Below are 115,343 nucleotides of genomic sequence, written 5' to 3'. Positions count from 1 at the left end.
TGATTACCAAAAGTAGCCACATCATATTTCATGATATTCATAGCCGCAATCATAGGGTGTAGCTTGGTCTCTGATTCCATCAGGTTACTTTCGTTCGCAATGTAAGTCCCCAATGGTGTACCTTGAATCAGATCCCCGTTGTCGAGCAGAAGATTATTAACAGGATATTCGCTTCTAGCATAAGTTACCAACGTAGCTGTTCGATTGAGCCCTACAGTTGTAGAGGCTGCATTCTTAAAATAGTCCCAGCCGTAGACATTGGTGTGTACGTCCGTGGTGCTCATCAACCGGAGTTTGGCTGTGGCATCAGATGCGGCTTCGGCTTTGTCCGGACTCCAAACCGTACCCAAAACGACTCCACCTAGTACCTGTGCTGAAAGCACTGCAGTTGCTAGTACAGAAGCGAGAGGCTTGTTCCATCGTGTCTTCCATCCCATAAAGATTTATTCCCCCTAGTAATTTTTACATAATTTCGGTGATATTATATCACACAAACATGACGAAAAAGTATAGGATTGTAAAATTAATATAAATTCGTGTCAAATATATTAACGTGTGAAGAAAGACCTAGGTCACATTGTTATTTTATTAGATCAAGAGTCTCTAGACATACAAAAAAACACACCTTATACAGATGCGTCCTAAGAAAGCGCATACACAAGATCAAAACACGTCGAATCTTTATCTGATAATAACTCTCTCAAGACCCACTCATGATGGCAGTAAACCCAAAACAAATTGCCGTGATTAAAGACAAAGGTGTCATCACAAGTCTTTCTTTTTTACTCTTCGATAATATATTCATTACGGTATTGAGAATTAGATAGACTGTAAAAAAGTAACATACGCCTCTATCAAAAGGTAATCCAATAGAAATCACGTTGCCTGCCTGCAACAAGTACAAGATTGCAATCAGTTGTATAACAACTGAGATCGCACACGCAATCCTCATCTGTGAGGGCATGATTCTATGATTGCCCCCCATTGCAAATTCACCATAAGGTAATCCTAAAGACAGTAATATGTAAAGAATCGCCGCTCCCGCAAAAGTAATACTCCCAATCCATGCAGATAACATCCTTCCACCCCCTTCACTAATGGGTATTCGAATTTTATAAGCGGAAGAACACCTTTATAAATGCAATGGGCTTTCACGAGAGATACTTGGAAATCGATATTTATGTATAACGTTTCTTCATCCAATTTTTTGGACTTTCTTTTCATATTAATGATGAACCCGCACAAGCAACACCGGAATATCTGAGTAATATATAATTAAATAGACCAATGAGGTGATCCACAAATGTCAAACAGAGCAAAAATTCGCAAGCGAGCTGAACAGCTCAAGGGTAGACCTGTGTGCGTTACGCTTCATGATGGACGTACGTATGTAGGATGGATAACTGGCCTCGATAAGGATGGATTGACCCTATCCAAACCACGTAAAAATAAAAATAAAAACAAAAAATCAAAAAAGCACTCTTCTTCCCGCTCCCGGAAAGCGAACGTATCAGGACTCATGCCGTTATTCGGCTCACTTTTTGGAATGGGAGGAGGAGCTGCAGGGGCTACCGAGGCTGCAAGTTCAGGCGCTTCAGGATTCGGTAGAATTATGGGCTTCGTAGGGATGATCCAAAGAACCATGCCGGTTGTGAAAATGGGCTATAATATGATTAAATCTATTTCTCCATTCTTGAATGGACTGAAGGGTTTAATGGGATAGTCAAAAGACACCCCTCAAGGTGTCTTTTTATTTTCCTCATGAACTTATCAGTTTCTTCAACAGTCTCCCCGCAGATTTTACTCGTGGGCGCTTTAAATGCTCCTGTACATAGCGATAGTCCGTTAATTCAACACTAGCATCACGAATCGCATAGGTAAAATCGTCATCAAAGGGTAGACGGTATTCCCAGACTCGCTTCTCCCAATGTGGTATATTTGCAAGCATCCACGGATCGTCGATTCCGGGATGAATATAGGTTTCACTAACACCATCAGGTAGCGAATACATCTTGGCAATAATGGATTGTTTGAAACGATCGTACGTCTCACCCTCTTCCACACCAAAAGGATGCGACAACAAGTAATCAGGAATCGGGACTCCAAGTGTATCGGCCAGCCCGGATCCAAGTGCAACAGGACGTTCAATATTTTTCAGCGATCCCAGAAGAGGATCCTCTGGATGGATGTATCGAAAGAACCGTGATGGCAATCCCCAGCGCGAAATTCTCCACAACGTCTGCGGGAGCAAGCTACGTCCCGTTTCCATGCCATATAAACTTCCCATATGGTTGTCTACATGACTAATCACTATTCCCGATTGTTTCACTCTCTCATACTGCGCAACAATCTCCTTCAGCACAGCTTTTGTCTGCGCCCCCTGCTCAAACTCTTTTACCGTCTTATATTGATGCCCGCCATCGTCATGTAGTGAAGAGTCCCCCGTCAGGCTGCTCCAGCGTAAAGCCTCAAACTCACTAGTCATCGTCAAATGAAGGCCTACATTTCGTTGTTGCCTACGGCTACACCATCTAGCCGCCTCCTCGAATCCAGGGGCCACCGCCATTATCGTCGCTGAAGATACTTTTCCCTCTTCTAATAGATGCATAATCGCCTGATTCATGGCAGGGCTTTGCCCAAAATCATCACAATTGATGATTAATCTTTTGCTCATAGTCAGCATCACCTCTCAATTGCCCCGTAAATGTAAATTTAATAGTAAAAGATATGACAACAGATATCGCTAGCAGACATAACGGCACCACGCTTATTAAATACCGAAACGTTGCTTCTGGATCAGACCCTGGGTCATCGCCACCCTTGTAACCAAAGATCATCCCTACAATGAAAAAAGCCAGCGCCGAGATTAATCCGCTCGAGCGAGTGATGAATCCACTTACCGCGGTATAGATGCCTTCTCTTCTCAGACCTGTCTTCTCCGCATCCTCATCAATAATTTTTCCACCTACGATTGCCGGGGTTACTAGAAATCCTGCTAGTCCGAAACCAACAACAATGCCAGCGGCCACACCACTTACAAGATCATAACCGAACCATAGCGGAATGACAGATAAAGCATATAGGATAAGCGATAGCCGCCATGCCTTGACCCCATCCATCTTACGAATAATCCAATACCACACGAACACTAATGGAATGACCGAGACAAAGACAGCCGCGAGCATAATAGATACCTGTGCTTCTGAAATATGTAGAACATATTTTGCATAAAAGGGAATCATCGAGCTTACAAGTCCATTAACCGTTTGGGCAAAAGAATTCGAAATATTAAACACCCAGAACTTCTTATTTCGAATCGTCTCCCGAAAAGCCGGGATGAGCTTCAACGGTTCAGTCTTAGTGGTCTCTTTCTTCTCTTGGACATTCATCATACATAAAAACATAAACACACCGAAGACACAGGCATACACAATAGCCATATTAGAGAAGTTAATTGCTGCGAAAAGGATTGGTGTTAGAGCCGTACCGATTAACAGAGCAACCACTTGGTACCCTTGCTGAATCGCCGAGGCTTTTGCCCGAATACGATCTCCACGGAAGAGCTCCGGAAGCAGTGCGCCATAGTTCACCCACAAGACCGTAGCGACAGCCTCATAGAAAATAAGCGTCACTAAAAACCAAGTGAAGAGTCCATTCTCGGATAAACCGCCAGGAGGAGAGAACACCAGCACAAACGCCAGCATAAATAACGGAATCGAGCCGAACACCCAGGGTCTACGCCGACCATAGCGGGTATTTGTGCGGTCTGACCAGTATCCAAACAGCGGATTATTCACCGCATCCCAGATCAGAAAGATTGTTCTGGCCAGTGTAGCAAGTCCAATGCCCAAGCCCAATTTCTCCACATAAAAATAACTGTAAAAAGAACTAAAAGCCTGACTGGGAACCATCATCGCAAACATCCCTAATGCAAAGGTGTACGGCGAGTTCATCCATTTATGCTTCACTCACATACCTCCCATATAGTAATCATCTAGTTGTAATATATTACCACATATACTGGAAGTTTAGTGACAAATTTGCTCCAATCTAATGCGTTTCCTCATCATAAAGAAGGGATAACCGCGGATGTTTACACAGTTCAAAAAAGTGCTCAGTAGTATAAACTACCAAGCACTTTGCTTCTTCCACTATAAAACGTCTTTCAGCTTTTTCCGACTCTGAATATCCAAAGTGGAATAATCACGAATTTCGCATCTTTTTCCGTTGACGTCAGTAAGAATGATGCGGTAAAGACTCGGGTATTGCATATGCTCATGCAGGTTACGCATAACGATACGGGTCTGCCCCAGATTCGTTTGTAGCTCCCAAATCCACATATCTGCCTTCTGTTTGATGGAATCAATTCGGGTCACAACGGGAAGAAAGTATCGCAGCTGCAATTCTTTGTCCACTTCCCCCCGACTTTCCTCATCCAGCTGATCAATGTCACGAATGACACCAATCTCCTCACTCTTAGAATTTCTCACAGAAATATACTGGGTGTTGTATTGAAAAGGAAATATACGAAAAAGGATTAGTTCTTCATAAACCTTACCTTCTATTACCCCTTGAAACACCCCACCTTGACTACGGCTAAAGGAAATCAGACCCGGTTCAAAAATGTTAATTTCATAGGGATCTTTATCTTGAGCTTTCAATTCATCACTGACGCTGATTGGATCACTCATGCACTTCTACCCCCTTGATCTGGGACATTTCTTTCTGTGCTTCGACCAGTTTAAAGTAAGCCCCTTCTACTGCTAGCAATTCTTCATGCGTACCCACCTCAATAATCTTACCGCGTTCCAGCACGACGAGCCGATTGGCATTTCTTAAAGTGGACAATCGATGAGCAATGGCGAATGTCGTTCTACCTTTAACCAGACGCGAGATCGCTTCTTGGATTTGCCGCTCAGTCACTGTATCCACAGAAGCCGTTGCTTCGTCCAGAATTAGAATCCGCGGATCGTGAATTATTGCTCGGGCAATAGACACTCGCTGCTTCTCCCCTCCGGATAACTTATGCCCACGTTCACCTACCCTTGTGTCATAGCCATCAGGTAGCTGAACGATGAAGTCATGTGCATTGGCAATTTTAGCAGCACGCATAATTTCCAGCTCTGTAGCGTCCGGTTTAGAATAAGCAATATTCTCAGCAATCGTGCCGTCGAACAGGAATGTCTCCTGCAGCACTACACCGATCTGACTCCGAAGGTCAGACTGGCTAATATTTCGGATATCCACCCCGTCGATGGTGATGGTACCCTCATCTGTGTCATAGAATCGGCAAATCATGTTGATGAAGGTCGACTTCCCAGCACCTGAATGTCCGACCAGACCAATCATCTCTCCTGCAGCTACTTTTAAATCCACGTTCTTGAGCACAGGGTGATGCTTTTCGTATCCATAAGTGACCTGTTTAAACTCTACCTCACCATTAACACGACCAATATCAGCTGGGTTCGTAGTATCAGGCACATCGGATGGTGTATCCATAATTTCAAAAACCCGATCTGCAGCTGAAATCGCATGACTGGCCCAATTGATCATTTGACTTACCCACTGCAAAGGTCCGAGGAGCATCCCGAGGTAAGTCACCAAAGCGATTAGTGTACCAATAGATAACTGTCCATCAAGCACCGTTCTGCCGCCATAATACCAAATTAATAGCGTACCTACGCCAGCAACTAACGCAAAGGCGGGAAACATCCCCTGCCACAAGCCTTCAATCCGGATATTGTGCCGCACCAATTCCTTATTAGCGACAGTATAACGTGACATTTCCGTAGTTTCCTGACCAAATGCTTTAACCACACGAATCCCCTGCAAAGAATCGCCAACCAGAGCGTTTAGTCTAAAAATAGATCTCCACTGCTGGTACCACCGTCTGCCAATCATCGGCCATAATACAGTCGATAGTACGACCATAAGCGGCATAGGCAGCATGGCTAGCAGTGTTAGCTTCCAATCCATACTAAACATAATGGCGAAGATTGCGATCACCCTTAATGATTCACCCGAGACCCATATTACGCCATCTGTCATGAATTGCCGCATCGCCTCAGAGTCATTATTTACCCGTCCAATGAATTGCGAAGACTGTCTTCGATCGAAGAAAGATAACGACAATTTCATCAAGGAATGATACACATCATGACGCAGATCACCCATAATTTTTGAGCCAATCCATACCCCGATAAGTCCACGTACAGTCTGCATTAGAGTAACCACCAGAGAGGTGGCTGCAAGCCCAATTACAATCCATAGCAACGTTGAACCCATGTCCTTTTTTGTTAGCACGTTATCTACAATCATTTTCGTCAAAAAAGGTGGAACAAGCTCTATCAATGTAGTGAAAATCAGCATAATCGCTGCTGCGATCATTTGAATTTTATACGGCTTAGCGTAACCTAACATTCGAAATAGAACCTTGCCGTTACTTTTACACACCGGACAGGTCTGAGAATCGTCTGGTAGCGGATTGCGGCATTTCGGACAATGTCTTGGAAATTCCTTTTCAGAAACCGTTGGCCGCTCTTCCCCTTTAGCTACAGCAGCAATTAATTTAGACGCATATCCAAATATAGAGGTAAGCGATGCGGTATAACGTATAAGAATGATTGGACCCTCTTTAGTATCTACAAGTAACGAACCCCCTCCTACCCCTCCTACTACTCGAGCATCGGTTATGCTCGAAACAAAAAACTTCGAAACCATTCTCCCGTCCGTTCCCCAAACGGACACTTCCTTCTCTGTCAATACAAGCCATTGCTCACCGAACTGTCCATCTTTCATTAAATCAGATCCAAAGTGGAATAACGGTTGTTCCGTAAGCTGCATTTCTATAGACTTGGGAAGTTTATCAACATATGGCATTCTTTTTCTCCCCTTTCTTTACCCACCTATTTACTCACATATATTTACAGTGGTAAAGATGAAAGAATGACTATAATTATTTTGTATAGTTACTTGAACAACCCAAAAAAGACACCCATAAGGGTGTCCTTTTCATTATTTTCTATGATACTGGCTATGTCCTAAAAACAAATCCCGAAGGATTTATTTTTATGTATAACGGGTCAGCAAATGCTCCTGCGCTAATTTCATGTCTTATTAATTAACCAAATAGATCGGATTCTAAAAATCTGTTCGTTATTTTCGACGACGAATGTTCATGCGATTATACATCACTAAACCGGCGATGACCATGCCCAGCGTACCTATACTACTCGCTACTTCAGTCTGCATACCAAACAAAATACATACGTTAGTCACCAGGCTTCTCGTAAGCAACGCGACAATAATTAGCATGATCGGACGCCAAAAGTTATATCTTCTCATTTCAGTAACACTCCTAACCCATTTTTCTTAAGCGCTTAACCTTATTTATCTATATGTATTATAGCATAAGTAAGTAACCGCATACATTTTACGTAATCCTAACAATTTTGATCTAATCAGAGCATAATTCAGCGCCCAACCCCTTTATTCGTTCGACTTTAGGTATAGACTTATCATTTTTTACGGATTATAATAACAAACGAACACCAAAAGACGAACATTAAGGCGGAAATCATGACTGAATATATGCAAATATTCCTAGGCACTTCATTTTCAAGCAAATCACCAAAGGAAATTCAAATTTTAAAAGACCATCTCTACTGCATTAATACAGATGGAATGATAGAAAAGATCGTTTCACCAGAAGAACCCGACTATCAAACTTTACTAGCTACTTATCAAGACCAAGACAACTTCCATCGATTAGCTGAAGGTCAGTATTTGTTGCCTGGCTTTATCGACTTGCATGTTCACGCCCCGCAGTGGGCTCAATCTGGAACTGCATTAGATATTCCACTCTATGATTGGTTAAATACGTACACCTTCCCACTGGAGTCTAAGTTTTCGGACCTGGATTTTGCTAAAAAGGTCTACTCTGATGTGGTTGATACTTTACTCGCGAACGGAACTACTACAGCCCTTTATTTTGCAACGGTGCATAAAGAAGCCAGTTTACTATTAGCCCAAATATGTGCGGATAAAGGGCAACGCGGACTCGTTGGAAAAGTGGTAATGGACGACCCTCAAGGAAATCCAGAAAACTATCGCGACACTGACACCGACACCGCACTTAAAGATACAGAAGAATTTATACTAGCGGTAAAAGAACTAGCCAAATCTACTAAGCAAGGCGTTTATCCAGTAGTGACACCTAGGTTCATTCCTAGCTGTACAAATGAGGCTTTGCAAGGTTTAGGAGACTTAGCCGCCAAATATGATACTCATATTCAATCGCACTGTAGTGAAAGTGATTGGGCACATGGTTATGTACAAGAACGATTCCAGAAGAACGATGCTTTTGCCTTGCATGATTTCGGTCTACTCCGTGATAAATCTGTAATGGCACATTGTAATTTTTTAGAAGAAGAAGATGTAGAGTTATTTGCGGAGACAGGAACGGCTATTGCGCATTGTCCAATATCAAACGCTTATTTTGCCAATAGTGTCATCCCTATCGCTCATTTCCACTCCAAAGGTGTAGAGATTGGTTTAGGGTCTGATATTTCTGGCGGTTTTTCACCTAGTCTCTTCGATAACATAAGACAAGCTGTAATGTCTTCAAGAATGCTAGAGGATGGCGTTAATCCTTCCCTTCCTGCACAAGAGCGTGGATTACTAGGATCACGGATTAAGATTGATGAAGCTTTCTATCTTGCTACTGCTGGCGGTGGTAAAAGTTTAAGCTTACCTATCGGTCGGATACTAGAAGGCTATACATGGGATGTTCAAATTATTGATACGAAATTACCATCGGCTAGATTGCCTATTTTTGATGGGAATGAAGATTTAGAGGACGTGTTTCAAAAGATGATGTATTTAGCTCGACCTGAGAATATCCGTGAAGTCTGGGTACAGGGTGAAAAGGTTCATTCACGTTAAGGATCGATAAAACTAGAAAATATAAGGTGGGCATCTGAGTGGAAACACAAGCAAACGTACAAGATCAAGCGCCATTGAAGTCACAACTATTAACCGTTCTACCCGATGAAAAAGTTTCCTTCGGTAAATCCATCATCCTAGGCTTTCAACATGTATTGGCAATGGACGTTTATGTAGTTCCTTTCCTGATTGCAATGTTAATCGGCTTGCAACCGAATCAGTCAAGCGCGTTGATTCAATCTACCTTTATTGCTGCTGGACTTGCAACGATTGTGCAGACTTATTTCTGTATGAAGCTTCCTATCGCGCAAGGTCCATCTTATGTTCCGCTTGGTGCGATCGTCAGTATTTATGCCGCTAGTGGCGGCGGGGAGCTGGGTTGGAGTTCCGTATTAGGTGCCAGCTTAATCGGTGCGGTTCTAGTTATTATTTTGGGCTATGTCGGGATCTTTAATAAAATCGTTAAGAACTTTATCCCACCCATTGTAGGTGGTACGATCATATTCATAGTTGGTCTTTCTTTATTACCTGTTGCTATAAGAGACAATATCTATGGAGCTTCAGGCGCTTCAATCAATCAGAACGTTTTGTTAGCCCTTATTTCAGCAGGTACACTCCTTTTATTCGTGATTCTCGGTTCTATGTTCCGTAATAAAGGATCGATCTTCCGAATTATTTCCGTCATGATGGCGTTAGTAGTTGGATGTATCTCTGCTAACTTGATGGGTGTGTTAGATTTCTCAGCGATTAGCAAAGCGAACTGGTTTAGCATGCCTCGTATCGCTTTTGTAGATTTCGGATTCTCGTTCAACTTTTCGGCTATTATCACCATGGTTATTATTTATCTCGTACTGCTAGCTGAAACAACAGGTACCTGGTTTGCTGTCAGCAACGTAATCAATAAACCTTTAACAGACGAACATATTAATAAAGGGGTTATCGGTGAGGGGATTGGCTGTCTTATTGCTTCTGCACTCGGTTCAACACCTGTAACAGGATATTCTACCAATGCGGGCATTATCTCCATCACAGGTGTTGCCTCCCGCCGTGTTTTCCTCGCAGTAGGAGGATGGTTTGTCCTCTTCGGTTGTTCTGGTAAATTAGCTGCTCTGATCTCTTCCATTCCATCCGCTGTAATCGGCGGCGTCTTCGCTATCGTCTGCGGGATCATTGCAATTAATGGTGTACAGGTGATGAAGAACGTAACGATTGGCGAGAAAGAAATGTATATTATCGCAATACCGATGATTATCACGTTAGCTTTGGTACTCATTCCTGGCGACTACTTACATTCCTTACCTTCATTCGTGCAATATTTATTGGGCTCACCTATCCTAGCGGCTTCATTGGCAGCGATCTTATTGAATAAACTACTGCCAGGTGGAAAATAGAACGTAAAATGCTAGATCTTAAAACGGGCATCAAACGATGTCCGTTTTTTACTTATTTCCTCAGCTTATTGGGTAATGGAATATGCCTAATTGACTCAATGGGATGATACAGTAACATCCATGGACCTGAAAAACGCATAACCCCTTTTATTCTTTGACGATACTCCGGTTTATAACAATGAATAGGGCATTTAGCACAAGCCGTTTTCACTTCCCCGAACTTACAATAAGCTAACCTCTTCAGAGCATAATCGTTTAAATCCTGACATTCGTTGCAAAGCCCCTTATGGTGATGTTTTTTCTTACAATATATACGAATCATTTTCGTGACAATATCTTGTTCTTTTTGAATTTTAGGACCTTCATTTAACTGTCGGTTCACCTTTATTGTCATTTATGAGCCCCCTTGTAACTTGTACAATAAGATCTCATCTAATTATAGAGGAAAAGCAGTCCTTCTTTTTTTACATTTCTAAGGATTTTTATCATACTACACACCCAAGGCGTTATTTCGTTATACTCATAATTATTTTAGAAAGGCTGTAACGTTTATAGCTTTTTACGGATATATAAAGTGAGGAGGTGAACGGATGCAGGACAACGAGGAATTATACAGGGAATATTCAACCCAAGTATATAAATTCGTATTTAGTTTTTGTCATAATCACTTACTGGCAGAAGAAATCACCCAAGAAACCTTTTATAGAGCTATAAAGTCCATACACAAATACGATGGAACCTGCAAAGTATATGTATGGCTTTGTCAGATTGCTAAGCATGTGTGGTATCAGGAACTGGACAAGCAGAACAAAAGAAAGACTTGTGAATTAGAAGACCCTCCTTTTTCTAACGCAAATTCAACAGAAACTGAGTTCATTTTAGCTCAAGACAAAATGGAGTTATTTAAACAGCTTCATTTACTTGATCCAAATACCAAGGAAGTATTGTATCTGCGTTTGACCGGAGAATTCAGCTTTCGGGAAATTGGCGAAATTCTCGGAAGGGATGAAACCTGGGCAAGAGTTACCTTTTACCGTGGAAAACAAAAATTAATGAAAGGAAGATCTTCATGAAATGCGAGATCATTCAGGATTTATTGCCCTCCTATATCGAAAAGCTAACCTCTTTACATAGCAACGAAGAGATTGAAAAACATCTGCAAACCTGCGAAAGCTGCCTTCAGTCATATAACGAAATGACTGCAACAGCAAATCTAAACGTGCCTATTGTTGATAAAGAAGAGGTTAACAAACTTAATTATTTTAAAAAGGTGAAATCAAAAAACATAAAGGTAATCGTCCTTTCCATCTTATCGGTAATCATACTGGCTGCAGCTCTTATTGGACTTTTTGTGATTGGCTTCCCTGTGTCCTCTAAAGATGTGACCATCGATTATCAGAAGACAAAGACTCATTTGGAGGTTCATCTGACTTTGGAAAACGGCAAGGACTTGGTGTTCTCAGGAAAAACTAAATTTATCCGCGATGAAAATAATAATGTGATCGGTTCCGAAACTAGGTATACCCCTAGAGGCTTGATTCACAATCCCTTTGATGATGTAGGAAAAAAAGTTATGTTGGGGACGGAGATTCAAACCGATCTGGATTTCCCAAACAAATTTATCCTTGAATTCAAAGATAAAACTATGACGTTCATTAATGGCGTTTTGGTGGAGTAGACATTGCCGTTAAAATGAAAAAAGACACCTTTTAAGGTGTCTTTACTGATACTCCATGTGGAACTTAGTATCTGTTCATACCTCTATGATGAGCGAAGGACTTGTCTTCTCATCCACATCGTTGCAACCCACTTTTCGCCTTTGATCACTGGCGTACCTGCATGCAAGGTGGACTCGTTTAATTCATGATTATCGTAAAAATATTCGAAGTAGACCGCCATACCTTTGTTAGGACTCACTGTTAAATTAAGCATAGGGAAAGCTGTTTCTCCACCTTCCTCCACATCATTCAAATACATCACGAGCGTACTAATTCGATTATTGCTACTTGCTCGACTCGTTTGAGTGAAGAAATCATGATGGGGTAAATACTCTTGGCCAGGGATATACAGCAGAACTTGCAAGCCATCACCATGCTCGATAGGAATATTCATAATTTGAGAGAATCGTTTCTCGATTCTTGTAACCGTCTCATTCTCCTCACAGAACACACCACTGCTCGTTCTAATCGGATTGACCGCATGGTCTTCACCAATTCTTGAACGTTGCAATCGTTGCCTAGAATATTCAATTAACTCATTACACTCCTCATCGCTAAGCACATTTCCTAACAAGACAACCAGCGGTTCCTCATACTTGGCAAGAATTCGAATCTCTCGATCTTCTGTCTTAATCGTATTTCCAGCATGATCAAATATCGTCCGTTCTTTGTCTGTCGCATTCCCTGTCGTATTCCCTATCATCCTTATGCAGCTCCCAAGTTATAACATCCATCGCAAAAAACATACCATAAAATGGTTTTATTTGCTTGATTAACTTCAGAACATCTAAAGACTCAGAAAATCAGGCTATTGTTTGCTTATATCGCATTTTTCGTTGATACGTAGATAGCATAACTCCTGCTAGAATGAACAAAGACCCTAATATTTCTACACCTGTGATAGGTTTATGCAGTAATATCAACCCCATGATCATAGCTACAAAAGGCTCTAAATTAGATAATACAGACGCTTTTGAAGCATCAACATGGCGAATATTGTTATTCCAAACCAGTGTAGCTACACCATGTACAACAACAGCGGTTCCAATCAGCAGAGCCCAATCCGTAATATTCGAGCTCATTCGTAAAGGTGTATCTAGCGAGAAGGCAAACGGGATCGATACAATAAAGCCCACCAGATTCGAATATAAAGTAATCGTGAACGGATCTATTCTTTGTGAGAGTACCCTAGTCATAATAATCATAATGGCGAAGGTTATCATCGTTACAACAATCCACAGTAGTCCTTTATCAAAATGCAAAGAGGAGGATCCCCCTTTTACAACGACAAAATAAATGCCTATGATCGCTAGAATAGACCCCATCAACATACGGATCGTTAATCTTTCCTTTAAAAAAATTGCCGCTAACAAACCCGTTAAAATAGGAGTCATAGCTAAAATGATTGCAGATGTTGTTGGATCAGCTGTTTGCAGCCCTTTAAAAAAGGACCATTGATTAATAAACACACCAATAACACCTAGAGATAAAATTAGGAATACATCCGATTTACTCACCAGCTTAAAATTCTTTTTGTAAGCCGTTATTCCTACTAGACATAACACTATAAATAAAAGTCTCAGTGAAGTTAATAGACCGGGGGAGAAGTCCTCAACTAAGATCTTTCCAAACACAAAATTACTGCCCCATACGACTACACAAAAAGTGAGCCAACCATAAGCTTTTAACATTTAAATCACCTTTCAATAATACCGACTCCACAATTTTCCCATTACAGCCTTACGCCAAAAAAAATAGACCCCACCCATCGTAAGATACGGGGTCTATTGTACTGTTGGTTAGCAAACATCGGTTCTTCTTTGTATCTATTATAACCTCCATGGGTTTTTCATGCGCTGAATTTATAGAGGGAATAATATCCATAGGGCGCTGAATGCGGCATATTAAACCTCCATTTTTTTCTTAATACTCATCGACCCGGGAGCACCCGTACCAAACTGATAACGGTAAATCACAACTACCGCAATAATCACTAGGGACATGACGAGAAAAATATTACTATACACATGAGCAGTAGCGTTAGTATTCAAAGGATTAAACTGCACAACAGCAGTACCCTTGTCGAGCATTTTCCCGACTACACTCATGGCCATCGCGCCAGAGATAAAATTGATCATGGAGAGTAGTCCCATACCCACTCCTGTTTCCTCTTTTGGCAGCGATCGTGAAATCGTATTGGACATCGAGATTTGCATGAAAGTCTGTCCCACGTTCCCTAATATTAAAATGATGGCAATGAAATATGCCGATAATCCAATAAAAGTAGAGAGTAGGGAGAAAGCAAGAAATAACAATACCGAAGCGACGAACACAAGTACGAAATTACCACGATCATCAGCCAACCTGCCTCCCTTGCGTCCCATGATAGCCGAAGCAATAGCAGCTGGTACTAACACGAACCCAATGGTCGAAGGGGACAAACCATTCACTGTCGCTAGAAATTGTGGTGTCATGAATGTCATGCTAAAGCTCATAGCTGTCGTCGTAAAAGCAAGCAACAACCCAATCGAATAGGTTTTGTTACGGAACAAAACGGGTTTAATAAAGGGTTCCTCAGCTTTCCGAATCCGAATGATAAATAAGGCTAGCAAGACAAGGCCCCCGAGGAACAACCACAGTTGCATCTGTGTGATGGCAAGCAAGAAGATTGCGACTGCTGCAGCTAGTAACCCGCCACCAAGGACATCAATACTTCCTGCCTTCCCTCTCGCATTATCTAAATACTTTCGGAAGAAAGGAAGCGTCAGTAGCGGAAGCAAGGAAAGGACGAACATGAGTCTCCAGTTCCCAAAGCTGGTGATGAGGCCTGCAGCGACCGGCCCCAAAGCATTACCAAGCGCTAACCCAACCGCAGAAGTTCCAAGCGCTCTCCCCCTCTTCTCGGGAGCAAAATAACGGATTGGAATGATCATTGCTGTTGCAGGAAGGACGGAAGCACCGGCAGCTTGAATTACACGGCCCAGAATAATAATCCAAAACTCACTAGCAAGCAGACCTATTAATGAACCGAGAGCGAATATAAGCAGTCCATACGTTAACAAATCTTTCAACCGATATTTATCCGCCAATTTCCCCATGACGATGGAACCTACCGCGTAAACCACCATATAACTGGTCATAATCCAACTAACCTGCGATGGAACGAGATTAAACTCTTTGCCGATCTCAGGGAGAGCTACATTGAACATTGTACCGTTCATAACCGAGAATATTAAGGTAACTACAAGTATTTTCAGCAGCTTATCTGCATTTTGTGATGATGTATCCGTCATGATCTAAACCTCTTTTCTGATTAAATTCATAATGAACTATAAGTAAAAAGATAAATAATGAGTATACTCAGTATTATATATTACTGAGGATACTCATTATTTTCTTGCGTGTCAAGTTATATCATTTACATGGAAGAATAGCTGGATGCGCCTTATAAGAGTATAATATAAAGAGTGTACTCATTAAGAGTGCACACATATTCACCGTTTCCATGAAATTTAGTATGAAAAATTGACAATAAAGTCAAGGAGGCACTACATCCATGAACACAGATCATCCCAAGGCGATAGACGTCATTCACATATTAATGAGATCAACCAACTACATTAAAACAGAATTTCAATCCCAGTTATTAGCGCTTAATACGCCTTATCATCTCTCCGGTCCCAGGTTACGCCTGCTTTCAGTCGTTGCCGAAACAGGCAATATCCGTATGAATGAGTTAGCTGTTAAGTTAGGGATCAAAGCACGCACCGTTACTGATTTTGTTGATGCACTTGAGCAGGATAAGCTCCTCGTTCGAATTCCTGATCCAACCGACCGACGAGCTACACTGATCCAGCTTACGGAACTTGCACAATCCACGATTGAGGAAGTTCTTACTTTCCAGGATACAGTCGCTGACAACATGCTGGAGAATCTTTCAATGGAGCAAAGAAAGCAATTCTATGACCTTCTATTGCAACTAACCAAAAACAAAGCAATCTCCGATTTATGTGAAGAAGCTAAGTGAGTCGCAGCCACATCGAGGAACAGGAACTCACGGCACCCAGCTCACCTCCCCCGGAATTCATCCCTCAGCAATCTGCGGTTTCGCCCTTGGCTGTCGATCTGGGAGCAATCGCTGGTTGTTTGTTTCGGAATACGTACGTTTGGCTCGTGAATAGAAATCAATTCTGGTTTTACCCGGTTTCGTAGGACGCACCTCGGTTGCGGGTTTTCAGTGAAATGGAAGATTTTGGGTATACACTGGATTGAGCTTACAATCCATCCAATCCTTCACATGCTTCTAAATAAACACGTAAAAAAGCTCCGTTCCTCTAGGAATGGAGCTTTTGACTACGTTAGAGTTAAGTTAATTATCATTTAACCCTTAATGCTTGGCCACAGCGTGCACAGTAGCGGGTACCCTGAGGAGACAATGACCCGCAGCCTTCACAGTAAAGCTCCTGCGTCATGGGCTTCACTTGATCGTCATGCCTTATCGCCTCATGCGTGGTTGGATTCAACATATTCAATGTATGGAACTCCTCTTTTCTTCCCCTACGAATAAGTGAGAATAATAAATAGAGTCCTATAAACCCGACTACAGCCATAACTCCCGCCTTCATCAGACCCGATTCAAAGTGATAATTCCATAGTGCATGCATCACGACTGCTGCCAAAAACATACCCATTGCACGTAGCCCTCTCGACCACGGCTTACCGTCCCCCAAATTCGAGTGCTTATGCATGCTGCTTGCATACCAGATGCCCACAGTTGCAATCGCAGTCCATGTTCCATGACCGAATGGCGATAATAATGCTCTCATCCATAGGACGGCGAGCATCCCAAGTGAAGAGGCTTCGTCTATATGCACCCATCCATAAATAATACTTTCCACTGCAGCGAATCCCATTCCTGCTGCGGCACCAAACACCACTGCATCCATCAGAAAATGGATTTTTCGCGTTCGAACGAGCATCACACAGACTAATAATTTTGCAGTTTCTTCTATTAGAGCTACAGACAAAGGCACGTAAAACTGCGAAAAGTCAAAGGAGCTTGCTTTGACTTCAAAAAGCCAAATCCGCTCTAAATACCAAGCCAGAGGGATAGCAACAATGGCGGTAGACACAAAAACTAAACCAAGCCTCCTCTGACGAAAGCCTATTAACTGCTGATTTCTCACAAAAGCTACGAATGCTAGGGGACCCACCACACCTCCAACAATTAAGGCGGCGATCTTCCACCATTGGCTATGAAGGAACAGTGCCAAGAAGGATAAGACAAGGAATCCACCGACCAACCAGAGTAATTGCTCCATCCACTTGTCCTTGGCCTTAGGTAGCGATTTATTATCCTCTGCAACAGACTCCCCGCCGAAGGCGATGGTCACTTTCTCCAACATATGGGGTGTTCGTATATTTAGAACCTCTATGAGTTGTTGACGAACCGGAGCATAATAGTCAAGTATAGTTAAGAATTCTAACTTACCCATGATTAGCAGTTCACTATCTTCTAACGCGATCAACGTGTGCAAGGAGGCTGTGTCTGTTAGTAACTCTGTCTCTCCATAAAAATCCCCTTCACGAAGAACAGTCTTGCGCCGCTTTTGACCGTGAAGTTCGATACTCCCGCTACTAATCATGAAAAATTGATCCATTACCGCACCTTCTACGATAATCTCTTCGCCCTTCGTTACTTTCTTGATCGTCGTAATCTCTGCAAGACCCCGAAGTTCAGCATCAGGGATGACCGACCAGATTGTCGCTTTGCGAAGCATACTATGGATCATTCGAATCCGTATGTTCACAAGCACACTCTCATAAAATAGCGGACTCAGGCTCGCCAAATATTCGAACGAGGAACGGTCCAGACGCAACGCTTCTACTGTCCCGATTGCCGTAACACTAGCTGATCTTTGTACGTTCCGAATAAGACCAATCTCTCCTACTAACTCTTCCGGTCCAAGTTCAGCTAAGAGCAACGCCTTTCCAACTAAGTTCACTGAGGTGACTTGCACTTTCCCTTGCCATATAATGAAACAGTCCTTAGAGGTGGACTCTTCCATAAGAAGTCGTTGTCCATCCTCTAAAGACACAAGTTTTATAGCATTAATTACATTTCGTAGCTCATCATCAGGAATACCTCGTAATAACGGATGATCACGTAGAAAATCTACTGCAGCACTTGGTATCATAGGTTTAACTCATCACCGCATATTTCCAATAACACTACTTCTGGAATCTTGCATTTTTTTAATGAAATTTGTCATTGTATCAAAAGCTTCGTTACGTTTATTCGTTAGACTTTGCAGGCGCAGCATGTCCATTTGCTGACTATTACTTGCACTATCAATCTGTGATTTGATTTGTCCCAACAGATTCTCAAGTTGCCCTTTTGTTTGCGGTATAGCCATACTCATAGCAGTAAACATGGCCCCCTTGTCATCTGCCAGCTTTACAGCAGCGTTGGCCTCGGCACCTGAAGGAAGCTTCGCTAGCTCTTCATTGATCACTCCTAGCAATTGATTCAGTTTTGAGATTGTTTCATTCTTGGCTTGTACGGATGCGATTTGATCTTTCAACTGATCCTCTAACATACTTGCGCGACTCGACTGTACAGCCATCATTGCTGCTTCAAGATCCATGCCCTGAATGTTAACCTGTGTCATACCACTCATATCAACGCTACCTACCGAATTTTGCATGGCATTTCCATTCAGGGCATCCTTAACAGAGTTATACACCGAATTGTTATACAACAAAGCCCCTCCTACAATGATCCCCAGTACAAAAGTACCTGACATAGATAAAACTAATTTTTTCACGCTCATTTCATTTCCTCTTTTCATTTATGGATGATCATTGCGTCATTACGATTAACAAATCCAAATATGCGCTTTCTTTGTTAATATTGTTATATCATTTTGGGTGATTAATGGTCTGTAACCCCAATTACAATTTCCAAATACTCGAACTCAAATCACATCAAGTATCTTTCTAAGTCTATCTATGTTGCACACAAGTATTTTCCTCTGATCAATACGTATCAACTGCTCATCCTGTAATCCAAGCAATGATTTTGTCACGGTCTCGCGCGCCGTTCCTGTCATATCCGCCAGGTGTTGATGCGTCAGCTTCAAATCGATTAGAACACCCTCATCAGAGGGCACTCCATGCTGTTCTGTTAGACGCAACAATACGCGAGCAATGCGCGTACGCACGTCAATAACGGTCAAGTCTGTTATTAATTTATTGGCATCACGTAGACGATCTAACGCTGTTTCCAAAATGCCGATTAATATTTCTGGATTACTTTTTAATAAGGGTATGAAATCGCGTTTTTTCAGAATACATAAGGTGGATTTCTCAATGGTTCTTGCAGACGCAGAACGTGCTCTTTCATTTTGCAATAAAGCCATCTCTCCAAAGAAATCACCTTCTCTAAAAATAGAAAGGATTACATCCCTTGAGTGGTTATCTTGATAGATTTGAACAACTCCAGATATAACCAGATAGAGTTCCTCTCCCTCTTCACCTTCAAAAAAGATGGACTCTCCCTTTATATAAGTACGCTCGCTACATAACTTGGCAATTTCAGCTAAATATTCATCATCAAGATGTTCGAAGAATGGGAAATCTCGTAACAGTTGTGGGTTCATCTTCAAGAGCAGCCTCCAGTGCATCATTTTATAATTTCTATTAGGCTTCAACTCTAGCAAAAGTTAAATCTTTAGGACCATCCCTTATTGTAATACTTTTAAATTAAGATAAATAGTGACTGTAGTCATCAAATTATCATATGACATTTTTACATTTTATGGATATTTAAATAAAAAGAATCAAACGCATGGATCATCGAAAGGATGCTCATGGCTTGACTCTTATTTTCTACTTAAAAGCTCTTCGTAAGGCCTCAATTCTTCTTGCTACACTCTCCTGCACAATTTCACTTTTTTCCGCTATATCATACCCATGAATGGTCCCCTTGGTATAATACACTTCAACCTCAACCCAGGTTCAATTATCGTCAGCTCGACTGTCCCGCTTTTATAGCCTGGAATAACTTCTGTCGTTACATTCATACCTTCAGGTGAGTTGAATTTATTCACACTTCTCGCAATGAGTTTATTCAAAATTGGTAATAACAAAGGATTTAATGGAAGTGTCGTCTTCGCGTAGGGTTCAAAGTCGCTATGGATATTGTATTTATCCATTGGATTCCTCCTCTATTAAGTTATTTACTTAAGTACATATTAGCAAATCGTACTAAACTGTCTAGCAATCGTAAGATCAGCGTTAGCGCATCCGACCACGGCTGCGTCGGCATGATTCAAGTAATAAGATCACAAGAAAAGCGACCCTTAAAGGTCGCTTTTCTTGTGATCCTTTTGAAGCTGAGGCACGTCGAACCGCTGCTTGAAAAGTTTATGGAAGCACGGTTTAGAAAAAAACTATCTATTCCAACTTCATATAATACAGATTCGTCGTACTATCCTTCGTAATGGTATGTGCGCCCGCCGTAAGGGAGACAGTGGCAATGCCATTCGTTATAGGATAATTTGTTCCATCCACTTTTATTTTGGTTCCTTCTGTATTGAACACTAGGGTTAGGGTTGAAGCTTTAGCAGCTGTGAACTGAATACTGGTTGCACTCTCGATTTTTAGACATTGGGTTAGGGTTAAACCCTGATATGTCACATTTCCCTTACTTGTTGAGAGATTTCCTTGGATATTGAAGAAGCTGCTCGTTGTTCCATCAGTGGTAAAGTTATGAATGGTTGCTCCCGCTGTCGGCACTGGCGTTGCCGTAGGTGTCGTTGTCGGTACAGGTGTTGCTGTTGGTGCTATTGTTGGAGATGGAGTCGCTGTTGGCACAGGAGTAGCTGTTGGAGTTGGTGTCGGACTTGTTGGGTTTGAATTGCCCCCTACAGAGACAAGCCCCGTTGTGTAGCTTCTGATTGCAGACATCAGTGCAGTATTCAGCGCATACGATGCGTCATCCACGGAATCATTAAATTCCCATGTGAAGTCTCCGCCATTCAGACGTCCGGCTTTTGCCGTAACAACCTGTTCCACATTGCTTACGTTGTCAATATTCGATACGTTCACTCCGGTTTGGACGTTTGTATCGAAGTTATTGTAGGCTGTTCCACCTTTTAATGCTTTGTATGAGCTTGGGACGGTTTCATTTCTCGACGAGGCTAAGTAGGCATCAAATGAGGTTTCATTAGCAGGAGCTGTCCCTGTATTGGAGTTAGCGTAGATAAGACTTGAAGCATCAACAATTAGATTGTTATAAGCTTTAATCACACCCCCATTTTCACCTGAGAACGTACCCTCACCTAAAGCATCTGTACCCTGTAAAGAACTAAGCATTGGGTCTTTAGTATTTCTAAAAACATTAGATTCCACAAAAGCCGAAGCTCCGGTTGTAACGCCGACACCATATTTCGAGACTCCATCATAGAAGTTATTATAGACATGAACAGAGGCCACTCTGATCCGCGGATGACGGGAGTCCGAATGATCGAACCAGTTATGGTGGAAGGTAACAAAGAATTCTGCAGACTCACTAAGTCCGACTAGAGCAGCTTTTCCGGAATCAAAGTAATGGTTGTACGAGATGGTAATGTACGTTGATCCTTTTTTGAGGTCCGTAGATCCGTCGCCTTTGGCTTGGTCCGCATCGCTCCCTGCAGATCCATAAAAAATATCATTATTATGCACCCATACATTCGCATTGCCTGTATCCATTGAAATGCCATCGTCAGGAAATAACATCACACCCAGATTTCTTACTTCCAAATTACCAACATATCTAAGCAGCAATCCCCAACCGTATGCATAAGCATCTTTTCCGATACCTTCGATTGTAATATTCATTTCCGAATAATTATTTTTACCTTTGACTTCAAGATATCCACTGCTGTTAAGCTGTCCACTCAGGTCAGCAGCTGTAACTTTACCGATAATTCGGATGGCAAGTGGGGCTGTATCATAACCCTTTTGTCTCAGAGCCAAGATGCTACCAAGACCAACGCCTGTTTGTACAGCACCTGAGCTGTTGATTTTCACATCAAGTGTTACGGTTTTCGCATTCTGAGATGTTATATACAGCACTTGAGCACCATTCTTGAGGGTTCCATTCTCATTATAAGCGCCAGAACCCGTACCAAATGGCGAGCTTGCCGAAAAAGCAAACCCAGATCGATCATATGACGTTACGGATAACGTATTTGATACTGAACTTGCCATTCCTCCCCCTGATAGGGTAGCCTCAACCTTCATTACATAACTTCCAGCTGCAAGCCCTACAGCATCCGCTCTCCAATAGGAAGAATATTTGCGGATCAATTCATTATCAATCTGTTGGTACCCCGAATCTGATGCGCTTGCCTGTTTAACATATACGTTATATCCTGTCGCATTACTTACAGGTGACCATTCCACATATGCCGCTTCATTCCAGCCTCCACTGCCTGTTATCGAAAGACCAGCAGCATGCACTACTGTATTTGTCCATCCACCTGCTATCAAAGAAAGTGCAAGAGAAAACAACACACCAATACTGATTACCTTGGCAATACTTTTTTTCATTTTATTCCCTCCTGATTCTAATTTGTTGCAGATAGAATTGTAACCGCTTGCAAGAAGATATAAAGCTTCCTTTTCACCTCCTGACAATATTACATTTTATGGGACTAAAACATCCTCAACATATCAGAACAGAAATCAGTTCCGATACAATCATTTCCTCATATTTTTCACATCTAACAGTATTCTGAGTTAATGATTATAGGACAGAGCATTGATTCACCCGTACTTTCAGCAATGTATCCTGGGCTCTTGTGAAAATACAACATGAATAGCCACACAGTAGCCAGCACATAATAAAATTCACAACCATTAGATAATCAAGGGAGGAGCTTTCAATTGAGTGCAAATCAACCAGATAAGAATCTAATCAACACAGTAAAAGAACTGGAAGCCACGCCCGTAAACAGCCTGGAAGCCCAACAGCAGCAGCAAGCCCGTAATGATCGCCGCAAACAAGCTCTGCATGACAGCGATGGCAAATTCTCAGAAAATGAATCTGGGAACTTCCATTAGAGTCTTCAGCTATGTCCGCACCCCAATAAATCGCACGTTTTATGATCCTTTCCAAAATGAAAAAAACGTAAAAAAGCGACCAACGATGGTCGCTTTTTTACTGATATTAAGCAATGCCTTCTCCTGCAAATCATTCTTATCTTCAGTATCCAGACGAATACTCTTTGCTTTCTTTTAAGCGAGCAATATCATGGCCTGTCGGGTTTTGGAAGACACGAAGCCCAAATATCGGTACAACTGCAAAAATGTGATCAAAGATATCAGCTTGAACCGATTCATACACCACCCAGTTAGTATCATTGCTAAACGCGTAGATTTCTAAGGGCAGTCCATTATCCTCTGGCGCGAGCTGTCTGACGATCAGCGTCATATCCTTATGAATTTTAGGATGATTCCTCAGATATTCATGGATATATTCTCTGAATACACCAACATTCGTGAGATGTCTTCCATTTACTTTACTCTCCGTATTGATTTGATGTTCGATATTATAAATGCTAATTTCATTTAATCTTGCCCTTATAAAATCGGAAAGGTAGTGAATCTTCTGGAATTCCTCCATCATTTCTTTTGTACAAAAACATATGCTGCTTGTATCGATATGAACGCTTCGTTTAATCCTTCTGCCGCCAGATACTTGCATGCCCCTCCAGTTTTTGAACGAGTCTGAAATAAGGGCGTAGCTAGGAATCATGGTGATTGTTTTATCGAAATTCATAACCTTTACCGTATTCAATGTAATGTCAATTACATCACCATCCGCATTATATTTAGGCATTTCGATCCAGTCACCTACACGAACCATATCATTAGATGATAATTGAACACCTGCCACCAAACCCAATATAGAATCTTTGAAAATCAGCATAAAAACAGCTGATAATGCACCTAACCCACTAAGTATAATCAGTGGATTCTGACCAATGAGGTTAGAGATCACTACAATAACACCAATGATAAATAGAATAATCTTTGCAACCTGAATGTACCCCTTGATCGGTCTAATCTTGGAGACCTCAAATGAGCGATAAATAGCATCAATGGCATTAAGTAGTGCATTAAACACCGTGATAGTTACGATAATCATATAAGTTAAGGCGGATTTTTCAATAAAAGCCTGATATAGCGGAAAGATAGACGCAGAATAATAGATGATGAAGGCTGGAGCGAGATGCGACAGCTTGTGAAACACTTTTTTCTCCAAAACGATATTATCCCATGCATACCGATCCTTACTAATGAAATGAATAATTATCTTCAGCACGATTTTTTTGGCTATTAAATTGGCCAGTACAGAGAGTAGTGCTATAAATAAGACCATGATTATATTCGAAAGATAACCTGTCATTTGTTCGCTTACACCGTATCCTGCTAGTTGATCTTTTATAAAATTCATCATTTCCTCCTGCTGCGTGTTACTTAAATTGTTTGATGAAATGGTCTAGCACTAACATTCGACGTATCGATCGTTGCGGGTGAACTATTATTGCCTAGTTTCAACTAATTGTATTAACCTGGTTAACGCGCTTGAGTAAATTGTGTCATGTCTATGCACAAACCATACCTGCAAATCTCGATACTCTTCAGGCAAACGGTGGGAAGTGATTATGCCCTGTTCTTCCGCCTTGGCAATCGATGACTGTGGCAGCATAGACACACCAAGTCCAGAGGAAACGCCATCTAGAATAACTGCTAATGTGCCAAATTCCATAATCTGATAAGTGGTCAGGCCAGTGCCTCTCAGAAAACTCTCTGCTTTTGCCCGATGCGTACATCCAACGTCAAAGAACAACATCGGTTTCATGAGTAGCTCATACATTTCGTTTTGTCCCGGCTCAGAGATCAACACCAACTCCTCTTCAAAGGCCGCGATATGTTCTATATCTGGCTCATCAATAGGACCATAGACGAACGCTCCATCAAGCTCGTAATCCAATACCTTTTGTAAGAGCGCATGTGTCACACCCGTAGTGAGCGATAAATTTACATCCGGATATCGTGATTGATACTCGGCCAATAAAGGAGTCAGATGAATGACTGCTGTCGCTTCAATGGACCCTATCCGAAGAGGCCCTGCAGGATGGTCCGAAAATTGTGTTGTTTTCACAGCCTCGTCCATCAGAGTCAGTATTTTATCCGCATACCCCAGTAAATTCTCTCCAGCCAAAGTTAGCGTCATTCCTCGATTGGATCTCCGAAAAAGGGGTGTTTTCAACTGAGCCTCAAGATACTGAATTCGAGTCGTCACATTAGACTGTACATAGTTCAACATTTGCGCAGCCTTGGTTATGCTCCCCTCTCGAGCCACAGCCTGAAATATTCTTAAATCTCCGCTTTCCATTTCTATGTCACCTGCTTGGTATGATCATTTATGATACTCACAATCGGTTTTGTTCATTTTACTGTATGATTCCCACTCTGTACAATTCAATATAGATTCATTGAAATACGAATGACTGGAGGATTAGGATGAAAGCAATCGTACATGCTGGGATGAACGGCTTGAAGAGCCTGACATATGAAGACGTTGTTGATAAACAGCCAGGCTTCGGTGAAGTAAAAGTAAGGCTGAAAACCGCAGGGTTAAATCATCGAGACTTATTTCTCATAGCGGATCGAAAAAATGAGGATGCTCCCCTGATTATGGGCTCTGATGGGGCGGGTATAATTGAAGCGGTAGGTGAAGGCATAACATCACTTACAGTAGGTACCGATGTAATCATTAATCCGTGTATCGGATGGGAAATCACCCACGATGTCCCGAACGTTCCGGCCATAGTGGGCGGCCCTTCAGATGGTACATTTGCCGAGTCTATCGTCATCCCTGCGCAAAATGCCATCAGCAAGCCAGCTTATTTGTCTTGGGAAGAAGCGGGCGTGTTGCCCTTATCTGCCTTGACAGCCTATCGGGCTTTGTTTACGAGAGGCCGCTTACTGCAAGGTGAACATATCCTTATTCCGGGTATTGGTGGCGGTGTGGCTACTTATGCCATGCTTATGGCTTCAGCAGCGGGTGCAAGAGTCAGTGTCACATCACGAAGTGAAACAAAAAGGCAAGTTGCTCTTGCACATGGGGCAGATCATGCCTTTGACAGTCATAGCGATTGGAAGGAAAGTATGAAAGGAGATACAGTGGATCTCATCTTGGACAGTATCGGGCCAGCTACGTTCCAACAGTACTTTGATATCATTAAGCCAAATGGCCGGATTGTTACGTTTGGAGCAAGCTCAGGAGATCGAATGGAAATAGCTGCACGATCCATATTTTACCCCCAAATCAGTATCATCGGCACCTCAATGGGAAGCAGTGAAGAGTTTATTGCGATGCTTGAATTTATGGAATTTCACTCGATACGCCCTATCATTGATAGTGTGTATCCTTTACAAGACACCCTTCAAGCCTTTCAGCGAATGCAACAAGGGCAGCAGTCTGGCAATATTGGAATAAGAATTAATTGAAAAAAGACACCTCTCAAGGTGTCTTTTATTTACTCTATATGGAACCGAGGCGTGGCATGGCAAATCCATTAGCCGCCGTGTGTTCTAGGGCATGCAAGTATTTCCACTGCAACATGCCAAGAGTCAGCAACCATCTATCCTATTACGTGGCGCTAACACGTCGTTTAGCAAGCGCCATCGCGGCAGCATAGCCGGAGCTCCAGGCCCATTGCAGGTTATAGCCGCCGCAATCTCCATCGACATCCATCACTTCACCTGCCAAATACAGCCCAGGGACTAACTTAGATTCTAACGTTCCTTCGATTAGCTCCGTCGTATCGATGCCACCGGCTGTTGTTTGTGCATTCGTGAAGCTATTGGTATCGGTCACTTTAAATTCCCAACGTTTCAAGATTCGATAAAATATTTTCTTGGTTTTCCATGATAAATCCATACAAAGCAAGTGCGGCTGTTGATCAATTCCAGCCTCCTTCAGCAGAACTGGAATCAGTTTCTTGCTGACGATGCCCACAAAAGAATCGGCAACCGTCCGGTGTCCGAAGATCCCCCAGTGGATCTCCAGAAAATCAATTAACTCTTCCTCCGTGCGCTCCGGCATTAAATCAACCGACAATGTTACCGATTCTCCTATTCCGAGATTATACGCAGCCTTTCTGCTGAGCTGAAGTATGGGCGGGCCCGAGATACCATAGTCCGTAAAAAGAATCTCACCAGACTCAGTGCGGATGACTTCATTGTTTACGATAACATGGGCCTCTCCCTCAAATTTGATGCCCGATAGTTCCTTCAAATACGGATAATCCAGCTTCAATTGTACAATGCCTGGCACCGGGTTGATCAGGGTGTGCCCCAGACGTTGGACAAGCGTATAACCGGAGCCGTCCGTTCCTGTTTTGGGAGCGGTAAGGCCGCCTGCACATAGAAAAAGATAGTCGCTGGTATACACAACCTGTTCCTCTGTCTCCGTCTGGCAGGTTATCGCGAACCGCGGATGTCCCGCCGAAACGGTAACATCCAACACTTTATGTTTATAATATACGGGAACATTACGATCCTCCAGCGCCAGCTTAAATACACCCGGCACCGAAGCCGCCTGCAGCGACATCGGATACATCCGGCCATTCTCCAAGCTTACAAAAGGAAGCCCGAGCGAGGAGAAAAATTCGATCGTTTGGCGGACACCGAATTGCCGCAATACATGTATTGGGAATCCTTCCTGATTACTGTGATACTTGCGTGATAAAGCGGCCGCTTCATCCGTACCGGTGGCGGTGGATTGGTTCGTAATGTTGCAACGCCCGTTACCCGTCGTTATTATTTTCTTCCCAAGCCGGTCATTGCTTTCAATAATTGCTGTATCAATACCTTGATCCCTCGCTGTAACTGCAGCCATTAGACCTGCAGCACCCCCACCGATAATGAACAGCTCGTGGTGCTTAGAAGTCTGATCCTTATACATGTTAATTGATGCATCCCTTTTCCTAATAAATTTATTGAATTGACTTAGCTAGCGCCATGGCGGCCACATATCCGGAACTCCAGGCCCATTGCAGGTTATAGCCGCCGAAATCTCCGTCGACATCCATCACTTCGCCAGCCAAATACAGCCCAGGCACCAGCTTGGATTCCAGCGTTCCTTCGATGAGTTCCGACGTATCAATGCCGCCGGCTGTCACTTGCGCATTCGTAAAGCCATTGGTATCCGTCACTTTAAATTCCCAACGCTTCAAGATTCGATAAAATTTCCCCTTGGTTTTCATCGATAGATCCTGGCAAAGCAGCTCTGGCTGTTGATCTAAGCCAGTCTCTTTTAGTAGGACAGAAACAAGCTTCTTATTGAAAATGCCAACAAGGCAATCCGCCACAGTCCGGTGTCCAAAGGTCTCCCAGAGCCTTTCTAAAAACTCAACTAGCTCTTCCTCCGTGCGGCCCGGCATCAGATCAACCGACAATGTTACCTGTTCTCCTCTTGCAAGATGATACGCAGCCTTCCTGCTTAGCTGAAGAATTGGCGGGCCGGTAATACCATAATCCGTAAAGGCAATTTCGCCCTGTTCACTGCAGATGACTTTACCGTTCACAATGATATGAGCTTGTCCCTGAGATTTGATAGTGGACAGTGCCCTCATGTTCGGATATTGCAGCTTCAATTGCACAATGGCCGGCAAAGGCTTAATCAGGGTGTGTCCCAGACGTTCGGCAAGTGTATACCCAGGAGGTTCTTTTCCCGCATTTGGACCGGCAAGGCCACCCGCAGATAGAAGTAGATAGTCGCTAGTATAAACAACCTCCTCCTCTGTCTCCGTTTGGCATTTTATCTTGAAGCGCGGATGATTCTTCGAAACAGTAACATCCAACACTTTGTTATTGAGGTATACCGGAACATTCCGATCCTCCAGCGCAAGCTGGAAAATATCCAGCACCGCTGCTGCCTGCAGCGACATTGGATACATCAAGCCCTCCTTCAATCTTGTAAGTGGAAGCCCGAGAAAGGAGAAAAAATCTATAGTCTGACGGATGCCAAATTGCTGCAATACCGCAAGTGGAAATCCGGCCTGATTACTGTGATACTTGTGCGATAAAGCAATTGCTTCATCCGTACCCGTTGCAGTGGATTCATTCGTAATGTTACAGCGGCCATCACCTGTCATTAATATCTTCTTTCCAATCCGGTCGTTACCCTCCAGAATGGCAGTATCGATACCCATATCACGCGCAGTAACGGCGGCCATTAGTCCGGCAGCACCTGCGCCGATAATAAACAGCTTGTGGTGCATAGAAGTCTGATTCTCATACATGGTTGGTCAATGCATCCTTTATCCAATTTTTCTAAAAGCACAGAGTCACTTTATTAAATTATAGCATAAGTATACTGGTTTTCATTTATATCTCCCTATTAACTCTTCCTATCCTATGTTTGCCTTTTTTATCCCTATATAGAACCTTAAATTTTTCTTCACGCCTTCTTCACTGCAATCTTTAATTCCACATACGAAAGTACTGGATCTAGCAAGATACTCATTTTTTTGAACCGCCACGTATAGTCCAGATCATACTCTGAAAACATGAAAAAGACACCCTTCATGGTGTCTTCAATAATACTCCATATGGAGCCGAGGGGAGTCGAACCCCTGTCCGAAGATAACGGCACATAGGCTTTTACGAGTGTAGTTACAGTTTTGATGTCACATAATTATAATTTTTATACTTATGAAACATAGTAAAGACAGATTGGATGTCGAACAGCCCTTATCTCAACTTGAGCCCCCTAATTATCGACTTGCCGTCGGCAGTTCCATTCCCTTCTTCCAAATCAGAATCGGATGATCAGGTGAACCGTAGTAGATGGACGTAATCTCCACATCTTTACCATACTTCTTCTGATAGGCCCTTACACTCACAGGATTGACGAACATCTCGCCACTGACTGGATTGGAGGCATTATATTTCTTCGATATGATAAGAGGATGAACGGGGGTCATATAGAAACTCCCATCATCCTTAACGGTATTCTTCACATGAGCGAAACTATACCCGTCCCTGATTTGAACACGAAAAGCAATTTCACCGCTTGATGTGGTTCTTATATCAGAAATAATAATATGGTCGGATGATACCGGTAGGATATTCCAGCGAAACAACCCGAAGTAGCCAAGAATCACCATTCCACATACGGAAGCAGCCACAAACAATCCTTTCATAAAAGCCATCGATCGGGTACGGCTCCACATTCTTTTAATGTTTTGCAGCCCTTTTCCCTCCAATTTATTTACTTCAATATCTTGAATGGGCAAGCTCAGGCTGGATTTCAATTGTTCCAGAGAAGAACGGCAGTCAGGGCAATCAACAAGGTGTTCCTCCACCAGTCCCTTACTAGTTTCACTGCATATGTCATCATAATACAAGGGGAGAAGATCTTGAACTACGTCACATGAGATTCGGTTCATCATTTATCCTCCATTAGAAGATTTTGTATTCTTAGCCGAGCACGGTGATAGGTCACTCTTGCCCAGCTTTCCGTTCGGCCAAAGATTTGACTAATATGATCGAAAGACAGTTCTCCAAATAACCTGAGCATAAAAACCTCCTTATACGGCTCGTTCAAAACGTGCAAAACCTTATGAATACGCATAGCTTCAGTCTGATCAATGAGTTTTTGCTCCAGATTAATGCTGCCCTCTTCTTCCTGTACAGCCAACGAAGCGAACCTCCGCTGCCCGTCCATATAGGAGAAATAAGTATTTTTCGCAATCTGACACAGCCAGACGCTCATTTTGCAGTCCCCCCTGAACTGGTCAATTCGCTTCAGCGCTTTAAAAAAGGTTTCCTGTGTAATTTCCTCGGCAATCTTCTCGTCCCTGCTTAACGACAGCACAAATATGTATACATCATGAAAGTATTGATCATAGACTCCTTCTAATTCATCTGATTTGTCCAAGGGTTCACCACCTTACATATATAAGACTAACTAAACATAAAAACGTTACAATGAATTCAGTTTATTTTATTGTACTTGTAATAGAAAAAAAGAAATAAAAAAGACACCCCTAAAGGTGTCATCACTTACACTCCATATGGAGCCGAGGGGAGTCGAACCCCTGTCCGAAGGTAACGGCACGTAAGCTTTTACGAGTGTAGTCACAGTTTTGATGTCACTCTAGAAGCATTCTAACCAGCATTTGATGAGTCCGTTTGATTTTACTTAGATAAAAATTGGCTATATTACTGCTCTTGCTTGTTATATATTTAACAAATTATAGAATCGTATAGAAATTACTTATCTATGGTTAAAAAAGGAGACTGATCATAGGAATAACTCCTTAGTATAGTGATCCAATTATATAAGTTAATACGCAGAAAGTACCTTTGACGCTACAGATGATGGCTAGATTCTTTTAATTTTTAGAAGTTGCTAATTCCCTGCAGAATCAAGATACGTTTCAGCTTCTTCTATCGATTCGTACAAGTTTGCAATATCTTTAAACATACGATGCATTTGCGTTTTGTAGAACGAGGTAGGCGCAACATACACCCATTTGTGTTTTGTAGAGATTCCAGCTTTTACAGCATCTTCACTAGTTGGAGCAAGAATTGCCAACACTTCTTGCTTAAATACCAGGCCACCAGTAATTACAGTCATACCTGTAAACCCTCGCTTAGTTTTCTTCAGTACTTTCGGAAATTGTTCCGCGTACGCAAGGGCATCCTCAACATCCATACCGTCCGATGTTACAATAATTCTGTTTTTGTTTTTAACATAATCAATAGTAAAACTCATGATAGTAATTCCTCCGAATGTTTTTGTTTTTGGATGCTTAATACTATAATTTTATATCAGTTCGGGCTCTTATAGATATTAATAACTTCAAAGTGAATGATCTAATTTTAGATGTAGACAACATGTCTACAATAATGAACACATTTAGTTCCCTATAACTCCTTGTCTACATTCGGTCAGCAATCCAACCACTAAACAGCAAAAAACCCGCTATTTTAGCGGGTTTTTCTTATGGAGCCGAGGGGAGTCGAACCCCTGTCCGAAGATAACGGCACATAAGCTTCTACGAGTGTAGTCACAGTTTTGATGTCACCCGAGTATCGCCCCGTAACCGGCTATACGTTGGGTCAGCCTGATTATCTTCTTCCGTTGACCCCAGGCGGAGACCAGACGGCGTATCCCACTACTTGTTAGCCCCTATCCCTGTCACATGGGCGATGCAGGGTAGAAGCACGCGCGCAGTTTCTTAGGCTGCGAAAGCGTAGTTGTTTTGTTGTTTGCCGTTTAATAGGCTTTAGCGTTGATGAAGCGGACGCGTCCCCACTACTCGCTACTCATGCTCGAACTACCCCCGTCGAATCCAAGAACGGCCCCTCATTAAAAAGGGCGCTTCGGATCAAGCGGATCTTCCAAGCAAGAGAGATCCTATCCACAGCTTCTTCTTCAAGAAGTCTGTAACGAAGCAATAATCTTACTTACTCAGTATATCACATTTATCAATACTTTAACACGTAGGTTAAAGGAATTGAAGGTGGAAACTGGTACTCATTTGAATCGTACATTCTTCCTCGATTATCTGGCGATCTTTTGCTTCTCACGCAATACACGCTGAATATCACGTTGAGCATCACGCTTAGCAGCAGAGTCACGTTTATCGTACTCTTTCTTACCTTTACCAAGACCAATTAACAGCTTCGCATAGCCATTCCGCACATAAATCTTGAGTGGCACAATCGTAAATCCATCTCGCTTGGACAAGCCCAGCAGTTTATGAATTTGCTCCTTATGCATCAGCAATTTACGAGTACGCGTCGGGTCCGTAGGGTTAGCACGATTACCTTGTTCAAAAGGGCTGATATGCATGTTGTGAATGTGAATCTCACCGTTACGGATCGTAGCAAAAGCATCTCCAATATTAGCGCGGCCATTACGCAGCGACTTGATCTCTGTACCTGTCAGCACCAAGCCAGCTTCATAAGTATCCTCGATAAAATAATCATGGGAAGCTTTTTTGTTCTGGGCAAGTACTTTCCCGTCTGCTTTTTTACCCATGAGAATCACTCCTTGAATCATATTCATAAGTTAAAGTAACCATGTCTCTCTAATCTTAAACGACATAGTCATCGAACGTCTGATCTATATTGTAACAAATGGAATCGATTGTGCGCAAGGAAGGATCAGGTAATCCTTTCTCAGCCATTTTGACAACTAGTTGTCAGTAAGTTTACCCAATAGTTAACCTTAATTACATTTATTGATAAACGAGTGTTTATGTTTCTATATTCACACATCTCAGTTAACTCATACCCTTTTCTATTTACTCTCTCCTCCGACGCTACCCTAAAGCTACATAAATGCACTTTATACATCTATTTAATATATTTAGATGCTCGATGGTTGTTTAGTTGTACTTTCTGCAGTTAAAAACTCGAAATCATGCCGTTTTGAAAATACTGATCAGATTTAGATGTACAAAGTGCAATTAACCTCAATCTCTACTGAAACGCCGGAATTTTAACTGCACATTATGCAATAAAAAAATAAGCATCGTGATATCACGGGTTACTTTGCTCCAACCAAGTGTCATAGTTACAAAACGATGCTGTAACCTAGCTTCTTCTGATTATTACTCAACAAACTTGCGGCAACCAATAGTCTCGGTTAGAAACGAGAATTTAACACTTGAGCAGCGAAAAAGAATTAAAAAAGCACCGCCCCCAATCAAAGGGAGCGGTGCTTAATCTTTCGTCATAGAGCTACGAAACGTAGCCCATAACGTTATTTATTTCTTCTTTCTCTTACGAGGAGCTCCGTCTGGAGCGCTGCCTGTATTGTCACTACGTTTAGAAGCGGCTTGTTCCGACGTCTGAACGTTGCCTGGTGTCACGGATTGACCGATGAACACACCGCTTTTGTTCTTCTTTTTCCGGCGACCTTTACCTGTTGGAGCGCCGCTACGGCCTTCTCCACCGCCAAAGTTACCGCCGCGGTCCTCACGGCTACGGAACTTCGTGCTGCCGTCCAGGCCGCGGACTTCGCCGCTGGAAGAGTCAGACGCAGGAGCGCCGTATCCGCCTTTGCCGGAGCCAAATCCGAAGCTGATGCCGCGTCCACCACCGGCACCGCCGTTGTCACCGCCGCGGCCTCGCCCGCCGCTGCGCTCACGTGGCGCGCCTGCGTTACCGCCGGCTTCGCCCCCGCGCTCTGCGCCGGTGCTTCCGCCCGGCGCCGCAACTACCCGGCTCGCATCCTCGCCGGAATCACGCCCGCGCTTCCGCTTTCCGCGTCCGCCCGGTGCACCAACACCGGCCGCTTCGCCGGCGCGCACACCAGCGCCCGGCTTGCCCTTGCCCGTGCCTACAGCAGCGCCGGGCTTGCCTTTACCGCCGCGGCCCTTGCTGCCCGCGCCGCCTTTACCCCCGGCTGGCGCCTTGAAGCCGCCGCTACCTGGACGGCCGCCTTTGCCACCGCGGCCGCCTCCAAAACCACCGCCGCGATGCTCACCTGGCGCGCGTGGTTTCATGTCGACCAACTCGAAATCGATCGTGTGGTCATCCATGTTTACCTTGGCGACTCGAATTTTCACCTCGTCGCCAATACGGAACACCCGTGATGTGCGCTCGCCGATGAGCGCCATATGGGCCTCGTCGAAGTGATAATAATCGTCGCTCATAGCGCTGAGACGAATAAGGCCTTCGACGGTATTGTCCAGCTCGATGAACATTCCGAAGCTGGTCACACTGCTGACCATTGCCTCGAATTCCTCGCCTACTTTATCCTGCATGTATTCAGCTTTCTTCAGCTGTTCTGTATCGCGTTCTGCTTCTACCGCTACACGCTCACGCTCCGAGGACTGCTGAGCAATGTCAGGCATCCGGCCGGCCAAATAATCATGTCGTTTTTGGCTCAGCGCCCCTCCATTCTCAATCACTTCACGCATTACGCGGTGAATGACCAGATCGGGGTAACGGCGAATCGGCGAAGTGAAGTGGGAATAGTATTCCGCAGCCAGTCCGAAATGGCCTGTGCTCTCCGCATCATATTTCGCCTGCTTCATGGAGCGTAACATCATTGTGCTAATAACGGTCTGTTCTTTAGTCCCTTGGATTTGCTCCAACAGATCCTGCAAAGCACGTGGATGAACCGAATTGCCACGTCCCTTCACGTGATATCCGAAATTAGCTGCAAAAGCCATAAAATTCTGCAGCTTCTCTGGATCTGGATCTTCGTGAATCCGGTAAAGGAACGGAACCTTCAACCAGTGAAAATGCTCCGCAACTGTTTCATTCGCCGCGAGCATAAATTCCTCGATAATCTGCTCAGCTACAGAACGCTCACGCTTCACAATATCTACAGCCTTGCCATTCTCATCTACGATGATTTTGCTTTCTTCAAAATCAAAATCAACCGCACCTCGCCGCATCCGTGCATCACGCAGCTTCATCGCCAATTCTTTCATGAGACGGAAATCATCAATTAATGGACTATAGCGCTCCAGCAATTCAGCGTCTTCATCCTCCAAAATTGTGCGGACATTGGAATAAGTCATTCTTTCCTTGGTGCGAATCACACTTGTAAAGACATCGTGCTTCACGACCTTCATGTGTTCGTTAAATTCCATCTCGCAGGACATCGTTAAGCGGTCTACCTGTGGATTCAAACTACAAATACCGTTAGACAAACGGTGAGGCAGCATCGGAATCACCCGATCCACCAAGTACACACTACAGCCCCGATCATAGGCTTCTTTATCGAGCTCAGAGCTCTCGCGTACGTAATAACCTACATCCGCAATATGCACGCCTAGCTTGTAGTTTCCGTTCTCCAGTCGCTGAACATTAACCGCATCATCCAGGTCCTTAGCATCCTCACCATCAATCGTGACAATGTTTAGTCCGCGCAAGTCGCGACGTCCCTGCTCAGCAATTTCCTCTTCTGTGATTGAATCCGGAGCGTTGTCCGCTTCGTTCATCACTTCAGCCGGAAAGGCCTCTGGCAGCTGATGCTTACGTATAATAGATAGAATATCGACTCCTGGATCATCCTTATGTCCGAGGATCTCAATAATTTCACCCTCTGCCGCTGATCGGCCTTCTGGATAATTCACGATACGTACAACGACCTTTTGACCGTCTACCGCCCCCATGAAGGATTGCTTCGGAATAAAAATATCGCGGTTAATCCGTTTATCATCAGGCAGCACAAAGCCATAGGTCTCCAGGTTTTGAAATACGCCAACCGTCTGCAGTACTCCCCGTTTTACAATGCGCTCAACTTCGCCTTCCATACGTCCGCCGGACGGACTTTTAGAGGTAATACGGATAAGGACGATATCACCATTCATAGCTCCCTTAAGATCATTCGCATGGATATATACGTCAGGATGATCACGATCATCCGGGATAAGAAAAGCGAAGCCTTTCGCATGAGCCTGTAACCGGCCTCGCAGTAAATCCATTCGTTCCGGCACGCCATAACGTGCATTACGAGTTAATACAATTCTTCCGTCCTGCTCTAATTCAATTAGTAATTCCTCGAACTTTTTAAACCCTGTGCTATCTTCTAGAGCAAAATGGCTCACCAGCTCTTCATAAGTCATTGGTTTATATGCAGTTTCCCGCATGAAATCGAGTAATATTTCTTGTGTTATCATGTTCGTCACCCCAGCCCTCCGCGGCTCCAAGCCGCTGGCAAATATGTATGTCTTGTCCTGCTCTGTAGTAATGCCAAGTAAAATTTACCTTTACCTACTTCATACCCTAGTATACACGAAATCAATCCTGCGCATCCCTGTTACTGTCATCCAAAGGTAAACGCAGTACAAAATTTCATTCACACCGAAGGAAAAAGTTTGTTTATTAAGGCTTTACCGTATCGAATCTTATTCTTTCTGCTATGCAAAGAAAAGCACCTGCAGGTGCTTTATCCCCTTTTTATTATAACAAAAAAGCCTTCGCTCCATTCCATTCAGAACAGAGCGAGGGCTTACTGTAGGTACTTTAGTCAATGAAAACAGCAGCTAGAATCGCCATAATGAAGAATCCTGCAGCAAGTCCAACTGTTACACGTTGTAGTACGAGTTCCATACCACGAGCTTTTGTTTTACCAAAGAGATGCTCAGCACCACCGGAGATGGCACCGGAAAGACCCGCGCTTTTCCCCTTTTGCAGAAGAACGACCGCAATAAGACCGACGGAAAAAATCAGGAGCACAACTTTCAAAAAGATATCCATTCACTTCCACCTCCTACGCCTAAGCATCACTATCTATGGTAATTGAGGTTATCACGATACATAAACAGTATTCTTATTTTATCATAGCAGTGCCGGTAATACAACCGCCTAGACTGTTAAGTCGTAGCTTTTCTTGAAAGATTAGGATAAACACATATTAAAAAAGACCCGCCATAATGGCGGGTCTTCGTACTCTGCTATAAAAGCAGATTATCTTTTAAGGTTGTAGAAAGATTTCAGGCCGTTGTATTGAGCCAATTCACCCAACTCGTCTTCGATGCGAAGCAATTGGTTGTATTTAGCAACACGGTCTGTACGGGAAGGAGCACCTGTTTTGATTTGACCAGCGTTAGTCGCAACAGCGATGTCAGCGATTGTGCTATCTTCGGATTCACCGGAACGGTGAGAGATAACTGCTGTGTAACCAGCACGTTTAGCCATTTCGATAGCATCGAAAGTTTCAGTCAATGTACCAATTTGGTTAACTTTAACCAAGATGGAGTTACCGATACCTTTTTCGATACCTGTTGCAAGACGCTCAGTGTTTGTAACGAACAAGTCGTCACCAACCAATTGAACTTTATCTCCCAATTTTTCAGTAAGCAATTTCCAACCATCCCAGTCGTCTTCGGACATACCGTCTTCGATTGTGATGATAGGATATTTCTCAACCCATGAAGCAAGAAGGTCAACATACTCAGCGGAAGTGTAAGATTTACCTTCGCCAGCAAGTGTGTATTTACCGTCTTTGTAGAACTCAGTGGAAGCAACGTCCATACCCAAGAATACGTCAACGCCTGGTTTGTAACCAGCTTTTTCGATAGCTTCGATAATTGTAGTGATTGCTTCTTCATTCGAACCAAGGTTTGGTGCGAAACCACCTTCGTCACCAACAGCTGTGTTCAGGCCTTTGGATTGAAGTACGGATTTCAAGTTGTGGAAGATTTCAGCACCTGTACGAAGAGCTTCTTTGAAGCTTGGAGCTCCTACAGGAAGAACCATAAACTCTTGAACGTCGATGTTGTTGTCCGCATGCTCACCACCATTGATGATGTTCATCATTGGTACTGGAAGAGTTTTAGCGTTGAATCCGCCCAGGTATACGTACAAAGGAATATCCAATGCTGCTGCAGCTGCACGAGCTACGGCCATGGATACAGCTAGGATTGCGTTAGCGCCCAATTTACCTTTGTTATGAGTTCCGTCCAAAGTGATCATCAATTTGTCGATGCCCACTTGGTCAAGAGCGTCCATACCAATAACTTCTGGAGCGATGATTTCATTTACGTTCTCAACAGCTTTCAGAACGCCTTTACCCATGTAACGGGATTTGTCGCCATCACGAAGCTCTACAGCTTCATGAGCGCCAGTGGAAGCGCCGGATGGAACGATAGCGCGGCCTTTAGCACCGGATTCAAGATAAACGTCAACCTCTACAGTAGGGTTACCACGGGAGTCAAGGACTTCGCGAGCATAAACATCAGAAATAATAGTCATTTTAGTTAATCTCCTTTAAACAATGTTTTGGTTTTGATTGTTGAAGCTTAATCTTAGGTATTGTTTCCTTATTTGCGACTAGCGATCATGGATTGACCAGTCATTTCCGCAGGTTGCGGAATTCCCATCAGATCCAGAATAGTTGGTGCTACATCAGCAAGGATACCGCGATCGCGCAATACAACATTTTCATCCGTAAGGATGAACGGAACCGGGTTAGTGGTATGAGCTGTGAACGGACGACCGTTCTCATCAAATACCATGTCTGCATTACCGTGATCGGCGATAATGATCGCAACGCCACCCTTGGCAACTACTGCGTCCACTACTTTACCTACACACTCATCAGTTACCTCTACAGCCTTGATTGTTGGCTCCAACATACCGGAGTGTCCAACCATATCAGGGTTTGCAAAGTTAAGGATAATAGCATCCTGTCTTTCCGCTTCGATTTCTGCTACGCAGGCTGCAGCCACTTCGTAAGCACTCATCTCGGGTTGAAGATCATAGGTTGCCACTTTAGGAGAGTTGATCAAGATACGAGTTTCTCCTGGAAGTTCCTCATCACGTCCACCACTGAAGAAGAACGTTACGTGCGGATACTTCTCAGTTTCCGCGATGCGCAGTTGCTTCTTGTTGTGTTGCACAAGTACTTCACCCAATGTGTTATCCAGGTTCTTCGGTGAATAGGCTACATAACCTTGTACCGTTTCACTGAAAGTAGTCAGGCATACGAAGTGCAAGTCTTGCGGGAACAAAGGACCCCGGTCGAAACCACGGAAATCTTGATTCGTGAACACTTGTGACAACTGAATAGCACGGTCAGGGCGGAAGTTGAGGAACACGACAGAATCGCCGCTCTCTACTGCCGTTACCGGCTTGCCTTCACTGTCTACAATCACGCTAGGTTCAACGAATTCGTCGAACACGGAATTTGAATAAGATGCAGTGATAGCTTGCAGAGCATCTGTGTATTTCGGTCCTTCGCCATAAACCATAGCACGATAGGCTTTTTCTACACGATCCCAACGTTTGTCACGGTCCATTGCGTAATAACGCCCGGATACCGTTGCAATTGTACCTACTCCAACTTCTTCAATCTTAGCAACCAGATCTTGAACAAACTTCTTACCACTATCTGGAGGTACGTCCCGGCCATCCATGAAAGCATGGATATACACTTCGTGCATATCTTCTTTCTTAGCCAGGTCAAGCATAGCAAACAGGTGATTAATATGGCTATGTACCCCTCCGTCGGATACAAGCGCGTAAAGATGAAGCTTTTTACCTGTGTTCTTAGCATTTCTAACTGCTGCTACCAGTGTTTCATTATCGAAGAATTCGCCCTCACGGATCGATTTATCGATACGAGTCAAATCCTGGTATACAATCCGTCCTGCACCAATATTTAAGTGCCCTACTTCAGAGTTGCCCATTTGGCCTTCTGGAAGACCAACAGCTTCACCACAAGCAGTAAGGGTAGTATTAGGATATTGTTTCAAGTAACGGTCATAGTTAGGTTTGTTAGCTTGAGCAACGGCGTTACCTTCAGATGTTCCACGCAAACCGAAACCATCCATGATGATCAAAGCTACAGGTCTTGGAGCTGACATCTTACTTCGCCCCCTCAACCAATTGAACGAAGGAAGCAGGCTGCAAGCTGGCACCGCCAACAAGCGCACCATCGATGTCGCTTTGGCCCATGTACTCAGTTACATTCTCAGGCTTCACGCTGCCGCCGTATTGAATACGAACAGCTTCAGCTGTTGCAACATCATACAAATCTTTTACAAGACTGCGGATGTAAGCAATAACTTCGTTAGCATCTTGGGAAGTGGATGATTTACCTGTGCCAATAGCCCAGATAGGTTCGTATGCAATGACAACTTTTGCTGCTTGCTCGGCACTAAGTCCTTGGAATGCAGCTTCAGTTTGCACTTTACATACTGCTTTAGTTTGATCAGCTTCACGCTCTTCGAGCTTTTCGCCAACACATACGATTGGAGTGATACCGTGACGGAATGCAGCATGCATTTTCTTATTCACGATTTCATCTGTTTCGCCAAAATAAGCACGACGCTCTGAGTGACCAATGATTACATAGTCTACGCCAAGATCGCTAAGCATTACACCACTGATTTCTCCTGTGTAAGCACCGTTATCTTCAAAGTGCAGGTTCTGTGCGCCAATCTTGATGTCTGTACCTTTTGCAGCTGCTACAAGTGCAGGCAGGTTAGTAAATGGGGCGCAGATTACAGTCTCAACGCCTTCTACTTCTGCTTTGCCTTTGATGTCAGCAATAAAGCTTTCTGCTTCAGGAACTGTTTTGAACATCTTCCAGTTACCCGCAATAATTGGTGTTCTCATGAATTAAATTGCCTCCTTCTATACGTCTTACTTGTCGTTCAGTGCTTCTACGCCAGGAAGCGCCTTGCCTTCCATGAACTCAAGAGATGCACCGCCACCAGTGGAGATGTGATCCATTTGGTCAGCCAGGTGGAATTTTTCTGCTGCTGCTGCGGAATCTCCGCCGCCAATAACAGTGTAACCTTCAGTTGTTGCACAAGCTTTTGCTACTGCAAGTGTACCTTCAGCGAATTTATCGATTTCGAATACGCCCATAGGTCCATTCCAGACAACCAGCTTGGAGTTCTTGATAATATCGGCGTAAAGTTCACGAGTCTTAGGTCCGATATCAAGTCCTTCCCAACCTTCTGGGATTTCATTGTAATTAACGATCTTAGTGTTAGCATCAGCACCGAATTTATCAGCAACAACAACATCAACAGGAAGCATGAAGTTTTTGCCAAGTGCTTTAGCTTTTTCGATGAATCCAAGAGCAACGTCAAGTTTGTCGTTGTCTACAAGTGACTTACCGATTTCAAAGCCTTGTGCTTTAGTGAATGTATAAGACAATCCACCGCCGATCAGGACGTTATCAGCCAAAGACAACAAGTTATCAATAACATCAATCTTGTCTTTAACTTTCGAACCACCGATGATCGCAGTGAAAGGACGTTCTGGGTTAGTAAGAGCTTTACCAAGAACGGTCAATTCTTTCTCCATCAAAAGACCGGATACAGCTGGTAGGAAATGAGCGATACCTTCTGTCGATGCATGTGCACGGTGAGCCGCGCCAAACGCATCATTGACGAACAAATCAGCCAGTTCAGCGAATTGTTTAGCCAATTCAGGATCGTTCTTTTCTTCGCCTGGGTAGAAACGAACATTCTCAAGTACAAGTACGTCGCCTTCGCCTAGCTCAGCAATTTTTGCTTTGACAGCTTCGCCAACAGCTTCGTCAGCTTTAGCTACTGGTTTGCCGAGAAGCTCGGACAGACGTTCAGCAGCAGTAGTCAAACGCATGGAATCTACGAATTGACCTTTAGGACGACCCATGTGACTCGCAAGAATGATCTTTGCACCGTTCTCAATCAAATATTTAATGGTAGGAAGGGTTTCGCGAATACGAGTATCATCAGTAATCTTACCGTCTTCTACAGGTACGTTGAAATCCACGCGTACAAATACGCGTTTACCCTTTACTTCTACATCACGGACGCTCTTTTTGTTCATGATTAATTCCTCCACACCCAAAGTTGTTTCTAGCAGGAAACAAGAAATACATTTAGAAAGAGCGGAAACAAGGAACTTCTGTTTCCGCTCTATAGATGTTACTTATATCAAGTCAATTACTTAGCGATTTTAGCGAATTTCTCCAAAGTACGAACCAATTGTGCAGTGTAGGACATTTCATTGTCATACCAAGCAACAGTCTTAACGAGTTGTTTGTCGCCAACAGTCAATACTTTAGTTTGTGTAGCATCGAACAGGGATCCGAAAGTCATACCTTTGATATCGGAAGATACGATTTCATCTTCAGTGTAACCATAAGTGTCTGGATCGGAAGCTGCTTTCATTGCTGCGTTGATTTCTTCAACAGTAACGCTCTTATCAAGAACAGTTACAAGCTCAGTCAGGGAACCAGTTGCAACTGGAACACGTTGAGCCGCGCCATCCAATTTACCTTTAAGTTCTGGAATAACAAGACCGATTGCTTTAGCAGCACCAGTAGTGTTAGGAATGATGTTCTCAGCTGCTGCACGAGCGCGTCTGAAGTCACCTTTAGCGTGTGGAGCATCCAAAGTGTTTTGGTCACCAGTGTAAGCGTGAATTGTAGTCATCAAGCCTTCAACGATACCGAACTTGTCGTTCAATACTTTTGCCATTGGAGCTAGGCAGTTCGTTGTGCAAGATGCGCCGGAAATAACAGTCTCAGTACCATCAAGAATGTCATCGTTAACGTTGTAAACGACAGTTTTCATGTCGCCAGTAGCTGGAGCGGAGATAACTACTTTCTTAGCTCCACCTTTCAAGTGTTTTTCAGCTGCTTCTTTAGTTGTGAAGAAACCTGTGCACTCAAGTACGATATCAACGCCTAGGTCGCCCCATGGCAATTCTTCAGGGTTGCGGTTAGCAAGAACCTTAACTTCTTTGCCATTGACTTTGAAGAAGCCATCATGCACTTCAACATCACCTTGGAATTTACCTTGAGTTGTATCATATTTAAGCAAATGAGCAAGCATCTTAGCGTCAGTCAAGTCGTTGATTGCTACCACTTCGATACCTTCTACATTTTGAATACGGCGGAAAGCAAGGCGTCCAATACGTCCAAATCCGTTAATTCCAACTTTTACACTCATTGAATAGTTCCTCCTAGAATTCGTTTTATTTATTCAAAACAGACCGTGAAGCCTGTCATGACAACAATGTTAAGTATGATACAAGATATATGCTCTAGTGAGTTACGAGGATATCTGTAACTGATTATCAATTTCCTTGCCGATTTCCACAGCAGCAGCCTCGTCGGTGACGAGTATATTCTCCTGCCCGAAACGCAGCATGGCATGAATGGCTTTGGCCTTTGGTTTGCCTCCAGCAATACCGATGACTGTCTCCGTCCGAACAATATCTTCTAGACGTAGTCCCATCGTAAGCATCGTATGGACAACCTGACCATCTTCGTTAAAGTAATACCCAAAGGATTCAGCCACGGCTCCCTCACCCTGGATTTCTGAGACAGTTGCCTCATCCAGCTTGCGGCGGCGAGTCATTTCAATGGCATCCCCAATCCCATGTACAATAATACGCGAACTGCGGATGATTTGTACAATCTCTCCAATATTAGAGTCAAGTGCTAGTGACTGGTAGGCATCCCCACTAAGTAAATCAGGTACATGCAGCAACCGGTAATTCGCTCCTACCCGCTTTGCCATTGTTGAGGCAATCGTATTGGCTTGAATCTCCATACTCTCTCCTAATCCACCACGCGCCGGAACAAACCAAGCGTTCTTATAGGAAAGGGATAACGGCGGTGTCAGTTGATCAGCCATATCGGCAAGCGTTGATCCACCTGTGACAGCAACTATATCATCTGTACGAAGTACACTGAGCAGCGCTTTTGCACCCGCTCGGCCAAGCTCACGTTTGGTGAACGGCGATGACTCACAATCACCCGGCACCACAATAACTTTATCCAGACCGTACGTTGCCCGAATTTTCTCTTCCAGCTCATCCAGACCAAACAGGCTCTTAACGACCGGCTCTAGCAAATCAAGCAGTCTACGCCCAGCAGCGCTAATGCGCATGCCAACGCTCTCGATCTCAATGAGCCCTTGCGATTTCAGAAGATCCGTCTCGGCACGCAGTACCCGCTCAGTCATATCAAGTGAAGCGGCAAGCGTTCTGCGCCCAATTATATCGGACAGCATGATCTGATGAAGAATCGTGTACCGTCTCTTAAGGGTTTCCATGAGATCAGGCAGAAGCTGCTTTTGGATATCTAATAAATTACGCATACTTTCACTCCTGCAACTTCGTCTTCCTCTATTCCCTTGTTCATGGTCTCAAAATGTCCCGGGTAAACTTTTTAAGTCCCACTCATATTCTAACCAAATATTGCTCGAAGTGCAAGTCTTCCGAGAGTAGAATTCTCAAGCGCTTGTCTTCTTATACATTTATAGGATTGGGAAAGAGATTCAGCTCCAAAAAACCTGTCATTAACAATCCAGATTCTTTCGCTGATTGAAACACAATGTACGCTTGTCCACCTTGAAGACTATGGATAGAGCCTGTGTACAGTATTATTAATTCATTGCATTTGCACAGAAATTGTATTATAATCATTTTTGTTGCGCCCGTGGTCCAATGGATATGACGTAGGCCTCCGAAGCCTGAGATCCAAGTTCGATTCTTGGCGGGCGCGCCATTAATTTCACTTTTGTACATAATTTAGTAGTGCCTATACTACTACTTAACCAAAGAGCCGCGTGTCGGCTCTTTTTTTTGAATATAAGTTTGACTTTCTTTGACTTTTTGTTTGAATTTGTTTATCATGTGGGTAATACGGCAAGAGTAAAAATGAATACATTTGAAGAACCAATATCAAGGAGGTTTTCCACGTGAGTTATATTCCTATGGTAGTAGAACAGAGCAACCGCGGTGAGCGCGCTTATGACATCTATTCCCGCCTGCTGAAGGACCGCATCATTTTCCTTGGAACGGAGGTTAATGACGTGGTAGCCAATTCTATCATCGCACAAATGCTGTTCTTGGCTGCCGAAGATCCGGAGAAGGACATTCACCTTTATGTGAATAGCCCAGGCGGTTCCATTACTGCAGGTATGGCTATTTTTGATACAATGCAGTACATTAAACCGGACGTTTCCACCATCTGTGTGGGTATGGCAGCTTCTATGGGAGCTTTCCTACTTAACGCTGGCGCTAAAGGCAAACGCTTCGCACTGCCTAACAGTGAGATCATGATTCACCAACCTCTGGGTGGTGCTCAAGGTCAAGCAACGGATATCGAAATCCGTGCCCGCCGTATCCTCAAATTGCGTGATAAGTTGAATCGTATTCTTGCAGAACGTACGGGTCAACCGCTAGAACGTATTGAGAAGGATACAGATCGTGATTACTTCATGACTGCTGCAGATGCGGCAACTTACGGTATCGTTGATAAAGTCATCGAGAAAACACTGCCTAGCGGTGTGTAAGCTATAAAACAACACAAAGAGGCTGTGCCCTATCCACTTGATGGTTAGCGCACAGCCTCTTTACTTTTCAGACCATCACTTCATACGAATCTCAATTAAATCAAACCGCCATATCCAAGCGCATCGAGTTTCTCAGCAATCACACGGTAGCCTCGGCCATTCGGATGTAAGTGGTCAATCGATAATAGCCCTCTCTCATTTCCTGCAAACTCACTATAGATAGAAGCAAACCCACATACTCGGCTACTGTACTGTGAGGCATAGCGGTTAAACTGCCGCACCCACTCTGTAGCACCCACTACCTGAGGATAAGGATTATACAGTCCCACAATCCGAATGATAAAAGGTCTACGCGTTCCCGTCTTCAATTGGAAGAGGATACTCATAATTGCAGCAAAATTTTGTTTGCATTCTTGCAATGATCTTCGCAGCTCTTTAGATAAATTTTCAGGTTGTCTAGCTGCAGCCTTCGCAGCATGGATTAAATCGTTGCCACCGATGGATAGAGTGATGATGTCGGCTGCTCGAATGGCTTCGCGAGTCATCGCACTCCCCCGTAGCCGCTGTTCCAGTTCAGAAGTAGTCAATCCATTCACGCCCAAATTCGTAGAGGCTACATTAGAACGCAGTCTCCCTTCCGCCATTCTACGGTACACCGGTACAAAACCGTTACCTGGCAGAGCGCCAAATCCAGTCGTCAAGGAATCGCCAATTGCAGTGTATTGATAGCTCATAGCTCTCCCCCGTTCATAAACTAGTTACTCCATTTAGCATATGAATTCGAGGTCATTTTGGTAAGGGGGAGATGTCCAGTGGTGACACTAGCGGTTACGACTTCTCTATTTATTTTACAGCAGTAAATGGGCTACCGCCTTCCGGCAACAGTTCTTTGAAAGTAAAGGGATATTCCGGGAACCCCGCAGCATAAGCTGTGTATTCATACAATTGGAAGAACAGAACGACCTGATCATCCTTCAGATAAAAATACTTTTCCGTATTCAATCCGTTGAATCCTCCCAAATAACTTTCCTCCGCTTTTACTAGCTTGTTCAACTTAGCATTCAACTCTTTTTTGTAGTTTGGGTTAGCTCCGAACAGGTCGCCCAACAGTAGACGTTTGCCATCCTTGAGCGAAAAGGTAAACGCCTCCCGATTGGTCATACCATGAGCGCCGCCCGTATCGCTATACTGTGACATCACTAAGCTGATCACACCATCCTGATTGTAGGTCACCATATATTCTATATCATAGGTATACTTAGGCTCTGACCCGGATCGATTCGAGATATCCTTCTCTGCGTTTGCAGCAAATTTCATGGCACTTTCTTTCAAAATATCATTCATGGCCTGCTGTGCATTGGAATTGCTTAATCCACTAAACTTCGGATAATCAAGCTGGATCAAAGCCTCTTTTCGATCCTTAGCATAGGTCTCTGTGGTTACTATCAACGCATTCTGTGATCTATTCACCACATTCAACCTACTAGAGCCCCGACTCCAATCCACTTTATAGCCTAAATAATCATTTAACAGACCTGATGGAACATAGAGCCGATTGTTTATTAGCTTTCCTTCATACTCTCGAATGTAATAATTGTTCACCCAAATTGAAGTACCATAGCTAGATAACAGCAACTTGGCCTTAGTCGTTCCCTTTCCGATCGTGTATGCATTTTCTTTTTTATCATAAGTTAGAGGTAATTGCAGCACATCACGCATAAAGGTAATCGGAATCCAGACCTTCCCTTCCTGCAGAATACCTGTCTGCTGTGAAATCACCCCGTTCGCCTTTAAAACTATACTTGTAGCAATAGCCTTGCTCTTCGTCTGATCAGAAGCTGCATGACCCGTATCACTGGGCAGCAATCCTCCACCAAGCAATAATCCAGCCGACATCAAACCTATGCCCCATTTGCGTACTGTTTCTTTTGAAATATTCACCATCTAATTTTCCCACTCCTTTCCAGTTTATTAAACCTAATCTTGGAGAATTTACACAAAAAAAAAGAGGCGCCCCCCACTATTACTAGTGGAAGATCACCTCTCCTCTCTGCAATCATCTTGTTCTGCTACTATTTCAATTCATACATTACGCTCAGCTGTGTTGTAACTTTAACTACTCCCGGTTGAACGGATGTGCTTGCACCAGCATCTGCTGCAGCCATTTCCATTTTTAGATTCTGTTCAAAATAAACCGGAGTGACATTGCCATCATTTTGGCTGACCGTGATTACTTGACCCAGGCTACGTTTAGCCGCCTTAGCAATAGCTCCTGCTTTAACATCTGCGTTCGCCATCGCCTTTTCAATCACCTGAGCTTCAAAGGCAGAAGTATCTTCCACGGAAAAACGTGCATTTCCGATATTATTTGCCCCCGCCGCAGATGCAGCGTCTAGCAATTCACCAACCTTGGTCAGATCTCTATAGGACACTAACAGTGTATGATTCGCGTTGTATCCTTTCACTTGCTGTCCTTCTTTTTCGCTATAACTGTAGTTGGGTTGCACATAGAATTGGGTACTTTGAATATCCTTATCTGCGATTTTCCAAGTCCCCTTCAGTAGTGTAGTGATCTTTTGGATTTTAGCAGCATTTGTTTTTTGCGCTTCTTGCGCAGTTGTAGCCGTAGTATCCACACCGATGGACAAGTATACAATATCCGGCTTGATGGACAATTCACCTTTACCTACTACACTAACGACATTTTTCTGCACTTCATCTGCGTAAGCCTTTGCGGGACCTTGGAAGACTCCACTCATGCTAATCCCTCCAATCAACAAACTTCCTACGATCAACACTGAACCAATCTTTTTTACCAAACCTTTCATATTTGCCAGCCCCTTTCATCCTTTGTGATTTGTTATTATCCTCTAGACGAGTCTTTTTGGTAAATGTTGCACAGTTAAAATCTATTTTTTGGTATAAAAAAAAGCCCCTGGGGGCTTTTTAGTCATGCGATAAAAAGTCACTTCAAAAGATTATTGGTTCTCAAGCTCTTCTTTGCTGACGAGACTCGTCAAAGCGTTTACAGCTTGATCCGCGTCTGCACCATCCGCGCTGATATAGATCTCCGTGCCGGAACTGATCGCTAGGCTCATAATACCCATAATACTTTTGGCGTTTACTTTTTTATCGTCTTTTTCCACGAAAATCTCCGACGAAAACTTGTTAGCTTCTTGCACAAACAATGCTGCCGGTCGAGCGTGTAGCCCTGTCTTCAACCGAACAACTACCGGGTGCTTTGTCATGAAACGCTTACCCCCTAATTGAGTTCTCCCCAAAAATTTCACATTAATTTTATATTATTATATCATTATAACGTAAACCACACTAGAAAAAAAGTGACTAGCCGCCTCGAACCTTGTCCGCCAGTTCATCAATCTTACGAAGTCGATGATTTACTCCGGACTTACTAACCGTACCTTTCAGCATTTCACCAACCTCTTTAAGGTTGATATCCGGATGTGCCATTCGAATTTCTGCAACTTCCCGCAGTTTATCCGGTAAGCTCTCCAGACCTACTTCTCGCTGCAGCAGTTTGATATTCTCAATCTGCCGCACCGCGGCACTTATCGTTTTATTGAGATTCGCGGTCTCGCAGTTCACGATCCGATTCACGGAATTACGCATATCGCGCATAATTCTTACATCCTCAAATTTGAACAACGCTTGATGCGCCCCGATCAGACTTAAGAATTCGATAATCTTCTCGCCTTCTTTAATGTATAGAATGAACCCTTTTTTACGTTCAATGCAGCGTGCGTTTAGGTGAAATTCACCAGCCAGATCGACCAGCGCCTTACAATGCTCCTCATACATCGAGGAAATCTCCAAATGGTAAGAGGAACCCTCCGGATTATTAACGGATCCGCCCGCCAAAAAGGCACCCCGCAAATAAGCACGCTTACAGCAGTTATTCCCAACAATCTCTTTATCAATACCGTCGGTAAAAATAAATCCTTCGGACACAATTCTAAGATCATTTAAGATTTCCTGTACGCGACTAGGGATTCTAACGATATAAACGTTATTTTTCTTCAAACGCATTTTTTTACGCACGAGTAGCTCAATATGGACCTGGTAATATTTCTTAAGCAAAGAATATACCCGCCTTGCAATCGCGGCGTTCTCCGTCGAAATGTCGAGAATCACCTTTTTGCTTGAAAGCTGCACAGATCCATTCATACGGATAAGCGCTGACATTTCCGCCTTCTCACAACAGGGCTCACTCTCCACCATCGTCAGCTCTTTTTTTGTAAGGGCCGCAAAAGACAAGGGTCTCACCTCTTTCTGAAAATAAGTACGTCATTCATATATACAAGCATAAACGCCTTCGGCGTCCTTTTGAGGACGGTAAGCGTTTAAGCGAGAAATATAAGAAAGTATAGGTGTAAAACTTATATTTTCTTATATTTTAAGTTATACCCTAGGGTTTCTGTTTATCCAATCTTGCACAAGCTGATAGATATGATGACTAAGCTTATCGGTATCATGCCTTAAATAAGTTCGGAATAACACTAGCTTATCCGCTATAACTTTATATGCACTGCCTTCTAGTACATCCTTGTCGAGCTGTACCGGACGTGCACCCTTCTCAGCGTATTTCGACTGCACCTGCTCTGGAATTTCACCGTCATTCACAATAATATAATCAAATAAATGAATCCCAATATGATCATAAACGGCTTGTAGATGGTCATTTACAGTATAATTATCCGTTTCACCAGGCTGAGTCATTACATTGCAGACAAAAATTTTGATTGCATCAGAAGATACAACTGCTTCTGCTAGCTTCGGAACAAGTAGGTTCGGAAGAATGCTCGTATATAGACTACCTGGCCCCAAAAGAATTGCATCAGCATTTCGAATCGCTTCAAGTGCTTCAGGCAACGGCTCCACATCAGCAGGCTCCAAAGAAACCCGTTTAATGATTCCGCCTGCTTCCGGTATCTTAGATTCACCCGTGATAATCGTGCCGTCCGACATTTCTGCACGCAATACTACGGCATCCCCCGCAGCGGGTAATACCCGTCCACGAACAGCAAATAATCGGCTAAGCTCACGAACAGCTGTGACAAAATCGCCAGATATATCTGTAAGCGCGGCAAGAATTAAATTGCCAAGACTATGACCCGCCAAGCCTTCGCCCGTGTTGAAACGATATCTCATAATATCCGCCATGAGCGGCTCTACATCAGCCATAGCTGTTAATACGTTACGGATGTCCCCAGGAGGCGGCATTTGCAGTTCACTGCGCAAAATGCCCGAGCTTCCTCCATCATCTGCTACGGTAACTATAGCTGTAATATCTAGCGGCTTTTCTTTTAAGCCGCGAAGCATGACAGATAGCCCCGTGCCACCGCCCATAACGACGATACGTGGACGCTGTCTTTGTTCTTCAGCCACTATGGACCCCTTCTCTCATTAGTGCCGATCACGCTCGGAATCCCGATGACTAACGGCTACGGATTCCGTTTCGCTGACGCCCAGCATTTTGCCCAAATATTCAGAAATGGCTACTGAACGGTGTTTCCCGCCTGTACAGCCAATGCCGATAATAATCTGGGATTTACCTTCCCTACGATATTGCGGAATTAAGAAATGAAGCATATCGAGCAGTTTGGTCAGGAACACCTGTGTTTCAGGCCACTTCATTACATAGTCATAGACATCGCTGTCCTGACCTGTTTTTGGCCGCAGGTGATCCACATAATGTGGGTTAGGCAAAAAGCGAACATCGAAGACGAGGTCTGCATCAATAGGAATACCATACTTAAATCCGAACGATGTAATGTTGACGGAGAGTGTACTTTTTCCTAAATGCGAGAACCGAGAAACGATCTTCTCCTTGAGCTGCACTGGTTTCATACTGCTAGTATCCAGACATAATGTAGCTGAATTCTTTAATTCCTCAAGCATTTTACGTTCCAGCTTGATACCATCAAGCGGAAGTCCCTTAGGCGCTAGAGGATGATGACGCCGGCTTTCCTTGTAACGCTGCACAAGCACCGAATCCGTAGCATCCAAGAACAAGATTTCACAGCCAATGGTTGACTCATCTTTAATATAGGCTAGAGACTCGGACAAAGCAGTGAAGAATTCCCTACCGCGCAGGTCAATCACAAGCGCTACCTTGGCGATCTTACCCTTCGACTGCTCAATCAGTTCTGCAAACTTAGGGATCAGCACCGGCGGCAAATTATCGACACAGAAGAACCCTAGGTCTTCCAGACTCTGCACAGCAATTGTCTTACCCGCACCTGACATTCCGGTAATAATGATCAGGGTGGCTCCAGCCGTTGGAGTATTGTCCAATTCGGTCATTAAAGCGTCCCCTCCCTAAATTAGTATATGAATACTCCCTATCTTTTAAGAACGAAGCAGAAGACCTGCTGCACCCACAATACCTGCATCATTACCAAGCTCTGCAGGAATAATCGAAACACCAGTCTGAAGCGGAGCCGGTGCGAGCTTAGCAAACACACGACGAACTTCATCAAATAGAATATCTCCAGCCTTAGACACACCACCACCAATGATGAAGACCTCAGGGTTAAGCACGGCTGCAACAGAAGCCATAGATTTACCCAGGTAGTATGCTGCACGGTTTACTATGCGAATCGCTACTTCATCGCCAGCCTTAGCCGCATCAAAGACTTCCTTCGCAGCAATCTTCTCTACCATTGAGAGGGAAGTACGATCACCACGAGCTACTGCATCGTTAGCCATACGAATAATTCCTGTAGCGGAGGAAACGGTTTCCAGACATCCCATATTACCGCAACCACATTGAATGGCTTCCAAATCCGGCACTACAGTGATATGGCCAAGCTCACCTGCTAGACCTGCAAAACCTTGATAAATCTTTCCGTTAATAATGATTCCGCCACCAACACCTGTTCCTAGCGTATAGCAGACACAATTTTCAATCCCGCGTCCTGCACCACTCCAGGCTTCACCCAGTGCAGCCACGTTCGCATCATTGTCTATTTTGACAGGCTTGTTCCAGCGATCTTCCAAAATGGAGCGAATCGGCACATCTTTAAATCCTATGTTGGGCGCAAGGATAATGATTCCTTCACGAATATTTGTGAACCCTGCTACGCCCGCGCCTACACCTGCAAGCTGATCCCAAGAGTACGGGGAATCCTCCACAATTTGGCGTACATACTTCTCGATATTATCGATAACAGTATCGACACCTTCTGCAGTTCCTGTGGGTCCCTCATAAGTATGCAGTAGCGTTCCCTCAGCATTGCAGATTCCAACCTTAATTGCAGTTCCACCCAAATCCACGCCAACGTAGATATTCTCAGACATGTAACAAGCCACCTTTTTTTATACTAAAATAGTTAATCCTAAGTACCAACTATAATAGAAGCCCCCTCTGTGGTCAAGGAAAGACAACACACCCGGGAATTCCTTATTTTAATACTATACTCTATTATATTCTAAAAAGACCCCCTTACGACTATGTAAGAGAGTCTTCTGACTATATTATTATCTGGAAAATAACCTAAAACACCCATTTATTCTGACAAAATACGCTTTTGCCCCTCCAGTGCACGGATAGGTGCGATATTCTGTGTAAACTCCAGCGTACCCATATACCGACCAGTCTCGTCTCGGACGGCGAAATAACGGATATAGATAAATTTATCCTTGATGTTGATCCAGAAGTCCTCAGCATCCTTACGACCTGCCTTAAAATCTTCCAGAAGCTTCTCCACCACATGAACACTTTGAGGCGGATGACAGTTCTGTACCGTGCGGCCGATAACTGCCTTAGTTCGGGCAAAGATACGTTCCTTCCCGTGTGAAAAATATCGAACGACATCATTCTCATCAATGAATGTCAGATCTACTGGCAGGTGATTGAGTACTGTTTCGAGCTGATGCAATGACAACAGCCCTGTCTCAAAACGGATGAACCCTTCTTGCGGAGCGGCTCCCACTGCTTCACCCTGCAATGCTGCACCTTCCGGCTCTGCGGCACGTTCGGGTATCCACTCCTGCTCCGGCGCCGTTAGGCAGAATCCGATCTCATCGCTCTCCCGAGCGATTTTGACCCATTCGTCTTCCGTCAATTTATCCAGCGACATAGGCAATAAAATATTTTCTTCCTTAAAAATCATTTCATTAACTTCCTTGATGATCTCCGTAAGTTGAACACCAATATCTGCTGCATTTCCGCTGTAGCTGCTGAGCGCTGCTTTTGCCTCTTTAATCATACGACGGATATGATCATCCACGCCCCACATTACCTTGGTTGGTCCATAAATGCCGTATTTTTCAAGGTAAGGGAACAACAGATTTTCTTTTCGACTATAGTGTTTATCTAGATCCAGCAGTAAGCTAAGATCCTCCAGCAGCTTAAAGATCAGCTCCTCGCTGTCATTCTTCTGGAATTTGGTAGCATGCAAATCTAAACGGAAGTTCACAAGTCTTTCAATCTCACGGTTTTCTAGCTTGAAGGTGTGGACTGGGTGGCCGGGTTGTTCTTCAGGCTTTGAGGAACGGTGAATTTGCTCAATAGAGCCTTTGAATATTGCTGTATGCACCGAACAAAGCCGCTGTACCTCGGATACTGGAATTCCCTCTTCAGTCATTAACGAATGCTCCATTGCAGAGATTTCCGCAACAGTAACATCACCTACAGCTTCCTCGAAGCGTGCCTTAACCTCTTCAACACTTTTGCCTGCATGCAGTTCTTTAATAATCTCCTTGAGCATGGCTTGGCGACGAGTTTGCTCCGGTACATCAAACTCGCGGTTATTTATCAATTCACTCATTATTGATCTCTCCTTAATGAAAATTTTGATGATAGATTCCTTTATTTCATAATCTCGAAGCCGTGTCGTTCAAATGCTAACTTCACGGTATCGAGATCCATTTTCTTCAGCTTGATTCCTTTGGATAAGGTCATGAAACGGCCAGCGGTCTGCAGCATACCTGGCTTAGCAATGTCCTTAAAGCCCAGCTCTACCATAATCTCAACGACCTCCGGATGCCGGGATACCATCTCGAAGATAGACTCATCCATTCGCAGCATTTTTTCCATTGGACTCTTCTCCTTTATATGAGAACTATTCTCAACAACAGATTAGCATAGGCCGTACAAAGCAATAGTGATTGCAATCACTAAATCAGAAGAAAGCAAGGACCGTTCTTTTAAAGATGGATTATGAATAATGTGAAATTAAAAAAACTGCCCCCTACGCTAAATAGCATAAGGGACAGTCTAATTCGTAATAAATTATTTATTATAGCGTTACTCCTGTTTTAAATATGGATATCTCGCGGAAGTTATTCTTCTCGTTATTTACCCATTCCCCACTAGCCACGCTGATAATGTAGTTAATGAAGTCACGCAGAACCTCATCTGGAGAACCATCTTCAACCAACACACCTGCGTTAAAATCGATCCAGTGACGTTTGCCTTCATACAATGGGGTATTGGTAGACACCTTCATTGTTGGCACGAATGTACCAAAAGGCGTCCCCCGTCCGGTCGTAAAGATCACCAATTGGCAGCCAGCAGCAGCCAGAGCCGACGAAGCCACTAGGTCATTGCCCGGCGCGTTAAGAAGATTTAAGCCTTTGTTAGTGATAAGCTCTCCGTACTTGAGTACATCCATTACCGTGGAATTACCGGATTTTTGAGTGCAACCCAGCGATTTATCCTCAAGCGTAGTAATTCCTCCGGCTTTATTGCCTGGCGAAGGATTTTCATATACCGGCTGTTTATAGTCCATGAAATACTGCTTAAAGTCATTGATGAGATCAACAATTTTGTGGAAAATAGCTTCGTCTGCAGCACGTTCCATCAGAATCTTTTCGGCGCCAAACATTTCAGGTACTTCAGTGAGTACAGTTGTGCCGCCTTGGGCAGCCATATAGTCAGACAGACGTCCAAGAAGCGGATTCGCTGTAATCCCGGACAGGCCATCCGAGCCTCCACACTTCAGACCAATCTTCAGCTCAGAGAGTGCGACTTCTTCCCGATGATCGCCCTGTACGTTATTGTAGAGTTCCTTCAGCAGCTTTACGCCTTCTTCAATCTCGTTTCCAACCTCTTGGGAGACAAGAAAACGCACTCGATCGTCATCGTAACTACCCAGCATGTCTTTAAAAATATGCAAATTGTTATTCTCACAACCTAGTCCGAGCACAAGAACGGCGCCCGCATTTGGATGCTTAACCGCGTTAGCAAGTATTGTACGGGTATTGTCATGATCATCACCCAGCTGGGAGCAACCATAGTTATGCTTCAGTACGAGCACGTTATCGAACGGAGCGATATCACCAACCTCTGCCTTAAAAATATTGATGATCTGCTCCGCCACTCCATTCACACAACCAACCGTTGGGACGATCCACAGCTCATTACGAATGCCTACAGATCCGTCAAAGCGACGATACCCCTTAAAGGTCAAATTCTCTACTTTAAAAGGATTGGGGGTCAGCTTCTGCTCAAAAGTATATTCCTCAACCCCTGTTAGGTTTGTCTTCGTATTATGGGTATGCACCCACTGGCCCGGCACGATAGGCGCTTTAGCATGACCGATGGGATAACCATACTTTAATACATTCTCGCCTTCGCTAATGCTGGTTAGTGCAATTTTATGACCTCTAGCAATATCTTCCGTAATTTTAATCTCTTTTGAACCAATCACAATGGTGTCGCCAGCTTGATAGTCTTTAAGTGCAACTGCCACGTTATCAGCCTCGTTGATCTGCAGTACCTCTTTCATAGTCTTAATCATGTCGTTATCCACCTCCTGTGTATTAGTTGTGAGCAGGTCTCTTCACGTACGCTTGCAGCACTTGCTTCATACCTGTTCTCTCAATCGCAATGAGCCCTTCTGTCACCTTGTCAGTAAGACCAGCCACTTCATTCAGATCACAGCCCCAGCGGTTTGTCGCTGCTAATACCTCGACAGCCAGTGCGCGTAACCCAGTGTCTGTGCCATCCCATCCTCCCCACAAGGAGGCGAACCATTCCAAAATATCCGCATCGTCCGCCAGCTGAATCTCTTCTTCCCCTCTACGTCCTTTATAGAAGGCAATTAATGCACTCAATGAGAAAACAAGCTTCTCGGGTAATTGTCCTTTGGACTCTACATATTGCAGTAAAGAAGGCAGATCTCTTGTCTTAAATTTCGAGATAGAATTAAGGGAGATGCTCATCAAGTAATGCTGCACATAAGGGTTCAGGAACCTTTCCAATACCGCGTCTGCAAAAGAATTCAATTCCTCTGCCGGCAGATCCAGCGTTGGAATGATCTCATCGTAGATTAAGGACTTCACGTACGCCCCAACCTCTTCGTGTTCAATAGCCTCGGCAACCGTATCAATACCGTACAAATACGCTACTGGTGTCATAGCTGTATGAGCTCCGTTTAAAATCCTCACTTTACGAGTGCGATAAGGGGCCATATCATCCACCACCAGCACATTAAGACCTGCTAGTTCAGCCGGGAACTCCTTTTTAATCCACTGCGGTCCTTCAATCACCCAAAGATGGAATTGCTCGCCGACAACGACCAGCTTATCCTCATAGCCCAATTCTTCCGTAATCTCAGCGATGGTGTCTCTTGGATATCCAGGAACGATGCGATCTACCAAACTACAGCAGAAGGTGTTGGCTTCATTCATCCAGTTTACAAAGCCCTCTCCCAGATTCCACAGGTCAGCATATTTCAAAATAACCTTCTTAAGCTCATCCCCATTTCGGTCAATCAGCTCGCACGGAATGATGATAAAACCTTTAGAAGCATCACCGTTAAAAAATTCAAAACGCTTATACAATAAGGCCGTCAGTTTACCTGGAAAACTGCTCTGCGGAGCATCGGTTAACTTGTCGCCTGCTTCAAAAGCAATTCCCGCCTCAGTGGTGTTGGACACGATAAAGCGCAGCTCTGGATTCTCGGCAAGCTTCATATACTCCTCATGCTGGGCAAAAGGATTAAGCGTTCGTGTAATACAGTTGATGACCTCATGTTCTTTTACCGCTGCTCCATCTTTGATTCCTTGGAGATAAAGCGTATATAAACCGTTCTGAGCATTTAGCATTTCTGCAAGTCCGTTGCCCAGCGGTTGTACAACCACCACGCCACCATTGAAATCCGTTTTTTGATTCATGGTATGAATCTGCCAATCTACAAAAGCGCGCATGAAATTGCCTTCTCCAAATTGCAGAACCTTCTCAGGATATTGCTTGTAAGCTCTCCAACTATCACTATTTAATCTGTTCATATAAACGCCTCCTATTTATAAATGCACACGTAAAACTAATTAAATATACTTTATAAGACAATATTTTTATTACTATTTTATTAATTTATGCACACGTGAAAATTTTAGCTCAAAATCCTTCACAAGTGAAAGGATCATGCTGCTATGCGCAGCTTTTTGCTTCTACAGTTTCCTAACCGATTCTCTCGCAATAAACTTCGTATCAATGGAGGTTAGCCCGTCATTCTCCAAAGGTTCTTTAATTAAGCTTAGCAGCTTGCGGGCTCCTTGCTCGCTGATCTTCTCAATAGGACGTTTAACTGTGGTAAGCGAAGGATTCGCAAAGAGCGAAAATCCAATATCATCAAAACCAACAATAGAAACATCGTTCGGCACCTGCAGCCCGCGCTCAAACACAGCTTTCATAGCCCCGATCGCCATATCGTCATTGGAACAGAATACTGCCGTCGGCGGTTTTTCCAAATCTAGCAGCTTGCCCATCGCCTCATATCCACTTTGCATATCGTAATTACCATTTCTCATATAATCGTTACGAACAGGGATATTATGGTCAATCAAAGCTTTTATAAAACCGTCTCTGCGTTCCTGCGTGGATTTAAAGCCCTCAACACCTTCAATGATCGCAATGTCTTGATGCCCGGACTCAATCAGGTGTTTGCCTGCATGATAAGCGCCTTCCCGGTCATTCGAGATGATATTAATAATGGAGCGATCATCTATCTGCCGATTCAGCACAACGATTGGAATGCCTTGCTGGACAACATGGTAAATGAATTTATTATCTGCTTCACTCTGGCTCATTAGAATAATTCCATCAAAGCGTTTGTGATGAATAGAGGAATAGTCCGCATAATCGTCGATCCCACGGATGAACAGATTATACTCTACATCTATGACACTATTTACACCACGAATCGTATCAGAGAAGAAACCAGACGTGGTGCCGTTGGCGATACTCGTGAAGAACAAGCCAATGGTGTATGACCGCTGCATCACAAGGCTTTTGGCATTGTAATTGGGGACATAACCCACTTGCGCAGCGATCTCGGCAATTTTTTTACGTGTAACTTCTTTAATTAGGGGACTGTTGTTAAGTGCTCTTGATACAGTTGTATGTGAAACATTCGCCAGTTTGGCGATATCCTTGATTGTAGGTGCCATGGGTCAACCTTCCTTATCAAACGGGTTTGGCTCTTCCATGTAAGGATATCATAACGATTACCTAGTCACCAATGCCTGTTTCGAGAAATTGAAATAATGATCAGCGTTATTGTAACAGATATTCTCAATCATACTACCCAGTAGCTCCATATCCTCCGGAGCTTCTCCATTCTCTACCCAAGAGCCTACAAGATCACATAGGATTCTTCTAAAATACTCATGTCTGGTATATGATAAAAAACTTCTGGAGTCTGTTAGCATCCCGACAAACTGGCTAAGCACACCGAGGTTAGCAAGCGTCTTCATCTGTTCCAGCATGCCATCCTTATTGTCATTGAACCACCATGCCGTTCCGAATTGAATTTTCCCTAGAATACCGCCCCCTTGGAAGCAGCCCATTAAACCAGCAATGACATGATTATCATTAGGGTTCAGTGAGTACAAAATGGTCTTAGGCAGCGCATTCTCACGGTCCAGCGCATCTAACAGACCTGCCAGCGGTTTAGCAATCACGCCATCATTAATCGAATCATAGCCGGTATCAGGGCCGAGGCGCCCGAACATTACACTGTTATTATTACGCAGCGCATGGATATGGAATTGCATGGCCCAATCCAGCTCGCTATATAATTTCCCGAGGAACACAAGGGTGAACCCTTTATATTTCTTTTCTTCACTCTCACTTACAACGCCTTCACGAAGAGCTTTGTTGAATATAGCCGTAGCTTCCTCCAAGGTAGCAGGCTCAAACATTACTGCATCCAAAGCATGATCGGATACACGGCCCGCTCTGGCATGGAAGAATCTCACTCTGCTCTCCAATGCTTCTAGAAACTGACCATAATTCTCAACATCCATTCCTGAGACTTCGCTTAGCTGGGCTACCCAAGGCTTGAAGGTAGGACGATTAATCTCAAGGGCTTTATCTGGACGAAACCCCGGAACTACGCTGGCATCGAATCCACTCAAGCTACTGATTTTTTCATGATATTCCAGAGAATCTACTGGGTCATCGGTGGTGCATACAACAGTTACTTTCGATTTAACAATTAGATCTCTTGCTCCATATCCTTCACCTTGCAACTGTCTGTTCACTTCATCCCAAATCTTCGGAGCATTAGCCTCATTTAGCAAATCATATACTCCAAAGAAACGCTGCAACTCAAGATGTGTCCAATGATAGAGCGGATTCCCGATAATCTTAGGAACGGTTCTAGACCATGCCAAGAACTTTTCATAGTCACTAGCATCACCAGTAATGAACTTCTCCTCTACACCATTTGCCCGCATCACTCTCCATTTGTAATGGTCGCCATACAGCCAAGCTTCGGTAATATTGTTGAACGTCTTGTTCTCATAGATCTCTTGAGGACTGAGGTGGCAATGATAGTCGATAATAGGCATATCTTTCGCATGATTATGAAACAGCTTAATGGCGGTCTCGCTCGACAACAGGAAGTTCTCATCCATGAATTTTTTGCTCATGAGGTTTGCTGCTCTCCTTTATAATCATAATGGAAGTTACAATTAGTTTAACGTGAACATTTTTCAGATTATGATATTTTAACTTATTTATTTCTTTAAATTATAATAATTTGGTTGCTAAATATGTTCGGATTGTTCACGTTAACATTATCTCTTATTGTAAACGTATTTTTAAAATGCGCAAGCCCTTTTCGAAAGACATTGTTACAGTTATTTTAACAGCACCCAGCTTCCTGCTACAAAAAAAGCAGGCGCCCCTTTAAGATAAGGATCACCTGCTTGAATTCATTCCGATTAAATTTAGTTATATTAACTACCCAAGTTTTCGCTCCAGTCATGTACCATTGTGCCCTCAAGATATTTCTCAGCGTCCATTGCTGCCATACAGCCAGTCCCTGCTGCGGAGATCGCTTGACGGTAACGGGTATCCTGTACGTCGCCGCAAGCGAATACACCCGGAATGTTCGTCTCGGTAGTACCTGGATTTACTACAATATAACCATTGGTATCGGTCGTAATCTGACCGCCCAAGAATCCGGTATTCGGCGTATGACCAATAGCGACAAACACACCGTCCGCTTCGATGAGTTCTTCAAGCCCTGTATCATTGTTTCGAACCGTCAGTCCCTTAACTCCAGACTCGCCGGTTGTTACTTCAAGCGGTGTACGGTTAAGTGCCCACACAACCTTACTGTTATCGCGTGCGCGGTCCTGCATAATTTTTGAAGCTCTGAGCTCATCACGACGATGAACCACGGTTACGCTAGAAGCAAATCTTGTTAAGAAGCTGGCTTCCTCCATCGCAGAGTCTCCACCACCGACCACGATAATCTTCTTGTTCCGGAAAAAGAAGCCATCACAAGTAGCGCAAGTGCTGACCCCACGGCCCACATTCTCCTGCTCCCCTGGTATTCCTAAATATCTGGCAGAAGCACCGGTAGAGATAATTACAGACTCTGCCTCTAATACACCCAAACCATCTACTGTCACTTTAAATGGACGCTGTGAAAAATCCACTGAATCCACCCAACCATTCTTGAATTCAGCACCAAAACGTTCAGCCTGCTTCCGCATGTTGTCCATTAAATCCGGGCCAAGAATCCCTTCGGGAAAACCTGGAAAGTTCTCCACTTCCGTTGTCGTTGTCAGTTGTCCACCTGGCTGCATCCCTTCAATTACAAGTGGGTTAAGGTTGGCACGTGCCAAATAAATAGCAGCAGTAAGCCCGGCCGGGCCTGTTCCGATTACAATCGTTTTGTACATAACAGTGGCCTCCTCACAATAGGGTTTATGCATCAAGAATTTAGATATTTTCAGTAAACGGGGGAAGACTGTCGCTCACACTTCCCTGAAAACTACATTCATCATCGATACGCCGAGCATAACGACTGACCATCGACACGGATACGTCATAACGCTGAGCTACCTCGCGGTAGGTGACTGGAAGGTTATGCATTTTTGCGATCAGATATTCCAAGGCAGCACACCAGCCTTCCGTTTGACGGATAAAAGGAACATCTGGATATATGCTACTCACGAATTGCTTCCAAAGTAATTCAGCATCTTTTTTCTGAACGGCATCAAATCTCCGGTCCATCATACTTACCGTCTGGTCGATGACTTTTTGCCAATCTTCTCTCCATTCTGGCAATCCCTTCAGACGCGCATTAGAAGTTTCTTTGGCTTCCTGAAGTACATTTTCCTCCGGAACACTACCAATCAGTCGCTGCAGGCTCAGAAGCGCAGCTTCCTGCAGCTTTTCTTCCTGCAATGGCTGTTGCTTCAGAAGTCCTTGTAGAATCTCGGACATTTCTTCATCCTCAATCCAGCGCAGAGCTTCCGTAACCTGAAGCTTCGTATTGGCATCACCGTAGCGAAGTGCCCAGAAGAAGGAAGATCGAAGCAGTGGATTATTCCGCACCTCTTCAGCAAAGCTGCCTTTGTTGTCTTTCCACAGCTTCAGCTGCTCTTGAAAGGGGAGCTGATAGTTGTAACTGATTGGAGACAACGCCTTGCCTTCCCCCTGCGCTTGCTGCAGTTGGGCCAGAAAAAATCTCGGCACAGCCGATTCCGGATCCAGCTTAGCAGCTTTTTGCCAGCAACGCTGAGCCTCTGCATAGAGACCGCTATTACTTGCTGCTGCCGCACAGTAATGGTACAAACTGGCGTCACCGCCGACTTCCTCATCTTTCAGCAGGCGCCGAAAATGACCATAGGCGGTTCTATGCCGTCCCAGAATCCCCATCGTAGTGGCCATCTTGAATAAATGCTCCTGGTGAAAAGGAATAGTCGTCTCTAGCAGACGTAATAATCCAGCCAGTTGCCCGCGGTCACCTTCATACTGCAAAAAGATCGCCAAGTTACAAAGTGCGTGCAAATTCCCAGAGTCCTGTTCAAGCACCCGCATAATGCATTCTTTGGCTTTGGTAAAACGACCCATATAGAAATACGCAAGGGCTAGGTTGTTATGCGCCGCCAAGAAGTCTGGCGTATTGCTCACAATCTCTTCAAGCAAAGTTACGGCTTGTGTAAACTTGCCTTCCTCCAACAGCGCTCGGGCCCGCTCATGCTCTATTACCCCTTCCCGGCTTCTAATCCGGATAAGTGGTGCAGGACGATCGAGCTCATATTGCAGAAGTTCCATCAACTCTTCCGATTCGGCCAGAAATTCACCGTTCACATCTTCTTCGAGATAAGTAACAAGTGAGCGTTCTGCCTCCTCATAGCTTTCCATATTGGCGAAGTTGTTAGCCATATAGAAATAACATTCCGTCATTCCAGGATCAATATTCTCCAGCACATGGGTCAAAATGTCGTTAGACGCCTCATAATTACCCATCTCTGATAATACGCCTGCTACGTTACAATGATTTACCGGGTTCTCCGGTTCGTACTCTACAGCTTTGCGAAAATTCTTTAATGCCTTATCATATTGAAAGCGATCCAAGGACCGAACGGCTCTTTCAAAGAAAAAATTGGCATTCAGAGTGACAGGAATAACATTACCATTCTCCTCATACTCTGAAGTTCTCTCCATCATGGAAGCAAGGCACCCCCTTAATAAGAAGCTTCCTTTTATACTAACGAAAAAATAGGAGGACGGCGCCCAATGGGGTATACCGGAGCTCCAAACTTAATCGCTATTCCGTTCCCTTTATGGGTGCGGCTATCTTCACACAGTATACCACATGTGACCGCGAGATTCTCAAGTTGAGAAAGACTCTACCACTCCACAAACAGCAACTTTTTCACGTAAAAACAAGCATAAACGCTTTCAGCGTCCTTATAAGGACGGTAAGCGTATATGCGAGAAATATAAGACATAAAGTATGGCGTGAAACTTATACTTTCTTATATTTAAAAAAAGACGGGGAATTAAATTCCCGCGTCTCTGAAAAGCTTATCGATCGAACCGCCCTCAAGAATAATACGTGTAGCTTGTGCAAGCATCGGTGCCACCGATAATACCGTAAACCGACTTGAATGATCATCTGGCAGCGCAATAGAGTCCGTAATGACCACTTCCTGAACAGAGGGATGGTCAAGCCGCTGCAGCGCAGGTCCTGAGAACAATCCATGCGTTGCACAGACGATACTGTCCTTCGCACCTCTCTCTTTCAGACCCTCAACCACATTCACGATGGTAGTCCCTGTATCAATAAGGTCCTCGATAATAATCGGTGTACGTCCCTCGACATCACCAATGACATGAGTGATTACAGATTCATTATGGGCTGGACGCTTCTTGATCATAATGGCAAAAGGTGAATCCAGCTTATTTGCCAGCTTCTCAGCCATAGATGCACGTCCGGCATCCGGAGAAACAATGACCAAATCAGACATAGCCTTGGCCTTCAAATGGCTGCTGATCAAATCGAGAGCAGTCAGATGATCGACCGGAATGTTGAAAAATCCTTGAATTGCCGCTGCATGCAAATCGATAGTGATTACACGGGTTGCGCCCGCGGTCGTAAGTACATCAGCTACCATCTTAGCCGAGATCGGTTCACGAGGTGCAGACTTACGTTCCTGTCGAGCGTATCCATAATACGGCACAATAATGTTAACTGTACGTGCTGATGCCCGTTTAGCAGCATCTATCATCACGAGCAGTTCCACGAACATCTCATTAATGGGATGGGATAGGGATTGCACCAAAAATACGTCGCAGTTCCGGATGCTCTCTTCGTAATGCACGTAAATCTCGCCGCTCATGAAACGGGTCAGCTTAATCTGCCCCAATTCAACACCAAGTCGCTCTGCAATATCTGCCGCCAGCTTTGGATTCGACGAACCGGAAAAAATACGTAATTGTTGATGATGCATAATACCCTCCTGCGGATTATAAATTATAGTTTGAACGGAACAGTGGTACGACGGCGTCCCTCAAATACAGCCAGCTCACGGAAGCCTGTGTGCCAAAGCATGCTACGTGCCTCTTGCAAGCCGTCACCAAGCTTGGCAGGGTCATGTGCATCCGAGCCGAGCGTAAGCGGTATACCGAGCTTAAAAGCCTCCTGTAGCAGATGTTCCGCCGGGAACATCTCAGCACATGGCTTGGTAAGTCCTGAAGCATTCAGCTCCATGGTAATTCCGCTATCCGCTATAACCTTTAAGGTTTCCAGCTCCAGCATTCTCACCTCTGCTTTACCTTCTGGTGTCTGAGGACCATAGCCGAACCGTTTAATAACATCCATATGTCCTATAATATCATATAATCCTGATAACGCCGACTTCTTTACAGCATCATAATAAAGGCGATATACCTCTAGTTCATCCTTGCCTTCCCAGCCATCAACCTGTCGATAATCTGTGATATCCCACTCCCCGAGAAAATGCACAGAGCCTATAAGATAATCCCATGGGTAAGGAGATAAAATCTCACGAATTTGATCCTCGTAGCCTTCAATATAATCTGCTTCCAGCCCTACCCGCAGGTCTATGACTCCGCGGTAGCGTTCCTTCAGCGTCAGGCATTCCTCCACATAACGAGGCAGTTCAGCCATTGGCATGGCCATTTCAGGATAATAGCTAGCGGGATCAACATGGATGAGCGGCAAGTGGTCGGATAACCCTAGCTGCTGAAGACCAAGCTGTATCCCACGCTGCACATACTCCTCAAGCTTGCCCACGGCATGACCGCAGCGCTCATGATGCGTGTGGTAATCGATATGCATCCGTCAGTTCCCTCCCTAGTACTGGTCCCGGCGTGGGCGCTCGTGGCGGGTACTCAACTCTTCCATGATTTCATCCAGCGGAAGCTTGCGCTCTTGTAGCAGTACTAGTAAGTGGTAGATCAGATCACTAACTTCAAGACGCAGCTCGGCATTATCTTTATTTTTGGCGGCAATAATCGTTTCAGAGGCTTCTTCGCCTACCTTCTTAAGGATCTTATCGACACCTTTATCGAACAAATAAGTTGTATACGCGCCTTCCGGACGCTCTACTTCCCGCTCAGCAATCACGCGCTCCAGCTCGCCAAGAACAGCAAAACGCTCACCATCCGTAAGGCTAGTAGCTACCGATTTCTGAGCTTCCTCGGCTTGGTTATTCAAAGGAATGTCACGGAAAAAGCATGATGTAGCTCCAGTATGGCAAGCTGGTCCTTCAGGGACAACCTTCACGAGCAGTGTATCACTATCGCAATCATAGGATATGGAAGTAATCGCTTGTGTATTGCCTGAGGTTCCACCTTTGTGCCAAAGCTCGCTGCGTGAGCGGCTCCAGAACCAGGTCTGGCCACTTTCCAACGAGAGCTGCAACGATTCCGAATTCATATAAGCAACCATCAAAACTTCTAGTGTGTTAGCATCCTGCACAACGGTAGGCACCAACCCCGCTTCATTCCAGCGAATGCCGGCCAGCGCTTCTTTTTGGCTAATGGATGTATTCTTTTCTATTTCGCTCATCGGATCTCTACCCCTTTTTGCTTCAAGTCAGCCTTTAAGTCGTTAATGGCAATCTCTTTATAGTGAAAAATGGTCGCCGCCAGTCCCGCATCGGCTTTCCCTTCCGTAAATACATCGTAAAAATGATCCTTCTTCCCAGCGCCGCCAGAAGCAATCACAGGAATACTAAGTAAATCGCTTACTGCTGAGGTCAGCTTCAGGTCGAAGCCATCTTTCGTCCCATCTGCATCCATACTTGTGAGCAAAATTTCACCTGCACCCAGCTTTTCAGCTTCCTTGGCCCAGGTCAGAGCACGGATGCCAGTGGGCTTGCGACCACCATGCGTATACACTTCCCATTCACCAAATGCCTCGTTATATTTAGCATCTATTGCTACCACAATACATTGAGAGCCAAAACGGCGTGCACCTTCCAAAATTAACTGTGGATTAGTGATAGCAGCCGTATTAATGCCGATTTTGTCTGCACCTGCACGAAGAATCCGCTTCATATCATCAGGTGTAGAGATCCCGCCACCCACTGTAAAAGGAATGGCGATTTCACCTGCGGTCTGCCGCACAACCTCAATCATGGTCGCCCGGCCTTCTACGGAAGCCGATATATCGAGAAACACAAGCTCATCTGCACCCTCACGGTCATACAGCGCCGCCAGCTCTACCGGATCTCCGGCATCACGCAGATTCACAAAGTTAACGCCTTTGACTACCCGTCCGTCCTTAACGTCAAGACAGGGGATGATACGTTTTGCTAACATAATAAATCCCTCCTTTATTGCAAAGGCTTTTTCGATCCCCTAAATCCCGCTCCACTCACTCTATAATCACTTTGTTCCCACGATTCTTGCTCCTAGCAGGACGACGGGCTCGCGACAACCGCAAGACCACATTCATATAGGCGGCCTGTGGGCTTACGCTCATGATATAATCGGTTCATTTAATTGCACAATGTGCAGTTATTTCACCGTCCATCCAGCAAACTAGGCATTTAACTGCATTTCGTACAATTAAATCTGGGAATGAACTTAAATATAAGCTCAACTCTCATTTATAGCTGCACGAAATACAATTAAATTAGCAAACACGCTCATAATTGGAATAATAGTTGTATGAAGTACACTTATATCATCTATCAGAGGAATAATGTCAAACCCGGCGCCTAATTAACTTATTGCAGCAGATTCCAAATCAGGCTTTAGCTGAAACCACCTTAGTCGCTCAATAGTTTAGTGAATTATTAACCTAGTTCAAGGTTCTATTGCACTCTGTACAATAGAATCAACCTCAAACAATCTAATTGTGCCGTCTGTTGCATTTCGTGCAATAGATTCCTGAGAAATCCACAAAAATAAGAGCTTTGAACTGTTTGGATTGTACAAAGTGCAGTCAGATAAGCATTCAGCTTCTTTAAGCAGCTTTCTATTGCACAAAATGCAACCAGCACCCCTAAATGAGACTTTTCACAGAGTAAGAACGAGTTAATTAGTCAGGTTCGTCAACTAACGCACATACTCAGCACTACTTCTGCCCGAGCGCCTGCAAAGCTTTGGAAAGATCAATATTGCCCGTGTACAACGCCTTGCCAACAATAGCTCCACCCACACCACTGCCGCTATGCACGTTTAGACGTAACAGATCATCAAGACTGGTGACTCCGCCGGAGGCGATCACCGTTTTACCGCTGACCTTCGCCATGGACACAATGCCCTCCACGTTCGGACCCTGCATCATCCCGTCGCGGGAGATGTCGGTGTAAATGAACGTCTCGGCTCCTTTTGCAGCCAATTCCTTAGCCAGATCCTCAGCACGTACTTCAGAGGTGTTCAACCAGCCGTGTGTCGCAACATAACCGTTGCGCGCATCAATGCCGATAGCTACTTTATCACTGTATTTAGCCAATACCGCTTCGGTAAAAGCATGATCGTTAATCGCAGCAGTTCCGATAATAACCCGACTAACGCCAAGCCCAAGCAATTTTTCCACGTCCGCAAGATTACGAAGGCCACCGCCCACCTGAACAGGCACATTAGCATTAGCAGCAATAGCGCCGATAATCGCATCATTCACAGGATGACCTGCTTTCGCGCCATCTAAGTCCACCAAATGAATGAACTTTCCGCCTTGCTCTTCCCATGATTTTGCCACCTCCAGTGGGCTATCATTGTATATCGTTTCCTGACTGTAATCCCCTTGTTGCAGCCTGACACATTTTCCATCCCGGATATCAATCGCCGGATATACAATAAAAGAAGACATTTGGCGCTCCCCACTTTCGTTACATTATATTTATAGCGCAGCTTACGCCCGCTCTCCCTTTAATTTCAAAAAATTCCCCAGCAGCTTGATTCCCAGCTCCCCACTTTTTTCAGGATGGAACTGCATTCCGAACACATTATCTTGCCCCACAATAGCTGTGACTGGGTAACCATAATCGGTGACAGCCAGCAGATCACTCTCATTCGCTACAAGCGCGTGATAAGAGTGCACAAAGTACACATGACCCTCATCAAGATCTGCAAAAAGCGGACTTTGCGGCTGCCTAAAGCTCAGCTTGTTCCAACCCATATGCGGTACCTTATAGCCATCTCTAGGAGCAAAACGCACCACCGAGCCTGAGAGAATATCAAGTCCCTCATGGCTGCCATGCTCTTCACTGCTGCTAAACAGTAGTTGCATACCAAGACAGATTCCTAGCAGCGGCTGGGTTCCGGCAGCTACCTGTTTGACCACACGATCCAAACCACTTTCCCGCAGCTGCTCCATCGCATCGCCAAATGCACCGACACCAGGCAGAATGACACTATCAGCAGCGAGAATTTGCTCGGCTTCCCCCGTCACTACACACTCATAACCGAGACGTTCTACCGCCTTGCTCACACTGTGCAGGTTGCCCATGCCATAATCGACGATTGCAACAGTCATGCTACAGCACTCCCTTCGTAGAAGGCACACCCTTCACACGTGGATCAATCAGTGTCGCTTCATCGAGTGCCCGTCCGAGCGCCTTGAATACAGCCTCAATCATGTGATGTGTGTTAGAACCGTAGTGTACGATCACATGCAGCGTAATCCGAGCTTCCAGTGCGAACTTCCATAAGAATTCCTGAACAAGCTCCGTCGAAAAGCTGCCCACCTGCTGTGAAGGATACGTTGCACGATATTCAAAGTGTGGGCGATTGCTGATATCGATCACAACCTGCGCCAACGCCTCATCCATCGGTACAAAAACACTCGCATAACGTTTGATTCCCTTTTTATCACCAAGTGCTTCGTGCAGCGCTTGACCTAGGCAGATCCCGATGTCTTCAACCGTGTGGTGATCATCAATTTCGATATCTCCTCGCGCCTGTACTGACAGGTCAAACTGGCCGTGCTTCGTAAATAGGTCCAGCATATGATTCAGAAAAGGAACATCCGTCTCCAGCTCAGAAACTCCACTTCCATCTACGTTAAGAGACAGCTTGATATCCGTCTCGTTTGTTTTACGGCTTAATCCTGCTTGGCGCAAGGCCTGTTCATTATTGTTCTCCATATCCGTCTCCACCTTTTCCTTCGTTCTTGAGTCGAATCTCAATGGCTCGTGCGTGGCCTTCTAACCCTTCGCGACGCGCCAGCTCTATAATGGTCTTTCCATCCCGCAGAAGGGCTTCTTTACTGTAATAGATCAGACTTGATTTCTTTATAAAATCATCCACATCCACTGGCGATGAGAAGCGTGCCGTACCATTGGTCGGGATAATATGATTCGGTCCGGCAAAATAGTCGCCCACAGGCTCCGAGCTATACGCTCCCAGGAAGATCGCCCCCGCATTCTCGATGCTGCCCACAAGGTCCATTGGATCCTCGACAACAATCTCTAGGTGCTCTGGTGCCAACCGATTCACTACGGAGATTCCCTCCTCCATAGATTCCACAACAATGATCGCCCCGTAATTTTCTACGGATGAACGGGCGATCGCCTGTCGCGGCAGCTCCTGTAGCTGACGCTCCACTTCAGCAGCCACGCTATCCGCCAAGCTCTGCGATGGCGTGACTAGAATCGCCGAGGCCATCTCGTCATGCTCGGCCTGCGAGAGCAGATCCGCTGCGACATAGGCCGGCTCAGCGGTCTCATCTGCGAGCACGACAATTTCGCTTGGTCCCGCGATACTGTCGATGTCCACGGCACCATATACCTCGCGTTTTGCTAGCGCAACGTATATATTGCCGGGCCCACATATCTTATCTACCGGCGCTATGCTCTCCGTCCCAAAAGCCAAAGCAGCTACCGCCTGCGCTCCGCCCACACGGTAGATTTCATTCACCCCTGCTTCTGCAGCAGCAACCAGGATGTAAGGATCAATCCCTTCTTTGCCGCCGGTGGATGGCGGGGTTACCATAACGATCTCCGGCACGCCTGCGATCTGTGCAGGGATCACGTTCATCAGCACCGAGGAAGGATAAGCTGCCTTACCACCAGGAACATATACCCCTACCCGCTTCAGCGGACGAATAATCTGTCCCAGAATCGTGCCATCGGGCTGAAGATCCATCCACGAATTCCGTTTCTGTCTAGCATGAAAAGCCCGGATATTTGCTGCAGCCGCTTGAATAGCGGATACGAAAGATTCTTCTACCCGGCCATACGCCGCCTGAAGCTCTTCCGGCGTTACCCGCAGCTGATTCGGCGTGAGCGTGACCCGATCAAATTGCTCCGTGTAGCGAAGAAGCGCCGTGTCTCCTTCTTTTTTAATCGCGAATACAATTTCCTTTACCGCCTGATTTTGCTCTGGCGTTCCATACTCGACTTCTCGCTCTAGCTTAAAATCCTTGCTCGATACAACCTTCATCGCCGGTTCCTCCCTTTACCCCTTAACATCTGTCACCTACCGCAAATTTGGTTCCCCTATAACCGCCTGTAGTCGGTCACAGAGCTGCTGTATCTCTTCATTTTTCATCCGATAGCTCACACGATTGGCCACAAGACGGCTCGTAATTTCGAATATGCTCTTCATTTCAATTAATCCGTTATCCCGCAGTGTTTGGCCCGTCTCTACCATATCCACGATACGATCAGCGAGACCAATCAGCGGCGCAAGCTCAATTGAACCATTCAGCTTCACGACCTCAACCTGCTGTCCCTGCTCCCGGAAATACTTTGATGCCACATTCGGATATTTCGTCGCTACACGCTGCTGAATCCCCGGCTGCCAGTTCGGTAATCCAATGATCGACATCCGGCATCGAGCGATGCCAAGATCAAGCAGCTCATATACATCACGATCTTCCTCCAGCAATACGTCCTTGCCCACGATTCCAATGTCGGCCACACCATATTCTACATATGTAGGTACATCTACTGGTTTAGCTAATATAAATTCCATGCCTGCCTCAGGCAGCGGAATAACAAGCTTGCGGGATGCCTCACCATCCGGTGGAATCGGGAGACCTGCCTGGCGGAACAGCTCAGCAGCCTTTTCATAAATCCGACCTTTTGGCATAGCGACCTTCAAAATCTGTGCCATCGTTAAGTTGCCTCCTTTTCCATTTCCATACAAAATTTATCTTAACCGCTCATTCTTGCTAGCGATATCTCAGCCATGTTCACTTACAAAAGATACAAAGGTATAGATTTCGCCGTAACGCATACCATCTGCTTCGATCGTATCCGTATCTAGACGCTTCACCGTTTCAAGCTCTTCTGGACCTGCTGCTAGTCTAGTCACTACTGCGTGCCCTTCCGACCGTAAGCGTGTTGCCTCTTCCAGACCTTCTTTTCTGCGAGTAGCATCATATTGGATCAAGATAGGCAGCTCTTCCTCTTCGTTAGATCCAGCCACACCATCGAGAATACGATTCGTTTTTAAAGAAAAACCTGTAGAAGGGATCGGACGTCCAAACTGCTGAAGGAGATTATCATATCTGCCTCCACTACATACCGGAAACCCTAATTCCGCTGCATAGCCTTCGAAAGTCATCCCTGTATAATAAGAGAAGTCCCCGATCATCGTCAGATCGATCAGCACATGCTGTGATACGCCGTAAGAGACCAGTACCTCCCACACCTTGCATAAATGATCTATCGAATGACGGGCAAGCGGATGATCGCTAAGCTCCAGCGCCTGTCCACAAATCTCCTTGCCTCCACGCAAACGTAACAGTCCATCCAGTTCATTCTTCTGAGCTTCCGTCAGATCCAGCCGGCGTAAGGTCTCCCGAAAAGAGACATAGTCACGGCCCAGCAAATGGCTTTTGAGCTCCTCCTGAGCCTCAGGCAATTGTGGAAGTGCCTCTTGAAATAAACCATTCAGAAAGCCTACATGCCCCATCGCGATTTTAAAAGACTTCACACCTGCAGCCTGCAAAGATGAAATTGCGAGCGCCACTACTTCAGCATCCGCCTCAGGTGAATCGTCACCTACCAGCTCGACCCCTGTCTGGAAAAACTCCGCTTCCCGCCCTGCTTCTTCCTCAATGGCACGAAAAACATTAGCGTGATAGGACAACCGCAATGGCAATGGCTCATCCTTTAATAAAGATGCCACAACACGGGCAACCGGAGCTGTCATTTCAGAACGAAGCACTAGCGCCTGACCACGATTGTTGAGCAATTTATAAAGCTTTTGGTCGGACGTAGAGCTAGCCACGCCAACTGTATCGTAATATTCTAGCGTCGGAGTCATCATTTGCTGATAACCCCAGCGACTCATGCAATGCAGTACATCATTCTCAATTTTGCGTAATTTCGTTACGGCCCGGGGCAGATAGTCCCGAACGCCAGACGGCTTCTCAAATCCCTTTGGTTTGGACATCTTCATTGTTCACCTCGTCAGTTATCATTAGATACTGTTTATATTTACTTTACTATGGTAAAGTGGTAGCAAATTAAAGTATTTTCAATATCGTATCATGGTCACTGCTTTTTCGTCAATCTAACGGGGTAAAGCTATGACTTCCATTCTAATGCTTGTATGCTTAAAGCTTGTCTACCTAGGTTGAATTGTTCACAAAGGAAATCTAAATCAAACACTTATGTACTTCGAACCAATACTTGGGAATCCCTTTATTTTGCCTCCACGTTTATCCAATACTATAATGAGCTAATATGATTGTACTTCATAATTCTGTAATTAGTGTTCTAAAAATCTACTTACAACTAGAAAGAAGGGCTAATGCGTGACTAAATCCTATATGATTGGCGTTGATATTGGAACTACAAGTACCAAAGCAGTTCTCTTCGAGGAAAAAGGAGCCATAGCTGCACAAGCTAATGTAGGATATCCCTTACATCAGCCCTCACCCTCAATAGCGGAGCAGGACCCAGAACAAATCCTGAGTGCAGTCTTCCATACTATCTCTGAAGTTATGCGGCAAAGCGGTGTATCTGCGGATGCAATCCTTTTCGTCTCCTTCAGTTCTGCCATGCACAGTGTCATTGCAGTTGATAAACTGGGTAAGGCCCTAACTGCCTGCATCACATGGGCTGATAATCGCAGTGCCGGATGCGCACTTCGTTTGAAGGATGAGCTAAACGGCCATGAATTGTATCTACGCACAGGTACACCTATACACCCAATGTCTCCGATCACCAAGCTAATGTGGCTTCGGGAAGAACATCCAGAAGTGTTCCAACAAACCTATAAATTCATTTCCATAAAAGAATACATATTCGCAAGACTGTTTGGCGAATACATCATCGATCATTCCATTGCCTCTTCCACAGGCATGCTCAATCTGGAGAATCTAGAATGGGATAAAGAAGCTTTGGAGATTGCCCACATTACAACAGATCAACTCTCGCGGCTTGTTCCCACCACGCAGATTATGCAAGGGCTGCTCCCTGGTCTGGCAGAGGAGCTTTTGCTGCTCCCTACAACTCCATTTGTTGTTGGCGCCAGTGATGGCGTCCTGTCCAACCTCGGCGTAGGCGCAATTGAGCCCGGTGTAGTGGCCGCTACGATTGGTACGAGTGGAGCAATTCGTACCGTGGTGGATCACCCGCTCACCGATCCCAAAGGACGGACCTTCTGTTATAACTTAACCCCAAAACATTGGGTAATCGGAGGCCCCGTCAATAATGGTGGCATGCTGTTCCGCTGGGTACGTGACGAGTTCGCGGCCTCTGAAGTTGAAACCGCCAAACGACTAGGCATTGATCCTTACGAGGTTCTGACTCGCATTGCAGAGCAAGTTCCTGCGGGAAGCGGTGGACTTTTATTCCATCCTTACTTGACTGGAGAACGAGCACCGCTGTGGAATCCGGATGCTCGGGGCTCCTTCTTTGGCCTTACTATGAACCACCATAAAGAGCATATGATTCGGTCAGTACTAGAGGGCGTAATCTTCAATATGTATATGGTTCTCCTTGCTATGGAAGAGCAAATCGGACGCCCAAGCAGAATCCTTGCCACAGGCGGTTTCGCCCGCTCCTCAGTGTGGCGGCAGATGATGGCTGATATCTTTGATCAGGAGGTTGTCATTCCGGAGAGTATCGAGAGCTCCTGCCTCGGTGCGGTTGTACTTGGTCTTTATGCAACAGGTCGAGCCGATTCCTTTGATGTGGTGTTTGACATGATTGGTTCAACCTATAAGCATGAGCCAATTGATGAACATACCAAAATATACAAGCAGCTGCTGCCGATCTATATTTCTGTCTACCGTAGTCTCGAAAGCCAGTATCAAGCCATTGCAGAATTTCAGCGAGAACAAGCTGGAGAATAAGGCAAAAATAAAAAGCGTCGGTCTACCCACATATGTGAGAAAACCGACGCTTTTATATTTCCTTGCAATAGACTATGCACTTTTGGATCCTGCTTTTGCTTTCTGTGGACCCGATCCGAAGATGATCCAAGCCGATTTAATATATCGGAAGGCAAAGGCGACTACCACCCATGAACCTAACAACGCAAAGAGCCAACCCCCAGCAATCGCTGCGGTATATGCAAGAGAACCCCCGTGAAACGGTAATTTTCTATAGAAAAATAGCAGTAACGGATGCAGTAAATAGATTCCGAAAGAGCAAGCTCCGGCAGATAACAACAGTCTTGTGAGCAAGCCTCGGCCCGCTCCGTACAATAAGAAGGAGACTTGTAACAACACCACACAAGAGAGTAGCGCATGAAGGTTAGAGAATCCCTCATACCATAAACTATTGATGACTGTTTTCTTCGTATAGTTGTTAAACCATAACTCTACATGAACAACCCCTGCTACGATCCATAACAACCACAACGTAATCCATACCGGACCTTTACCGGCGCGCCAGCCTTCACGTGAAGGTACCAGCCATTTTTTCAAAGAAGGATAATATACTGCAATCCCAGCACCCAGCAAGAAATACGAGAAATAAGTGATTGCCAGACTGCCCTTGGACAACTGCCAATACCCGTTATTAGTCATGTATTTATTCAGCAGCACAAAACCCCATTGTAGAATCAATCCGATTAGCGGTGCCCAAGCCGCCAGACGACGAACCTTTTGCAGACACCACAGAATAAGCGGAAACAATACGTAGAACTGAATAATGATAATAATATAATACAAATGCGTGTATGCTGTTCCTGTCCACAAATACTTCCAAAGCTTAGAAGCCATCTCCCCTGGAGGTAAACTCCATGTATGTCCCGCCGTCATTTTTAATGCAAAATACAACAGTGAAAATAGTACATAAGGCACGATAATATAAAGCAGCCTTCTACTGTAGAACTTCCCCAGCGTCTTTCCGCCCAGAGGACGATCAATATAGTTATAGAACAGCACGAAACCACTCAAAAATATGAATGAAGGTACAGCGAACTGGCTGAATTTATTAATAAATAAGAACGGATGAAACATGTTTGTACCTAGTGTCTCCGCCAACGTTCGCGAAGTAGCATGAATAGCTAGCACTGCAAAAATAGCAATCGCTCGAAAAATATCCAGCTGCGGAATTCTTTCTTTTTGTCTCATTATCTTTCCTCCTGTTAAGCTCCGCATCAAAATGATGCCAAATCAAGTATTAACCTTCCTCATCTCCTCCGAGGCATGTCCTGACTTTACCTTGGAACTAGACTCTAGAGACCGAGGAACACTTCCCAAGAAGATCCATGACTTAGGAATTCGGCGAAAAGCAAACTGCACCATGAACCAGCTTCCTCCCAGTGCAACTACAAGTCCTCCATAGATGAAGAAAACATAAGTTAGCGATTCGAGGGGAATATCATATCGGAACCTGCGATATATCGCCAGCAATAGCGGATGAATCAAATAAATTGCAAATGACAACTCACCTAAACGAGTCAAGAAAGCAACGATCACACGAGGGGCCTTTCGATAAAGCAAAAATGTAGCGTACAACAGAACCAATGCCGATAACATCGTATGAACATTCCATAACAGCTCGTACCACAGCGAATCCGTCCACACCCCAAAATGGCGGGCTACATACCATAGCTGCACATGGATAAAGGCTGCAATTAACCACAAGCTCACTAATAAGGCAGTCCATCTCTTTTGCTTGGCAGCCAGCTCACTCCATGGCTTAATCAGCCACAGCTTCACCTTCTCAAAGTGAATGGCGAGATAAGCACCCATCATATAATAGGCCAGGTAGGAGATCGCCAAGCTCCCTTTTTCAACAATGTGCAGTTCGTACTTATTCCAAAAAATAAAACCCCACTGAAGCGCCAAACCCACCGGTATCGCCCATTTCATTAAGAAGCGGGAACTCTGCAGTAGCTTAAGCAGCACTGGAAAAAGCAAATAAAACTGAATGCTAATAAAGACAAAATACAAATGCGCATATGCGGAACCCGAGAATAACGCTCTAGAAAAGCTTAACAAGTTATCTCCAAGGCTCTGCATCAATCGTCCGTTCACATATAAAGTTAGTGCATAATAGCCCATAGAAGCTAGCAAATAAGGCAGTAAGATATACTTTAATCGCCGACGGTAGAAATTAATGATCAAGCTACGTGTCACAGGACGACCATAATAATTATAAAACAATACGAAGCTGCTAAGGAAAATAAATGAGGGCGTACCGAATTTAAAGAAAATGTTAATCCAGTTCAGCCAGTAATAATAAGGTGAATGCAGTGCCTGCTCTCCAGCAGCAAAAGATGAGGCATGCACATGCAGCACACCTAATATAGCTAGAGCTCTGAAAATATCCAGCTGGGGCAGCCTTTCCTGTCTCACAGTATTCATATTAAATTCCTCTTCTCTACTATGATGGTTGTTCATAGAGACGCTAAGCGGAATGTGGAAACTGAACATACCAGGAAGTCTGCACTTGCTGAATTTACATTCTGATATTTGACGCTGAATGCCTAGCGTGGGATTTACGTGATTACTAAGGTTAATTATACCGCCTACATCCGAATAAAAAACTTAAGAAGATCTTAAAGTTTTCTTAATATGCTTCTCCAAGACGCAAGAAACCCTGCAGATCCTGCGCTAAAAAAACGCAATATGAAACTGCAGGGTTTACGAAGCATCTTTTACACTTGTTCCGAAGAATCTTCCGATGAAGCTGGACGTAGCTCTCGCAGTGGATTGCCTCCTACAAAAGAGCCAGCCGCCACGTTCTTGTGTACTACTGATCCTGCGGCAACAACTGCCCAATCACCGATGGTTACACCGGGAAGAATCGTTGTATTCGCGCCAATCAATACATTTTCACCAATCACTACTTCTCCCAGGCGATACTCCTTGATTAAATACTCATGCGCCAGAATCGTCGTGTTATAACCGATAATAGAGTTCTCACCCACCGTTATTTTTTCCGGAAAAAATACATCCACCATCGCCATCAGACCGAAGGAGGTATGCTTGCCTACCTTCATCCCGAGAATCCGACGATAGATCCAGTTCTTTAACGGTAGAATCGGGCAGTAACGGGCAATCTGAATAAAAATAAAGTTGCGGACACCCTTCCACGGGCTGACCGTACGGTAAATGTACCAAAGTGAGTTATGACCTTCTACAGGATATCGGGTTACGTTTCTCACGATTCACTCGTTCCTCGCTCCACAATTTCTATAATATCCTTCATGTTATGGATGATATAGTCGGGATCATACTTGCGGAGAGTCTCCTCGCCTTTTAAAGACCACGCTACTCCAGCCGCATATACACCAGCAGCTTTTGCTGACTGAATATCAACCGTACTGTCACCCACCATAAGAGTTTTACGAGGATCAACGCCAAGGTTATTGACTGCTGTCAGAACCGGCTCTGGATGTGGCTTTGGTTCAGTAACATCGTTCACCGTCACAATCGTATCCATGTACTTTAGCAAATCAAACATCTCAAGCGATTTAATCGTTGTTGGACGAATTTTTGTAGTCACAATCCCCATTTTAATTCCACGACGTAAGAGCTCTTCCATTGTCTCATTCACTTGAGGAAAGGGACGTACTAACTCATCGTGATGTTCATAATTATAAGAACGGTAGGATTTCTCAAGCGCACCACTTACATCCTCAAGTCCAGAGAAGACTCTCATCTGTTGCTGAAGGGTTGTGCCCATATGCGGGATAATCTCTTCCCTAGTGAGTGGAGCTAGACCATTGTCCTTCAGCGCGTACATAAACGAACTAATAATTAGCTCATTCGTATCGACAATCGTTCCATCTAGATCAAAAAGAACGCATTCTATCATAAGCTTTACTGCTCCTTCTTATCTCCATCCGCAGGCTGTCCTTGCTCAGGTTGAGCCCCGTGACGAGCTTTCTGCGGTGTATTTACTGCGCTTTCAGGCACTATGGTATCTGCTTTGATCGGTTTAGTACATACGATAGGATCAGAATAATGTGCTTTAGGCTCTCCAGTGACCCTACGAATAATGATAAGCAGTACAGCTGCGACGATGATCAGTAGAGCAAGCAGCTGAGAAATACGAATATTTCCATAGCTTGGGTCCAAGTATCCTTGCTCAAAGCCTAACCATTCCATCGGTTTCCACAATCCGTTCATAAAGGATGCCAAGCCTGCACTTCCATTAAAGGCCAAGCTGTCCGTACGTATGGCTTCAATGAAGAAACGACCGATGGAATACCATATAAAGTAAGACATGAAGATCTCACCGGCTCGCACAAACTTCTGACGACGAAGAACCATTAGTAGCGCGATACCCAGTAAGCTCCAAAGAGATTCATACAAGAAGGTCGGATGATGAAAAGCATCCCCTATGTACATTTGGTTCACGATGAAGTCAGGTAAATGCAGTTTATCCCGTAAAAAAGACTCTTCAACCACGCTGCCGTATGCCTCTTGGTTGACAAAGTTTCCCCAGCGTCCAATCATTTGACCCGCAAGTAGTCCAGGTGCACAAATATCAACGATACGCCAGAAGGGGTAGCCTTTATAACGGAAATAAATAATTCCGCAAATAATGGCTCCAATTAACGCACCGTAAATGGCGATGCCACCATTCCAGATCTTAAAGACATCTATTAAATTATCCTTATAATCCTCCCATTTAAACGCTACAAAGTAAATCCGTGCCCCAATAATGGCCGAAGGCACACCTAGCAGCAGCATATCCATAAAGAATTCTTGTGGTATACCAAACCGTTTGCCCTCGCGGATCGCAAGAAATAACCCCGCGAGTGCACCGAAACCTAGTATTAATCCGTACCAGTGTACTTGCAGTGATCCAATTGAGAAGACAATAGGATTTAGTGCTAATGGGAACATTCTCTCACACTCCTAATCGAGATCATCCATATCTTCAGATATGGTCGCAGTTAGCTTATTCGTGAACTGCAGGGCTGCATTAAAGCCCATTTGTTTCAGGCGATAGTTCATCGCTGCAACCTCTATAATAACTGCAAGGTTACGTCCTGGGCGTACGGGAATCGTTACAAGCGGAACATCTGTGTCAATAATCCGTGTCGTTTCCTCATCAAGTCCAAGTCGATCATACTGCTTGTCTTGCTGCCAAGCTTCCAATCTAACAACAAGTGTAATCCGTTTATGATTACGAATGGCACCCGCACCAAAAAGTGTCATTACATTAATGATACCTACTCCACGGATCTCCAGTAAATGACGGATTAACTCAGGGGCTGTACCATGCAGCTGGTTATCTGAAGTCTGACGGATCTCTACGGCATCATCAGCAATCAATCGATGACCGCGTTTTACAAGCTCAAGGGCTGTTTCACTTTTACCAATCCCACTACTACCCGTAATTAGCATACCTACACCATATACATCACAAAGTACGCCATGAATAGTCGCCGTAGGGGCTAATTTCCCTTCTAGGAAGCTCGTCAAACGGCTGGAGAAAATAGTCGTAGCCATCGAGCTGCGAAGCACAGGAAGAGCCTTTTCATTACTTATGTCAATTAACTCCTGAGGCACTTCCAAACCACGTGTAATTACAATACAAGGTGTGTTATCATTACAAATTCCACGAAGTCGACTTTTCCGCTCAGCTTCGGGCAGCATGGAGAAAAAAGCGAGTTCTGTTTTGCCTAGCAATTGAACACGTTCTTCTGGATAATATTCAAAATAACCAGCAATCTCTAGTCCAGGGCGATTCAGGTCATCGACCGTAATGGGTCTCTTTAGACCTTCCTGGCCGGAAATAACCTCTAATTGAAAATGCTGTACCAATTCAGATACTTTTACTTTCTTAGCCATGTAATTTCGTCCTTTCGTCACCTGCGGTATTTGTCCGCTTACTGCGTCCGGTTGGCAGCGATCTCTTTACATTCCGGAGGTAATTCTCCTGCTATCTTAATTGATAACGCTTATGAATGCAATCTTAGCGCCTAACCAAACAGGGGCCATCTAAACAATAAAGCCACCCTTTCGGGTGGCTTTATCAAGAGAGAAAAGATCTTTACAATCTTATCCCAACAAAATGTTAGCTTCGGATTCTTTATCAAAGAAGTGAATTTTGTTCATATCAATAGCCAATTTAGGCTTGCTGCCTTCGCGAGTAGTGGAACGTCCATCTACACGAGCGATTACAGTAGATTTACCAAGGCCGCTCAAGTAAAGGAGCATTTCGTGACCAAGGTTTTCAGTAACATCAACCAATGAAGTGAAGATTGTGTTCGGGGAAGCTTCCAAGAATACTGGCTCTTCATGGATATCTTCTGGACGAACGCCCATGATTACTTCTTTACCGATGTAACCTTTGTTGCGGATGATTTGAGCTTTTCCGCCTGGTACTTCAACATCAAGGTTCTCAGCACGGAAACGGATAGAACCGCTCACTTCGGACAAAGTACCATTGATAAAGTTCATTGTAGGGGATCCGATAAATCCAGCTACGAACAAGTTTGTAGGTTCATTGTACAACTCTTCAGGGGAAGCTGCTTGTTGAATGATACCATCATACATAACTACGATGCGATCACCCATTGTCATAGCTTCTGTTTGGTCATGCGTTACGTAGATACAAGTAGTTTCAAGGCGCTTAACCAGTTTAGTGATTTCAGCACGCATTTGACCACGAAGTTTAGCATCCAAGTTGGAAAGAGGCTCATCCATCAAGAAGACTTGTGGATCACGTACGATAGCGCGTCCCAAAGCGACACGTTGGCGTTGACCACCGGAAAGCGCTTTTGGTTTACGATCTAGCAAATGCTCGATATCAAGAATTTTAGCAGCTTCACGAACTTTCTTGTCGATTTCATCCTTCTTCACTTTACGAAGTTTCAAACCGAAAGCCATGTTTTGGTATACGCTCATATGCGGATACAGGGCGTAGGATTGGAATACCATCGCGATGTCGCGGTCTTTAGGTGCAACGTCATTAACTACACGATCGCCAATGTACATTTTACCTTCGGAGATTTCTTCCAAACCAGCGATCATACGCAAAGTTGTGGATTTACCGCAACCGGAAGGTCCAACCAATACTAGAAATTCCTTATCTTTAATATCAAGATTGATATCGATTACTGTTGCTTTATCTGAACCCGGGTATTTTTTGAAAATATGCTCTAAACGTACGCCTGCCATTGTATTTCCCCCTCGAGTTAATTATTAATTAGTTAATATAAAAATTCTGTTTCCTTGTACATTTATATTACCCCAGTCGGGACACTATGGCTATTTGTAAGGTTCACAAAAAACCTATTTCCTTTTCGTCACTTTATACAAAAGCATAGTAAGCTTAACAATAGCAGCGTCCCCAAAGCTTCGTACATCTGCTCCGGTCTCTTGTTTTATCTTATCCAGACGGTAAAGCAGCGTATTTCGATGGATATACAACTTCTTGGCGGTTTCACTTACATTACAGTCCATCTCAAAAAAGGTCTCCAAAGTCAGCAGCATTTCTTTATCTGATAGTACAGAGGAGTAGTCACCAATTTGTCCAAGCAACTGTTTGCGGCGTACATCAGGAATGCTGTTAACCAAACGTTCCAAATGCAGTTCCCAAGGTAAATGAATATACTCTCCTACTTGAAAAATACGACCAAGTACAATCGTCTCCCTGAGCAAAGCTACAGATCCAGTCAATCCCTTAACAGGGACTATAGCCGGAGCTACTGCCAAATGGAATACCCCTACCCATTCACTAGCTATCAGCTCATGTAACCCCATACTAGTCTGTGCTAGAAGATCATCTACACTCTCTTCTTCATCATCCTTATCATCCCCGCCCGTAAGTAATTCTTTACGAGCTAAAATTAACCATTCCTTCTCTTGAAGGGGAATGAGCAGAATTTCGTTCTCAAAATAGCTACGCAGTAATTTCATCAGTGAACGATAAGAGATCTGTGGACTATGGGCAATCTCACTACTTAGGAGGAATGGAATCATATCTCCGAACAGACGTCCCTTTAGAGTGATCTCATCGGGAATTTCAGTGTCATTCTTCTCTTGCTCTAGCTCCGTGTTCAACCAAGCGCCAAGCTGCCGCGCCTCCACTTCACCTTCTTCTCTAAGCCCTGTAGCTTTAAGTGCAATAGCAAAATTTCGAACTGCATAGTTGACCAGTTGTACTTCCAGAGAGGTGAGCCCCTCCATTTCTACCCAGACAGCGGTTATACGTCCGTCACTCTCATACAAAGGTGCCCAGAGATGACCCTCATGGATTACCAGCTGATCCTGTCCTTCTAATCCCATGCTAAAAAGAGAAGCTGAATGCTGCCTCCCTAACTGCTTGATTCCGGTTCTCTTTCCGGTGAGCTGCTCTAATTTTTTCCGCAATGTCTCACTATCCATAGTCACCATGCTCCACCACTTTTGCTCTTTTCGCCTATTTTAGCATATTCTCTTATATTATGTTAATCGCTACAGTAGCGCGCTACTATAATACAACCATAAAACACAAAAAAAGCCACCACCATAAGGTGATGACTTTCTGTTTGGGATGAGCCATGAAGGACTCGAACCTTCGACACCCTGATTAAAAGTCAGGTGCTCTACCAACTGAGCTAATGGCTCATAAATGGTGGGGGATGATGGATTCGAACCACCGAACACGTACGTGAGCAGATTTACAGTCTGATGCGTTTGGCCACTTCGCTAATCCCCCAGGGAAAAGTGGCTCGAGACGGATTCGAACCGCCGACACGAGGATTTTCAGTCCTCTGCTCTACCGACTGAGCTATCGAGCCATATTAAATTGACATAAAAATAAAGTGGTAGCATTAAACTTCCCACCCTAGTCTTGTGGAAAAAAATGGCGGAACCGACGAGATTCGAACTCGCGATCTCCTGCGTGACAGGCAGGCATGTTAGGCCAACTACACCACGGTTCCGCATTGATAATAATGGTGCCGGCGAGAGGACTTGAACCCCCAACCTACTGATTACAAGTCAGTTGCTCTACCAGTTGAGCTACACCGGCACGGTGTAAAAAGTAATTCTAAAAAAGTAATAATGGTGGAGGCTGAGGGGATCGAACCCCCGACCCTCTGCTTGTAAGGCAGATGCTCTCCCAGCTGAGCTAAGCCTCCAGGTATTATGGTAGCGGCGAAGGGGATCGAACCCCCGACCTCACGGGTATGAACCGTACGCTCTAGCCAGCTGAGCTACACCGCCACAATAATTAGAAATGCTATGGATTGAAAATGGCGGAGAGAGTGGGATTCGAACCCACGCACCGCTTACGCAGTCTAACCCCTTAGCAGAGGGTCCCCTTATAGCCACTTGGGTATCTCTCCAAACGATATCAGTACCACAGCAATCCAAACAGGAATTTGACTCCCTGAAAACTGAATCCGAATTGAATTTGCATTTTAAGTATAGGATAAGCCCTCGACCGATTAGTATTGGTCAGCTCCATGCATTACTGCACTTCCACCTCCAACCTATCTACCTCGTCGTCTTCAAGGGGTCTTACTAATTGGGAAATCTCATCTTGAGGGGGGCTTCACGCTTAGATGCTTTCAGCGCTTATCCCGTCCGTACGTAGCTACCCAGCCATGCTTCTGGCGAAACAACTGGTGCACCAGCGGTACGTCCATCCCGGTCCTCTCGTACTAAGGACAGCTCCTCTCAAATTTCCTGCGCCCACGACAGATAGGGACCGAACTGTCTCACGACGTTCTGAACCCAGCTCGCGTACCGCTTTAATGGGCGAACAGCCCAACCCTTGGGACCTACTTCAGCCCCAGGATGCGATGAGCCGACATCGAGGTGCCAAACCTCCCCGTCGATGTGGACTCTTGGGGGAGATAAGCCTGTTATCCCCAGGGTAGCTTTTATCCGTTGAGCGATGGCCCTTCCATGCGGTACCACCGGATCACTAAGTCCGACTTTCGTCCCTGCTCGACTTGTAGGTCTCGCAGTCAAGCTCCCTTATGCCTTTGCACTCTTCGAATGATTTCCAACCATTCTGAGGGAACCTTGGAACGCCTCCGTTACTCTTTAGGAGGCGACCGCCCCAGTCAAACTGCCCGCCTGACACGGTCCCCGTACCCGGTTAGGGTACTAGGTTAGAACCTAGATACGATCAGGGTGGTATCCCAACGGCGCCTCCACCGAAGCTTGCGCTCCGATTTCTACGGCTCCCACCTATCCTGTACAGATCGTACCCAAATTCAATATCAAGCTGCAGTAAAGCTCCATGGGGTCTTTCCGTCTTGTCGCGGGTAACCTGCATCTTCACAGGTATTAAAATTTCACCGGATCTCTCGTTGAGACAGCGCCCAAGTCGTTACGCCATTCGTGCGGGTCAGAATTTACCTGACAAGGAATTTCGCTACCTTAGGACCGTTATAGTTACGGCCGCCGTTTACTGGGGCTTCGGTTCATAGCTTCGGGTTACCCCTAACCACTCCCCTTAACCTTCCAGCACCGGGCAGGCGTCAGCCCGTATACTTCGCCTTGCGGCTTCGCACAGACCTGTGTTTTTGCTAAACAGTCGCTTGGGCCTTTTCACTGCGGCCCCCTCGTGCTATTCACACTACCGGGGCACCCCTTCTCCCGAAGTTACGGGGTCATTTTGCCGAGTTCCTTAACGAGAGTTCTTCCGCGCGCCTTAGAATTCTCTTCTCGCCTACCTGTGTCGGTTTGCGGTACGGGCACCTTCTCCTGGCTAGAGGCTTTTCTTGGCAGTGTGAGATCATGACCTTCGCTACTGTAATTTTCGCTCCCCATCACAGCCCAGCCTTAATGATGTGCGGATTTGCCTACACATCAGCCTCACTGCTTAGACGGACATATCCATCAGTCCGCGTCACTACCCTCCTGCGTCACCCCATCGCTCATAGCGGATTACGGTGGTACAGTAATTTCAAACTGTTGTCCTTCGACTACGCCTTTCGGCCTCGCCTTAGGTCCCGACTTACCCTGAGCGGACGAGCCTTCCTCAGGAAACCTTGGGCTTTCGGCGGATCAGATTCTCACTGATCTTTTCGTTACTCATACCGGCATTCTCACTTGTATGCTGTCCAGCGCTCCTTACGGTACACCTTCAACCCACATACAACGCTCCCCTACCCCAGATACATACGTATCTAGCCATAGCTTCGGTGGTGTGTTTAGCCCCGTTACATTTTCGGCGCAGAGTCACTCGACCAGTGAGCTATTACGCACTCTTTCAATGGTGGCTGCTTCTAAGCCAACATCCTGGTTGTCTGTGCAACTCCACATCCTTTCCCACTTAACACACACTTGGGGACCTTAGCTGATGGTCTGGGCTGTTTCCCTTTTGACAATGGATCTTAGCACTCACTGTCTGACTCCCGGCAATAAGTATATGGCATTCGGAGTTTGACTGAGCTTGGTAATCCTTGCGGACCCCGCACCCAATCAGTGCTCTACCTCCACTACTCTTATACCGAGGCTAGCCCTAAAGCTATTTCGGGGAGAACCAGCTATCTCCGAGTTCGATTGGAATTTCTCCGCTACCCCCACCTCATCCCCGCATTTTTCAACATGCGTGGGTTCGGGCCTCCAGTGCGTGTTACCGCACCTTCACCCTGGACAGGGGTAGATCACACGGTTTCGGGTCTACGTCCACATACTAAGTCGCCCTATTCAGACTCGCTTTCGCTGCGGCTCCGTCTTCTCGACTTAACCTTGCATGTTAAACGTAACTCGCCGGTTCATTCTACAAAAGGCACGCCATCACCCATAGATCGGGCTCTGACTTTTTGTAAGCACACGGTTTCAGGTTCTATTTCACTCCCCTTCCGGGGTGCTTTTCACCTTTCCCTCACGGTACTGTTTCACTATCGGTCGCCAGGTAGTATTTAGCCTTAGCAGATGGTCCTGCTGGATTCATACGGGGTTTCACGTGCCCCGCACTACTCGGGATCCGTCTCGGAGAGAACACAGTTTAGGTTACAGGGCTTTTACCTCTATCGCGGGCCTTTCCAGACCTCTTCACCTACCATATTCCTTTGTAACTCCATGTGAGACGTCCCACAACCCCTAAGAGCAAGCTCTTAGGTTTAGGCTGTTCCGCGTTCGCTCGCCGCTACTGACGGAATCACTATTGTTTTCTCTTCCTCAGGGTACTTAGATGTTTCAGTTCCCCTGGTCTGCCTCTACATCTCCTATGTGTTCAGAGATGAGTAACTGCGAATTACCACAGCTGGGTTTCCCCATTCGGACACCCCCGGATCAAAGCTTGCTTACAGCTCCCCGAGGCAGTTTCGTTGTTCGCCACGTCCTTCGTCGGCTCCTGGCGCCTAGGCATCCTCCGTGTGCTCTTATTAGCTTAACCTTGATTTTTCCTAAGAAAAATCTCACTAATAACATTTACTTGTTTACACAAGTTGCTAAAAGATGTTCTAAAACGCAAATTCGTTTCGGTATCCAGTTTTCAAGGATCAAGTTTAAAGAAGGTATTGAATTTAAAATTATGGTGGAGCCAAGCGGGATCGAACCGCTGACCTCCTGCTTGCAAGGCAGGCGCTCTCCCAGCTGAGCTATGGCCCCATAAAAAGATATAATGTCATATGGTGGGCCTTGGTGGACTCGAACCACCGACCTCACCCTTATCAGAGGTGCGCTCTAACCAACTGAGCTAAAAGCCCATATAACATATATAATATTGTGAATCAACCAAAGAATGGTTGTCCGCTTGGCGGCGTCCTACTCTCCCAGGACCCTTCGGTCCAAGTACCATCGGCGCTGGAGGGCTTAACGGTCGTGTTCGGGATGGGTACGTGTGGAACCCCTCCGCTATCGCCACCAAACGCATACGAAAGAGACTTGCTCTTTCAAAACTGAACACGAGTGAGTGTTCGAACCCGAAGGTTCTATAATGGAAGTTTAACTTCCGATTTGAATGTCTTCATTGCAGAAGACGATTCTCCATAGAAAGGAGGTGATCCAGCCGCACCTTCCGATACGGCTACCTTGTTACGACTTCACCCCAATCATCTACCCCACCTTCGGCGGCTGGCTCCCTTGCGGGTTACCCCACCGACTTCGGGTGTTGTAAACTCTCGTGGTGTGACGGGCGGTGTGTACAAGACCCGGGAACGTATTCACCGCGGCATGCTGATCCGCGATTACTAGCAATTCCGACTTCATGCAGGCGAGTTGCAGCCTGCAATCCGAACTGAGACCGGCTTTGATGGGATTGGCTTCACCTCGCGGTTTCGCTTCCCGTTGTACCGGCCATTGTAGTACGTGTGTAGCCCAGGTCATAAGGGGCATGATGATTTGACGTCATCCCCACCTTCCTCCGGTTTGTCACCGGCAGTCACTCTAGAGTGCCCAACATTACTTGCTGGCAACTAAAGTTAAGGGTTGCGCTCGTTGCGGGACTTAACCCAACATCTCACGACACGAGCTGACGACAACCATGCACCACCTGTCTCCTCTGTCCCGAAGGCCGCCACTATCTCTAGTGGATTCAGAGGGATGTCAAGACCTGGTAAGGTTCTTCGCGTTGCTTCGAATTAAACCACATACTCCACTGCTTGTGCGGGTCCCCGTCAATTCCTTTGAGTTTCAGTCTTGCGACCGTACTCCCCAGGCGGAGTGCTTACTGTGTTAACTTCGGCACCAAGGGTATCGAAACCCCTAACACCTAGCACTCATCGTTTACGGCGTGGACTACCAGGGTATCTAATCCTGTTTGCTCCCCACGCTTTCGCGCCTCAGCGTCAGTTACAGCCCAGAAAGTCGCCTTCGCCACTGGTGTTCCTCCACATATCTACGCATTTCACCGCTACACGTGGAATTCCACTTTCCTCTTCTGTACTCAAGTCACCCAGTTTCCAGTGCGACCTCAGGTTGAGCCCAAGGTTTAAACACCAGACTTAAATGACCGCCTGCGCGCGCTTTACGCCCAATAATTCCGGACAACGCTTGCCCCCTACGTATTACCGCGGCTGCTGGCACGTAGTTAGCCGGGGCTTTCTTCTCAGGTACCGTCACTCCGATAGCAGTTACTCTACCGGACGTTCTTCCCTGGCAACAGAGCTTTACGATCCGAAAACCTTCATCACTCACGCGGCGTTGCTCCGTCAGACTTTCGTCCATTGCGGAAGATTCCCTACTGCTGCCTCCCGTAGGAGTCTGGGCCGTGTCTCAGTCCCAGTGTGGCCGTTCACCCTCTCAGGTCGGCTACGCATCGTCGCCTTGGTGGGCCGTTACCCCACCAACTAGCTAATGCGCCGCAGGCCCATCCCTCAGTGACAGATTGCTCCGTCTTTCATTCTTTCTTCAGGAGAAAAAAGAAATTATCCGGTATTAGCTACCGTTTCCGGTAGTTATCCCAGTCTAAGGGGCAGGTTGCCTACGTGTTACTCACCCGTCCGCCGCTAAGTCATTTTGAAAGCAAGCTTTCAAAATGACTTCGCTCGACTTGCATGTATTAGGCACGCCGCCAGCGTTCGTCCTGAGCCAGGATCAAACTCTCCAATTAGTATTGAAAAGAGCGATATGCTCATTTTGAAACATCTGACGAGAAAATTAATTCTCTAATTTTGGATTTCACTTTCGTGATTTCCCACTCACTCGTTGTTCAGTTTTCAAAGATCAATGTCTCATCTTTCGTTGTCGTTGCTTGTCAGCAGCGACCTTTATAATATATCACAGCACCTTTGTTTCCGTCAAGCGTTTTTTTAATTTCTTTTTTTCGCTTACCGTTTCAGCAAGTTGTTAATCAACATCTTGTCCAAAGGGGCGAGACTTAATGTATCATATTTTTCAAACTCTCGTCAAGCATTAAAACAAAATAATTCTTAATCCTATTAACATTACTACGCCTGGAAGGCCGAGAACCGTTACTGCGCCTATGGTTGCGGGATTCAAGGGAATATGAACTTGTGTGATTAAACCCGAGAAATTCACTACATATATCGCGAGCGCAGCCAGTACCAAATGAGCTCCGAACAGACTAAGCCATCCAAAGCCAAGTTTTTTTCGGAATACAATTACACTCAACAACACAACCGATATGACTAGTACTCCTATAGCTAACATTCTTAGCATGTTGATCCCTCCTATATTTCCATTTGGTTAGCGCCTACATCTGACTGCTATTTAATCCAATGCTCTTTGCATGTTTGAGATGTATCTGATACTTGCGCTCTGCTGCCTCTAAAATATAAATAGCATAATCAATTTGATCTTGACCCAACGCTTCATCAAACATTAGGTACGCTCTCTCCCACTCAGATTGCGCCTTACGAACCTCCAGCAACGTTTCCCAGCCCTCCGTATCTTTTCTACCCTGTTCTTCATCTGCTCCCCGCCACAATGAGGTCCACCATCCCATTACTCATTCCTCCTCAGAATAATTTCGATGCAAAATTACATCTCGTTATTCTCATTCATATCGGGATAGGGACAAACTTAGAACAAAAAAAGGAGGCCCAGGGGGCCTCCTTTTGAAAAACACGACTTTAGAGCTACTAGAATAGCTCACGACGACCTTCCAACGCTTTGGACAAGGTAACCTCGTCGGCATATTCAAGATCGCCACCAACAGGCAAGCCATGGGCTATTCTGGTGATTTTAATCTCAAAAGGCCGAACTAAACGAGAAATATACATCGCCGTTGCCTCACCCTCAATGTTGGGGTTAGTCGCCATGATAAGCTCACTCACTCTTTCATCACTCAAACGAGTCAATAATTCCTTCAAGCGAATATCATCAGGGCCTATACCTTCCATAGGTGAAATCGCACCCTGAAGAACGTGATAATACCCATTAAACTCTTTGGTTCGTTCTATTGCCACCAAATCCTTGGAGTCTTGGATCACACAGATTACTGAAGGATCTCTAGTTTTGTCCTGACATATCTTACACGGGTCCGTATCCGTAATATTACAGCAGACGGAGCAATAATGAAGATTACGCTTGACACTTACTAGCGCTTTAGCAAAATCAATGACGTCATCCTCTTTCATGTTAAGCACATGAAAAGCTAACCGGGCGGCTGTCTTCGGCCCAATCCCGGGCAAGCGCGTAAAAGCATCGATCAGCTTGGCTAGCGGTTCGGGATAATACAAATTAATAATTCTCCTTTAGACGAAAGTGGAGTGAGTGAATTAGAACAAGCCTGGGATCTTCATTCCACCAGTAAATTTACCCATATCATTGTTCGCAAGGTCTTCAGCTTGAGTCAAAGCATCATTAACTGCAGTGATTACCAAATCCTGTAGCATTTCAACATCTTCCGGATCAACAGCTTCTGGCTTGATTTGGATAGAAAGCAACTTTTTGTGGCCATTAACTTGAACTGTAACTACACCGCCACCTGATGAGCCTTCAATTACCTTGCCACCTAGTTCTTCTTGAGCTTTAAGCATTTGCTCCTGCATTTTCTTAACTTGCTTCATCATTTGGTTCATATTATTCATACATCATCTCTCCTTTGGAATGCGCAATTTGCGCTAGTATGCTTACATTACTCTTTTATGACAACAAGGTCTTCTCCAAAAAGCTGGATAGCCTCATCAATCCAAGGTTCAGATTTCGCATCTGCAGTATCATGTTCATGCTCTAGCCGCAACTCTTCTTTGCTAGGCTGTCCCACTGACTTCTGAGCGGCTTCGTTCCAATCGCGCTGCATTATAGTTACCAGTCTATAAGGTTTACCAAGACGCGCTGCAAACACATTCTCAATGACCTGTCTGTTTGCTGGCTTCTCCGTTGTATCACGATGAATCGTGTTCTTAAACGCAACAAGCACAGCATCGTCCATTACAGATACAGGTTCTCCGTCTACAAACCACGCATGAACCGTTACCTTCTCCTCTTTTACCCCTTGCAAGACAAGACTCCACTGTTTGTAGATAGCTGCAAAATCAGGACTATCCTTACCAGCAATAAACTTATCAACATTTGGAGGCATTTTGGAGGTTGCAGAGATTCTAGGCGCAGAACTTGGAGTCGGATTCGATTTCGCAGAAGAGGCACCATCTCGCCCACCTCCGGAAATACCACCGGCCTGCAATGCCTGCTCCAGCTTTTTCTCCAGCGCAGTAATCTGTCTCTTGAGCAGATCCAGTTCACCAGAGTGGACTGCAGGAGCATTCACCCCTGATCCAGCCTGTAATGCACCTAACGGAGTAGCTGATGCGGTCTCACTTTCCTCTTGCTGCAAGCTACAAAGCTTCATCAGCGCGACTTCAAACAAAGTCTGCGGATGAGTAGCATATTTCATTTCACCCAGGTACTTATTAAGTGTATCTACGATCTGAAACAGACGATCCCGGGAAAATGCGGTGGCCATATCTTTAAACTCGGCGGGATTAAGCACTCGCTCCGTCAGTTGATCGGCCCCAGGTACCATCTTAATCATCAATAAATCACGGAAATAATACATAAGATTCTCTAGACATTTATCAGCACTCTTACCTTCATGCATAAGCTGTTCAACAAGCTCCAGCAGAAGACCCATATCACCTTCCAATATGGCAGTGGCAAGACGTGCAAATTGCTCAGAGGGTATCCCTCCGGTCATCCCCAGCACTTGTTCGTACGTAACTTTGCCATCTGTAAAAGATGAAATCTGATCCAGCAAACTCACTGCATCGCGCATACCCCCATCAGAAAGGCGGGCAATATACTGCAATGCGTTAACATCGGCTGTAATCCCTTCCTTCTCACAGATAGCACTTAGATGTGCTGTCTGCTCTTCCAAAGCTACTCTGCGGAAGTCAAAACGCTGACAACGAGAAATGATCGTCGCTGGCAATTTATGAGGTTCCGTAGTCGCAAGGATGAACATTGCATGTGACGGCGGTTCTTCCAATGTCTTTAATAGCGCATTAAATGCTTCTGTTGTCAGCATATGCACTTCATCAATAATATACACTTTACGGCGCACCTCGGTAGGTGCATATTTCACCTTGTCCCGGAGGTCACGAATCTCTTCTACGCCCCGGTTGGATGCCGCGTCTATTTCCTGCACATCCATCACATTACCCGCAGTGATTCGCAAGCAGGAAGGACACTCGTTGCAAGGCTCCGGACCTGGCCCACGTTCACAATTGACCGCTTTCGCTAAGACTTTAGCAGCACTTGTCTTACCAGTTCCCCGCGGACCACTGAACAGATAGGCATGCGAAACCCGCTGTTCACGAATTGCGTTCTGCAGCGTTTGGATAATGTGCTGTTGTCCAACCATGTCTTGAAACGACTGCGGCCGCCAAGCACGGTACAGCGCGATATGTTCCACTATGCATTACCCTCTCTTAGGCTGCCTCTTTCCCGGCATTTGTCGCAAATTTATTATACTATATTCATCGGCTATTGACCAAAAACAAAAAGCATCTTTGCTTGTGGCAAAGATGCTGTTATAAACAGAATTATAAACCGTGCACCTGTTATTGATGACTACGATCCAAGCGGCAACCCTACATGACTGCTCGGGCTAGGCCACCCTCCGGCACAAGAGTAAACTTACTTATGGCTGCTTCCTTCCGGACCTGACCAGGTTCATAAGCACTCATTGCGGAGGACCCAACCGTCAACACAGCCCGTAGGAACCAAGGCCTCACATCGATAGCACCTCTAACAGGAATTCAACCTCGCTACAGCGGATTGCGAGTTACAGGGCACCGCTACCTCCCCGTCTAGCACGGCGAAGATAAGTATAGCTCACGCTCGGACAAAAATCAACTCCAAGACATAAAATGAGCCCCCAGCGAGAAAGCTGGGAGCTCGATCTAACCATTAAGCCGCTAAGCGGCTATTCCAATTAGATACCGTATTTCTTCTTGAATTTATCAACGCGACCGCCGGCATCCAGGAACTTCTGCTTGCCAGTGAAGAAAGGATGGCAGCTGGAGCAAATTTCAACACGAAGCTCTTGTTTAACAGAGCCAGCTTCGAAAGAGTTGCCACATGCGCAGGTTACCTTAGTTAAGTTATACTTTGGTTGAATTGCTGCTTGCATTTTGAATTTCACCTCTCATGCCCTAAGCCTCATGCGGACCCAGAGTTATATGATTACACTGTGGTATTTTAGCACGAAAAATTCAATTGATCAATATGTTTCATTGGTAATTCATTGGTACATTTAATCTATTAAATGTTGAGTTGCCGTTGCTTTACCCGAGCCATATTTGCTGGTGGTACATGTGTGTAAGAACCAATAACAACATCCGGCAATTCGTCCCGGAAAATTTCCAGCATCGTCTTCATGCCGAGAATTTCACCCTTAGCAGGAGGAATTAACTCCAGATAACTCTCTGGATCAATGTTCAGATTACGCATCTGAATAAGCTTCAGATCCGTACGTCTTACAAACTCCACCATCGCCTCAATCTCTTCTTCGCGATCAGTTACTCCAGGGAAAATCAGATAGTTGATCGATGTGTAAACACCTTGCGAGGCAGCATATTTCAAAGACTTCTCTACATTAGCCAATGTGTAGCCACGTGGTTTGTAATAAGCATTGTAATGATCATCTAGAGCACTAATCGTGCTGACACGCATCAAATCCAGTCCAGCATCGACGATTCCACGAATATGATCGCTTAAGCCAGCATTGGTGTTGATATTAATGTAGCCCATGTCAGTAATCGAGCGCACTTCACGGATTGCTTCTATAATAAGTTTTGCCTGCGTAGAAGGCTCACCTTCACAGCCTTGTCCAAAACTGATAATCGATTCAGGCGTCTTCAAGTGCTCCAACATAACTTGTGAAATTTCATTGACCGTTGGCCGGAAATTCATACGAGTCTGCGGAGACACAAAACCACTATCATCAGGTTGCTCAGAAATACAGCCAAAACATCCAGCATTACATGAATAAGAGACAGGTACACCGCCCTCCCAACGCCCTAAGAAGGTGTTGGAGGAAGTCAGGCATTCATAACCAAGCGCACAGTTAGAAAGATGCTCATAGAGACGGTTATCAGGATATTTGGCAGTCAACTCGCCAACGCTTACCTCAAGATCCTGTTTATCACAGTTCAGTGGGTTCCACTTCTCCGGATTATCGGTTGGATCCGCCGCAACATAGAACCCGCCATCCTTCCACACTACAGCCGAATACCCAAACAGAGGAAGCTTGTAAGACTTATCTGTCTTTACATACCCAGGAAGACACAAGCGAGTATAGCCCTGAGGCAGCAGCGCGCCTACAGCCTGTGAGCCATCCGGCAACGCCATCATTTCACCTGTCTCAGGATCCATACCCACAGCCCGCGTACTAGGCAAGCCCACAAGAGTGGCGCCTTCAGGCAGCGGAATCAACTCTTCCTCCAACATTTCAACGATCATATCCCCACTACGGGCTAACCCGTACAGTTCTGGATGATCATATACGTTTCCTTGCCCGTCGGCATATACCAAATACATGTTAGTCTCCTCTTATTATCAATTCTCAAGTTGTAGGTACTGAAGAAGTCTTTGCCCGTGTTGTGCGACGAGCAGCCGTACCACTGTTGGAAGTTCCTCCGCTACTTGCAGTTCCATTTGGCGATTGTTTAGCTCCCGCAACGTCAAATGATGCTAAGAATTCAGCATTAGTCTTTGTATCACGCAGCTTTTTGATGAATCCCTCCACAAAATCGTAGGATTCATTCATATTTTTGCGAATCGCCCAGATCGTATCAAGCTCTTCTTTGCTCAAGAGCACTTCTTCACGACGTGTACCTGAACGACGAATATCAATAGCAGGGAATATACGGCGTTCCGCCAATTTTCGGTCCAAATGAAGCTCCATATTACCAGTACCCTTAAACTCTTCATAAATAATATCATCCATACGTGATCCGGTATCAATTAAAGCAGTTGCTAAAATAGTCAGTGAACCGCCCTCTTCTACATTCCGTGCAGAGCCAAAAAACCGTTTCGGCCGATGAAAGGCTGCTGGGTCAATCCCCCCACTAAGCGTGCGTCCAGATGGTGGAACCACAAGATTATACGCACGTGCAAGACGGGTAATGCTGTCTAAAAGAATAACTACATCCTTCTTGTGCTCAACTAAACGAAGAGCTCTTTGCAACACAAGTTCGGCCACTTTAATATGATTCTCTGGAAGCTCATCAAACGTCGATGCAACCACTTCGCCTTTTACTGAACGCTGCATATCAGTTACTTCTTCGGGACGCTCATCTATTAGCAATACAAAGAGTTCAATCTCAGGATTATTAGTGGAAATACTATTGGCAATTTCTTTCAAGAGGAGCGTTTTTCCTGCTTTAGGAGGTGCTACAATCAAACCCCGCTGCCCCAAACCTACAGGAGCGAGCAAATCCATTATTCGGGTAGACAAATGAGTAGGGGATGTTTCAAGCGGTAGCTTGTCTTGCGGATAAAGTGGTGTTAATGCTGGAAAATGTAGTCGCTCCGCTGCGCTAGCAGGGTTCTCGCCATTAACGGCATTGACTTGAAGCAGGCCAAAATATCGTTCATTTTCTTTCGGCGTCCGGCATTTCCCAGATACAAGATCTCCGCTTCTGAGATCAAACTTCCGAATTTGTGAGGCTGAGATATAAATATCTTCAGCGCTAGGCAAATAGTTAATCGGCCTTAGAAATCCATAGCCCTCGGGTAGAATTTCCAGTACGCCTTCCATAAACATAAGACCGCTTTGCTCTGCCTGTGCCCGAAGGATCGCAAAGATCAGTTCCCGTTTCTTCAGCTGTCCGTAATAAGGGATCTGGTATTTCTTGGCCAGCTTATACAACTCGGTCAGCTTCATTTCTTCCAAATCGGAAATTTGAAGATCCATGTAATAACCACCTATTCAATTTTTAAATGAGTTCGCCCTAGTCTATCTACTAGGCAAAATGATGAGTCTATTAAAATGCCCATTAGGATATTAATACCCAATTTGGAAGGATATATGCGGTAAATAAGCAAATAAACCTCCTTCCAAACGGGATATCCTAATTTTATTCGTTCTCACGCCAAACATGAGCACCAAGTTGTCGAAGGTTGCTCACTAAATTATCATAACCACGGTCAATATATTCTACGCCGGTCACCTCGGTGATCCCATCCCCTACCGTCAATCCAGCAATGACAAGAGCAGCGCCTGCCCGTAAATCAGTCGCTTTCACCTTTGCAGCGTTAAGCTTACCACCCTCAATAATTGCAGAACGGCCTTCAACGCGTATTTTCGCGCCCATCCGTACCAATTCTGGCACATGTTTAAAACGGTTGCTGTAGACAAAATCGCTAAGCACACTAACGCCTTCCGCCTGTGTCAACATACTTGTCATAGGAGATTGTAAATCTGTAGGAAAGCCAGGATAGGTCAACGCTTTGACATCTGCGTGCTCATATTTAGCTCTACCTATAACGCGAATACTTTCGTCAAGCTCTTCAATATCAACGCCCATCTCTAAAAGCTTGGCCGTTAAAGCTTCCAAGTGCTTAGGAATAACGTTATCTATCAACACATTACCACGCGTAGCCGCAGCGGCAATCATATAAGTTCCTGCTTGAATCCGATCGGGAATAATGGAGTGACGGCAACCGTGCATCTCCGATACCCCTTCGATTCTGATGGTTTCTGTACCGGCGCCTTTAATAACAGCGCCCATAGAGTTCAATAGGGTTGCTACATCTATAATCTCAGGCTCTTTAGCCGCATTTTCAATAATTGTGGAGCCTTTGGCACGTGAAGCCGCCAGCATGATGTTAATAGTGGCACCTACGCTTGATACATCTAAATAAATCTTCGCACCGCGTAGCTCTTTAGCATATAAGTGGATAGAACCATGTTCGTTGGTAACAGTTGCTCCCAGTGCCTCGAATCCTTTGATATGCTGATCGATTGGACGAGGTTCGAAGTTACAACCACCGGGTAGACCTATTGTCGCTTCTTTGAATCTTCCAAGTAGAGCTCCCATCATATAATACGAAGCTCGAAGTTTCTTAACCGGACCATTAGGCATAGGTATAGATACAATACGCGAAGGATCAATTTTCATCTGGTTGCCTGACCAAGATACACTTGCGCCAAGCTCTTGCAAGATTTCGGAGTAAACGGCTACATCACTAAGGGACGGTAAATTATCAAGAACAACTTCAGATTCGGCCAAAATCGCCGCAGGAATAAGTGCAATAGCACTATTCTTTGCTCCACTGATGGTTACAACGCCCTCTAGCGGACGTCCACCGCCAATCATTAATTTTTCCATAGATTTATCAATTTCCCCCTACGTGTATTGCAGCTGTGTGGGCAATACGTGCTGTGGACTTTTAGTGATGAAAATGGAAAGACACCGGCTAAGCGGTGTGCTTTCCTCATCAAACTATTCAACTGGGCAGAGCTACACCCTGCCCTTTACAAATTGCTTGTCCACCTGTGGCGGAAGCTAACAATGATTAGGCTTTGTTGTTGGATCCAAATTCGCGGATTTTACCGATAACGGTTTCTTTGATCGCATCGCGACCTGGTGCGATGAATGTACGTGGATCGTAAGCATCAGGTTTAGCAGCTAGAACTTCGCGAACAACTTTTGCGAACACGATTTGGTTCTCAGTGTTTACGTTGATTTTGGAAGTACCCAAGGAGATAGCTTTCTTGATGTCATGTTCAGGAATACCTGTACCACCATGAAGAACCATTGGGATGTTAGTAGCGTCGCGGATTTCTTCCATTTCTTTAAATCCGAGGTTAGGCTCGCCATGGTAAGGTCCATGAACGGAACCTAGTGCAGGAGCCAAAGTGTCGATACCTGTTTCTTTAACAATACGTACGCACTCATCAAGCTTAGCATACATGATGCCGCCGATAACGTCGTCTTCTTGTCCACCAACAGTACCTACTTCTGCTTCTACAGAAACACCTTTAGCGTGAGCATATTCAACGACTTTTTTAGTCATATCAATGTTCTCATCGATTGGGTGGTGGGAACCGTCGATCATTACGGATGTAAATCCAGCATCAATTGCTGCTTTACATTTATCAAAGCTAGATCCATGGTCAAGGTGGATCGCTACAGGAACTGTGATATTCATATCGATAATTAGACCTTCTACCATTTTAACAACAGTAGTGAAGCCGCCCATGTGACGTGCTGCGCCTTCGGATACACCAAGGATTACTGGTGATTTCTCTTGTTCAGCGGCACCAAGAATAGCTTGTGTCCACTCCAAGTTGTTAATGTTGTACTGACCTACTGCGTATTTTCCTTCAAGTGCTTTGTTCAACATGTCTGTCATAGATACTAATGGCATGGTTTCATCCTCCTAAGAATGTTGGTTGGCTATGTTTTTAAACCGACATCACATACAGGCTTATTATAACACATCCTGAGTCAAATACTAAATAGGATAAACAAAAAAATGTCCCGGTGGGACGATTTTTATCCAGCCCGTATAGCATTTGCACTCAAACTGTTTATAATCACCATAACCAAATAGAATCGATACAGAAAATATCACTTTAACTGCATTGATCTACAGACTTATTATGAAGATGCATATTGACCGCTACCCGCATTTCATCGATGTCAAATGGCTTTGTGAAATGCATCAATGCGCCTAGCTTGGTTGCTTCCTTAATCATATCCAGCTCCCCATAAGCGGTCATCATTATGACCTTAATGGATGGATTTAGTTCCTTCAGATGCTTCAGAATCTCGAGTCCATCCATTCCCGGTATTTTCATATCGAGCAAAACCAAGTCAGGAGACTCACTGCGAACAATGTCTAAGGCCAATTTTCCGTTAGCTGCTTGAAATGTCGTATATCCTTCGCTATTGAACACTTCCATAAGAAGAATCCGAATCCCATTCTGATCATCGACAATTAACACTTTCTTTTTTTCCATATAATACCCTCCCAGAGATTAAGCCAGATTGACTATACCGCGCTCTCCACAGCTAACGGCCCCTTCAGAAACTAACCCATACGAAACCTATTATTCGTGCTTCACTGCTCAAATCCTGCTAATTGGATAAAATGGGTAAATAAAGAGTCTGAATTACAGTGATGTCATTTACGGAGCTCTTCAAAATGGACAAACAGGCATAAACACCTTCGGCGTCCCTATAAGGACGGTAAGCGTTTAAGCGAAAAATATTAGACATAAAGGATAGATGAACAACTTATACTTTTGAATAGTTAAAAAAAAGAGCCTCCTATGGGAGGCTCTTCAGGTTTGATACAGAACCCGCAGGTTCCGATTATATTTACAAAATTACTGCTGTTCGGAATGAGTCAAAGAAGCTTTGACGAAATCACGGAACAACGGTTGTGGACGGTTCGGACGTGAAGTGAATTCCGGATGGAATTGAACCGACAAGAACCAAGGATGTCCCGGAAGCTCTACGATCTCAACTAAACGGCCATCTGGAGAGGTTCCGGAAATAACCAGACCTGCTTTTTCAATCTCATCACGGTACGTATTGTTGAACTCATACCGGTGACGGTGACGCTCATAAACCAGTTCATCATCGTAGCAAGACATTGCCAGGGAACCCTCAGCAATCTTACAAGGATACAAGCCAAGACGCATAGTACCGCCCATATCTTCAATATCCTTCTGCTCAGGAAGCAGATCGATCAGTGGATATGGTGTGTTCGGATCGATTTCGGAGCTATTCGCACCTTGTAGACCTAGAACAGAACGGCCATATTCGATTACGGAAACTTGCATACCTAAGCAAATTCCGAAGAAAGGTATCAATTTCTCACGGGCATAACGAATCGCAGAGATTTTACCTTCAATTCCCCGATCACCGAAACCACCAGGAACAAGAATACCACCAATACCACGCAGCATTTCATCCACGTTCTCATCCGTAATTTCCTCTGCATTCACCCAGCGAATCTTAACCTCTGCATTAGCAGCAAAGCCTGCGTGTGAAAGTGATTCAACAACGCTCAAATAAGCGTCATGCAGTGCTACGTACTTACCAACAATCGCAATTTCCACTGTTTTTTCAAGCTTCTGAATCCGTTCAAGCATACTTTCCCATTCACGCATATCTGGTGCAGGTGTCGTAAGCTTCAAATGATTAACAACAATCTCGTCCAATCCTTCATCACGAAGATTCAATGGAACTTCATACAACGTTGAAGCATCGCGGCATTCCACAACAGCATTAGCATCAATATCGCAAAAGAGTGCGATCTTCGCTTTCATATCTGCGGAAAGCTCATATTCCGTACGGCACACGATGACATTCGGTTGAATACCGATACTGCGCAGCTCTTTAACACTGTGTTGTGTCGGCTTTGTCTTCACTTCTCCAGCAGCCTTGATATAAGGAATCAAGGTTACGTGGATATACATCACATTTTCCCGTCCGATATCACTCTTGATCTGACGAATGGCTTCCAGGAACGGAAGACTTTCAATATCACCTACGGTTCCACCAATCTCTGTGATTACAACATCAGAGTTGGTCTCGCGGCCTGCACGGAACACGCGTTCTTTGATCTCATTCGTAATGTGTGGGATAACTTGTACAGTTCCGCCCAAATACTCTCCACGACGTTCCTTGCTGATTACGGATGAATAGATCTTACCTGTCGTCACATTGTTGTTCTTTGACAGATTAATATCAATAAACCGTTCATAGTGTCCAAGGTCAAGGTCAGTCTCCGCACCGTCATCGGTTACGAATACTTCACCGTGCTGATAAGGACTCATCGTTCCAGGGTCTACGTTAAGATACGGATCAAATTTCTGAATCGTTACCTTTAGACCTCTGTTTTTGAGCAGCCTGCCCAGCGAAGCGGCGGTAATGCCCTTGCCCAGGGAAGACACAACGCCACCCGTTACAAAAATATACTTTGTCACTGTAAAACCCTCCTAAATAAAGTCCAGACATAAAAGCGGCGCATGGTGTTTATCGTAACCCGTTTTACCATCATCAAAACAGGGGAAATCAAAAGTTTGATTCACCGGGGAAAACATAAAACGTTGTCCCGCAAATTACATAAAACTACAGCTACTTTGCATCTAAAAAAACAAAAAAGTGACACCCGTAGAACCGGGGCACTTTTTATTTTAAGAAACGCGTTTATTAACTTACATGATAAGCCCATGCAATAGTTTACTCTGACGTTCCCCCACTGTCAAGGGAGGAATTATACCATCAGCAAGACTCTTTGAAATTATTTATCTTACTTGTCAGCTTCTGCATCGTCTTCATCTGAGTCATCTTCTGCATCATCTTCATCTGAGTCATCTTCGTCTATGTCATCTTCATCGATCACGACATCTTCGTCGACTTCTTCTTCGCTGTCGTCGTCGGAATAGAGGTCGTCGCGATCTTCGTCGATAGCGTCGAAATCCTCTTCTTCAGCAGCGTAGTTTTCTTCTTCTTCAGCAAAGTCGTCATCTTCCAAATCATCGTCTTCATCGTTGATGATACGCACGCGTTTGGTGTTACCAACCGGATCATCAGAGCGCTCTAGAGGATACCAGCGTTTCAATCCCCAAAGGTTGGTTCCGACACAGGCAAAACGCCCATCAATGTTAATCTCGGTATATAACTGGGCAATAGTATCTTGGCTTTGTTGATCGGTCATGCCGCGCAACTTGGCTACCTCGACCATCAGATCACGGTAATAATACGGTGTATTGGCTGCCTTAAGCACTAGAAAGGCCAAATCCACCATCGGCATTTCTTTAACTTTCTCAGGGTCTAGCTTTAAATTGAGTGGCGTACTCACTAAAGGACACTTCCTCTCACGCATTGTTCACATTACGGTTTATTTCAATAATATCCATTAACAAAACTAAGTAAAACCTATTTGACAACAAATTGCAAGTCAAAAGCGGTAACAGCTGACAGAAAGAGCCTTCAGGCTGTTATCCATAGCAGAAACCTGTCTCCATCTTGAAGAAGGATAAGCCCATAACATATGTACCCGTGTGAAACTTATAATTCCTTTTAAATAAAAAAAGGCGGAGGAAACCCTCCGCGCATGACTGTATCCACGCCAAGGATCGGCTCCTTACGTGATGTTACAAAGAGAGTGTTAATCTCTTCTGTCTATTTTATGTAAAGCGCCGTCTTTTGACACGATGGGCAGCCCATTTCGTTAAAAAAGGGCAAGTTCCCATTCGGACCCCCTCTTCCACTCATACAATATGGCAGCAGGGCACCGAGGAGGGGACAGCGAAACCTATGGACTATTACAAATTTTGGCACATGCTTCTTGAAGAAATATCGGTTGCCCCCAACAATGGTGAGCGGCGTATTCTTACCTTCAATGATCCCCGCCAGTATGCCGGAGCTTTTACACAATGGAAGGCGTTGAAAGCGAAGCAGCCTGAGCTGCGGCAAGTGCAGGTATCTCCGCTGATTCGGGCCTTTTTTGTGCCTGCTGCCGGAGCTGGAAAACTAATGAACCGATTTGCAGACCTCCTAAATATCGAAGAGGATCTACAAATACAAATCCATTCCATAGCTAACGAAAAGAGCGGTACCGCCACACTCCCTTGGGGAGTAAAAGCCATTCATGCTCCTCAGGCATGGTCCAAATCAACCGGAGTTCACGTCAAAATCGGCGTAATCGACACAGGTGCTGATTACCGCCATCCCGATCTGAAGCATTCATTAGCCTCTGGGGTCAACTTACTACACCGCGGAATGTTGCCGCTAGATGATAATGGACACGGGACTCATATCGCCGGCACTCTAGCTGCGGCAGGAGGAACACGCGGTATGATGGGAGTGGCTCCACGAGCGTTGCTATATCCAGTCAAGGCTTTTGATCATAGCGGCTCCGCGTATGTATCGGACATTGTACTGGGCATTGATTGGTGCGTACAGAATAAAATTGATATCATCAATATGAGCTTCGGAATGAAAACTAGAAGCAAAGCGCTTCACAATGTGGTTATTAAAGCGTACCGAGCCGGAATCGCTGTCATCGCCTCATCCGGGAATGATGGAAAACGTGGCGGAGACTACCCCGCACGTTATCCTGAGACGATTGCCGTGGGTGCCATCGATAAAAGACATCGTGTTGCTGGCTTCAGCAACCGCGGTTCTTATATCGATGTCTATGGCCCCGGCGAAGGCGTGACCTCCTGTTGGCTGAAGGAGGGCTACAAAGAGATGAGCGGCACCTCCATGGCGACCTCGCATGTCACGGGAGCCGCTGCACTGCTGCTCTCGGTGCGACCGGGGCTTTCGCCAAGGGAGCTGAAGCTGCTCTTGCGCCGCACCGCGTCCCCGGTGCGGCTGCGCAAGGGGCAGCGACGCGCATCCCTTGGCGGCGGCGCTGCCGATGCCCTACGCCTGCTGAAAGCAGGAGTGAGGGCCAAGCGGGCGGTATCCGCGAACGTATAGACCCTACCCGGGCACCGGGTGGGTCACTCTGACGTGAGCGCAGCTTGTGCCGGTGCGAAGAACGGCACAAAATAAAATCCGCCTCCCAGAGAACCGGAAGGCGGATTTTTTGTCGTTTGATGTTGAATTACATGCGGTCTGGTGCGGAAACACCAACAAGACGCAGGACATTAGCAATGGTGGTACGCGCAGCACCAAGCAGTGCAAGTCGTGCCACGGTTTGAGCGGCATCCTCAGTGATTACACGTTCAGCTTTGTAATAACTGTGGAACATCGCAGCCAGCTCATATAAATAACGGATGAGGCGATGTGGAGCATAACCTTCAGCCGCAACAGCAATTTCTGCTGGGAGCTCACCAATTTTGCGCAGCAGGTCATATTCATGCACTGCTGTCAGCTTGGAGAAGTCAATCTCAGCGTAATCAGGAATGAAGATCCCTTGCTCCTCTGCCTGACGGAAGATGCTGCAGATACGCGCATGCGCATATTGAACGTAGAATACAGGGTTCTCATTAGAAGTAGAGATCGCCAAGTCCATATCGAAATCGAGATGGGAATCCATGCTACGCATGGTGAAGAAATAACGAATCGCATCGATTCCTACTTCTTCCATCAAATCTTCCATCGTAACCGCTTTGCCGGTACGTTTCGACATTTTAACCTTTTCACCATTCTGGAACAGGCTGACCATCTGAGCAATCAGAACCACTAGCTTCTCAGGATCATTGCCAAGTGCTGACATCGCCGCTTTCATCCGCGGAATATAGCCATGATGATCCGCACCCCAAATGTTAATCATTTTATCGTAACCACGGCCATACTTATCGCTGTGATAAGCAATGTCCGGTGTAAGGTAGGTGTATGTGCCATCGTTCTTAATCAGAACGCGGTCTTTATCATCGCCATACTTAGTCGTTTGCAGCCAGGTTGCCCCATCCTGCTCATAAACTTCTCCACGATCACGAAGCTCGTCTAGCGAGCGTAACACTTCTCCGTTCTCGTACAGGGAAGTCTCACTGAACCAGATATCGAAGTTTACGCGGAATAGTCCCAGATCACGTTTGATTTTATCGAGCTCTTTATTAAGTCCATAAGTCCGGAAAAAAGCTGCGCGGTCACTCGGGCTCATTTCGAGTAGTGTATCACCCTTTTCAGCCACAAGCTCTTTAGCAAATCCCTTAATATCCTCGCCATGGTAACCGTCTTCAGGCATTTCTGCTTCTTGGCCCAGCTCCTGCAGGTAACGAGTTTCAATGGATTTGCACAGGTTGACCACCTGGTTACCGGCATCATTAATATAATATTCCCGTGTCACCTGATAGCCTGCATAATCAAGTACGTTACAAAGCGCATCGCCGACAGCAGCACCACGAGCATGTCCTAAATGAAGGCTACCCGTTGGATTAGCGCTGACGAACTCCATTTCAACCTTCTGACCTTGACCGATGTTAATGCGGCCATAATCATCACCCTGCTCAGCAACAAGGCTGATAATTGGATACAAATAATTCTTGGACAACGTAAAGTTAATAAAGCCTGGTCCGGCAATCTCAGCTTTTTCAATAGAAGCGCTGCTAGTATCCAAATGTTCTATAATTGCCTCAGCAATTTGGCGCGGGTTACGTTTTGCGATTTTGGTCAGCTGCATAGCAGCGTTCGTAGCCAAATCACCGTGTGCCTTATCTCTTGGTACTTCCAGTACGATATCCGGAACCTCTTCCGGTGCAACAATTCCTGCATTTACAATTGCATCGGCAATGGCTTCTTTTACCCGTTCATTCACTAGCTCCAACGGATTCTTTCTCTGTGTCATAATTTCGGTTCCTCCTGTATATGCAAACTAATAGCAAACTTTCCTGACAATTCCTCGTATACGTACAAATCATATTCCCATGCAACCGTTAGGGAGCGCCCTTCGCGCACCACGTCCAGCTTGTTCGTTTCTGTAGAAAGATTAAACTGTGTATATGGTGAACGATAGAATCCCGGCAGACGCCGTCCGGATTGAAAGCTCTGTTCCGACTGTATCCCACCGTGGCGGATTAGCTTTAGCTGATTGCCTGCAATCTTTATTGTTGTACGAACAGAAATTTCCTCTCCTCGAGGGCCTTGCTCTAACTCTTCATATTGAATATATAGATGCGGTCCTTTGGATACTACCTCTCCATTCGCTTTCATAACATTCCGCTGACCATCTTGAAGGCTCACGAGCGTAATAGAGACGTCATATTTGTTAGACTGTAGTTCGGGCATCACACGTTCCTCCATTCTGCAAGCCTCTGCATTCTGCATAAGAAAAACGCCTGTCGTAAAACTTAAACATTTTTATATTCATTCAAAGGCCTATTCGCTTTCCCATTGTACACTATATCCAGTTCAAAGAAGCATTTCAATCTCAGAATCCATTAGATCTAGCTTAGCTCATAAAATTTTACCATATTGATGGATAAAAGCACACTTGGAACATGTAGTAAAACTGTACACAAGTGCAACCAACTTCATAATCACAAAAAAAACGGTTCCTTAGGAACCGTTTAGAAAACTAAAAGCTATGCTCGCTACCTTTACTAACCCGCCCGTTACAAGGACAAAATTTTCAACGAAAATCTAAGTTGCCAAGATGCGCCGCCATCTTTAGTTACATATAACGATGAATAATCGCGTTCGCGAACGGCTAGCCAGCCTTCTTTATTACTAGTGAACGAGATTGCTCCTTCATACCCAGCAATCGCCGGAAGATTGGTCCACTGCTTACCACCGTTATATGTGCGTCCTACCGCTACTTTTTCTGCTGCGTCGGAATAACCCACCAAGAAGGCCGTATTGTTCCCTATCAGCTCCAAATTTCCCGGTCTGCCAGACGCAGGCCCTTTATTTACTACAGCTCTTCCACTACCCGGAGCAGGCCCACCCCCAGCAGTTTCCTGAGCGATCACTCTATTCCAGCTTTTACCCTTATTCGTACTTGTATATAGGGAGTATGAGGTTTGACTCATCCCTGAGCCGCCATAGAGAACCACATCAACTTGATCTCCCTTTGAAGTGATTTGCCCATACTCTGGATCGGTAAAGGCTACCTTTAACGATAAACTCCAAGTTTTGCCACCATCTGCGGTCTTCATTACCCGGTAGCTGGTTCCAGGCACAGTTACAACGGCCCAGCCGGTATTACGATCACTGAAATAAGCACCGCGTGTATTGGATGGGGTTGAAATCTTACTCCAGCTAAGTCCCCCGTCCTTGGTGTAATACGTTGATGCCCTGTTATACCCGAAACCAATCTTACTGTCGATAAAATCGATTCTTTCAAAGCTAACAGCTTTATTCGAAAGTCTTTTCCATTCTGAGCCGCCATTAGAGGTACTGATTAAATATCGAGCTTGACCGTCTTCTACAGAAGCAAGGGCAAAACCATGCACGTTATCGGGAAAATCAATCTGTTTAAAGCTCCATTGGCCTTCATAAATTTCTTGAAAATTGCAGCCTCCATCAGAAGTGCCAATCATAAATCCATTGCCTGCTGCCCGTCCGATATTTCCATTCAGAAACTGAACATCAGAAAAGGTAAGCGGTGTGGATACGTCTCCTGAATGCTTGTTTTGCAGAGACTGTAGTAGCCCATGATCTCCAGTGCCGCACGCCGCAGGTGTAGCCGATGCAGCAGCATGTACAGAAGAAGCTGATGCACCCCAGCCTGAAACCATTATTAGCGTCGCCGAAAGGGCGGTTATTGTCGTTCTATGAATCTTTTTCGTCCAGTTCATAGTGACACCTCCTATTGTATATATACCCTAGCTTTCAATCTCTACTCTTTTATACCTCCTGAAGCACGCATGATCCACCATTGAATAGTCACAAAATGGAAACAGTTTGTCATCTCCTATTTAAATCTCCTCCGGTGATAGTCCCTTTAACAGATCACCTAATTATACAATGAATATCCTTCCAGTTCCTTTCCCATAATACAAGGAGAAGGGAGTCTGGTGTCATGTCACGTGAATCAACGAGTCCACCCAAACGAAAAAGCCGCTTCCGCCGTTTATTCCGGCTGCTGGTAGCCATGATTATATTGTTTCTACTGACCACGGGAGCTCTGCTCGGTTACCTATACCAAAAAGATCTCCCTCCCATTGGCGACGATGTGCGCTCCAAGCTACTCGACTCAAGGGGCAATATTCTTGCCACCTTTACCTCAGACGGGCGTAGCCGTGAACCGGTCAAATTAAGTCAAATTTCTCCCCTGCTCATTGAAGCCACACTAGCCGTCGAGGATCGTAAGTTTTACGAGCATTCCGGATTTGACATGAAGGGAATGGCTCGGGCCGTGCTCGTCAATCTGGAAGAGGGAAACCGAACGCAGGGGGCTAGCACGCTAACTCAGCAGCTCGCGAGAAATCTTTATCTATCCCACGAGAAGACGTGGACGCGTAAAGCTAAAGAAGCCTTGTATACGATGCAGCTCGAGATGAAATACAGCAAAGATGAAATCTTGAACATGTATTTAAATAACATCTACTATGGCCATGGTGCCTATGGCATTGAAGCAGCCTCTCAAATGTATTTTGGTAAATCTGCAGCAGACTTAGACTTGGCAGAGAGTACCATGCTAGCTGGAATTCCAAAAGGACCAACCTATTATTCGCCGTACAATCATTTAGACAACGCTAAAAAACGCCAAAAAATCATTTTGACTGTCATGACCAATTTAGGAGAAATCACACAAGAAGAAGCAGGACAGGCTGTTCAGGAAGACTTGAACTTAAAACCACAAGGCCAGAAGGATACCACTGTGGTTGCACCTTATTTCAGAGATTATATCCGCAATCTGGCCACAGAATCTCTTCACATCAGCAGTGATGAGCTGGAACAAGGGGGACTAAATGTTTACACTACCCTTGACCCTGACATGCAGCATGCCGCAGAACAAGCAGTCGACAAAGAGATGGATCATAAGAGTGATCTGGAGACCGCTCTTGTTTCCATCGATCCTCGCACTGGCTACATTAAAGCTATGGTCGGCGGAAAAAATTATCGTACCAACCAATACAACCATGCTCTAGCCACCACACGTCAGCCTGGCTCGTCCTTTAAGCCGATCATGTATTTAGCAGCACTCTCTTCTAAAGAGATGACTGGTCTTTCCGTTTTCAAAAGCCAGCCAACGATGTTCCATTATGATAACAATCGCAAAACCTACCAGCCTCGGAACTTCGGGGATAAGTATCTGGGCGAAATCAATATGCGACAAGCCATTGCAGCATCCGACAATATCTATGCTGTGAATACGATCATGAAGATCGGCGCAGATAAGGTGAGCGAGATGGCAGGCAAGATGGGCATTGATAGTCCGCTTCAAAGCGTGCCGTCACTGGCACTCGGTACCTCACCGATCAGTCCGCTAGAAATGGCTGCGGCATTCGCTGTTATTGGAAACAGTGGTCAGAAAATGCCCACCACAGCCATTCTAAAAATAACGGATTCTAATGGTATGGTGCTGTATGAAGCACCACAGCCAAAGGGTGAAGCCATTGTAGAACCTTCTGCCGCCTATGTGTTGACCCGTTTAATGGAGGGGGTATTTGAGACTGGGGGGACAGGAAATCGCGTAGCTTCTATAATCAAACGTCCGGTAGCCGGGAAGACTGGAACTACGGATACAGACGGCTGGATGGTAGGCTTCACCCCCGAGCTGTCCACTGCAGTTTGGGTTGGATATGACAAGGGGCGCGACATCACAACTACCGATGGCCGACGGGCAGCTCCAATTTTCGCGGAGTTTACTGAAAAAGCGTTGGAAAATATCCCGCCTAAGATTTTTCCCATTCCAGATGGCGTAGTCAGTGTATACATCAATCCGCAATCCGGTAAGCTAGCTACAGCAGCCTGTCCCGAAAAAGAACTGGAGACTTTCATTAGTGGAACTGAGCCCACCGAATACTGTGATCAACATGGCAAAGCTCCCGCTGTCGATGATGTACAAAGCAAAGTAGATCCTGCTGAAGAAAGTCGTTCCCTGTGGAACAATATTAAACGCTGGTGGTTGAATTAACCTCTTCATTAATTGAAGAGGTTTTTCCTTTTTATTACTTATTTATTGTAGAATCCATAGGATGGCCAAACTCGATTTTCACTTCTCCCACAAAGGATGTAACCGCTTCATTAATTATATTCACCCCATTCTCTTAACTCACAATTACTGCTATAATAGTTAGTAGCAACCAAAATATAAAGATGTAAATGAGGGACATGGGATGAAGGATACAGGCATGATCCGGAGTTTAGACAGTCTTGGGAGAATTGTGGTTCCCGCAGAAATCCGTATGACTCGTAATATCGACATTGGTGATCCTATCGAATTTTTTATATTAAACGATAACACCATCATACTCAGGAAGTACACCTCGACAGAATGTACGTTTTGCAGAAGCCACGACCATGTCACCTACTATAAAGAGCAATTTATTTGCAGTAGCTGTCTAAAAGAAATTGCCGACCCTGAACGCATGTCTCAAGTGCCTGAGGCGCGCCAAGATTTTGCAGGCGAAGTGTCAGAGCACAGCAGCACTATCCGGAAGACGAAGACAGAGGATATGTGCCAACGCCTGGAGCGGGCCATAGAAGAACATCCATATGCCAATCAGAAAGAGCTTGCTGAAATTCTTGGGATCAGTCAAGCTAGAGTAAGTCAACTAAAACGCAAACTTAGTACGGCAGGCAAATCGTAAACTAATTCATTGTGTTCAATTCAAAAAGGCTTCGACTCTCCTATTTCAGGATGTCGAAGCCTTTTTCTGTATCAGGTAACCTTGACCGGGTAATCGTTCCTACTCGGTCAGTGCAGCCTTAAGCTCATCGGAGGACGCAGTCCACCATGCCTCATTATGAGAGATCAAGAGGGATTTGAGGGCAGCTTTTTCAACTGTGCCAAGCCCTCCCACATCGATTTTGCGTTTTAGAGCAGCATCCAACTTATTGACATGCTCGGCGAGAATTTTCCAACCGCGACGTGCTTCCGTATCGATCCACATTTCGCAGGCCGTTATTCCACCATAGAATTGACTATCCTGTGTACGGTCCACTGCTACCCATACTACCCAAACCTGTCTACCATTAGGTACATCTTCACGGTTCATGGAGAATTTAATCCCCTTTTCAACCTTACTCTTGGCATGCATGGCACCAATATCAATGACTGCTTCACCGCCATCAATAATGACAGGCGATACGTTATTGAGCTCTATAGAGCCCGCTCCAAAGCCTTTATGTTTACTTTTGGCATTCACAATATTTAAGGCAATCTGTTTCTTGCCCTCCGGTTGTATGTTGTCCACGAGTGCACACCCTTCCTCTTACGAATAATTTAATTTTAGCTAATAATGCGGCGATTGCAAACATATACATCCCGTAGATGCTTGTCACGGGAGGAATCACACTATGAAGTCACTGTCATTAAGGTACATCATCATCTTTGCGACCCTGGCCACCCTCGTGCTATTAGGAGGCATATGGGTCTATTCGGGGGATAACTCCACATCTTCTGTTACTAGCTTTGTTTCAAAAGAGGCCAAGTCCTCAAGCGGCACAGCTCCTGCAGCTGCACCACAACAGACACTGCCTGAAAGCGCCCCCGTTCCAGCAGAAGAGGCATTAAGTCAACGAGTTGTCGAGTATCACATCGATGTTCAGCTTGTTCCTGATACAGAAACCTTAATCGCTTCTGAGACGGTAACCTGGACACACCCCGGTGTAAAACCGGTAAGTGATCTATATTTCCATATGTATCCAAATGCTTTTGCTTCACCAGATACTACCTTTATGAAGGAGTCCGGAGGAACGCTCAGAGGTGACACCATGCCAGAGAATGGCTTCGGAAGTATGACTTTAACCGATTTGCGCACAACAGAAGGAACATCACTAATGCAAAGAGTGCAATTTGTACAACCCGATGATGGTAACGTCAACGATAAGACACTCCTAAAGGTACATCTCCCACAGCCGGTTAATGGTGGAGAAAGTGTCACGCTTAAACTCCAGTACGAGGTTCAGCTCCCCAAAATATTTGCCCGTATGGGCGCATCCGGCAATTTCGTGATGGCTGGGCAATGGTTCCCTAAACTTAGTGTATACGAGCCTATGGGCACACGTGGGGTTAAGGAGGAAGGCTGGGATTTGCATCAGTACCACGGCACCTCTGAGTTTTACAGCGATTTTGGCATCTTTAATGTAACGATTGCGGTTCCTTCCGACTACACGGTAGCTGCGACCGGATTTCCTGTGAAGAATGCCAAGCTAAAGCAAGATCAAAAAATATATCAGTTCTACGCTGACGATGTCCATGACTTTGCGTGGGCGGCATCCCCTGATTTTACAGTAGCCGAAGAAGCCTTCTCTACGCCAGAAGTGCCTGGTGTACGGATTAAGGTGTATCTCGATCCATTACACAAAGACTTAAAGGAACGATACCTTCAGGCCGCTAAGGCAGCTCTGACTTACTTCAGCAAATGGTATGGTCCTTATCCCTACTCGACTCTGTCTATTATCGTTCCGCCTAAGGAGGGGAATGGGGCTGGAGGAATGGAGTATCCAACACTCATTACAGCGTTTGGAGCCACAGACTCTTCTCCTGACACCTCACTTGAAAGAACCGTCGTTCATGAAATTGGCCATCAATACTTTTACGGCATGGTAGCCAGCAATGAATTCGAAGAGGCTTGGCTAGACGAAAGCTTCACTTCTTATGCTGAAGACAGACTCATGGAACAAGAATATGGCATCAAAACGAATCTCCCACTTCAGTCCAGCTTGGTGACCAAATCAGAGCCGCTAAATTTAGAGACATGGAAATATGCCGGGGCAGAATCCTATAGCCGGAATGTGTATATTCGCGGAAAGCTAGTACTTAAGGATATTGAACGCCAAGTAGGCACTAAGGCAATGAACAGCATCATGTCCACTTACGCACGTAAATTCCGTTTCCAGCACCCCACTACGTCTGATTTTCAAAAAGTCATTGAGAAGGTAACCAAAAAATCATGGCAGCCTTATTTCGAAGATTATATTTATGGTGGTGGTGCTCCTGATTTCTCAGTAGATACGATTACGATTAAAAAGAATGGCAACAGCGATGCTCAGAGCTATGAATCCATAGTAAAGATTACAAACAAAGGGAGCCATTACATTGACGTTCCCATTAAATTCACATTCGCCGATGGCTCTGCTACAGAGCGGGTCTGGAGCGGTGAAGGAGCAGAGACTACCTTCCAATTGTTAAGCGATAAGCTTCTTCTCTCTGCTGAGGTTGATCCTGAGCATACCATTCTGTTAGAAAACAAACATCTTAATAACTTCAGACTGGCGGAAATAGAGCCCAAAACGCTCTCCCGCTGGACATTAAGTGTAACTAAACTAGTTGAAACCGTGCTCGGAACTCTTGTCTGGTGAGGTGAATGATTGTGAGAACATCGATAACCCGCGGCTGGCAAAGCATGAAGGAGCAATTTTATATTCTGATTCTGCTCTTCATCTACCGACTGCTCTGGGGCTACTTTATGTACGGCTTCATCCGGTCTGCTATCGTTCCAATTCTACTACGTTATCCAGATAAAGACGCTGGAGGCAGCGGAATGGGCAGACTACTCTATTATGTCGAAGGGCAGTTCAGCTTAAACACAGATCCTGCGATACGTACTTGGTTATGGATGTTCCTAGGGCTTGTTGTCTTACGACTGCTACTCTCCCCCTTCATAAGGGCAGGATTACTGCATGAACTCCATCAGGAGCGAAAAGGAGAGCGTGGCCTGTTCTTTTTTCCAGGTATGAAGCTTTATGGATTTCCAGTGTTTATCTTCAGTCTAATCGAATGGGTGCTGGCTCTACTTCCGTTATACTGGCTTGCTCCAAAAATGTACGGGCTATTCTTGTCCTCCTTTCTGAACTACTCTTTGTTACTTCATCTAGTTCCATACGTATTGGCATGGCTTATATACATCTTTATCGTGCGCCTGTTCCTTCTATATATGCAGTTTGGTTATACCAGCGGCACGGGGATGTTCTCCTCCTTATTCATTTGCTTGAAGTCGCTGATTCCGGCAATAGGAATTTCAATCATACTTGGTGCAGCAGGCCTGATCCTTTTGCTAGTGTGCGGACTAACGGGTATCTTCTGTCCTGGCCTACCAGCACTTCTTATTCGTCAACTTTCATCACTGCCCTCAACACTCTTCAAAATGTGGGGAATTTCAGCTCAATATCATCTATGGCAAAGTAAAGCATTTCCACAATAATTTGAAGCATTACAGAACATAATATAAGAGTCCCGGTTCCTGAATCAGGAGCTGGGACTCTTTCGCGTTATAGACAAATTATGAGGATTTGCAAAATCGTAAAGACTTTGTTACAATAAGTCCTGTTCCATTGGTAACAAGTTTGTAATCATTTGAAACGATTTCTACATAACTTCATGTATTTGTCGTAGTCATGTCGATAAGTCACTATCTGGTGCATAAAACGCCGAATTCCTTGCACCGGGAAGTGGGGGAACCATATTTTGGGT

General features: G+C 45.0%; 98 protein-coding genes, 11 tRNA genes, 3 rRNA genes, 2 other RNA genes, 1 pseudogene and 1 riboswitch (2 of these 116 running past the window's edge). Of the genes and pseudogenes, 17 read left to right on the top strand and 98 right to left on the bottom strand.

Going from position 1 to position 115,343, the window contains the following annotated elements; all coding sequences use genetic code 11:
- A protein-coding gene (locus tag MKY19_RS01120) for a bifunctional 2',3'-cyclic-nucleotide 2'-phosphodiesterase/3'-nucleotidase (protein WP_339799727.1) crosses the window boundary here: on the bottom strand, positions 1-437 show its 5' end (the start). The gene continues 3,859 nt to the left of window position 1, outside the view; only the first 437 of its 4,296 coding nucleotides appear in the window; it begins with the start codon at positions 435-437; its stop codon lies beyond the left edge, outside the window.
- Positions 438-700: 263 nt separating this feature from the next.
- Positions 701-1,078 (bottom strand): hypothetical protein, encoded by a 378-nt coding sequence (locus MKY19_RS01115; RefSeq protein ID WP_339799725.1) that lies wholly within the window; start codon positions 1,076-1,078, stop codon positions 701-703.
- Between the two features lie 225 nt (positions 1,079-1,303).
- Here MKY19_RS01115 and MKY19_RS01110 point away from each other — a divergent pair, with 225 nt between their 5' ends.
- Positions 1,304-1,723, top strand: coding sequence for a hypothetical protein (locus MKY19_RS01110; RefSeq protein ID WP_076286675.1), 420 nt, complete (start codon positions 1,304-1,306; stop codon positions 1,721-1,723).
- A gap of 36 nt (positions 1,724-1,759) precedes the next feature.
- On the opposite strand, the gene MKY19_RS01105 is transcribed toward MKY19_RS01110, so the two are convergent.
- The 5 genes from MKY19_RS01105 to MKY19_RS01085 form a co-directional block, all read right to left on the bottom strand.
- Positions 1,760-2,674: a polysaccharide deacetylase family protein gene (locus tag MKY19_RS01105; RefSeq protein WP_339799722.1), complete on the bottom strand. Its 915-nt coding sequence runs from the start codon at positions 2,672-2,674 to the stop codon at positions 1,760-1,762.
- On the bottom strand, positions 2,646-3,968 hold the full coding sequence (locus tag MKY19_RS01100; protein ID WP_283909800.1) for an MFS transporter: 1,323 nt from the start codon (positions 3,966-3,968) through the stop codon (positions 2,646-2,648). The genes MKY19_RS01105 and MKY19_RS01100 overlap by 29 nt, the downstream gene beginning before the upstream one ends.
- A 183-nt stretch (positions 3,969-4,151) precedes the next feature.
- Positions 4,152-4,691 (bottom strand): DUF1854 domain-containing protein, encoded by a 540-nt coding sequence (locus MKY19_RS01095; protein ID WP_042184081.1) that lies wholly within the window; start codon positions 4,689-4,691, stop codon positions 4,152-4,154.
- Positions 4,684-6,879, bottom strand: coding sequence for an ABC transporter ATP-binding protein (locus MKY19_RS01090; RefSeq protein WP_339799717.1), 2,196 nt, complete (start codon positions 6,877-6,879; stop codon positions 4,684-4,686). Before MKY19_RS01090 ends, MKY19_RS01095 begins: the two co-directional genes overlap by 8 nt.
- Positions 6,880-7,155: 276 nt before the next feature.
- Positions 7,156-7,344: a hypothetical protein gene (locus MKY19_RS01085; RefSeq protein ID WP_042184077.1), complete on the bottom strand. Its 189-nt coding sequence runs from the start codon at positions 7,342-7,344 to the stop codon at positions 7,156-7,158.
- A gap of 234 nt (positions 7,345-7,578) precedes the next feature.
- On the opposite strand from MKY19_RS01085, the gene guaD reads away from it, so the two are divergent.
- Both guaD and MKY19_RS01075 read left to right on the top strand, forming a co-directional pair.
- Positions 7,579-8,943 carry a guanine deaminase gene (guaD, locus tag MKY19_RS01080; protein WP_339799714.1) on the top strand — a complete coding sequence of 455 codons (1,365 nt, stop codon included), beginning with the start codon at positions 7,579-7,581 and terminating at the stop codon, positions 8,941-8,943.
- Between the two features lie 38 nt (positions 8,944-8,981).
- Positions 8,982-10,334 carry a solute carrier family 23 protein gene (locus MKY19_RS01075; protein ID WP_339268193.1) on the top strand — a complete coding sequence of 451 codons (1,353 nt, stop codon included), beginning with the start codon at positions 8,982-8,984 and terminating at the stop codon, positions 10,332-10,334.
- 52 nt (positions 10,335-10,386) lie between these two features.
- On the opposite strand, the gene MKY19_RS01070 is transcribed toward MKY19_RS01075, so the two are convergent.
- The gene (locus MKY19_RS01070; protein ID WP_076299956.1) at positions 10,387-10,728 is read right to left on the bottom strand and encodes a nitrous oxide-stimulated promoter family protein; all 342 of its coding nucleotides are present in this window, start codon (positions 10,726-10,728) and stop codon (positions 10,387-10,389) included.
- A gap of 196 nt (positions 10,729-10,924) precedes the next feature.
- Here MKY19_RS01070 and MKY19_RS01065 point away from each other — a divergent pair, with 196 nt between their 5' ends.
- Positions 10,925-11,407, top strand: a complete 483-nt coding sequence (locus MKY19_RS01065) for a sigma-70 family RNA polymerase sigma factor (protein ID WP_042184069.1) — start codon at positions 10,925-10,927, stop codon at positions 11,405-11,407.
- Between the two features lie 122 nt (positions 11,408-11,529).
- Positions 11,530-12,012: a hypothetical protein gene (locus MKY19_RS01060; protein ID WP_339799711.1), complete on the top strand. Its 483-nt coding sequence runs from the start codon at positions 11,530-11,532 to the stop codon at positions 12,010-12,012.
- 83 nt (positions 12,013-12,095) lie between these two features.
- Here MKY19_RS01060 and MKY19_RS01055 read toward each other — a convergent pair whose 3' ends face one another.
- The 3 genes from MKY19_RS01055 to MKY19_RS01045 all read right to left on the bottom strand — a co-directional run bounded on the left by MKY19_RS01055 (position 12,096) and on the right by MKY19_RS01045 (position 15,345).
- On the bottom strand, positions 12,096-12,755 hold the full coding sequence (locus MKY19_RS01055) for a 2OG-Fe(II) oxygenase (protein WP_042184065.1): 660 nt from the start codon (positions 12,753-12,755) through the stop codon (positions 12,096-12,098).
- A 100-nt stretch (positions 12,756-12,855) separates the two neighbouring features.
- Complete coding sequence (locus tag MKY19_RS01050; RefSeq protein ID WP_339271445.1) at positions 12,856-13,743, bottom strand: DMT family transporter; 888 nt, start codon at positions 13,741-13,743, stop codon at positions 12,856-12,858.
- 213 nt (positions 13,744-13,956) lie between these two features.
- Positions 13,957-15,345: an MFS transporter gene (locus tag MKY19_RS01045; RefSeq protein WP_339268191.1), complete on the bottom strand. Its 1,389-nt coding sequence runs from the start codon at positions 15,343-15,345 to the stop codon at positions 13,957-13,959.
- Between the two features lie 263 nt (positions 15,346-15,608).
- Between MKY19_RS01045 and MKY19_RS01040 the strand changes: the two genes are divergently transcribed.
- Both MKY19_RS01040 and MKY19_RS01035 read left to right on the top strand, forming a co-directional pair.
- Complete coding sequence (locus MKY19_RS01040; RefSeq protein ID WP_076286808.1) at positions 15,609-16,079, top strand: MarR family transcriptional regulator; 471 nt, start codon at positions 15,609-15,611, stop codon at positions 16,077-16,079.
- Between the two features lie 32 nt (positions 16,080-16,111).
- Positions 16,112-16,359, top strand: a pseudogene (locus MKY19_RS01035) (hypothetical protein); the annotation flags it as partial.
- 69 nt (positions 16,360-16,428) lie between these two features.
- Here MKY19_RS01035 and MKY19_RS01030 read toward each other — a convergent pair.
- The 5 genes from MKY19_RS01030 to MKY19_RS01010 all read right to left on the bottom strand — a co-directional run bounded on the left by MKY19_RS01030 (position 16,429) and on the right by MKY19_RS01010 (position 22,651).
- Positions 16,429-18,249: a PrsW family glutamic-type intramembrane protease gene (locus MKY19_RS01030; RefSeq protein ID WP_339799708.1), complete on the bottom strand. Its 1,821-nt coding sequence runs from the start codon at positions 18,247-18,249 to the stop codon at positions 16,429-16,431.
- Between the two features lie 12 nt (positions 18,250-18,261).
- Entirely contained in the window at positions 18,262-18,885 is a 624-nt protein-coding gene (locus tag MKY19_RS01025; RefSeq protein WP_339799706.1) for a hypothetical protein, read from the bottom strand.
- Between the two features lie 144 nt (positions 18,886-19,029).
- Positions 19,030-19,713: a Crp/Fnr family transcriptional regulator gene (locus MKY19_RS01020; protein ID WP_339244289.1), complete on the bottom strand. Its 684-nt coding sequence runs from the start codon at positions 19,711-19,713 to the stop codon at positions 19,030-19,032.
- Between the two features lie 300 nt (positions 19,714-20,013).
- Positions 20,014-20,268, bottom strand: coding sequence for a hypothetical protein (locus tag MKY19_RS01015; RefSeq protein ID WP_339799704.1), 255 nt, complete (start codon positions 20,266-20,268; stop codon positions 20,014-20,016).
- A gap of 241 nt (positions 20,269-20,509) precedes the next feature.
- Positions 20,510-22,651 carry a pectate lyase gene (locus MKY19_RS01010; RefSeq protein WP_339799702.1) on the bottom strand — a complete coding sequence of 714 codons (2,142 nt, stop codon included), beginning with the start codon at positions 22,649-22,651 and terminating at the stop codon, positions 20,510-20,512.
- Positions 22,652-22,987: 336 nt separating this feature from the next.
- Between MKY19_RS01010 and MKY19_RS01005 the strand changes: the two genes are divergently transcribed.
- Positions 22,988-23,164, top strand: coding sequence for a hypothetical protein (locus tag MKY19_RS01005; protein ID WP_179085866.1), 177 nt, complete (start codon positions 22,988-22,990; stop codon positions 23,162-23,164).
- Positions 23,165-23,306: 142 nt separating this feature from the next.
- On the opposite strand, the gene MKY19_RS01000 is transcribed toward MKY19_RS01005, so the two are convergent.
- Both MKY19_RS01000 and MKY19_RS00995 read right to left on the bottom strand, forming a co-directional pair.
- A complete protein-coding gene (locus MKY19_RS01000; protein ID WP_076286813.1) occupies positions 23,307-24,560 on the bottom strand; it encodes a mechanosensitive ion channel domain-containing protein in 1,254 nt (417 codons plus the stop codon).
- An 87-nt stretch (positions 24,561-24,647) separates the two neighbouring features.
- Complete coding sequence (locus MKY19_RS00995) at positions 24,648-25,505, bottom strand: LysR family transcriptional regulator (RefSeq protein ID WP_339268167.1); 858 nt, start codon at positions 25,503-25,505, stop codon at positions 24,648-24,650.
- Between the two features lie 128 nt (positions 25,506-25,633).
- On the opposite strand from MKY19_RS00995, the gene MKY19_RS00990 reads away from it, so the two are divergent.
- A complete protein-coding gene (locus MKY19_RS00990) occupies positions 25,634-26,623 on the top strand; it encodes a zinc-binding dehydrogenase (RefSeq protein WP_339799700.1) in 990 nt (329 codons plus the stop codon).
- Between the two features lie 142 nt (positions 26,624-26,765).
- Here the strand turns inward: MKY19_RS00990 and MKY19_RS00985 are convergent, their stop codons facing one another.
- The 15 genes from MKY19_RS00985 to MKY19_RS00915 all read right to left on the bottom strand — a co-directional run bounded on the left by MKY19_RS00985 (position 26,766) and on the right by MKY19_RS00915 (position 44,709).
- A complete protein-coding gene (locus tag MKY19_RS00985; RefSeq protein WP_042184042.1) occupies positions 26,766-28,082 on the bottom strand; it encodes an NAD(P)/FAD-dependent oxidoreductase in 1,317 nt (438 codons plus the stop codon).
- 31 nt (positions 28,083-28,113) lie between these two features.
- Positions 28,114-29,421 (bottom strand): aminoacetone oxidase family FAD-binding enzyme, encoded by a 1,308-nt coding sequence (locus MKY19_RS00980; protein WP_339268163.1) that lies wholly within the window; start codon positions 29,419-29,421, stop codon positions 28,114-28,116.
- A 474-nt stretch (positions 29,422-29,895) separates the two neighbouring features.
- Positions 29,896-30,573: a zf-HC2 domain-containing protein gene (locus MKY19_RS00975; RefSeq protein WP_339799698.1), complete on the bottom strand. Its 678-nt coding sequence runs from the start codon at positions 30,571-30,573 to the stop codon at positions 29,896-29,898.
- Entirely contained in the window at positions 30,570-31,061 is a 492-nt protein-coding gene (locus MKY19_RS00970) for an RNA polymerase sigma factor (RefSeq protein WP_339799696.1), read from the bottom strand. The genes MKY19_RS00975 and MKY19_RS00970 overlap by 4 nt, the downstream gene beginning before the upstream one ends.
- 474 nt (positions 31,062-31,535) lie before the next feature.
- The gene (locus tag MKY19_RS00965; RefSeq protein WP_042184038.1) at positions 31,536-31,901 is read right to left on the bottom strand and encodes a hypothetical protein; all 366 of its coding nucleotides are present in this window, start codon (positions 31,899-31,901) and stop codon (positions 31,536-31,538) included.
- Between the two features lie 229 nt (positions 31,902-32,130).
- Positions 32,131-32,495, bottom strand: a transfer-messenger RNA (tmRNA) gene (gene ssrA / locus MKY19_RS00960).
- A gap of 198 nt (positions 32,496-32,693) precedes the next feature.
- Positions 32,694-33,173 carry an SsrA-binding protein SmpB gene (gene smpB / locus MKY19_RS00955; RefSeq protein ID WP_339244261.1) on the bottom strand — a complete coding sequence of 160 codons (480 nt, stop codon included), beginning with the start codon at positions 33,171-33,173 and terminating at the stop codon, positions 32,694-32,696.
- Between the two features lie 730 nt (positions 33,174-33,903).
- Positions 33,904-36,774, bottom strand: coding sequence for a ribonuclease R (gene rnr, locus MKY19_RS00950; RefSeq protein ID WP_339804093.1), 2,871 nt, complete (start codon positions 36,772-36,774; stop codon positions 33,904-33,906).
- Positions 36,775-37,120: 346 nt separating this feature from the next.
- Positions 37,121-37,354 (bottom strand): preprotein translocase subunit SecG, encoded by a 234-nt coding sequence (gene secG, locus MKY19_RS00945; protein ID WP_042123332.1) that lies wholly within the window; start codon positions 37,352-37,354, stop codon positions 37,121-37,123.
- 210 nt (positions 37,355-37,564) lie between these two features.
- Positions 37,565-38,851: a phosphopyruvate hydratase gene (eno, locus tag MKY19_RS00940; RefSeq protein ID WP_042123330.1), complete on the bottom strand. Its 1,287-nt coding sequence runs from the start codon at positions 38,849-38,851 to the stop codon at positions 37,565-37,567.
- Positions 38,852-38,919: 68 nt separating this feature from the next.
- Positions 38,920-40,464, bottom strand: a complete 1,545-nt coding sequence (gene gpmI / locus MKY19_RS00935) for a 2,3-bisphosphoglycerate-independent phosphoglycerate mutase (RefSeq protein ID WP_042123328.1) — start codon at positions 40,462-40,464, stop codon at positions 38,920-38,922.
- Position 40,465: 1 nt separating this feature from the next.
- Complete coding sequence (gene tpiA / locus MKY19_RS00930) at positions 40,466-41,218, bottom strand: triose-phosphate isomerase (protein WP_042123325.1); 753 nt, start codon at positions 41,216-41,218, stop codon at positions 40,466-40,468.
- Between the two features lie 27 nt (positions 41,219-41,245).
- The gene (locus tag MKY19_RS00925; RefSeq protein ID WP_042184036.1) at positions 41,246-42,427 is read right to left on the bottom strand and encodes a phosphoglycerate kinase; all 1,182 of its coding nucleotides are present in this window, start codon (positions 42,425-42,427) and stop codon (positions 41,246-41,248) included.
- 116 nt (positions 42,428-42,543) lie between these two features.
- Positions 42,544-43,554: a type I glyceraldehyde-3-phosphate dehydrogenase gene (gap, locus tag MKY19_RS00920; protein WP_036687120.1), complete on the bottom strand. Its 1,011-nt coding sequence runs from the start codon at positions 43,552-43,554 to the stop codon at positions 42,544-42,546.
- A 102-nt stretch (positions 43,555-43,656) separates the two neighbouring features.
- Entirely contained in the window at positions 43,657-44,709 is a 1,053-nt protein-coding gene (locus tag MKY19_RS00915) for a sugar-binding domain-containing protein (RefSeq protein WP_042123320.1), read from the bottom strand.
- A gap of 335 nt (positions 44,710-45,044) precedes the next feature.
- On the opposite strand from MKY19_RS00915, the gene MKY19_RS00910 reads away from it, so the two are divergent.
- Positions 45,045-45,119: transfer RNA gene (locus MKY19_RS00910), tRNA-Arg, on the top strand.
- A gap of 193 nt (positions 45,120-45,312) precedes the next feature.
- A complete protein-coding gene (gene clpP / locus MKY19_RS00905; RefSeq protein WP_060626469.1) occupies positions 45,313-45,909 on the top strand; it encodes an ATP-dependent Clp endopeptidase proteolytic subunit ClpP in 597 nt (198 codons plus the stop codon).
- Positions 45,910-46,004: 95 nt separating this feature from the next.
- On the opposite strand, the gene MKY19_RS00900 is transcribed toward clpP, so the two are convergent.
- The 26 genes from MKY19_RS00900 to MKY19_RS00775 form a co-directional block, all read right to left on the bottom strand.
- The gene (locus tag MKY19_RS00900) at positions 46,005-46,643 is read right to left on the bottom strand and encodes a GDSL-type esterase/lipase family protein (RefSeq protein WP_076299968.1); all 639 of its coding nucleotides are present in this window, start codon (positions 46,641-46,643) and stop codon (positions 46,005-46,007) included.
- 109 nt (positions 46,644-46,752) lie between these two features.
- Positions 46,753-47,853 (bottom strand): DUF4163 domain-containing protein, encoded by a 1,101-nt coding sequence (locus tag MKY19_RS00895; RefSeq protein ID WP_339799691.1) that lies wholly within the window; start codon positions 47,851-47,853, stop codon positions 46,753-46,755.
- Between the two features lie 128 nt (positions 47,854-47,981).
- A complete protein-coding gene (locus MKY19_RS00890; protein WP_042184030.1) occupies positions 47,982-48,737 on the bottom strand; it encodes an SIMPL domain-containing protein in 756 nt (251 codons plus the stop codon).
- 150 nt (positions 48,738-48,887) lie between these two features.
- Positions 48,888-49,157, bottom strand: a complete 270-nt coding sequence (locus MKY19_RS00885; RefSeq protein WP_036687106.1) for an HPr family phosphocarrier protein — start codon at positions 49,155-49,157, stop codon at positions 48,888-48,890.
- Between the two features lie 97 nt (positions 49,158-49,254).
- A complete protein-coding gene (gene whiA, locus MKY19_RS00880; protein ID WP_042123310.1) occupies positions 49,255-50,184 on the bottom strand; it encodes a DNA-binding protein WhiA in 930 nt (309 codons plus the stop codon).
- A 144-nt stretch (positions 50,185-50,328) separates the two neighbouring features.
- Positions 50,329-51,276 (bottom strand): YvcK family protein, encoded by a 948-nt coding sequence (locus MKY19_RS00875; RefSeq protein WP_179085868.1) that lies wholly within the window; start codon positions 51,274-51,276, stop codon positions 50,329-50,331.
- 57 nt (positions 51,277-51,333) lie between these two features.
- Positions 51,334-52,233 carry an RNase adapter RapZ gene (gene rapZ, locus MKY19_RS00870; protein WP_042123306.1) on the bottom strand — a complete coding sequence of 300 codons (900 nt, stop codon included), beginning with the start codon at positions 52,231-52,233 and terminating at the stop codon, positions 51,334-51,336.
- A 45-nt stretch (positions 52,234-52,278) separates the two neighbouring features.
- Entirely contained in the window at positions 52,279-53,229 is a 951-nt protein-coding gene (locus tag MKY19_RS00865; protein ID WP_042184026.1) for an ROK family glucokinase, read from the bottom strand.
- A 209-nt stretch (positions 53,230-53,438) separates the two neighbouring features.
- Positions 53,439-54,701 carry a DUF438 domain-containing protein gene (locus tag MKY19_RS00860; protein ID WP_339799688.1) on the bottom strand — a complete coding sequence of 421 codons (1,263 nt, stop codon included), beginning with the start codon at positions 54,699-54,701 and terminating at the stop codon, positions 53,439-53,441.
- 41 nt (positions 54,702-54,742) lie between these two features.
- Positions 54,743-54,970, bottom strand: coding sequence for a DUF1858 domain-containing protein (locus MKY19_RS00855; RefSeq protein WP_076299971.1), 228 nt, complete (start codon positions 54,968-54,970; stop codon positions 54,743-54,745).
- A gap of 202 nt (positions 54,971-55,172) precedes the next feature.
- A complete protein-coding gene (locus tag MKY19_RS00850) occupies positions 55,173-56,663 on the bottom strand; it encodes an altronate dehydratase family protein (RefSeq protein WP_339804090.1) in 1,491 nt (496 codons plus the stop codon).
- A 34-nt stretch (positions 56,664-56,697) separates the two neighbouring features.
- On the bottom strand, positions 56,698-58,167 hold the full coding sequence (locus MKY19_RS00845) for a tagaturonate reductase (protein WP_339799685.1): 1,470 nt from the start codon (positions 58,165-58,167) through the stop codon (positions 56,698-56,700).
- A 162-nt stretch (positions 58,168-58,329) separates the two neighbouring features.
- The gene (locus tag MKY19_RS00840) at positions 58,330-59,328 is read right to left on the bottom strand and encodes a LacI family DNA-binding transcriptional regulator (RefSeq protein ID WP_339799683.1); all 999 of its coding nucleotides are present in this window, start codon (positions 59,326-59,328) and stop codon (positions 58,330-58,332) included.
- 57 nt (positions 59,329-59,385) lie between these two features.
- On the bottom strand, positions 59,386-60,813 hold the full coding sequence (gene uxaC / locus MKY19_RS00835) for a glucuronate isomerase (protein WP_339799681.1): 1,428 nt from the start codon (positions 60,811-60,813) through the stop codon (positions 59,386-59,388).
- 309 nt (positions 60,814-61,122) lie between these two features.
- The gene (trxB, locus tag MKY19_RS00830) at positions 61,123-62,076 is read right to left on the bottom strand and encodes a thioredoxin-disulfide reductase (RefSeq protein ID WP_149647951.1); all 954 of its coding nucleotides are present in this window, start codon (positions 62,074-62,076) and stop codon (positions 61,123-61,125) included.
- A 40-nt stretch (positions 62,077-62,116) separates the two neighbouring features.
- Positions 62,117-63,853, bottom strand: a complete 1,737-nt coding sequence (locus MKY19_RS00825; RefSeq protein ID WP_076286824.1) for a tetratricopeptide repeat protein — start codon at positions 63,851-63,853, stop codon at positions 62,117-62,119.
- 335 nt (positions 63,854-64,188) lie between these two features.
- On the bottom strand, positions 64,189-65,139 hold the full coding sequence (locus MKY19_RS00820) for a ribose-phosphate pyrophosphokinase (RefSeq protein ID WP_042123288.1): 951 nt from the start codon (positions 65,137-65,139) through the stop codon (positions 64,189-64,191).
- Positions 65,140-65,162: 23 nt separating this feature from the next.
- Positions 65,163-65,990, bottom strand: a complete 828-nt coding sequence (hisJ, locus tag MKY19_RS00815) for a histidinol-phosphatase HisJ (protein ID WP_339799677.1) — start codon at positions 65,988-65,990, stop codon at positions 65,163-65,165.
- Between the two features lie 15 nt (positions 65,991-66,005).
- Positions 66,006-66,722 carry a bifunctional phosphoribosyl-AMP cyclohydrolase/phosphoribosyl-ATP diphosphatase HisIE gene (gene hisIE / locus MKY19_RS00810; protein ID WP_042184008.1) on the bottom strand — a complete coding sequence of 239 codons (717 nt, stop codon included), beginning with the start codon at positions 66,720-66,722 and terminating at the stop codon, positions 66,006-66,008.
- A complete protein-coding gene (hisF, locus tag MKY19_RS00805; RefSeq protein WP_339799674.1) occupies positions 66,719-67,477 on the bottom strand; it encodes an imidazole glycerol phosphate synthase subunit HisF in 759 nt (252 codons plus the stop codon). Before hisF ends, hisIE begins: the two co-directional genes overlap by 4 nt.
- Before the next feature lie 760 nt (positions 67,478-68,237).
- A complete protein-coding gene (gene hisA, locus MKY19_RS00800; RefSeq protein WP_339799672.1) occupies positions 68,238-68,975 on the bottom strand; it encodes a 1-(5-phosphoribosyl)-5-[(5-phosphoribosylamino)methylideneamino]imidazole-4-carboxamide isomerase in 738 nt (245 codons plus the stop codon).
- Positions 68,976-69,017: 42 nt separating this feature from the next.
- Entirely contained in the window at positions 69,018-69,641 is a 624-nt protein-coding gene (gene hisH, locus MKY19_RS00795; RefSeq protein ID WP_339268140.1) for an imidazole glycerol phosphate synthase subunit HisH, read from the bottom strand.
- A gap of 1 nt (position 69,642) precedes the next feature.
- On the bottom strand, positions 69,643-70,251 hold the full coding sequence (gene hisB, locus MKY19_RS00790) for an imidazoleglycerol-phosphate dehydratase HisB (protein ID WP_036687073.1): 609 nt from the start codon (positions 70,249-70,251) through the stop codon (positions 69,643-69,645).
- Positions 70,238-71,548: a histidinol dehydrogenase gene (gene hisD / locus MKY19_RS00785; protein WP_339799670.1), complete on the bottom strand. Its 1,311-nt coding sequence runs from the start codon at positions 71,546-71,548 to the stop codon at positions 70,238-70,240. The genes hisB and hisD overlap by 14 nt, the downstream gene beginning before the upstream one ends.
- Before the next feature lie 36 nt (positions 71,549-71,584).
- Complete coding sequence (hisG, locus tag MKY19_RS00780) at positions 71,585-72,223, bottom strand: ATP phosphoribosyltransferase (protein WP_042123270.1); 639 nt, start codon at positions 72,221-72,223, stop codon at positions 71,585-71,587.
- 69 nt (positions 72,224-72,292) lie between these two features.
- Positions 72,293-73,510 (bottom strand): ATP phosphoribosyltransferase regulatory subunit, encoded by a 1,218-nt coding sequence (locus MKY19_RS00775; RefSeq protein WP_339799667.1) that lies wholly within the window; start codon positions 73,508-73,510, stop codon positions 72,293-72,295.
- A gap of 379 nt (positions 73,511-73,889) precedes the next feature.
- Here MKY19_RS00775 and gntK point away from each other — a divergent pair, with 379 nt between their 5' ends.
- Positions 73,890-75,419, top strand: coding sequence for a gluconokinase (gntK, locus tag MKY19_RS00770; RefSeq protein WP_339804087.1), 1,530 nt, complete (start codon positions 73,890-73,892; stop codon positions 75,417-75,419).
- A 72-nt stretch (positions 75,420-75,491) separates the two neighbouring features.
- Here gntK and MKY19_RS00765 read toward each other — a convergent pair whose 3' ends face one another.
- The 35 genes from MKY19_RS00765 to rpoE all read right to left on the bottom strand — a co-directional run bounded on the left by MKY19_RS00765 (position 75,492) and on the right by rpoE (position 103,163).
- Positions 75,492-76,646, bottom strand: coding sequence for an acyltransferase (locus tag MKY19_RS00765; RefSeq protein WP_076299980.1), 1,155 nt, complete (start codon positions 76,644-76,646; stop codon positions 75,492-75,494).
- Positions 76,647-76,688: 42 nt separating this feature from the next.
- Positions 76,689-77,885 carry an acyltransferase gene (locus tag MKY19_RS00760; protein ID WP_339268133.1) on the bottom strand — a complete coding sequence of 399 codons (1,197 nt, stop codon included), beginning with the start codon at positions 77,883-77,885 and terminating at the stop codon, positions 76,689-76,691.
- A gap of 293 nt (positions 77,886-78,178) precedes the next feature.
- A complete protein-coding gene (locus MKY19_RS00755) occupies positions 78,179-78,688 on the bottom strand; it encodes an acyltransferase (RefSeq protein WP_179281711.1) in 510 nt (169 codons plus the stop codon).
- On the bottom strand, positions 78,685-79,341 hold the full coding sequence (gene ppaX / locus MKY19_RS00750; protein WP_339799664.1) for a pyrophosphatase PpaX: 657 nt from the start codon (positions 79,339-79,341) through the stop codon (positions 78,685-78,687). The genes MKY19_RS00755 and ppaX overlap by 4 nt, the downstream gene beginning before the upstream one ends.
- Before the next feature lie 5 nt (positions 79,342-79,346).
- Positions 79,347-80,378, bottom strand: a complete 1,032-nt coding sequence (gene lgt, locus MKY19_RS00745; protein ID WP_042183990.1) for a prolipoprotein diacylglyceryl transferase — start codon at positions 80,376-80,378, stop codon at positions 79,347-79,349.
- Between the two features lie 12 nt (positions 80,379-80,390).
- A complete protein-coding gene (gene hprK, locus MKY19_RS00740) occupies positions 80,391-81,329 on the bottom strand; it encodes an HPr(Ser) kinase/phosphatase (RefSeq protein WP_042183988.1) in 939 nt (312 codons plus the stop codon).
- A 210-nt stretch (positions 81,330-81,539) separates the two neighbouring features.
- Positions 81,540-82,661, bottom strand: a complete 1,122-nt coding sequence (gene ugpC / locus MKY19_RS00735) for a sn-glycerol-3-phosphate ABC transporter ATP-binding protein UgpC (RefSeq protein WP_042123255.1) — start codon at positions 82,659-82,661, stop codon at positions 81,540-81,542.
- 114 nt (positions 82,662-82,775) lie between these two features.
- A complete protein-coding gene (locus tag MKY19_RS00730) occupies positions 82,776-83,879 on the bottom strand; it encodes a helix-turn-helix domain-containing protein (RefSeq protein WP_339302258.1) in 1,104 nt (367 codons plus the stop codon).
- Between the two features lie 140 nt (positions 83,880-84,019).
- Positions 84,020-84,092 (bottom strand) — tRNA-Lys (locus MKY19_RS00725).
- 5 nt (positions 84,093-84,097) lie between these two features.
- Positions 84,098-84,183: transfer RNA gene (locus MKY19_RS00720), tRNA-Tyr, on the bottom strand.
- A 9-nt stretch (positions 84,184-84,192) separates the two neighbouring features.
- Positions 84,193-84,265, bottom strand: a tRNA-Phe gene (locus tag MKY19_RS00715).
- 66 nt (positions 84,266-84,331) lie between these two features.
- Positions 84,332-84,409: transfer RNA gene (locus tag MKY19_RS00710), tRNA-Asp, on the bottom strand.
- Between the two features lie 13 nt (positions 84,410-84,422).
- Positions 84,423-84,498 (bottom strand) — tRNA-Thr (locus MKY19_RS00705).
- Positions 84,499-84,531: 33 nt separating this feature from the next.
- Positions 84,532-84,607 (bottom strand) — tRNA-Val (locus tag MKY19_RS00700).
- 8 nt (positions 84,608-84,615) lie between these two features.
- Positions 84,616-84,692: transfer RNA gene (locus MKY19_RS00695), tRNA-Met, on the bottom strand.
- Positions 84,693-84,722: 30 nt separating this feature from the next.
- A tRNA-Ser gene (locus MKY19_RS00690) sits at positions 84,723-84,814 on the bottom strand.
- Positions 84,815-84,896: 82 nt separating this feature from the next.
- Positions 84,897-87,825 (bottom strand): 23S ribosomal RNA (locus MKY19_RS00685).
- Between the two features lie 139 nt (positions 87,826-87,964).
- A tRNA-Ala gene (locus MKY19_RS00680) sits at positions 87,965-88,040 on the bottom strand.
- Positions 88,041-88,061: 21 nt separating this feature from the next.
- A tRNA-Ile gene (locus tag MKY19_RS00675) sits at positions 88,062-88,138 on the bottom strand.
- Between the two features lie 45 nt (positions 88,139-88,183).
- Positions 88,184-88,300: ribosomal RNA gene (rrf, locus tag MKY19_RS00670) — 5S ribosomal RNA — on the bottom strand.
- Positions 88,301-88,424: 124 nt separating this feature from the next.
- Positions 88,425-89,982, bottom strand: a 16S ribosomal RNA gene (locus tag MKY19_RS00665).
- Together the 16S, 23S and 5S rRNA genes with 10 tRNA genes alongside form the textbook arrangement of a ribosomal RNA operon.
- A gap of 302 nt (positions 89,983-90,284) precedes the next feature.
- Complete coding sequence (locus tag MKY19_RS00660; RefSeq protein WP_042183984.1) at positions 90,285-90,551, bottom strand: pro-sigmaK processing inhibitor BofA family protein; 267 nt, start codon at positions 90,549-90,551, stop codon at positions 90,285-90,287.
- 34 nt (positions 90,552-90,585) lie between these two features.
- Positions 90,586-90,837 (bottom strand): DUF2508 family protein, encoded by a 252-nt coding sequence (locus tag MKY19_RS00655; RefSeq protein ID WP_052404100.1) that lies wholly within the window; start codon positions 90,835-90,837, stop codon positions 90,586-90,588.
- A 136-nt stretch (positions 90,838-90,973) separates the two neighbouring features.
- Entirely contained in the window at positions 90,974-91,573 is a 600-nt protein-coding gene (gene recR / locus MKY19_RS00650) for a recombination mediator RecR (RefSeq protein WP_042123249.1), read from the bottom strand.
- A 39-nt stretch (positions 91,574-91,612) separates the two neighbouring features.
- Complete coding sequence (locus MKY19_RS00645; protein ID WP_042183982.1) at positions 91,613-91,924, bottom strand: YbaB/EbfC family nucleoid-associated protein; 312 nt, start codon at positions 91,922-91,924, stop codon at positions 91,613-91,615.
- Between the two features lie 47 nt (positions 91,925-91,971).
- On the bottom strand, positions 91,972-93,747 hold the full coding sequence (gene dnaX, locus MKY19_RS00640) for a DNA polymerase III subunit gamma/tau (protein ID WP_339799660.1): 1,776 nt from the start codon (positions 93,745-93,747) through the stop codon (positions 91,972-91,974).
- Between the two features lie 137 nt (positions 93,748-93,884).
- Positions 93,885-94,153: signal recognition particle sRNA large type (ffs, locus tag MKY19_RS00635), an RNA gene on the bottom strand.
- Between the two features lie 116 nt (positions 94,154-94,269).
- Complete coding sequence (rpmE, locus tag MKY19_RS00630; protein ID WP_042123239.1) at positions 94,270-94,467, bottom strand: 50S ribosomal protein L31; 198 nt, start codon at positions 94,465-94,467, stop codon at positions 94,270-94,272.
- 131 nt (positions 94,468-94,598) lie between these two features.
- Positions 94,599-95,876 carry a radical SAM protein gene (locus MKY19_RS00625; protein ID WP_042183978.1) on the bottom strand — a complete coding sequence of 426 codons (1,278 nt, stop codon included), beginning with the start codon at positions 95,874-95,876 and terminating at the stop codon, positions 94,599-94,601.
- Between the two features lie 25 nt (positions 95,877-95,901).
- A complete protein-coding gene (gene rho / locus MKY19_RS00620; RefSeq protein ID WP_042123234.1) occupies positions 95,902-97,254 on the bottom strand; it encodes a transcription termination factor Rho in 1,353 nt (450 codons plus the stop codon).
- A gap of 163 nt (positions 97,255-97,417) precedes the next feature.
- The gene (locus tag MKY19_RS00615) at positions 97,418-98,671 is read right to left on the bottom strand and encodes a UDP-N-acetylglucosamine 1-carboxyvinyltransferase (protein ID WP_060623903.1); all 1,254 of its coding nucleotides are present in this window, start codon (positions 98,669-98,671) and stop codon (positions 97,418-97,420) included.
- 187 nt (positions 98,672-98,858) lie between these two features.
- Positions 98,859-99,713, bottom strand: a complete 855-nt coding sequence (gene fba / locus MKY19_RS00610) for a class II fructose-1,6-bisphosphate aldolase (protein WP_036679934.1) — start codon at positions 99,711-99,713, stop codon at positions 98,859-98,861.
- 208 nt (positions 99,714-99,921) lie between these two features.
- Positions 99,922-100,308, bottom strand: coding sequence for a response regulator (locus tag MKY19_RS00605; protein WP_042123230.1), 387 nt, complete (start codon positions 100,306-100,308; stop codon positions 99,922-99,924).
- Positions 100,309-100,677: 369 nt separating this feature from the next.
- Positions 100,678-102,285 (bottom strand): CTP synthase, encoded by a 1,608-nt coding sequence (locus MKY19_RS00600; RefSeq protein ID WP_042183974.1) that lies wholly within the window; start codon positions 102,283-102,285, stop codon positions 100,678-100,680.
- A gap of 326 nt (positions 102,286-102,611) precedes the next feature.
- Positions 102,612-103,163, bottom strand: coding sequence for a DNA-directed RNA polymerase subunit delta (rpoE, locus tag MKY19_RS00595; RefSeq protein WP_042183972.1), 552 nt, complete (start codon positions 103,161-103,163; stop codon positions 102,612-102,614).
- Positions 103,164-103,621: 458 nt separating this feature from the next.
- Here rpoE and MKY19_RS00590 point away from each other — a divergent pair, with 458 nt between their 5' ends.
- Positions 103,622-104,791 carry a S8 family peptidase gene (locus tag MKY19_RS00590; RefSeq protein WP_339804084.1) on the top strand — a complete coding sequence of 390 codons (1,170 nt, stop codon included), beginning with the start codon at positions 103,622-103,624 and terminating at the stop codon, positions 104,789-104,791.
- Positions 104,792-104,918: 127 nt separating this feature from the next.
- Here MKY19_RS00590 and argS read toward each other — a convergent pair whose 3' ends face one another.
- From argS to MKY19_RS00575, 3 genes are all read right to left on the bottom strand, one after another.
- A complete protein-coding gene (gene argS / locus MKY19_RS00585) occupies positions 104,919-106,604 on the bottom strand; it encodes an arginine--tRNA ligase (protein ID WP_339799656.1) in 1,686 nt (561 codons plus the stop codon).
- Positions 106,601-107,044 carry a DUF1934 domain-containing protein gene (locus MKY19_RS00580; RefSeq protein WP_339248356.1) on the bottom strand — a complete coding sequence of 148 codons (444 nt, stop codon included), beginning with the start codon at positions 107,042-107,044 and terminating at the stop codon, positions 106,601-106,603. Before MKY19_RS00580 ends, argS begins: the two co-directional genes overlap by 4 nt.
- Before the next feature lie 326 nt (positions 107,045-107,370).
- Positions 107,371-108,555, bottom strand: a complete 1,185-nt coding sequence (locus MKY19_RS00575; RefSeq protein WP_339799654.1) for a hypothetical protein — start codon at positions 108,553-108,555, stop codon at positions 107,371-107,373.
- Positions 108,556-108,779: 224 nt separating this feature from the next.
- On the opposite strand from MKY19_RS00575, the gene MKY19_RS00570 reads away from it, so the two are divergent.
- Both MKY19_RS00570 and MKY19_RS00565 read left to right on the top strand, forming a co-directional pair.
- Positions 108,780-110,840 (top strand): PBP1A family penicillin-binding protein, encoded by a 2,061-nt coding sequence (locus tag MKY19_RS00570; protein WP_339799652.1) that lies wholly within the window; start codon positions 108,780-108,782, stop codon positions 110,838-110,840.
- A 202-nt stretch (positions 110,841-111,042) separates the two neighbouring features.
- Positions 111,043-111,516 carry an AbrB/MazE/SpoVT family DNA-binding domain-containing protein gene (locus MKY19_RS00565; RefSeq protein WP_076286897.1) on the top strand — a complete coding sequence of 158 codons (474 nt, stop codon included), beginning with the start codon at positions 111,043-111,045 and terminating at the stop codon, positions 111,514-111,516.
- A gap of 99 nt (positions 111,517-111,615) precedes the next feature.
- Here MKY19_RS00565 and MKY19_RS00560 read toward each other — a convergent pair whose 3' ends face one another.
- On the bottom strand, positions 111,616-112,122 hold the full coding sequence (locus MKY19_RS00560; protein ID WP_076286896.1) for a YwhD family protein: 507 nt from the start codon (positions 112,120-112,122) through the stop codon (positions 111,616-111,618).
- A gap of 103 nt (positions 112,123-112,225) precedes the next feature.
- On the opposite strand from MKY19_RS00560, the gene MKY19_RS00555 reads away from it, so the two are divergent.
- Both MKY19_RS00555 and MKY19_RS00550 read left to right on the top strand, forming a co-directional pair.
- Entirely contained in the window at positions 112,226-114,232 is a 2,007-nt protein-coding gene (locus MKY19_RS00555; RefSeq protein WP_339799649.1) for a M1 family metallopeptidase, read from the top strand.
- Positions 114,233-114,243: 11 nt separating this feature from the next.
- Complete coding sequence (locus MKY19_RS00550; RefSeq protein WP_339268106.1) at positions 114,244-115,074, top strand: hypothetical protein; 831 nt, start codon at positions 114,244-114,246, stop codon at positions 115,072-115,074.
- A gap of 214 nt (positions 115,075-115,288) precedes the next feature.
- Positions 115,289-115,343: riboswitch (cyclic di-AMP (ydaO/yuaA leader) on the top strand (it continues 84 nt past the right edge of the window).

The sequence above is a fragment of the Paenibacillus sp. FSL R5-0744 genome (assembly GCF_037972555.1).
Taxonomy (GTDB): domain Bacteria; phylum Bacillota; class Bacilli; order Paenibacillales; family Paenibacillaceae; genus Paenibacillus_AQ.
Note: the sequence above shows the minus strand (reverse complement) of the source record. Positions and strands in the feature narration are given on the sequence as shown.

Excerpts from the sequence above, each read along its gene's own strand:
- MKY19_RS00865 (WP_042184026.1), bottom strand. The coding sequence starts at position 53,229 with ATGTCTGAGAATATCTACGTTGGCGTGGATTTGGGTGGAACTGCAATT.
- eno (WP_042123330.1), bottom strand. The coding sequence starts at position 38,851 with ATGACTATTATTTCTGATGTTTATGCTCGCGAAGTCCTTGACTCCCGT.
- tpiA (WP_042123325.1), bottom strand. The coding sequence starts at position 41,218 with ATGAGAACACCAATTATTGCGGGTAACTGGAAGATGTTCAAAACAGTT.
- MKY19_RS00825 (WP_076286824.1), bottom strand. The coding sequence starts at position 63,853 with ATGATGGAGAGAACTTCAGAGTATGAGGAGAATGGTAATGTTATTCCT.
- MKY19_RS00655 (WP_052404100.1), bottom strand. The coding sequence starts at position 90,837 with ATGGGATGGTGGACCTCATTGTGGCGGGGAGCAGATGAAGAACAGGGT.
- MKY19_RS00565 (WP_076286897.1), top strand. The coding sequence starts at position 111,043 with ATGAAGGATACAGGCATGATCCGGAGTTTAGACAGTCTTGGGAGAATT.
- MKY19_RS01010 (WP_339799702.1), bottom strand. The coding sequence starts at position 22,651 with ATGAAAAAAAGTATTGCCAAGGTAATCAGTATTGGTGTGTTGTTTTCT.
- MKY19_RS00985 (WP_042184042.1), bottom strand. The coding sequence starts at position 28,082 with ATGTATAAGGATCAGACTTCTAAGCACCACGAGCTGTTCATTATCGGT.
- MKY19_RS00900 (WP_076299968.1), bottom strand. The coding sequence starts at position 46,643 with ATGAGCTATCAATACACTGCAATTGGCGATTCCTTGACGACTGGATTT.
- hisIE (WP_042184008.1), bottom strand. The coding sequence starts at position 66,722 with ATGAGCGAAATAGAAAAGAATACATCCATTAGCCAAAAAGAAGCGCTG.
- hisJ (WP_339799677.1), bottom strand. The coding sequence starts at position 65,990 with ATGCATATCGATTACCACACGCATCATGAGCGCTGCGGTCATGCCGTG.
- rnr (WP_339804093.1), bottom strand. The coding sequence starts at position 36,774 with ATGATAACACAAGAAATATTACTCGATTTCATGCGGGAAACTGCATAT.
- MKY19_RS01060 (WP_339799711.1), top strand. The coding sequence starts at position 11,530 with ATGACTGCAACAGCAAATCTAAACGTGCCTATTGTTGATAAAGAAGAG.
- MKY19_RS00660 (WP_042183984.1), bottom strand. The coding sequence starts at position 90,551 with ATGCTAAGAATGTTAGCTATAGGAGTACTAGTCATATCGGTTGTGTTG.
- MKY19_RS00925 (WP_042184036.1), bottom strand. The coding sequence starts at position 42,427 with ATGAACAAAAAGAGCGTCCGTGATGTAGAAGTAAAGGGTAAACGCGTA.
- gap (WP_036687120.1), bottom strand. The coding sequence starts at position 43,554 with ATGAGTGTAAAAGTTGGAATTAACGGATTTGGACGTATTGGACGCCTT.
- MKY19_RS00995 (WP_339268167.1), bottom strand. The coding sequence starts at position 25,505 with ATGGAAAGCGGAGATTTAAGAATATTTCAGGCTGTGGCTCGAGAGGGG.
- MKY19_RS01050 (WP_339271445.1), bottom strand. The coding sequence starts at position 13,743 with ATGTTAAAAGCTTATGGTTGGCTCACTTTTTGTGTAGTCGTATGGGGC.
- argS (WP_339799656.1), bottom strand. The coding sequence starts at position 106,604 with ATGACACAGAGAAAGAATCCGTTGGAGCTAGTGAATGAACGGGTAAAA.
- hisB (WP_036687073.1), bottom strand. The coding sequence starts at position 70,251 with ATGGAGAACAATAATGAACAGGCCTTGCGCCAAGCAGGATTAAGCCGT.
- secG (WP_042123332.1), bottom strand. The coding sequence starts at position 37,354 with ATGGATATCTTTTTGAAAGTTGTGCTCCTGATTTTTTCCGTCGGTCTT.
- hisF (WP_339799674.1), bottom strand. The coding sequence starts at position 67,477 with ATGTTAGCAAAACGTATCATCCCCTGTCTTGACGTTAAGGACGGACGG.
- MKY19_RS00645 (WP_042183982.1), bottom strand. The coding sequence starts at position 91,924 with ATGAATAATATGAACCAAATGATGAAGCAAGTTAAGAAAATGCAGGAG.
- MKY19_RS00890 (WP_042184030.1), bottom strand. The coding sequence starts at position 48,737 with ATGAAAGGTTTGGTAAAAAAGATTGGTTCAGTGTTGATCGTAGGAAGT.
- MKY19_RS00885 (WP_036687106.1), bottom strand. The coding sequence starts at position 49,157 with ATGACAAAGCACCCGGTAGTTGTTCGGTTGAAGACAGGGCTACACGCT.
- MKY19_RS01025 (WP_339799706.1), bottom strand. The coding sequence starts at position 18,885 with ATGAGCGTGAAAAAATTAGTTTTATCTATGTCAGGTACTTTTGTACTG.
- MKY19_RS00855 (WP_076299971.1), bottom strand. The coding sequence starts at position 54,970 with ATGGAAAAAATGCTGCGAATGGATGAGTCTATCTTCGAGATGGTATCC.
- MKY19_RS00590 (WP_339804084.1), top strand. The coding sequence starts at position 103,622 with ATGGACTATTACAAATTTTGGCACATGCTTCTTGAAGAAATATCGGTT.
- smpB (WP_339244261.1), bottom strand. The coding sequence starts at position 33,173 with ATGGGTAAAAAAGCAGACGGGAAAGTACTTGCCCAGAACAAAAAAGCT.
- MKY19_RS00980 (WP_339268163.1), bottom strand. The coding sequence starts at position 29,421 with ATGTATGAGAATCAGACTTCTATGCACCACAAGCTGTTTATTATCGGC.
- MKY19_RS00580 (WP_339248356.1), bottom strand. The coding sequence starts at position 107,044 with ATGCCCGAACTACAGTCTAACAAATATGACGTCTCTATTACGCTCGTG.
- MKY19_RS01020 (WP_339244289.1), bottom strand. The coding sequence starts at position 19,713 with ATGAACCCACAACTGTTACGAGATTTCCCATTCTTCGAACATCTTGAT.
- MKY19_RS00605 (WP_042123230.1), bottom strand. The coding sequence starts at position 100,308 with ATGGAAAAAAAGAAAGTGTTAATTGTCGATGATCAGAATGGGATTCGG.
- MKY19_RS00570 (WP_339799652.1), top strand. The coding sequence starts at position 108,780 with ATGTCACGTGAATCAACGAGTCCACCCAAACGAAAAAGCCGCTTCCGC.
- rpmE (WP_042123239.1), bottom strand. The coding sequence starts at position 94,467 with ATGCAAGCAGCAATTCAACCAAAGTATAACTTAACTAAGGTAACCTGC.
- MKY19_RS01105 (WP_339799722.1), bottom strand. The coding sequence starts at position 2,674 with ATGAGCAAAAGATTAATCATCAATTGTGATGATTTTGGGCAAAGCCCT.
- MKY19_RS00845 (WP_339799685.1), bottom strand. The coding sequence starts at position 58,167 with ATGAACAGATTAAATAGTGATAGTTGGAGAGCTTACAAGCAATATCCT.
- ppaX (WP_339799664.1), bottom strand. The coding sequence starts at position 79,341 with ATGATAGAATGCGTTCTTTTTGATCTAGATGGAACGATTGTCGATACG.
- MKY19_RS00860 (WP_339799688.1), bottom strand. The coding sequence starts at position 54,701 with ATGAGTGAATTGATAAATAACCGCGAGTTTGATGTACCGGAGCAAACT.
- rho (WP_042123234.1), bottom strand. The coding sequence starts at position 97,254 with ATGGATCTTCAAATTTCCGATTTGGAAGAAATGAAGCTGACCGAGTTG.
- MKY19_RS00765 (WP_076299980.1), bottom strand. The coding sequence starts at position 76,646 with ATGAGACAAAAAGAAAGAATTCCGCAGCTGGATATTTTTCGAGCGATT.
- MKY19_RS00615 (WP_060623903.1), bottom strand. The coding sequence starts at position 98,671 with ATGGAAAAATTAATGATTGGCGGTGGACGTCCGCTAGAGGGCGTTGTA.
- ugpC (WP_042123255.1), bottom strand. The coding sequence starts at position 82,661 with ATGGCAGGCGTACGTTTAGAGCATATTTTCAAAAAATACCCGGGTTCA.
- MKY19_RS01000 (WP_076286813.1), bottom strand. The coding sequence starts at position 24,560 with ATGAATTTTATAAAAGATCAACTAGCAGGATACGGTGTAAGCGAACAA.
- MKY19_RS00840 (WP_339799683.1), bottom strand. The coding sequence starts at position 59,328 with ATGGCACCTACAATCAAGGATATCGCCAAACTGGCGAATGTTTCACAT.
- hisH (WP_339268140.1), bottom strand. The coding sequence starts at position 69,641 with ATGACTGTTGCAATCGTCGATTATGGCATGGGCAACCTGCACAGTGTG.
- MKY19_RS00625 (WP_042183978.1), bottom strand. The coding sequence starts at position 95,876 with ATGTATTTGGTATATGCCGACGGGCAAGGAAACGTATATGATCATCCA.
- MKY19_RS00965 (WP_042184038.1), bottom strand. The coding sequence starts at position 31,901 with ATGAGTTTTACTATTGATTATGTTAAAAACAAAAACAGAATTATTGTA.
- MKY19_RS00575 (WP_339799654.1), bottom strand. The coding sequence starts at position 108,555 with ATGAACTGGACGAAAAAGATTCATAGAACGACAATAACCGCCCTTTCG.
- uxaC (WP_339799681.1), bottom strand. The coding sequence starts at position 60,813 with ATGAGCAAAAAATTCATGGATGAGAACTTCCTGTTGTCGAGCGAGACC.
- MKY19_RS00915 (WP_042123320.1), bottom strand. The coding sequence starts at position 44,709 with ATGCGTAATTTATTAGATATCCAAAAGCAGCTTCTGCCTGATCTCATG.
- MKY19_RS01030 (WP_339799708.1), bottom strand. The coding sequence starts at position 18,249 with ATGATACCAAGTGCTGCAGTAGATTTTCTACGTGATCATCCGTTATTA.
- MKY19_RS00775 (WP_339799667.1), bottom strand. The coding sequence starts at position 73,510 with ATGTCCAAACCAAAGGGATTTGAGAAGCCGTCTGGCGTTCGGGACTAT.
- MKY19_RS01090 (WP_339799717.1), bottom strand. The coding sequence starts at position 6,879 with ATGCCATATGTTGATAAACTTCCCAAGTCTATAGAAATGCAGCTTACG.
- MKY19_RS00820 (WP_042123288.1), bottom strand. The coding sequence starts at position 65,139 with ATGCATCATCAACAATTACGTATTTTTTCCGGTTCGTCGAATCCAAAG.
- MKY19_RS01065 (WP_042184069.1), top strand. The coding sequence starts at position 10,925 with ATGCAGGACAACGAGGAATTATACAGGGAATATTCAACCCAAGTATAT.
- MKY19_RS01040 (WP_076286808.1), top strand. The coding sequence starts at position 15,609 with ATGAACACAGATCATCCCAAGGCGATAGACGTCATTCACATATTAATG.
- hisA (WP_339799672.1), bottom strand. The coding sequence starts at position 68,975 with ATGTCTTCTTTTATTGTATATCCGGCGATTGATATCCGGGATGGAAAA.
- MKY19_RS01085 (WP_042184077.1), bottom strand. The coding sequence starts at position 7,344 with ATGAGAAGATATAACTTTTGGCGTCCGATCATGCTAATTATTGTCGCG.
- MKY19_RS01115 (WP_339799725.1), bottom strand. The coding sequence starts at position 1,078 with ATGTTATCTGCATGGATTGGGAGTATTACTTTTGCGGGAGCGGCGATT.
- rapZ (WP_042123306.1), bottom strand. The coding sequence starts at position 52,233 with ATGACCGAATTGGACAATACTCCAACGGCTGGAGCCACCCTGATCATT.
- hprK (WP_042183988.1), bottom strand. The coding sequence starts at position 81,329 with ATGGCTAAGAAAGTAAAAGTATCTGAATTGGTACAGCATTTTCAATTA.
- gntK (WP_339804087.1), top strand. The coding sequence starts at position 73,890 with ATGATTGGCGTTGATATTGGAACTACAAGTACCAAAGCAGTTCTCTTC.
- MKY19_RS01055 (WP_042184065.1), bottom strand. The coding sequence starts at position 12,755 with ATGATAGGGAATACGACAGGGAATGCGACAGACAAAGAACGGACGATA.
- MKY19_RS00875 (WP_179085868.1), bottom strand. The coding sequence starts at position 51,276 with ATGGGCGGTGGCACGGGGCTATCTGTCATGCTTCGCGGCTTAAAAGAA.
- gpmI (WP_042123328.1), bottom strand. The coding sequence starts at position 40,464 with ATGTCAGCTCCAAGACCTGTAGCTTTGATCATCATGGATGGTTTCGGT.
- MKY19_RS00730 (WP_339302258.1), bottom strand. The coding sequence starts at position 83,879 with ATGGTGACTATGGATAGTGAGACATTGCGGAAAAAATTAGAGCAGCTC.
- MKY19_RS00850 (WP_339804090.1), bottom strand. The coding sequence starts at position 56,663 with ATGAAAGAGGTACTGCAGATCAACGAGGCTGATAACGTGGCAGTTGCA.
- MKY19_RS01095 (WP_042184081.1), bottom strand. The coding sequence starts at position 4,691 with ATGAGTGATCCAATCAGCGTCAGTGATGAATTGAAAGCTCAAGATAAA.
- MKY19_RS00990 (WP_339799700.1), top strand. The coding sequence starts at position 25,634 with ATGAAAGCAATCGTACATGCTGGGATGAACGGCTTGAAGAGCCTGACA.
- MKY19_RS00975 (WP_339799698.1), bottom strand. The coding sequence starts at position 30,573 with ATGATGAACCGAATCTCATGTGACGTAGTTCAAGATCTTCTCCCCTTG.
- MKY19_RS01070 (WP_076299956.1), bottom strand. The coding sequence starts at position 10,728 with ATGACAATAAAGGTGAACCGACAGTTAAATGAAGGTCCTAAAATTCAA.
- MKY19_RS00760 (WP_339268133.1), bottom strand. The coding sequence starts at position 77,885 with ATGAATACTGTGAGACAGGAAAGGCTGCCCCAGCTGGATATTTTCAGA.
- MKY19_RS00895 (WP_339799691.1), bottom strand. The coding sequence starts at position 47,853 with ATGGTGAATATTTCAAAAGAAACAGTACGCAAATGGGGCATAGGTTTG.
- MKY19_RS01015 (WP_339799704.1), bottom strand. The coding sequence starts at position 20,268 with ATGGATAAATACAATATCCATAGCGACTTTGAACCCTACGCGAAGACG.
- MKY19_RS01045 (WP_339268191.1), bottom strand. The coding sequence starts at position 15,345 with ATGACGGATACATCATCACAAAATGCAGATAAGCTGCTGAAAATACTT.
- hisD (WP_339799670.1), bottom strand. The coding sequence starts at position 71,548 with ATGAAGGTTGTATCGAGCAAGGATTTTAAGCTAGAGCGAGAAGTCGAG.
- trxB (WP_149647951.1), bottom strand. The coding sequence starts at position 62,076 with ATGTACAAAACGATTGTAATCGGAACAGGCCCGGCCGGGCTTACTGCT.
- lgt (WP_042183990.1), bottom strand. The coding sequence starts at position 80,378 with ATGTTCCCATTAGCACTAAATCCTATTGTCTTCTCAATTGGATCACTG.
- hisG (WP_042123270.1), bottom strand. The coding sequence starts at position 72,223 with ATGGCACAGATTTTGAAGGTCGCTATGCCAAAAGGTCGGATTTATGAA.
- MKY19_RS01110 (WP_076286675.1), top strand. The coding sequence starts at position 1,304 with ATGTCAAACAGAGCAAAAATTCGCAAGCGAGCTGAACAGCTCAAGGGT.
- guaD (WP_339799714.1), top strand. The coding sequence starts at position 7,579 with ATGACTGAATATATGCAAATATTCCTAGGCACTTCATTTTCAAGCAAA.
- fba (WP_036679934.1), bottom strand. The coding sequence starts at position 99,713 with ATGCCATTAGTATCTATGACAGACATGTTGAACAAAGCACTTGAAGGA.
- MKY19_RS00555 (WP_339799649.1), top strand. The coding sequence starts at position 112,226 with ATGAAGTCACTGTCATTAAGGTACATCATCATCTTTGCGACCCTGGCC.